Genomic DNA, 115,343 nt, shown 5'->3' with positions numbered 1-115,343 from the left:
TTGGCGATGATATTCATGCTCAGGCGGTTTTCAACGGCATAGCCGAGCCCCGATGGGGCCTGGATGCGGTCATTGACGACCCAGAACTTTCCGTCGGGCCCGCGGGCCATATCGGTCGCGTAGAAGAAGAGTTCGAAATCCTTTTTCGTCCCGAAGCCGAACATCTCCGGCGCATACCCTTTGTGCGCATAGACGACTTCGGCGGGGAGGATCCCCTGCCGCAGCAGGTGCTGATCGCCGTAGAGGTCCCGCAGCACCAGGTCGAAGAGTTTCGCACGCTGGCGCAGCCCCCGCACGACCTCCTGCCACTCCGTCTGCGTAACGACAAAGGGGATGGGGTCAAGGGTCCAGCGCCGCTTGCTGACACCGTCGGGCGTGTCGTAAACGTTATAGGTGACGCCGTTCTCTTCCAGGCTCCAGTCTATTTCCGCCTGTTTGGCTTTCAGCCCATCAATACCGGCCGCCTCGATCTGGTCGCAGATCGTCTGCCAGTGCGGACGGCACTGCCGCTGCGCATCGACCATCTCGTCGAAGGAGCTTTCGGAAAAATATCGGTCGAAAATGCCCATTTACACCCTGGTCCACTTCCGTCTGAGGTCAAGCGTATGCGGGTACTCAGCACTGCGCGGCAGCTCCTGGAAGACAAAGATCTTGTCGCCGGCATGCTTCTCGGCCACCTTGCGCGTCGTCTCCCCGTCGTTGGAAGGGAGTGCCTGTTCGACGACATGGGTCGGTACCTCTTCGACGCTTCCCTGCGTATGGTTGAAGCCCCAGAAACGGTTGATACGGCGCGACTCCGCCTCGTAGCTGTTGACCGGGAAGGTGTCGTAGCTGCGGCCGCCGGGGTGGGAGACGTAGTAGGTCATCCCGCCGGTGGAGCGCTGGTTCCAGCGGTCGACGACGTCGAAGGTGAGCGGGGTATCGACCCCGATCGTCGGATGCAGGGCCGACCACGGCTGCCACGCCTTGTACTTGACCCCGGCGACGAACTCGCCCTCGATGCCCGTCGGGCTGAGCGGCACCGCAACCCCGTTACAGGTGAGCACGTAGCGTTCGGGGACGAAGTTGTTCACCTTCACCTGGACGCGTTCAAGCGACGAATCGACGTAGCGCGACGTCCCTTGCGAACCGCTCTCCTCGCCCAGGACGTGCCACGGCTCGATGGCCGCGCGGAGTTCGAGGTGGACGTTCTCCACCGTCGCCATGCCGTAGAGCGGGAAGCGGAACTCGAAGAAGGGGTCGAACCAGTCCAGCTCGAAGGGGTAACCCTCGGCGTTCAGGAAACGGACGATATCGGCGATATCCTCTTTGACGTAGTGTTCCAGCAGGAACTTGTCATGCAGCTGCGTTCCCCAGCGGACCAGCTTGTGGCGGTAGGGCTTGCGCCAGAAGAGCGAGACCAGCGTGCGCACCAGCAGCATCTGCATCAGGGCCATCTGCGAATGCGGCGGCATGTCGAAGCCGCGCAGCTCCAGGATCCCCAGGCGTCCGGTGCTCGAATCGGGCGAGTAGAGCTTGTCGATACAGAACTCGGAGCGGTGGGTGTTGCCGGTAATGTCGGTCAGCATATGGCGGAAGAGCCGGTCGGTAAGCCAGTACGGCACCTCCCCGTTTTCGGGGATCTGGGCAAAGGCGATCTCCAGCTCATAGAGGTTCTCCGCCCGCCCCTCGTCGACACGCGGCGCCTGGGACGTCGGCCCGATGAAGGCGCCGGAGAAGAGGTAGGAGAGCGACGGGTGGTGCTGCCAGAAGGTGATGAGGCTGCGCAGCAGTTCCGGGCGGCGCAGCAGCGGGCTGTCATGCGGCGTCATCGCCCCGATCGTGACGTGGTTCCCCCCGCCCGTTCCCGTGTGCTTGCCGTCGACCATGAACTTCTCTGTCCCCAGCCGCGACTGGCGTGCATCCTCGTAAAGCCCCAGCATCGTTTCGGTCAGTTCGCTCCAGTTCTTCGCCGGGTGGATATTGACTTCGATGACGCCCGGGTCCGGGGTGACTTTGATGCGCTCGATGCGGTTGTCGTGGGCCGGTTCGTACCCTTCGAGAACGACTTTGACATTGAGCTTCGCCGCGACCGCTTCGATGGAGGCCATGAGGTCCAGGAAGGCCTCGGTATGGTTGAGCGGCGGCAGGAAGATATAGAGCTTTCCGTCGCGCACTTCCGTACTGATCGCGGTGCGGACAAAGGCGTTGTAGCGGTTCGCCTCCGTCGTCTCCGGCGTCACCGCTTCGCAGCGTGCCCGGGCATCGTCGAGGTAATCGCCCAGCGCCGGGGCCTGTGCAAAAAGGTCGGGCTCGAAGTTCTGCGCCAGCTCCACATGCGGTTTTTCCATCAGCGAATCCAGCGGCATCCGCAGGCCCAGCGGCGAGTTCCCGGCGCTCAGATAAAGGTTGCCGCGGCGGAATTCCCAGGCCGAGGTGATCCAACGGGTCTGGCCGTAGCCCAGCGGCAGCACGAAGCCGACCGGGTTGGCCAGCCCCTGCTGCAGCAGCTGCGCCAGGGTGCGGCGTTCGAGCGGGTCATCCAGGTCGAACTTCGTCGGGTCGACGTCGATGGGAAGTTCGGACTCCTTGATGACGTAATAGACAGGATCTTCATACGCTTCAATGATGTTTTTGTCGCTGACGCCGAGGGTCAGGGAGAGCAGCTCCAGGAAGCGCTTTGCATCCTCTGTCGTGTAGCTGTAGGTCGCGTTCATGTCCGCAAAAAGGTTCGGGTTGCGCCAGATCGGTTTGCCGTCTTTGCGCCAGATGACCGATTTCTGCCAGCGCGGCAGCGGTTCGCCCGGGTACCATTTCCCCTGGGCGTAGTGCAGCATCCCGCCCTTGCCGAACGAGCCCAGCAGCCGGTGGGCGAGGACGTCCGCGCGTTCGCGCTTATGCTCGCCGTCGGCCTCCGTGTTCCACTGCTCGGACTCCATGTCGTCGATGGAGACAAACGTCGGCTCGCCCCCCATCGAGAGGCGCACGTCATTGGCTTCGAGCTCCCTGTCGACCTCGAACCCGAGGTTGTAGATTGCTTCCCACTGCTCGTCGCGGTACGGTTTGGTCACCCGCGGCGATTCGAAGATCCGCGTGACGGTGTTGGAGTAATCGAACTCCGTTTCGCACTTGTCCGTCGCACCGTCGATGGCGTGGGCGCTGTCGTAATGGGGCGTACACGCCAGGGGGATATGCCCCTCCCCGGCAAAAAGGCCGCTGGTCGCATCGAGGCCGATCCATCCCGCACCCGGGACGAAAACCTCCGTCCAGGCGTGCAGGTCCGTAAAGTCCGCTTCGGGACCGCTCGGACCGTCAAGGGATTTGACGTCGGCGGTGAGCTGGACGAGGTAGCCCGAAACAAAGCGCGCCGCGAGACCCAGGTGGCGCAGCACCTGCACGAAGAGCCAGGCGTAGTCGCGGCAGCTCCCCAGCTTGTTGCCCAGGGTCACTTCGCAGGTCTGTACGCCGGGATCAAGACGGATCGTATAGTCGAGGTACTTGTGGATCTCGGTATTGAGGTAGACCAGGAAGTCGATGATGGAGCGTTCCGTTTTCAGGTCGAGCGAATCCATGAACGCTTTGAGTTTCTTGCCCTTGTCCGTGATCTCGAGATAAGGCAGTAGCTCTTTTTTCAGCCCCGCTTTGTACTTGAACGGGAAATTCTTCGCATATTCGTCGACGAAGAAGTCGAAAGGGTTGATGGTGATCAGGTCGGCAATGATCTCGACGTCGATGCTCATCTCTTTCGTTTTTTCCGGGAAAACGACGCGGGCAAGGTAGTTGCCGAACGGGTCCTGCTGCCAGTTGAGGAAGTGGTTGTCCGGTTTGATCTTGAGGGAGTAGGCCTCGATCGGGGTGCGGCTGTGCGGTGCGGGACGTAATCGGATGGTGTGCGGCGAGAGCGACACGTAACGGTCATACTGATAATGGGTTTTGTGGGAGATTACGACTTTGAGCGCCATGGTTTTCCTTGTGCATCTTAGGAATATCGCTGCATTATATACTGTTCTCGGTTCAACTTCGGGAAAAGGGCGCCTATTTTTCGCCCATTTCCGCGGCAGCGGCAAAAGATTCGACCGCGGCCCACACCCTGCGTTTTCCGCCGAGTTTTCATGTGGTTTGCTCCGCGAGGCAGGAGGAGTGTTACAATGTGGTTTCAGACCGACGAACGGAGACAGACGATGACGCGACGCACCTTTACAATAGTGCTGACGGCACTTTTAACGCTCTCACTCCAGAACTGCGCCAAGGAGAACACGATGACAGACATTTACGCGATCGACGTGAAACGTATTGACGGCACGCCAGCGACGTTGGCCCCCTACCGCGGCGAGGTGATGCTTATCGTCAACGTCGCGAGCCGCTGCGGCTATACCCCGCAGTACGAAGGGCTCGAAGCGCTCTATGAAAAGTACAAGTCCAGGGGCCTCGTCGTCCTCGGTTTCCCCTGCAACCAGTTCGGTTCCCAGGAGCCAGGGACCGAAAAGGAGATCATGACCTTCTGCCGGAGCAATTTCGGCGTTACTTTCCCGATGTTCGCCAAGATCGACGTCAACGGCGATGATGCCCACCCGCTCTACCGTTTTCTCAAAAAGGCACAGCCGGGCGTGCTGGGCAGCGAGGCGATCAAATGGAACTTTACGAAGTTTCTCGTCGACCGCAGCGGCAACGTCGTCGAACGCTTTGCACCTTCGACCAAACCCAAAGCGCTTGAAAGCGCCATTGAAAACCTGTTGGAAGCACAGTGACGTTCTGATAAATAATGCGTGTTGAGAAAAAGGGAAGTCTATCGAAAACAGGTGGTGGGTCCTCAGGGACTCGAACCCTGGACCACCCCGTTATGAGCGGGGGGCTCTAACCAACTGAGCTAAAGACCCACATCCTCTATCGGAAGGAGCGAATTATACTTTCGCGCCCTTTAGACGAAGCTTTTTTTGCCCCGGCGGTGATAGAGTTCGAGGAAGCGGAAGGCCATCAGGTTTTCGAGGATCCCGAAGAGGATCATGAAATTGACGTAGCTGCTGCCGCCGTAACTGAACATCGGCAGCGGGACGCCGACGACCGGGGCAAGGCCTATTGTCATCGCGATATTGACGCCCATGTAGACGAAGATCAGAAGCGAGACCGATGCGCTGACGACCTTGATGTAGGGGTCGTGGGTATAGAGGCTGATGCCGAGCAGATGGATAATGATGAGAGCGTACAGCCCGATCAGCATCACCGCCCCGATAAACCCGAAACGCTCCACGACGTAGGCGAAGATGAAGTCACTCGACGCGATGGGAAGGAACTTCATCTGGGTCTGCGTCGCCTCCTCTTTTGCCTTGCCGACGACACCGCCCGAACCGATGGCGATGATGGACTGCTGCACGTGGTAGCTCGGTTTCTCGCTCATAAAGTCCGTGATCCGCTTCTTCTGGTAGTCGTGCAGCTGGGTGTAGATGAGCGGCATCGAGACGATGAACCCCACCGCCAGCGTCAGCCAGATCTTCCAGCGCACCCCGACAAGGAAAAGCACCCCCACCCCCAGCAGCAGCAGGACGGTGGCCGTCCCCAGGTCCGGCTCTTTGGCGATCAAGAAAAAGGGAAGCAGGATGAAAAACGAGAGCTTGGTAAACGAGGCCCAACCGTACCCGCCGTAAGGGGGCGGGTTGCGCGAGACGAGGTAGGCCAGCATCAGGATGAACGCCGGTTTCATCAGCTCGGAGGGCTGCATGGTGAAATGGACGAAAGGAAGCTCGATCCAGCGTTTTGCCCCCAGGCGCGCATGGCCGAAGAACTCGACGGCGAGCAGCAGCCCGATGTTGAACCAGTAGAAGATCGGGATCATCCAGCTCAGCCGCCGCACGGGTAGGAAAAAGAAAAAGGTGAAGACGACCGCCCCCACGCCGACGTAGACGAGATGTTTGTGCGCCAGCAGGGGGTGGATCTCCCCGATCAGCCACCCCGATACCAGCACAAGGGGCACAATCAGTGCCGGGATGACAAAATCGAAGTGTGCTAAAATGCGTCTATCTATTCTGCGCAAGGCACGTCCTCTCAAGCGTAAAGCGTTCAGCGCCAAGCCTTGCAGATAAAAGAGCGGCAGGGGTCTTCCTCCCGCTTTTAGCCACAGCGCTTAATGCCCAGTGCCAAAATTATAACAAAGGTTCCCATGCAGCCAACTGTCCTGACTTTCGAAGCCGCCGGAGGCGAACGCCTCGACACCTTTCTGGGGCAGGCGATGAACGAACCCCGCAACCAGATCGCCCACCTCATCAAGAACGGTCTCGTCGCCGTCGAAGCCAAGGCGGCGGCCAAACCGGGGGTGAAACTCAAGCCCGGCGAAAAAGTCACGGTTACCCTGCCGCAGATGGAACCGGAAGAAGCGCAGCCTATCGATTTCGACGTCCCCATCCTCTATGAAGACGACGACCTGCTCATCATCGACAAACCCAGCGGCCTTACCGTCCACCCCGCCCCCAGCGTCAAGGAGCCGACCCTCGTCGACTGGCTCAAGCACCACGACATCCGTCTCTCGACACTGAGCGGTGAGGAGCGCCACGGCATCGTCCACCGCCTCGACAAAGGTACCAGCGGCGTCATGATCGTCGCCAAAACGAACGAGGCCCACGACGCCCTCTCCAAACAGCTCCAGGACAAGAGCATGGGACGCTACTACCTCGCCGTCGTCACCCCGCCGCTCAAAGAGGATCTCACCCTCGTCGACAAGCCGATCGGGCGAAGCCCCCACAACCGTCTCAAGATGGCCGTCGTTCCGCACGGCAAGAGCGCGCAGACCCTCTTCAAGAAGCTGCTCCTCTCCACGGATGAGAAGGAGGAGCTGATCGCCTGTAAGCTCTTTACCGGGCGCACCCACCAGATCCGCGTCCACCTGGAGAGTTTCAGCCGCCACATCCTCGGCGACCATTTATACGGCATTAAGAGCAATCCCGATAAAATCCAGCGTATTCTGCTGCACGCCTACACGCTCTACTTCACCCATCCCCGGACGGGGGAGGTGATGCGTTTTACGGCCCCGCTTCCCGCGGCGCTCGAAGAACGGCTGCAGTCGCATTTCGCTACGGAGACACTGGATGAGACGCTCGCCCCTGATCGCATCGGCACTCTTTTCGACACTGACACTGCTGATTAGCGGCTGTGTCGGAGGCCCGGCCCCTGCCGAACCTGTCGCTATCGACAAAACCCTGCCGCAGGTCGGCATCAACGGCTACCTCAGCGACACCGCCGCCATCGCTTTCGAATGGAAGCCGGTCACGGACCCGCGGGTGAAGGGCGTACGCATCTACCGCGACACCCCGGGCGGCGGGGACAGCAAACTCTACCGCATTGCCGCGGTCGATGACACCCTCCGCACGCACTATGTCGACACGGGCCTCCGCCCCTCCACGACCTACCGCTACCGCTTTACGACCGTCGACGCCAAAGGGCGCGAGTCCATGCCCGACAACACCCTCAGCGCCAAAACACTGAGCCTCCCGGAACCGGTCAGCTACTTCACGGCGACCAAAGAGCTGGCCCGCAGTTCCAAACTGCTCTGGCGCCCCCACCCGGACCTGCGCGTCGACGGCTACGAGATCGAACGCCTCGATCCGGAAGAGAAATCCTTCCACTGGATCGCGCGCATCGACGGCCGCCTCAATGCCGAGTATATCGACCACGATCTCGATGACAACAGCGTCTACCGCTACCGTATCATCGCCCGCACTTTCAGCGGCGAGAAGAGCGCCCCTTCCGCCGTCGTGACCGTCGCGACCAAACCCCTCCCGCTGCCGCCGACGCAGCTCTCCGCCGGCCGGGGTGCGATCCATGCGATCGCCCTGCAGTGGCAGCCCTCCCCGGACAAGGGGATCGTCTACTACAAGGTCTACCGCGCCGAACGCGAGGACGGCTACTACAGCTACCGCGCCAAAGTCGACAGAACCGTTTTCACGGACAAGGTCGAAGAAAACGGGGCCGACTACTTCTACAAGGTCGCAGCCGTCGACAAGGATGAACTGGAGAGCCTGCCGAGCGAACCTGCCGAAGGCACGACGATGGCTGCTCCCGCCGTGCCGGAGCTGACCGGCCTCGCCCTGCGCAACAAAGCGGTGGTGGTACGCTGGACGGCAAAAGATGCCCGTACCGTCGGTTTCGAACTCCTCAAGACGACCCGAAGCGGCTGGTTCGACAGCAAAGAGAGCGTCATCCGCGACATCAAAACCGACAGCTTCACCGATGTCAACGTCACCCCGGGGCTGGAGTACAGCTACAAGGTGATCGCCGTCGACGCCAACGGGCTCAAGTCGGAACCTTCCGCTTCCAAAACCATCGTTCTGGAGGACCAGTAACCCGATGCCCCACCTCCATATCGCTTCGTTCAAGGCCCCGGCCTTCCCCGCGACCGCGGACGGGGTTACGTTCCACTACATGGCGGACAATACCCTCCACGACGATGAGACCCTGATCGCCGCTTCCGTCGGGGAGAAGGCGTTCTTCCTCCTGCTCAAACGCCTGCCGGACAAGACCCTGCTCAAAGCGGACAAGATCACGCGCCCTTCGGCGACCCACTTCGTCAAACGCGCCCTTCAGGCCTATGCCGGTGTGGCGGGGCTGGACGTCCTGGCGTCGAACGTCGACAGCGGCGAAGCGAACATGCACCTGGGCAACGACAGTGCGCTGTGGACCATCCACGACTTCGAACGCGACTTCCCCGCCGACCGGGAAATCCGCATCGAGGTGGGATTCGGTTCCGGCCGCCACCTCCTTCACCAGGCCAAGGCGAACCCGGAAATCCTTTTTATCGGGATCGAGATCCACAAGCCCTCCATCGAACAGGTCCTCAAGCAGATCAATATCCAGCAGCTCGACAACCTCCTGCTGCTCGACTACGATGCCCGCCTCTTCCTGGAACTCGTCCCCTCCAACCTCGCCGGGCGCATCTACGTCCATTTCCCGGTCCCCTGGGACAAGAAACCCCAGCGGCGCGTCATCGGGGAAGCCTTCATTGCCGAAAGCATCCGGGTACTGAAACCGGAGGGGAAACTGGAACTGCGTACCGACAGCGACAACTACTTCGCCTACAGTTTCGAAACCTTTATGGCCCTGAACCAGAACCATATCGAGATCTACAAGAACCGTGCACTGGAGGTCAGCAGCAAGTACGAGGACCGCTGGCGCCGGATGGAGAAGAACATCTACGATGTGCTGATGCACAATACGGAGGAGTCCGGGCCGCTGGAAGCGATCGCCCCCTTCGCCTTCGACGCCATCACCCCCGACCCGGCGCACCTTGAGGCCCTCAACGGGACAACGCTGCGCTTCGACGAAGGGTTCGTGCATTTCGAACGCCTCTACCGTACCGATGACGGCCGCTATATGTTCCGCCTCTCCATGGGCCCCTATGCCCGTCCCGAGCATCTCTACCTGATCCTCGGCGACGCCCCCGCCTACCTCCCGACGCCGCCGGTGCGTTCCCGCACAAACGCCCGGGCCCATCAGCTCCTGATCGAGGCCCTGCATGGATAAGATCATCGTCGCCGACAACCTCTCCCTGGGCTACGGCAGACACGAAACGATCATTTCCAAGGCGACCTTCGCGATCGACTCCGGCAGCTTCGTCTTTATCACCGGCGCCAGCGGGAGCGGGAAATCGACCCTGCTGAAATCTTTTTTCGGCGCCCTGCCGCTGCTCTCGGGCGCGCTCACGGTCGGCGGCGTCGACATGGACAGTATCAGCGCCAAGAAACTCAACTTCCTGCGCCGCCACGTCGGGATCGTCTTCCAAGATTACAAGCTTGTCAAAGAGTGGACGATCGACAAGAACGTCATGCTGCCGCTGCTCATCAACGGCTACGCCCGCGACATCAGCGAGATGCAGGTGGAGAAGCTCCTCGGCCACGTCAAGCTCACCCACCAGCGTGGCAAATACCCCATGGAGCTGAGCGGGGGCGAACAGCAGCGCGTCGCCATGGCCCGCGCCCTCGCGCACAACCCCATCCTCATCCTCGCGGACGAACCAACGGGGAACCTCGACGAATACTCTTCCAAAGTCATCTGGAACCTGCTGGAGGGAGCCAATACCCAGCTCGAAGCGACCGTCGTCGTCGTTACCCACCACATCCCCGAAACGCTGGGCATCAAGTACAAGCACTTCCATATCGAGCACGGAGACGTCTATGAAGTCTCTTAAAAGCCACTTCTCGCTGATTACGGCACTCTTTTCCATCCTCATCACCCTCCAGCTTTTTTTGAGCCTGGACCGTGTCATCGGGGCCTATGAACAGCGCCTGGGAGACAACTACGGCATCGTCGTCGTCAGCGACAACAACCTCTCCCTCGCCTTTTTCCAGAGTATCGACAGTGCCATCAGCGCCGTCGAGCCCCTGTCGCCTACCCGGATGCTCCAGCAGCTGCAGCAACAGACGGGCGATTCCCAGATCAACCTGATGACGCTGAACCTACCGCATTTCTACCGGCTGCGGATGGCCCACTTCATTACACCCGATGCGGCCCGCGCACTGGGAGAGAGGCTCCTGCGCGACCGCGCCATCACCCGTGTCGAGACCTTTGCCCAGCAGCACGACACCGTCTACCGTCTGCTGCAGCTCTTCAAGAACGTCGTCAGCGTCCTCGCCGCCGTCGTCCTGCTCGTCACCTCGCTGCTGATCGTCAAAGAGATGCGCCTGTGGCAGTTCCAGCACCGCGAACGAATGAACATCATGGCCCTCTTCGGCGCCCCGGTCTGGCTCCGCTCGGCCGTGCTGTTCCGCCTCGCCATCGTCGACGCCGTGATCGCTTCCGTGATTGCAACCAGCGTCTTTCTCCTGGTCGACCATTACGGCTGGATGGCGCAGCTGCTCTCGCTCGTGCAGCTGCAGCCGACCCTCTTCCAGCCGCTGCACGACGTGCCCCTGCTCACGGGCGTTGCCATCTCCCTCTCCATCCTGCTCGCCTCTATGATCGTCATGGGGCACAAAGAAGAGGTATGATCCGGTTCGCACTGCTGCTTGGCCTTCTGCTCACTGTCGCCGTGGCGGCCAAGAGCATCGACGACAAGATTGACGAGACCTCCAAAAGTCTCAGCTCTTTCGACCGAAACTACGCCTCGGTGAATGCCAAAATGGCCAAGACCGCCAAGGCGATCCTGAAAAAAAAGCGGACCGTCCTCACCCAGCAGAAGAAGATCGCGTCGCTCGAGTCGGCACTGCAGGGCAAAGCCGCCACCCTCTCCGGCGCCAAAGAAGAGCTGATCACGCTTGCGGAAACGCAGGAGACCCTCGAAGCGAACCGCAAAAAGCTTCGCGACGACCTGGCCGACCTCATGGCCCGCATCATCTCCCTCGCGATGATCCAGGAGGACAACAACACCCTCTCCCCCGATACCATCATCGGCGAGGCAGTCTTTGCCGCTTTGAACGAACAGACCAAAGCACAGATCACAAAACTGGGCAATGACTACCGCGCGAACGAAGCGGCCCTGAAACAGCTGACGGAAAAAACGGCACGGCTCAAAACGGACATCGCCTCGATCGAGCAGGAGAAACGCGATCTCCAAAAAGCGAAAAGAGCGAACGAGACAGCCCTGGGCGACCTGAAGACAAAAAAGGGCCGCTACAAGAAAGAGCTACAGAAGATCCTGGCACAGAAATCCGCCCTGAAACAGACCCTGGCCCAGCTGCACATCATCCAGGAGAGCGAATCGCAAAAAGCGGCCGCACGCCAGGAAGAGCAGCGCAACGAAGCGCTGCTCGCCTCCAAAGAGGTCCCCGATGTACGTTCGGTCGGCAGCAGCTACCACAAGGCGCAGACCCGCCGCTACCGGGGCTCAAAGACGATTGCGCCGCTGGATGCCTATACGGTACTGAAGCGCTACGGCACCTATACCGACCCGATCTACAAAATCAAGATCTTCAACGAGTCGGTCTCCCTGCAGCCCAAAACCCCCGACGCCAAGGTCAAAGCGGTCTTCAACGGCAAGGTCATTCTCGCTCAGGAGACGCCGATGCTCGAGAACGTCGTCATTATCGAACACGCCGACGGGCTGCATACAATCTACGCCCACCTCGACCAGATCGCCCCGACGGTCAGCAAAGGCAAGCGCCTCAAGAAAGGGAGCGTGATCGGCCGCGTCAACGACGAACTGATGTTCGAAGTGACCCAGAAGAACTACCATATCGACCCGCTGCAGGTGATACGCTAGGCCCCCTTGTAAGCCTTCTCGAAGATATCGGAGAGGGCCTGCATCGTCTCGAAAAGGGCCGCCTTCGTCTCGAAATGGAGCAGCTTCCGCTGGACCGGGACCTCTCCCGGGGGGTCGAAGTCAAAGACCAGAACGTACTCAGCGATCCTGACCTCATCTTTTTTAAGTTCCGCCCACTCCAGGGAGACCTGGGCCTCGGCCCCGCCCCCCTCGACGATCGCCGCCGGGTAGAGACGGGTGATTTTGGAGAGGTCGAGCTGCAGCCCCTGCGCCTCGTAAAGCATCGTGTCAGCCACGTTCATCCTTGTTCAGTGATTTTTCCATGTCGCCCCGGTGCATCCGCCGAAAGGCGAGCAGCCCGAACGCGATGCCGACGGCGATAAAGAGCATCCCCCAGCCGTCGTTGCGTTCCCACGCCATCGCAATCCAGCACAGATCCGCCACCAGGTAGGCCCAGACCGCTTCGAAGATCTTTCCGCGGTAGGTCAGGAAGGCGCCGACGTTGAGCAGAATCCCGCCGATAATGGCAAAACTGGGCATGGAGGGCTCCAAATCTTTTTCGACAGTATAGCAAGTCCCCCGAATGACCCGAAACGATTTACCTCGCCGTCATCTAATCTGCGCTAAAATCGCGGCATCATAATTATTCTTCAAGGACACCTATCCATGAAAAAAGAAGTCAAAAAAGTCGTTTTGGCCTACTCCGGCGGCCTGGACACCAGCGTCATCCTCAAGTGGCTGCAGGATGAGTACCAGTGCGAAGTCGTCACCTTTACCGCCGATATCGGCCAGGGCGAAGAGGTCGAACCTGCACGCCAGAAGGCGCTCAGCCTCGGTATCAAACCTGAAAACATCTTTATCGACGACCTGCGCGAAGAGTTCGTCCGCGACTACGTCTTCCCGATGTTCCGCGCCAACGCCATCTACGAAGGCGAGTACCTTCTGGGCACTTCCATCGCCCGTCCGCTGATCGCCAAGCGCCAGGCCGAGATCGCCAAGATCACCGGTGCCGACGGCGTCAGCCACGGTGCGACCGGCAAAGGGAACGACCAGGTCCGCTTCGAGCTGGGCTACCTGGGCCAGAACAGCAGCCTCACCATCATCGCCCCGTGGCGCGAATGGGACCTCAACTCCCGCGAAAAGCTGCTCGCCTACGCCGAACAGCACGGCATCAAGATCGAGAAGAGCGGGAAAAAATCCCCCTACTCCATGGACGCCAACCTCCTGCACATCTCCTACGAAGGGGGCATCCTTGAAGATCCCGCCGCGGAACCCGAAGAAGATATGTGGCGCTGGACCGTCTCCCCGGAGGCGGCACCGGACGAGCCCGAGTACATCGAGATCGGCTATAAAAACGGCGACCCGGTCAGCCTGAACGGTGAAGCCCTCTCCCCGGCAACAATGCTCGAGACCCTGAACAAGCTGGCGGGCAAACACGGTATCGGCCGCGCCGATATCGTCGAGAACCGCTACGTCGGGATGAAGAGCCGCGGCTGTTACGAAACGCCGGGCGGTACGATCATGCTCAAAGCGCACCGTGCCATCGAGTCCATCACCCTCGACCGTGAAGAGGCGCACCTCAAAGACGAGCTGATGCCGCGCTATGCCAGCCTGATCTATAACGGCTACTGGTTCGCACCGGAGCGCGAGATGCTCCAGGCTGCCATCGACAAGACCCAGGAGAACGTCGAAGGGACAGTCCGTCTCAAGCTCTACAAGGGCAACGTCGTCGTCGTCGGCCGCAGCTCCGAGCAGTCGCTGTTCAACCCGGAATACTGTACCTTCGAAGAGGACGCGGTCTACGACCAGAAAGACGCCAACGGCTTCATCAAGCTCAACGCCCTGCGCTTCATCATCGCGGGCAAAGCGCGCAAGCAGTAAAAGGAATAACGTATGGCCGGCGGAATTACGAAGATCGATATCAACTCTGACGAATTCCAGAGCGAGCTCGAGCGGACGGTCCGCTTCACCGACAAAGTCGTCGAGCAGTTCGGCTGGTCCTACAACCCCGACGCGGAGATCAACGAGGGCATTCAGCTGGGGCTGACGCGCAACAAACTGATGCACGGCAAACGCTACTGCCCCTGCTTCTTCGTCACCGGCGACAAGGAACAGGACCGCATCTGCCCCTGCAAACCGGCCATCGAAAAAGAGATCCCCGAAGACGGCGTCTGCCACTGCCAGATCTTCTGCACCCCCGAATACGCTGCCCAGCACCGCAGCGAAGAGGAGATCGAAGAGGTCGTCCACCAGCACTCCCGCGGGCTTAGCGCCGAAGAGTGTGCGCTCCTGCTTCAAAAAGAACAGTTCGACGGCGACGAGCTCGCCGCCCTGCTCGAGGGACGTGCACTCGGGATGGTCGATTTCAAACTGATCGACGTCCGCGAACACATGGAGTGGCAAATGGGGCATATCAAGGGCGCCGACCGCCTCATCCCCACCAGCAGTTTCTTCGATACCCTGGAGAGTGCGAAGCTTTCCAAGCAGGAGAAGCTGATCGTCTACTGCCACGTCGGCAGCCGCAGCGCACACTGCCAGCGTATCCTCAGCGACATGGGGTATGAAAACGTCGGAAACCTGACCTACGGGATCGTCGCCTACGGCGGCGAACTCGAACGCTGAAACACAAGGAGAAGCAATGAGAGTACTGTTGATCAAAGATGTCAAAAGCCTCGGAAAAGCCGGTGAGATCAAAGAGGTGAAGGACGGCTACGGCAAGAACTTCCTGATCGGCAAAGGATTTGCCAGACATGCCACCGACGAGGTCATCGCCGAGTGGGAAGAGGCGAAGCGCCAGGCTGCCGCGAATGAGGCCCAGGAGATCGCCGACCTCACCGCCATGAAAGCGAAGCTAGAAACCCTCGAAGTCACCATCGCCAAAAAGCTCGGTGACACCGGTCACCTCTTCGGTGCCGTCACCAAAGATGACATTGCCAAGGCGCTCGAGGATGCACACGGCATCACCATCGATAAAAAACATATCGAAGCCAAAAAGGCGATCAAAATGACCGGAAAACACGAGGTCGACCTCAAACTCGGCCACGGCATCCACGCGCTGCTGCATCTCGACATCGTAGGTGCGTAATGTTCGACGCAACGACGATCCTCGCCTACAAAAGTGAGGGCAAGGCGGTCATCGGCGGCGACGGGCAGGTCACCTTCGGAAACACCGTCCTCAAAAACAATGCTACCAAGATCCGCAAACTGCACAACGGCCAGGTCCTGGCCGGCTTTGCCGGCTCCACGGCGGACGCTTTCAACCTCTTTGATATGTTCGAGGAGTTCCTCTCCGCGCGCAAAGGCGACATGGTCAAGGCTATCATCGACTTCTCCAAAGCGTGGCGGAAGGACAAGGTGCTGCGCCGTCTCGAAGCGATGATGATCGTCCTCAATACCGAGCACATCTTCATCCTGACCGGCAACGGTGACGTCGTCGAGCCCGAAGACGGACAGATCGCTTCCATCGGCAGCGGCGGGAACTACGCCATCGCCAGTGCCCGGGCCCTGAAGAAACACGCGGACCTGGCCCCCGAAGCCCTCGTCGAAGAGAGCCTGCATATCGCGGCGGATCTCTGCATCTACACCAACCACGAGATCAAAATCCTGACCCTGGAGGCCTCGGAAGCATGAACATGACCCCCAAAGAGATCGTCTCCTATCTCGATGCCTACATTATCGGCCAGCAGGCCGCGAAAAAGAGTATTGCCCTCGCCCTGCGCACCCGCTACCGCCGGATGCAGCTCGATGGCGAGATGCAGCACGAGATCATGCCCAAGAACATCCTGATGATCGGCTCGACCGGGGTCGGGAAGACAGAGATCTCCCGCCGCCTCGCCAAGATGATGGGCGTGCCTTTCATCAAAGTCGAAGCGAGCAAATTCACGGAGGTCGGCTTCGTCGGCCGCGACGTCGAATCGATGGTCCGCGATCTCGTCATGACCTCCATCGCCCTCGTCAAAGAGGAGCAGAAAGCGGCGAACGAGGATGCCATCAAGGAGTACGTCCTCGACAAGATCGTCGACAAACTGCTGCCGCCGCTGCCGCCGCTCTCCTCCGAAACCAAGAAAACCGAATATGCCTCCTCCCGCGAACGGATGCGACAGAGGGTTATTGACGGTGAGATGAACGACAAGACCATCGAGATCGAACTGCCCAAAGGGAACATCGAGTTCAACGACACCGGTATGCCGCCGGAGATGGCAAAGATGCAGGAGTCGTTCGCCAAAATGTTCTCATCGATCAACAAAAAAGAGAACAAGAAGGAGATGAAGGTCTCCGATGCCATCCGCATCCTTGACAGCGAAGCGACCGATGCCCTGCTGGACATGGACGCCATCCGCAGTGAAGCCGTTCGCCGCGCGGAAGAGGGCGGCATCATTTTCCTCGACGAGATCGACAAGATCGCCGTCAGCTCCAAGAGCCAGGGGCGTAACGACCCCAGCAAAGAGGGGGTGCAGCGCGACCTGCTCCCCATCGTCGAAGGGAGCAGCGTCAGTACCAAGTACGGCCCGGTCAAGACCGACCATATTCTCTTCATCGCCGCCGGGGCCTTTCACCTCACAAAGCCCAGCGATCTTATCCCGGAACTTCAGGGGCGTTTCCCACTGCGCGTCGAACTGCAGTCACTTGACGAGAAGGCGCTCTACGCCATCCTGACCCAGCCGAAGAATTCACTGATCAAACAGTATAAGGCGCTGCTCGCCGTCGAAAATGTCACCCTTGAGTTTGAGGACGACGCCATCCGTGCCATCGCCGCGCTTGCGCAGCAGGCTAACGAGAAAACCGAAGACATCGGTGCCAGACGCCTGCATACCATTTTGGAAAAGGTCCTCGAAGAGATCAGCTTCGACGCCGAAGCCTATGCCGGAGAGACCTACACCGTCACCAAAACGATCGTCCATGACAAGCTGGACATCGTCATCGAGGATGAAGACCTCTCCCGCTATATCCTCTAAGGAGCTCTGAATGACCAAAGCCGGTTTTATCGCCCTCGTCGGACGCCCGAATGCGGGCAAAAGTACCCTGCTCAACGCCCTGCTGGGCGAAAAAATTGCCATGGTAAGCCAGAAAGCGAATGCCACGCGCAGACGCCTCAACGCCATTGTCATGCACGGGGAGGATCAGCTCATCTTCGTCGATACGCCCGGCCTGCATGAAAAAGAGCGCAAGCTCAACCAGTTCATGCTCGAAGAGGCCCTCAAGGCGATCGGTGACTGCGACCTCATTGTCTACCTGGCCCCGGCCGCGGACAGCGTTAAGCACTACAAACGCTTCCTGGAACTCGCCGGCGGGAAAAAGCACCTGATCGCGCTGAGCAAAATCGACCAGATCTCCCAGGGGGAGCTGCTCGCACGCATCTCGGAGTACAACGCCTTTTCGGAACGTTTCGAAGCACTCATCCCTGTCTCCGTGACCAAGCATACCGGACTCGAGCAGCTTAAAGATGTCATCACGAGGTTTCTGCCGGAATCCCCCTATCTCTTTGACCCCGAAGACCTCACCAATGAAAAGCTTCGGGATATCTTCAGAGAGTTCATCCGCGAATCGATCTTCGAGAACATCAGCGACGAGATCCCCTACGGAACCGATGTTGTCATTGACAAAATCGATGAAGCCGATGACATCGACCATATCCGGGCCACGATCATCGTCGAGAAAGAGAGCCAAAAAGGCATTATGATCGGAAAAGGCGGGGCAACGATCAAGCGTATCGGCAAGCATGCCCGTCAGAAAATCGAATCCCTTTCCGGCCACCGCGCCTACCTCGATCTGTTCGTCAGCGTGAAACCCAACTGGACAAATGACAAGAAGATGCTGGAAGATCTCGGGTACCAAACCTGAGATTCGCCCTGTAATCCCATCTCATCTCCCCATTATTCCATCCCCCCGCAACATCCATAATCAGGCACTTTTTTCCTGTGATATAAGAAAATTTTTAAGTTTACTTGGGCTACAATGAAAATGTGTGAAACCTAAGAACATTAACATTCAATGTTATAAGTCGATGTGGTTTTATGTTGTTATAGAATGAAGAAGGTGAAAGAACGGGCGGATCACCGGACACCCCCGGCCATCTAGAGATGGCATTCACCCTTCATGATATGGCTGCCGGACAGTCCAAAAAGAACAGGGATTTGCAACATGAACAATTCAAACGAGCAGGTTTTTGATACGGTCCTCTCGAACAACCCGTACAAACATACCTACTATTTGGGGAGCGGCAACCAGTTAAGTGCCGTTAAAAACCCGCAGTACGGTAAAAAACAGTACGGGATCTCCTATCTCAACACGAGTAGCTTCATCACCGCGCAGATCGGTGTAAGCAAAAATATCCCGGACGATGACCTTGCATTTGTCATCGAAACCAAGGCATATGAAGAACTCGCCCTTGACATGGCGATCGAGTATACGATCGACTATATCGAGGTACCGACAGACGGGAGTGCGAAAGAGCGTACTTTCCACGTCTTCATCGTTGATCCGCTGATTATCGATGAAACCTTTGCACAGACGGTTTCCGATCTGCAGTATATCGACCAGATCGTTCCGGTACCGCTACTGCTTAAAACCCTTTACACCCATGAAATCGTTCAGGGATACGGCGCCCACTGCTATATCTACTTTCAGGAAAACGACGCGTTCTTCACGCTCTACAACGAACAGGAATTCGTTTATACGAAGAGCCTGAAGTACGCTTTCCGTGACATGCATGAGCGCTTCTGTGAACTTCTGGGCGAGCAGATCGATCTCGTTGATTTCCAGACGCTGCTTGCGACGGAAGGGCTTGCAACACAAAATCCGGAGTATCAGAAGTATCTGATCAAACTCTTCGGTGAGCTTTTCCTCCATATCAACGACGTTCTCAACTACGCCAAACGCGCTTATGAAATCGAAACGATCGAAGAGATCTACATCGGCTCCCAGATCGGCTCTATCGCCGGGGTTGACGAATATTGCCAGACGTACCTTGGTTTTGAAGCCAAGGCGTTCGACTTCTCATACGGATTTGCAACGGACAGCTACATCGATCAGATCCATCAGTTGATGCAGCTGTATGTCCGGACGGACAAATCCGCGCGCTATGAAGTCAACTTTTCCATCTACCATCGGCCGCCGCCATTCTTCCAACGCCATAGCGGAAAGCTGTTTGCGGTCACCGCACTTTCGCTTGTTGTGGCGTTCGCCTACCCGGTTACCTACTGGACGATGGGCTATGCCGAAAGCGTGCGGAAGGCACTGTTGGAAAAAGAGTACCGTGAGACACATGCCATCAAAGTCACCCGGGAAGAGACGATCAACCTGAAGCTTGCACAGAAGGCCGAAGCACAGAAACTGCTTGATGCGGAAAACGAACTCTTTGAAGAGCGGAAAGCCACATTGATCAAGATCCATGATGTCAAAGTCAATTACCCGATGAAGGGTGAGATCATGGCTGCGCTCACGAGAGAGTTGAACCGCTTTGACGTCGGTGTATCAGACATTACATACAATCAAGATGAAGATGAAAAAGTATTCAATTTGAGTGTTATGGCTAAAAAAGACAAACAGATCACCGACCTTGTCGAGTTTATGACAAAGAACCGGACACAACGTTTCCATTACAATATCGAAAAAATCGAATTGGATGACAACACCAGCTATTATCGCGGTGATCTGAAGGTGGTGCTGAAATGAAATTCAATATTGAACAATACCTCTATCCGATAGACCAGTCTTTCGCAAGTAAAAAACAGGGCGAAGTCTATATGATCTACGGCATGATCGCCGTAGCACTTATCGCTTTTTCCTACCTTTTGTTCTGGGAAAGTTCAGAGCTTGAGTATCAGCAAATCAAAACAGAACGGATTGCGGTCGAGAAGAAACTCAGAGAAGATGAGCAGTATCTCGCCATGCATCCTGAAAGCGAAATTCATCAGATCGAAGCCCAGATTGAAGCAATTAAAGCGGAAACACTGGCTGTCAGAGAGAAGAATGAATATATCAGCTACAAGATCAGTCAGATCTCCGAACTCTTCTATAATGAGGAAGCCTGGGGTAAATATATTGACTCGATCGCTGAAAATGCCAAAAAGTACAAAGTTAAGCTCTCCGTCTTGAGTAATAAAAGAGCTCTGGAAAAAGAGAAGTTTGGTCACGTACTTGACATCAAAGTCTTTGCGTCAGGTGATTTTGACAATATGCTCAAATTCATTAACGCAATGGAACAGAGTGATCTGGTTATCGATCTGCACGGTCTCAGCCTGAGTGCCAAAGAAAAACTGGAACTCGATGTCAACTCATCAGTATGGGGGATCACTTACTAATGAAAACGAAACTACTACTACTCATGCTTCCTCTGTTCGCTTTTGCACAGGATGTACAGCCTGATATGCAATGGGTCGATCAGGAGATTGCAGCCATCAAACCCCCAAGGCAAGGGGTCTCGTCAGCTGCCCTGTTTGGGCTGCAGGATCCGTTCAGAGCACAACTGATCCTGAACCAACCGCCTCAGGCAAAAAAGGGGACAACGGCCTATGTGCAGCGTTATGCACCGAAGCCTCCTTTGACGCTTGAATCTGTCATCAACAGCCATACGGCACTGATTGACGGTAAATGGTATAAGCAAAATGACACCATCTATGGGTATGCTATCGTAAAAATTGAACGTGACAGCGTCTTACTTCAGAAGAAGAAAAAGCAGATTACGCTCACTTTGAAGAAGAAGAACCCAAAAATCCAAATCAACGCCAAATAGGGAAAGACGATGAAAAACATGACTCCATTCCATAAAATCAACAAGTCACTCACTTCGGTAGCCGCGGCAGTGCTGTTGGCCTCATCGGTACAGGCAGCAGACTGTACCTACGAGCTCTTTTCCATCAGCGGTGCAAAAGGGATGACAATCTCCAAATACATTGATCAGCTGAGCGATGAGTGTGAACTGACACTGATCATCAGTGACAACGAGGCTGAGAAGAAGATGTCCAAACGTCTTCAGCGGACGAACCTTAAGAATCTGACGCTGAACGAAGTATTGGATATTCTCCTTGTCGACAACAATCTGAACTATACACTGGAGAACAATATTCTTAAGATCTCGTTCATTGAGACGAAGACCTACAATATTGATTACATCATCAGTGCCAGAAAGAGTATCGGCAGTACGGACATTCTTCTGAGTAGCTCACAGGCAACGGGAAGTCAGAGCGGTTCTAGCACATCAGGCTCAGGTGGCAGCAGAAGCGGCGGCAGTAGCGGCGGCAGTGGTGGTGGTGTAGGAACAGATCTCGGATACGGTTCAAAGCAAATCACAAAAAACAATACCTCAGGTATCAAAATCGAATCCCTGGACGAAGTTAAATTCTGGGAAGAACTTGACCTGGAGCTTCAGCGTGTCCTGAACCGTCCGACAGACTTCTATCAGGCGGAAGCGCCCATTGTCAACAAAAATGCCGGTCTGGTCACTGTCACTGCAACGGTACGCCAGCAGCAGCGTCTTGAGAAATATCTCACAGAGCTACAGAAAAAAATCCAGTATCAGGTACTCATTGATGTACGTATGATGGCTGTCACACTCAGTGATCTCAAATCAAACGGTATCGACTGGTCACAGATTTACGCATTGCAGAACCTTAATGTCTCCATCGACAAGCTCGAGGCGCTCAATGTCAATACCTTTGACACGACAGGTCAGATCCTGACGGGGGGAACCGGCGGCTACACCGGTCCGGCTTCACTGCTCAGAATCTACGGCGGAAATACGATCAATGAGCTGGTCAAGTTCCTTGAAACGCAGGGAGATGTCCAGGCGATTTCGAATCCAAAAGTCTTGACCCTCAACAACCAGCCTGCACTGATCACGGTAGGTACGGAGTACTTTTACAAAATTCAGCAGTCCAGTATTTTGGCAGGCAGCTCCTCAGGAACGTCCCAAACTACCCAGAACGATGTTGTCAACTCTATCTTTGCGGGTGTACTCCTGGATATTACTCCGGAAATTTCGAACGACAATACCATCACGCTGAAAATCAACCCGTCTGTAAGCCAGACGCGGATCAAATTGAACAGTGCTGAAACAGAGCAGCAAAAACGTACTATGCCGCCGGACCTTGACCGCCGCCAGCTCGCTTCCGTTGTCACAGTCAAAGATGGAAACAGCATCGTCATCGGTGGTCTGATCGACAAATCCGAAAGCATGCACACCAATAAAGTTCCCCTCCTCGGAGACATCCCGGGCCTTGGTTACCTCTTCAAATATGAAGAGAAAGGGATTGATACGACGGAGCTGGTCATCGTTATCGAACCGCACATTATTAAAAAAGAGAACAACACAATCTCTCTTTCAGACCTTGGCTATACCAAGTTTACTGACAGAGAAGTAGGACTCGACACCAATAATACAACTGCTGACGAGGCCAATGCAGAATAACAACCTCTTTGACGCTTCCAAAGAGGTCTTTCTCGATGTCGTCGACGCGAATGCATATGTGCAGCTCGATCGCGTCGCCATCGTCTATAAATCCCTGATGGAAGCCATTAAAAAACCCCTTAAAATGATCTTGCTGTTCGGGAAACCCGGTACAGGGAAAAGTATGATGCTCAGCCGCATCTACAAAGAGCTGCATGACCGGCAAAAGATCGTTCTCTTTCAGACTCCGATTACGGATGAGGATGCGTTTTTCCGTTCACTGGCACGTGACGTATTTGACTACATAACAGACGAACCTATTCATTTTACACGTTTTAATGAGTTGGCTGCGCAGTATACCTTTGAAACACCGCCGGTAGTTTTACTGGATGAAGCACAAATGTATTCGACGGCTCTGTTGGAGAAAATACGTCTGATCTCCGACACACGACAGATCAAGTTTATTATCTCCCTCCACAAAACAGAACAGGAAGATGTTATTGCCAAAGAGCACTTCCAATCGCGTATCTGGGAGGCACAGGAGCTTCTCAACGCTTCCCCCGCAGAGCTGAAAATCTATATTCAGAAAAAACTGCTTCGGTCGAACTGTTTTGATGTTGCCAACATGTTCAACGATAAGAATGTCCGCAGGATCCATGAACTGACCGAAGGTAATTACCGCAATACCAACAAACTGCTCTTTGCCCTTTTCAGTATTGCATCATGGTATGAAGAGAATCAACCGACACAGATCAACTATACGTCCATGAGCCGTAAAATGATCGAAATGGCGGGTATTGAAACGGGGTTTATCCATGCTTAACGTCCCTGAACTCGAACAGCGTTGGAAAAAATATCGTCGGACGCGCCAGGTTCCCTATCTGATCGGTAGCGGAGCTGTCGTTCTCACGATAGTCATCGCGGCTTTTGTTGTCATGACTCCCGACACGCAGGTGCCGACAGAAGTAAAAATAGCGGGTATAATCAAACCTTCTCCGGTTCAAGAAACAGCGGCGGTTTCATCCACTCAACAAGTCGTCGCGCCATCACAAGTGCTCACTGCTGAAGTCGAAGAAACTCCATATTCACCGGGGGAAGAGAGAGCGGCAATCCCCACAATGAAACTTACACCTTCTATGGAATTCATGGAAGAGATGGAATCTGATGTGATGGACTACTATGCGCACGTCAATACACAACCGGCTCCTGTTATCAGGAATGACCCGCCTGCCGTACAGCCAAAGTCTGTCAAACAAGCGCCTACTCCCGCTCCGGTCATTTCAGCACCCCCGGAAGAGGAAATCCAAAACATTGAAGCGCCATCCCCTCAAGCAGAGTCTTTGCCGTCTATCCAGCCTCAAAAGTCTGTTAAATCTATGCAAAGTAGTAACGAAAAGCCTCAAGAGAAAGTGGATGATACAGAAGATTCAGGTCGTATGACGATCCTGCGCGACGATGACATGAAAGATATTCAAGATGTCATTGCCCGTTTCAAAAAGAGCAAGAACCCTGTTCTGAGTCTCTTTGTCGCCAAACGTTATTACAATATCGGCAACTACCAGCAGGCATACAATTATGCGTTGATCACCAATGAACTTGACAGTACGATTGAGGATTCATGGCTTATCTTTGCCAAGTCGCTTTATAAAATGGATCAAAAGGAGATGGCGATCAAGACACTGAAAAGTTATATCCAGGAGAGCAGCTCCGTCAAAGCCAAACTCACCCTGGACCAGATGGAGAAAGGCTCGCTTGAATGAAGCGCCTCGCTTCACTTTTGACACTCGTGCCATTACTCCTCCCTGCTTCTGACAGCAGTGAACTCTACAGACTCTATCAAAACGGTCAGTATATTCAAGCCTGCAATACAGGGGTAAAAGAGCTTCACCGTCATCAAGACGATGAGCGTTTTATCTCTCTATATGCTTTTGCCTGCCTTGAAGCCGATCGGATCGACCGCCTTGCATTGCCTATTGTCATGCTGAAAAACTCTCCGGAGGCACGCAAAAACGCCACCTATTTCACGGCGATTCTCCTGCAAAAAAGTCTTTTGCTCAATGCCCTGGAGGAACATGTACCGATTACGGGCCTCAACCTCCCCACATCCGATCATCTTCTCTCACGGGTGTTTGATCTGTATAGTGCGAACCAGTTTGTCAAAAACGGTGATACCTATGTTTTCAGCGATCCGAAAAATGCCCGCAGAAGCTATCAACTTTTCCTTCAGCGCACCGGTCACTCCCTGAATCTGGGCATCACTGAATATTATGATACAATATTAACAAAACAGCATATTTACCGTTAAAGGCAGTCCGAAGTGGATAGAATTACACACGATCTTCTGGAAAAAAAGCATATCTCCCAGACCCAGATTGACCGCCTTGTAAAGGTCGGGGTCAAAGAAGAGATTCTACTGGAGACACTGACGAAAGTCGGTGCCGTTTCACTCAATTTTGTCAAACGTTTTGTCGTCGAACAGATCCGGGCAGGTAAATATGACCTGGAAATTCTCAAACAGTACCCTTTCCTTCCCGAAAGAGCAGTCCTGGAATATCTGGCGGAGGTCCTTGAGATCCAGTATATCGATCTCGACTCGATCGATATGGATTACCGCCTCGCCGAGCGCGTTCAACTCAATCTGCTGCAACGCTCCAACGCATTGCCGGTAGCGGAAAATGACATGAGCATCACCGTAGCCTTCGCCGATCCTCTTAACATCGATGCCCAGGAAGCGATTCAGCGCGTCTTCCCCCGCAAGCCGCTCCAGGTTGCCATTGCTTCGGCAAAACAGATCCAGTCCTATCTCTACAAGATCGAAATCAAAAGCAGCGTCAAAGGCCTCGTTGACAACATCCGTAAAGAACTCAACACGATCGGTTCGCCCGAAGAGCAAAAGGATGCTTCATCAATCCTGCAGCTAATCAATGTCATTCTGAAAACCTGTATCAAAAGCCGCGCCAGTGACATCCACATCGAGCCGACTGAAAATAACTGCGTCGTCCGTGCACGTGTCGACGGCAAACTTGCCGAGATTTTCATCTTCGACCAGGACATCTACCCGCCGCTGGCCTCGCGCTTCAAACTCCTCTCCAATCTTGATATTGCCGAAAAGCGCAAACCCCAGGACGGTCGTTTCTCAGCAGTAGTCGGTGACCGTGAATATGACTTCCGTTTTTCCACGCTTCCGATTCTCTACGGCGAGTCGATCGTTATGCGTATTTTGGATAAAGAGAAGGCGCTTATCCGCCTGGAAGATGCCGGTATGGATGCCGACGGGTACAAAAAGCTTATCCAGGCACTCAAAAAACCGCACGGTATCCTCCTCGTTACGGGACCGACCGGTTCGGGGAAAACAACAACACTCTACGGTGCCCTCAACGAACTGCGTAACGTGGAAGATAAAGTCATTACCGTTGAGGACCCGGTCGAATACCGGATGAACCTGATTCAACAGGTTCAGGTTCATCCGCAGGTGGGGATGACCTTTGCCGCGGCACTGCGCTCCATTTTGCGCCAGGACCCAGACAAGATCATGATCGGTGAGATCCGTGACCACGAAACCCTGGAAATCGCCATCAAGGCGGCTCTGACCGGTCACCTCGTCATCTCGACACTGCATACGAATGATGCCATCAGTGCCCTGCCCCGTATGGCAGATATGGGGATTGAGCCCTACCTTATCAGCGGGGCCGTTGTTGCCGTTCAGGCACAACGTCTGGTCCGTAAAATCTGCCCCCACTGTAAAAAAGAGCTTGAAATACCGCAAAGCATACTCAAAGAGTATAAAGCCTACCTTCCGCCAGAAACGGTCTTTTACCATGGTGTGGGGTGCAAAGAGTGTAACGGCAGTGGCTATCTCGGCCGGGAAATGATCAGTGAGGTTCTTCCTATCACTGAAACACTGAGCAGTATGATTGCCAGGGGTGCATCCAAAGAGGAGATGATGAAACAGGCAATTCAGGAAGGTTTTGTTAGTATGTTCCAGAATGGGATGAAGAAGGTTGTCGAAGGTAAAACAACCATCGAAGAAGTCTTAAGGGTGGCAAAAGAATGAAATACTATCTCGCAACAGTCCTGGCCAAAGGTAAAAAGGTTCAGCACGGCTTTTATGCCGACGGTAAAAAAGAGGCAATGTATATTGCCAAAGTCCGCTATCCGGGAATCGTCGTCAATGTCGCTGAAGGTGCAGCACCTCTTGAAGATCAGATCAAACACTTCAAAGAGCGTTTCATAGGAAATATCAAGAAGAAAAAGGTCAAGCCTGACTCGCTGATTGCCTCGATTCGTCAGCTTGCGGTTATGACCAATGCCGGTATCTCCGTGCATGATGCACTCAACGAGATTGCACGCGCTTCCAATGACCCGGTACTTGAAGAGATCTTCTCTTCTATCGCCGAAGACATCAACTCCGGTTCCAGCATGTCAAAATCCATGGAAAACTTCCGTTTCCAGCTCGGTGGTCTGACCCTGGCTATGGTAGAACTCGGTGAGCAGACAGGTAATATGGCGGATTCGCTTTACCAGCTTGCCGATATGCTCGAAGAGATCCGTCGAAACGTCATCAAATTTAAAAAAGCAATGGCCTATCCGCGAAACGTCATGATCGCCATGGCTGTTGCATTCACGATTCTAATCTCCTACGTCGTACCGCAGTTCAAACAGATCTTTGAAGATTTGCATGCCAATCTTCCACTGCCTACGATTATTCTGTTGAAACTTGAGTATCTGTTCAACAATTTCGGCCCTTACGTGTTAGCCGCACTGATCGTTCTGATTATTATTTTCCGCTACATGCTCAATACCAACCGGGAGTTCAGATTCCGTTGGCACCAACTTCTGTTGAAAACCTATCTCATCAAAGATTTGATCATGTACTCGACACTCAACCGTTTTACGCTGGTTTTTTCCGCACTGGTTAAAGCAGGTATTCCGATTGCAGATGCGCTCGACACGTCAATTGCCATGATCGACAACCTTCCGTTGCAGGAAAAACTCTCCACTGTGCGCCAGGCCGTTGAGAAAGGAGCTTCACTGAGTGAAGGGCTTGCAGACACCGGGCTGTTTGAAAACATGATTATTCAGATGATCTCTGCCGGTGAGCAGGGGGGTCAGCTTGACTCCATGCTTGAGAAAGTCACCGACTACTACAAAATGCGGTTTGACCAGATTATCGACGGTCTGGCCGAAGCGATCGAACCGATCATGCTCTTTGTTATCGCATCCATGGTCCTACTGCTGGCCCTCGGTATCTTCCTGCCGATGTGGTCGCTCAACGACGCCGTCCACGGCCGTTAATTTCTCAGAGGACGCTCTCCCAGCGTCCTCTTATTTTTCTTCTTTCGCTTCCTCTTTTTTCACAAGCATTCGATACTCTTCATCTTCTTTGAGCATGCCGGCTTCATACAGGAATATCGACGGGACAAATTGCGCTTTTTTGATCCGGTCGTATTTCGCGAAACTGAGATAGAGGATATCCTTGGCGCGGGTCACCGCTACGTAAAAGAGCCGCCGTTCCTCATCCAGGCTCCCGCCCCGTCCCATCAATTTTCGGTTCGGGAAACGCCCGTCCATCAGGTCGATGACATAGACCTCTTTATATTCCAGGCCTTTGGAGGCATGGATACTGAGCAGGTGCACCCCCTCGCCCTGAGTCAGGTCCTGAGAGCCGAGGATCATGGCATTAAGGAAGCGTTCATGCTCTTTGTAGGGCTTGGCCAGTTCCTGGAGTACTGCCGGTTTGCGGCGGATACGCTCCAATGCTTCCGTCTTAAGCTTCGCATCGACCTGGCCGTCGGGCAGAATGGCACGCCGGACGGCCAGCTGCTCCGCGACCGTTGCATACAGTTCGGAGGATGCGATCTTCTGTACAACGTTCTGGGGGCGGGAGAGATTTTTGATCGCCTGCAGCAGCGTATAGAACTGGGAAAGCATTTTCGCCCCGTCTTTGGTGAGCTTCGGATGCTTCAGCACAGGATTCTTCAGCAGTTTCTTGTCGCTGATGACCTCGGCAAAACGGCCGGCATGCCCGAGCTCAAGAAAATCGTCAAACAGTCCGAGTTGGTGATTCAGCTTCCGCTTTTCGAAAGGGTTGCTGATCTTGAGATCAGGGGTATAGAGCCCGCGCAGCATCGAACCGCCGCCGAGGAACTGCAGCGCGACGTAGAGTTCCTTGGCCAACGCGCTGCCGACCCCTTTGGCATGTTCGAATACATGAATGAAAGCCATCATATCACTCTCGTTGACGAGCAGCGTGTAGATATCGAGAACGAACTTCACCTCTTTGGCATCAAAAAAACTGACCCCGCCGCGCCGGCGGCAGGCGATCCCCTTTTCCCGCAGTGCCGCCTCGATCCCGTCCGCGCTGGAGTTGTTGCGGAAAATGACGGCAATCTCTTCATGCTCGGTGACACTCTTTCCGATCATCTCGGCTATGCCGTGGTACTGTTCAAACAGTTCGTCGTAGACCAGAAGTTTCGGCGGCGGGGCGGCGTGATCGCGGGTCACCTCCAGCTGTTTCGGGTAAATACGCTCATTCTTGGCAATGACTTTGTTCGCCAGAGAGAGGATCGGAACCGTCGATCGGTAGTTCTTCGAGAGGGTATGGACAGCCGCCTCGGGATACTTCTGCGAAAAGGAGCCGATAATGGAGATGTCCGCCCCGTTAAAGGCGTAGATGGACTGATCGTAATCGCCGACGCAGAAGAGTGAAGGCGGGCTCATGGCGTCGATGAGCGTTCCCTGCAAGGCGTTGGTATCCTGGTACTCGTCGACAAGCACCTCTTTGTACCCCAGTTCCATCCGTTCGCAGAGCTTGCGCATCTGCAGGAGCAGGTCGTTGAAATTCAAAAAACCGTACTGGGTTTTAAGCTCCTCGAACTCGTCGATGATATCTGCATAGATCATGGCGAACCGGTCATGTTCCTCCTGCCTTTCCGTAATCCACATCTCGAAACTCTTGTCCATCTCCGTATTCTGGTAGTAGGAGTAGAGGTCGTAGAGGTAGTTGGCGCCGTAGGGTTCGTTCTCCCCCTCCAGGTGGTGGAAACTGCGCTTTTCGTAAACGCTGCGGAAGAGGGTCTTGAGCTCACGCTGCTGCTTGAGAACGACCTTGCCCTGCTGCCGCTTGAGCCAGCGGTAGCTTACCGCATGGAAGGTCCCGGCGTCGATCTGCCCGGCCTTCTCCGTCCCGAAAAAGGAGGCGACGCGTTCGACCATCTCCGCCGCCGCCTTGTTCGTGAAGGTGAGCAGCAGGATCTCGTGGGGCTGCACTCCCTGCCCCAGCAGGTGCGCGATCCGCCCGACGATCGTCGACGTCTTTCCTGTACCGGCGGAGGCGATGATCAGGTTATGGCCGAAAGGTGCGGTTGCGGCACGGTACTGTTCTTCGTTGAGACGGGAAAGGGGCACTGCTGTCCTTTGCGGGTAGGCTTCGCTCTTACGGGTGAGATGCGGGATGTTTCGGCTGTCAAGGTGACAGCCTAACGCTGTTGAGTCCGGCATTTTACCTCCGTTTCGCTATAATCCGCCTAAAATTTAAGCGCCTTCATTCATTTCAAAATCTGAACCAAACAAGCGCAGAATACGGGGACATCCATGTCAAAAAAAAGCTACGATCCTTCATCCGTCGAGTCGGCGTTCTACCCTATCTGGGAAGAACGCGGCTATTTTGAGATCGACGGGAACAGAGCCATCCAGAAAGAGGGCAAGAACTTCGCCATCATGATGCCGCCGCCGAATGTCACCGGGCGTCTGCACATCGGCCACTCCCTCACTTTCACCCTCCAGGACATCATCGTCCGCTACAAACGGATGGACGGCTACAAGACGTTGTGGCAGCCGGGCACGGACCACGCGGGGATCGCGACGCAGAACGTCGTCGAGAAGCAGCTGCTTGAAGAGGGAACGACCAAAGAGGAACTCGGGCGCGAGAAGTTCCTGGAACGCGTCTGGGCCTGGAAGGAGGAGTCCGGCGGGATCATGGTCGGCCAGCTGCGCAAGATGGGCGTCTCCCCCGCTTGGAGCCGTGAGCGCTTCACCATGGACGAGGGGCTCAAATCCGCCGTCAAGGAAGCCTTCGTCAACCTCTATGACAAAGGGTTGATCGTCCGCGGAAACTACATGGTCAACTGGTGTACCCATGACGGTGCCCTCTCCGACATCGAGGTCGAGTATGAAGAGCACAACGGCCACTTCTACCACGTCCGCTACCCCTACGCGGACGGCAGCGGACACATCGTCGTCGCCACGACCCGCCCGGAGACCTACTTCGGCGATACCGCCGTCATGGTCCACCCGGACGACGAGCGCTACAAAGCCCTTATCGGCAAGAAGCTCAAACTGCCGCTGATCGACCGCGAAATCCCAATTATCGCCGACGAGCACGTCGACATGGAGTTCGGAACCGGGATGGTCAAGGTCACCCCGGCACATGACCCGAACGACTACGAGGTCGGCAAGCGCCACGACCTCGAATTCATCACCGTCTTCGACGAGAAGGGGATCCTCAACGATTTCGCCGGCGAGTTCAAAGGGCTCGAACGCCTCGAAGCGCGCGAGGTCATCGTCAAGCGCCTCGAGGAGGAAGGCTTCGTCGAGAAGATCGAAGACCACGTCCACCAGGTCGGCCACTGCTACCGCTGTAAAAACGTCGTCGAACCCTACATCTCCAAGCAGTGGTTCGTCCGCGCCGAAACGGCCCGCGGCAGCATCGAGAAAGTCAACGACGGCCTCGTCAAGTTCTTCCCGCAGCACTGGATCAACAGCTACAATGCCTGGATGAACGACCTGCGCGACTGGTGTATCTCCCGCCAGCTCTGGTGGGGCCACCGCATCCCGGTCTTCTACTGTAACGACTGCGGCCACGAGTGGGCGACGCAGCAGGAGGAACCGGAAGCGTGTCCGCACTGTTCCTCCAAGAACATCGTCCAGGACCCCGACGTCCTCGACACCTGGTTCTCCTCGGCGCTCTGGCCCTTCTCGACCCTGGGCTGGGGCAACGGCGATCCGGTCATGGACAAGCTGTTCGAGAGCGACGATCTCAAGAACTTCTACCCGAACAGCCTGCTGATCACCGGTTTCGACATCCTCTTCTTCTGGGTCGCGCGGATGATGCTCATGGGCGAGACCTTCATGGGCAAACTCCCCTTCGAACACATCTACCTGCATGCGCTGGTACGCGACGAACACGGCCAGAAGATGTCCAAGTCCAAGGGCAACGTCATCGACCCGCTTGATATGGTCGAAAAATACAGCGCCGATGCCCTGCGCTTTACCCTGGCCGTCCTCGCCGTCCAGGGGCGCGACATCCGTCTCAGCGAAGAGAAACTTGAACTGAGCCGCAACTTCACCAACAAGCTCTACAACGCGGCGAAGTTCCTCCAGATGAACGTCGAGACCTTCGACGACCTGGAAAACATCACGGTCACAACGGATCTCGGACGCTATATGCAGAGCCGTTTCAACGCCGCCGTCGTCGAAACCCGCGGGTTCCTCGACGAGTACCGCTTCAACGACGCGGCCACGGTCCTCTACCGTTTCCTGTGGAACGAGTTCTGCGACTGGGGCATCGAGCTTTCCAAGGTCAGCAAGGAGAGCGTGCCGGAACTCGGCGCCATCTTCAAAGCATCCATGAAGCTGTTGCACCCGTTCATGCCGTTCATGACCGAGTACCTCTACCACGAGCTCTCCGGCACGTCGCTTGAAAACGGCGACTCCATCATGATCAGCCGCTACCCCATTGCTGGCGAACGCGATATGCAAATCGAGGCGATGTTCGACGTCATCATGGATGCCATCGTCACCGTCCGCCGCGCGAAGACCCTCATCGATATGGGCAACCAGAAGATCGAAGAGGCCTACGTCAAAACGGATGCCGTCACATCCGACGCGATGGATGCCTACATCTGCCGCCTCGGAAAAGTCGAGAAGGTCGGTTTCGTTTCCGATAAGATGGAAAATGCCGTCAGTGACGTCGGGGAGAAGGTCGAGGTCTTCATCCCGACCGGCTCCATCGACCTCGCGCCGATCATCGACCGGCTGGAGAAGCAGAACGCGAAGCTGGAAAAAGAGATCGCCAAACTGGCGGGGATGCTCAATAACGAGCGCTTCGTCGCCAACGCACCCGAAGAGGTCGTCGCCACCAACCGCGAAGCCCTCGTTGACGCCCAGAACAAACAGCGCAAGATCCTCGACCAGCTCGAGAGTCTGCAGGGAGCCTGATGTTCAACCTCCAGAACTACCGTACCGATAACATCAAGAACGACGTCCTCTCGGGGCTCGTCGTCGCCGTCGCCCTTGTGCCCGAAGCGATCGCCTTCGCCTTCATCGCCGAAGTGAGCCCCATCGTTGGTCTCTACACCGCCTTTATCCTCGGCCTCATCACGGCGCTCATCGGCGGCAAACCCGGGATGATCAGCGGGGCGACCGGCTCCGTTGCCGTCGTCCTTATCGGCCTGACCCTGGAGGTCTCCGGATTGCTTCGTTCGCAGGGGCTCGGCGGGGAGGAACTCGCCTGGGGCGTCCTGCAGTACGTCACTCTCGCCGCCCTGCTGACCGGCGCGATCCAGATCCTTTTCGGCGTCTTCAAGATGGGTAAGTTCATCCGCCTCGTCCCCCAGCCGGCAATGTACGGCTTTGTCAACGGTCTGGCCATCGTCATCGCAACGGCGCAGTTCAAGTTCTTTGAGGGTGAAGGCGTCATCATGTACGCCCTCGTAGCGATCACGATGTTGATCATGTTCGTCCTGCCGCGCTACACCAAAGCAGTCCCGGCCGGCCTCGTCGCCATCGTTGCGCTCACCCTCGTCGCCTACCTTTTCGGCCTCCAGACCGGTACCGTCGGCGACATGGCGAACCTTTCCGCGTTCAAAGGTCAGCTGCCCTCTTTCCACATTCCGGACTTCATCCTCGACCCGGGCGCCATCCTCGTCGTCCTCCCCTATGCGGTCATCATGGCCCTTGTCGGCCTGATCGAGTCCCTGCTGACCCTGGCTGTCCTTGACGAGATGAGCGGCACCCGCGGCAGCGGCAACCAGGAGTGTATCGCGCTGGGGACCGGGAATATGACCTGCGGACTCTTCGGCGGGATGCCGGGGTGTGCGATGATCGGCCAGTCCATCATCAACTACACCTCCGGCGGCCTCGGCCGCCTCTCCGGCGTCACCGCCGCCGTCGGGCTGATGGTGCTCGTCGCGTCGCTAACCGACGTGCTCAACGTTATCCCGATCGCCGTGCTGGTCGGTATCATGTTCATGGTCAGCATCGGCACCTTCGAATGGAGCAGTTTCAGCCATATCCGGCACATGCCGCGCTCCGACGCCTTTGTCATGGTCGCCGTCACGTTGATCACCATCGTGGAGGACCTGGCCATCGCCGTCATCTCCGGCGTCATCATCTCCGCCCTCGTCTTTGCCTGGAAACACGCACGTATCTATGCCAAAAGCCAGGTCGAAGCGGACGGCACGAAGGTGTATGAGCTTGACGGCCCCCTCTTCTTCGGTTCGACGGCAAGCTTCTTCGACGCCTTCACGATCGACCGGGACCCGCCGCGCGTCGTCATCGACTTCCGCAACGCCCGGGTCATGGACGCCTCCGGTGTCGAAGCGATCGATACGATCACCCGCAAGTACGAGGATGCCAACAAGCAGCTTACCCTGCGGCACCTCAGCGAAGACTGCAAGAAGCTTCTCAAGGCCGCCGGCCCCCACTGCACCTATGAGGTCAACGACCCCACATACAAGGTCGCGGTCAACGTATGATCGCAAAATGGCTGATCATTGCCGGCATTATGCTGGTCGTCGTCGGCCTCCTGCTGTATTTCATGCCCGGCCTGTTCGGCTGGTTCGGCAGACTCCCCGGCGACATCCGCGTCGAAAACGAACACGCCCGTCTCTTTATCCCCATCACCTCAATGATTGTTGTCAGTATCATACTCTCACTGCTGATGTATCTCTTCAGACATTAACCTCTTTCTTTTATCCATTCGCTCATCAGACAGGATTCTCTACGCCTATCCTTACCTTCCCCGGGCAGATCAGTTTGACAATTAGACACAATTTGTCATACAATCTTTAAAAAATGCTCCCCGTCTAAGGTGACACCATGAAACGCCTCCTCCTTTTGTGCCTGATGAGTCTCCAGCTGTGGTCCGCCGAGGCCGTTGCCGTACTCGACAGCCAGAAAAACGAGGTCGGTATCCGCCGGGGAGGCGACGTCATCACCCCGAAAGACAGCGGTGCGGAGCTCTACCCAGGCGATATCCTTTTTACCGGGAAAGAGGGGGCGCTTAGCATCCTTTTCAACGACGGGAGCACGGTCGCGCTCGGGCACAAGAGTGTGCTGAAAATCGACGACTATCTCTTTGAACCGAGCCAAAAAGCCTACCGCTTCGACCTCTCCTTGAGCGAAGGAAGCGCGATCGTCGAGACCGGCAAGATCGGTAAGCTCTCCCCTGAATCCGTCACCTTCAGAGTCCCAGAGGGCACCATTGGGGTGCGGGGCACCCGCTTTTTCGTAAAGGTACATTGATATGGTCGAAATTCTCCTTGTTTCCCTCGTCATTGTCGTCACCGCCTTTGTCATGGAACCCTCCGGGACGGATGTCGTCCTGCTGGACAACAACAGAAGCCAAAATGCCATCATCGTTACCACCGAAGGCGGAAGCGTGACCATTGATACACCCTACGAGGGGACCAGTCTGGAGAGCAGCTCCAAAGCTCCCAGCACGCCTGAAACGGTTTCGGATGCTGCACTGACCGCCGACGATGCCGACACCTTCGCCGCGGTCCCCCCTCCACCGTTGACCCTCACCCTCTATTTCGAAAACAACAGCGACGAGCTTACCCCGAAATCGCACCGTGATCTCAACATGATCCTTCCGCTGCTTCGGGAGTTGAGTCCCCTCCACGTTGCCATCACGGGGTACACCGACACGACGGGGAGTGCGTCTTACAATCTTGCCCTCTCCGAAAAACGGGCATCGGCACTCAGAACACTCCTTGAACAACAACATGTCGCGATGCGCCGATGCCAGACCGACGGTCTGGGGGAGTACCTTCTCCAAGTGCAGACGCCGGATGAGACCAACGAACCGAAAAACCGCCGTGTCGAGATAACGATCCGGTAGCGCCATGCGAAAATTCTATGTGGCAGTCGCGGCGGTGACACTCCTCTTCTACCTCGCCGCCTACCGCACCCCCCTGCTCCGGCAAAGCGATAATCTCCTCTATGATCTCTATAAACGGGCCGCCGAAGCGACCGTTCCGCTCAAGCTCGGCGAACCGGCAACAGTGATCGTCGAGATCGACGACGAGAGCCTCGAAGCACTGGGGCAGTGGCCATGGCCCAGGGTCCTGACAGCCAAACTGCTTGAGAAGATCGGCACCTATAAGCCCGCGGAAATTGCGGCAGACGTTATCTTCCCTGAAAATGACCGCACGTCGCCGCAGGAGCTGATACACTTCTACCAAAACTATTTCGGTCTCGCCCTTCGCATCGAGGGGCTCCCGGAGCAGCTCTACAACAATGACACGCTGCTGGCCGACACGATCGGGAGCCTGCCGCTGCTGCTCCCGCTCTATCTGAAAAACAAGACCGACGATGATACGGCGGTCTGTTTCGACAAGCCCGGGTACCGCATCGATGCCGAAGGGATCGATACCCTTTACACCGGTGTCGGACTGCTGTGCAATATCCCCGCACTGCAGGCAGAGGCACGCTCAACCGGTTTTATTAATGCCCATGCGGACCGCGACGGTATTTTCCGCCGGATGGCACTGGCGATGCGCTTTCGGCAGGAGCCCGTTGCCGCGCTCACCGCGGCCATGCTCCTCACATCGGGCCGCTTTCCGCCTACAATGCAGCTGATAAAGAGCCCTTACGGCCTCCAGGCGGTGCTCGGCGACCACCGCATCTACACCGACGCCCACGCCAACGTTCTGCTCCGCTTCTACCCCCGTAACGCCTATCGCCGTATCTCCGCCGTCGACCTCCTCCGAGGCAGGGTGGATCCCGCCCTGATCCGGGGGAAATTCGTACTCGTCGGTGCCACAGCCGTAGGGCTGCATGACCGTTATACGATAGCGCCCGGCGAGACGCTGCCCGGTATCTATATACACGCAACGCTCCTCGAGAACTTCATGAACGGCGACCTCATCTCCCAACCGGAAATCTTGCCGCCGCTTAACATGCTCCTCTCATTTCTGAGTGCCATGGCAGCGCTGATCATGTTCCGGCGCAGGCGCTACCTCTCCATTATAGTCTTCTTCGTTACCGTGACACTCTTCTACAGTGCCGCCGCCGTCACGGCATTGACCTATTCCCTCTATATCGCGCCGGGCTATTTCCTGACCCCGCTGGCCGTCAGTTTCCTTATCACCGCCTTCTCTATCGCCGTCATAGGCTACACCCAGCGCAAACAGTTCTACGAACAGCTGAGCCACTCCCACCAGGCGGCCCTCGATAGCATGGCCCTCGTCGCAGAAACCCGCGATACGGAGACGGGGGCCCACATTATCCGGACCAAGAATTACGTCAAACTTCTTGCGATGGCGATGGCGCGGAAGGGGGCTTATAATGAAACGCTCAATGAGGGCTATATCGAACAGCTCTTCCATACCGCGCCGCTGCACGACATCGGCAAAGTCGGCATTCCCGACCATATCCTCAAAAAGCCAGGTGCACTCACGCCCGAAGAGTTCGAAACCATGAAACTGCACACGGTCTACGGCAAGGAGATGCTCGACAATGCCATCAACAGCTACCGCGACAACGAGATGCTCCGTGTCGCACGCAACATTGCCTACGGCCACCACGAAAAGTGGGACGGAAGCGGCTATCCCCAGGGGCTCTCGGGAGAAGCGATCCCCCTCGAAGCGCGCCTGATGGCCCTGGCCGACGTCTATGATGCCCTCATCAGCCGGCGCTACTACAAAGAGCCCTTCTCATTCGAAAAGACGGAGGCGATCATTGTCGAGGGGCGTGGTATCCATTTCGACCCGCAGATCGTCGATGTCTTTGTCGCGCTCAAAGAGGAGTTCCGCCGTATCGCGCAGCAGCACCGTTAACTTCGCTGTTTCCTTGACGATCAGCCAGAGGCTGCCCGCATCACCACTGCCTTCCCCAACGATGTAATCAAACCGTAGCAGGTCTGTCCCCCGAAGGTAATAAAAGCCTATTATGATGAAGCCCATGAAAGCAGAGTCAATCAATTTTTTTGCAAAATGCTGCAGGCGTCTGGACGGCTTCTTTTTCCGGTTCACCTACCTGGATTATGAAGACTTTACGTTGGCACTCAAAATGCGCTGATACCGGCCCATACGATCCGAACCGTCATCTTCCGCCACGCTCTTCCCTTCTGATTGAACATGAAAACAACCCTCTTCCTTGAAACGCTGCTGCTTTACTTTGCGCTGCCGCTGCTGATCATCACGGGTTTGCTGCCCAAGTTTGCCGTCATGCCGCTGTTGTGGCTCGGGATGTTCTATGCTTTGTTTGTACTGCGAAAAAATGCTGATGCGCATCTTCGGTGGCATATCAACGGCTCCGATCTTCTAAGGGTATTTGCCCGCTTCGTTCTCCTGGGAACGTTGTTGGGTATAGCGGTCTGGGCCGTTTTCCCCGAACTGCTATTTGCGTTTCCCCTCGAGCGTCCCGGACTCTGGCTGCTGATAATACTCCTCTACCCCCTGCTCTCCGCCCTGGCGCAGGAGATCATCTTCCGGGCATTTTTCGCCTACCGGTTTGAACGCCTCATCATCGACCAGCGGCTGCTTATCCTGCTCAACGCCCTGCTCTTTTCCCTGGTGCATGGTGTCTTCGGAAATCCGGTTGCCCTGCTCCTGAGTTTATTTGGAGGGTTACTGTTTATGAGCACCTATCTGCGTGCCCGTTCCATCACGATGAGCGCAATCGAGCATGCCCTGTACGGCAATCTTGTTTTTACACTGGGTATCGGGGGCTTTTTCTATCATGCCGGCTAACGCCGGCGGGGAAGCTTCGGAAAGTCGAAGAGGATCGTACGGGCGGTGTTAGATATCCTGCTCGACGACACGTTTGAAAGTATTGAAGTAGAGCTCATCCAGTGTCGCAAGCGCGAGCGCGACATCGTTGATCTTGACACTGTCGCCGCCGACCGTACCGATCTTCTCGAAGGCGAGGCTGCCGGCCATCGCTTCGAAGGCCGCCGCGTTTTCCGGCGCGACTTCGATGATTGCGCGGGCCATGCTTTCGGAGAAGATGTCGCGGGTATCAGCGACCGTCATGGTGACGTCACAGCCCAGGCCGCTTGTTGCCGCCATCTTGCCGAGCGCGACCGCTGCCCCGCCGGAGCTGAGGTCTTTCGCGCAGGAGAGCAGGCCCTGCTTGTTCGCCTCGATGACGAGGTCCCAGAGTGCCAGTTCCTTCTTATAGTCGATCGCAGGCATCTCGCCCGCAACGGTGTTGCAGAGCTCTTTCATATAGAGTGAACCGCCGAACTCGCTCTTCGTCTCGCCGACGAGGTAAAGCAGGTTGCCCGCCTTCTGGAAAGAAGACATCAGGACCTTCTTCTCGTCGTCGTTAACGCCGACGGTCGCGATCGCCGGGGTCGGGAAAACGGAAACGCCGTTCGTTTCATTGTAAAGCGACACGTTACCGCCGATGACCGGGGTGTTGAGTTCGGCACATGCCTCTTTGATCCCCAGGCACCCTTCAGCAAACTGCCACATCACTTCCGGGTTCTCCGGGTTGCCGTAGTTCAGACAGTCGGTAATCGCCAGCGGACGCGCACCGCTCATCGCGACGTTGCGGCCCGCTTCGATAACGGCGGCTGCCGCGCCGTTTCTCGGATCGACGTAGCAGTAGCGGACATTACAGTCCGAGCTCATCGCCAGGGCGCGGCCGTTCTCTTTAACACGGACGACAGAGGCGTCGAGCATCCCACCTTTTTTGACGGTGTTTGTCTGGACCATGGAGTCGTACTGTTCGTAGACCCACGCCTTGTCGACGACCTCCATGGATGCCATCAGTTTTTCGAACGCCTCCTGGTTGGACGGTGTTTCGAAATCGTTGATGGAGACACCTTTGATCGTGTCAAGATACGCCGGACGCGCCGTCGGGCGGTCGAGGACCGGGGCCTCTTCGGAGACCGGGTCGACCGGGACGTCGGCACACTTCTCGCCGTGCCAGAAGAGTTCCATACGGCCCGTGTCGGTGACTTCGCCGACGACGGCGGCATCGAGGTCCCACTTCTCGAAGATGTCGATGATCGCCTGTTCACTTCCCTTTTTCGCGCAGAGCAGCATCCGCTCCTGGGATTCGGAAAGCATGAATTCGTACGGCATCATCCCCTCTTCGCGCGCCGGGACACGGTCGAGGTGCATGATCATCCCCGAACCGGAACGGCCTGCCATTTCGAACGAGCTCGACGTCAGTCCCGCCGCACCCATATCCTGGATACCGATGACGTAGTCGGTTTTGAAAAGCTCAAGACACGCTTCGAGCAGCAGCTTCTCCGTGAAGGGGTCGCCGACCTGGACCGTCGGGCGCAGCGACTTTGACTCCTCCGTAAAGGAGTCGGAGCTCATGACCGCCCCGCCGAGGCCGTCGCGGCCCGTTTTGGAGCCGACGTAGATGACCGGGTTGCCGATCCCCTCCGCGCGGCCGTAGAAGATCTCGTCGGCCTTTGCGACGCCGAGGTTAAAGGCGTTGACGAGGATATTGCCGTTGTAGCACTCGTCGAAACTGATCTCGCCGCCGATCGTGGGCACGCCCATACAGTTGCCGTAGCCGCCGATCCCCTCGACGACGCCGCGCACGAGGTAGCGCTGATGGTGCGCCGTTTCATCGTCACCGTGAACATTGCCGAAACGCAGGGCGTTGAGGCTTGCAACCGGGCGCGCGCCCATCGTAAAGACGTCGCGCATGATCCCGCCGACGCCCGTTGCGGCACCCTGGTACGGTTCGATAAAGGAGGGGTGGTTGTGGCTCTCCATTTTGAAGACAGCCGCATAGCCGTCGCCGATGTCGATAACCCCGGCGTTCTCGCCCGGTCCCTGGATGACCCACGGGGCCTTTGTCGGGAAACCGCTCAGGTGTTTTTTGGAGGATTTGTAGCTGCAGTGCTCCGACCACATCGCTGAAAAGATACCGATTTCAACCAGGTTCGGTTCACGCCCGAGAATCTCTTTGATATGGGCATAATCAAGCTGGGAGAGTTTGTGTTGGGCCAAAACCTCATTGATGTTTTCAAGTGGTTGGTTCACTGCATTTCCTTACGCGTAAATAGTGGGTAGGATTATAGCAAAGGGGAGTTGAATTTCCCGACGCCGCCCGCAACGGGCATCCTGGGGATGAGGCGAGCGGTTAGGCGAAGCGGAAATCCGCTTCGCTGCGGATCTGCTTTTTCAGCGAAAAGAGCGGAATATACTCGATGGCGAGTACCTCGTAGACGCGTTGGCCCGCGGGGAGCCGGACACGGAGCTCGTCGCCCTCCTCCTTGCCCATCACGGCCCGGGCGAGGGGCGCATGCACGGAAATCAGACCGATCTCGGGTTCGCTCTCGAGCACCCCGCAGATCGTATAACGCTCCTCTTCGCCGTCTTCGACCCGCTCGAGGGTGACTGTCGCGCCGAAATGCACCCGGCTGTGGTCGAGTCCGGAGGGATCAATCACCCGGGCTTTTTCGATCATGCCGTTGAGGTAGAAGAGGCGCTTGTCGATATGCCTGAGCTTCTCCTTTGCAGCGTGGTACTCCGCGTTTTCACTGCGGTCCCCGAGCTCTGCCGCCACCTGTTTTTCATGGTTGACCCTGGGTTTTTCGACCTCTTTGAGGTATTTGAACTCCCGGACGAGAAGGTCATACCCTTCGGGGGTCATCGGTTCGACCCGCATCGGTTACTTGCTGTACCCCAGGATGTAGTAGGTCTCTTTCCCCGGTACCTGCTCCAGGTCGATCTTGTATTTTTCGGTGAAATGGTGCAGACGCTCCACGGCTTCGGCTTTGCGTTCATCGCTCGGTGCCTCGATCTTGATCTTGAAACAGTCTTTGGTGTTGGAAAGTGCCACAAAACTGTCATCGACTTTCAGCTGTTCGTGCAGGTCGAGGATGTGTTTCTGGATTTTGTCATATCCGACGGTATTCGCTTCGATCCGTTCGATCTGTTCCATCAATGCCTCGTTCGGTGTATAACCGAGCTGTTTCAATACCGCTTCGCTGTCAATAAACTGCAATGTTTTTCTCCTGTCATAAATTGGTTTCGGGTAGTCGCAAATTTTAGCATAAGTTCTCCTATACGCTATAATCTGCTAAAAAACGAAAAGCCGCCATGAAATCACTCCTTGTCAGATTGACAGTCGGACTCTATGCCCAGGATGTCGCCGAAACGGAAAAGGACCTCGTCGTGCAATGGCTCCAAGAGGGCCTTGTCGTGCTCGAAGAGGGCATCTACCGCCTCCCCTCGCAGTACCGCGCCGGCGCCATCGCCATGAACCAGTCGGGCAGCGGCGCCTACCTGCAGGTCCTCGGTGCCAATGTCCGAGACCTCTTTATCGACGAACATGACCTGGGCGATGCCAAGGAGGGTGACCTCGTCATCGTGAAGCGGCTGCTCGGACGCCGGGGCAGACCCTCGGCGAAGCTCGTCGCCGTCGTCGGGCGGGCGGAGACCTTCAGCGTCGCCTACATCAAGGTCCAAAACGGCGTCAAATCGGTGCTCGACATCCGCAACGACTACCCCGCCGGGGTACCGCTCAGCGCCGAGGCCCTCGCCGGCTACGAAGAGGGCACCCTTTTCAAGGTCAACAACCAGAACGGCGAGATCATGGAGGTACTGGGCAACCTGGCCGACCCGCTGGTAGACGAAAAGATCGTTCTCGCCATGTACAACAAGCATGACGAATTCGACGAAGAGGTCAAAAAACTCGCCGCCAGTTTCGACAAAACGGTCGACGCCTCTAAATTCCCCGGCCGCAAAGATCTGCGTCACCTCCCCTTCTGCACCATCGACCCCGTCACGGCCAAGGACTTCGACGACGCCGTCTGCTACCTGCCCGAGTCCCACACCCTTTACGTCGCCATCGCGGACGTCAGCGCCTACGTCACCCCTTTCGGCCCCATCGATGCCGAGGCGATCTACCGCAGCTTCTCCATCTACCTGCCCCACCGCTCCATCCCGATGCTGCCGCGCGAACTCTCCGAGACCCTATGCTCCCTGCAGCCCCATGTCGACCGCCTCGCCTACACCTTCAAAATGGTCCTCGACCCCGAAAGCCTCGAGGTCGTCGAGACGGAACTCTACGAGACGATCATCCACTCCAAGCGCCGTTTCAACTATGAAGAGGTGGACGCGCTTTTTGAATCCCCTGCGGCGGTGCCTCCGAAGAACGACGATGAAAAAACCGTTATCGCCAACCTTTTCGAACTGCGCAAGCTGACCGACGCCCTGCGTGAAAAGCGCCTCAAGGTGGGCTTCAACTTCCGCTCCGAAGAGCTGGAGATGACCCTGGACGATGCGCAGCACATTCTGGAGACGACCGTCTCGGAAGAGACGCCGTCGCATGCGCTCATCGAGGATTGTATGCTGCTGGCGAACAAGGCGGCTGCAGCCATGTACGAGCGCGGCGTTTTCCGTATCCACGAAACCCCGAGTCCCGCCAAGCTGCAGAGCCTCTACACCGAGCTTGCCGGCATCGGAATCATCGCCGAACAGAAAGAGAGCCTCAAGGAGACCATTACGGGTATCCAGCATGAGGCCGAGAAGCGCGGGATCGGGCACGAGGTCGACACCCTCATCATCCGTTCCCAGATGCAGGCGCGCTACGCCCCTGACAACGTCGGCCACTTCGGGCTGGGGTTCGAGCGTTACACCCACTTCACCTCCCCCATCCGCCGCTACTCCGACCTCATCGTCCACCGGCTGCTCAAAGCGATCCAGCGCGGCGACAAAGAGGAGGGTTCCTACGTCCTACGCAACATCGATGCGCTCTGTTTCGCCATCAGCGACAAGGAGCGCGAGGCGAGCGATATCGAAGTGCGTTTCATGGACCGCAAGTTCGCCCGCTGGGCCAATGAACACATTGGCGAGGTCTTCCCGGCGCGCGTCTACGCGACCGACCCTGAACTGCGCGCCGAGATCACCGCTCCGCTGCGCGGCGCCAAAGTCAAGGTCGTGACGAACGAGCCCGTCATGCTCTTTGACGACATCGAACTGCGCATCGAGAATGTCAACCTTGCCACCGCGCGGATCCATACGACCTATGTCCGCACCGTGGAGTCCCATGCGACCCTCTCCAAGGAGCGTGAATGAAACGGCAGGAGCTTGACAACCTCATCCGCCAGGGCAACGCCCCGGGCGCCGTCATGCTCTACGGCGAGAGCCACTTCCTGATCGAGCACTACACCAAACAGCTGGCCGCCGTCGAGGACCCGAACATCCTCAGCGTCTACTTTGACGAGTACCAGTTCGCGAGCGCCAAAGCCCACCTCTCGCAGGGGTCGCTTTTCGGCGGCCGCAACGTTCTCATCGTCAAAAGCGAAAAAAAGCTGCCGAAAAACGACCTCACTGCCCTGATCGGACTGGTACAGAAGAATCCCGGCAACCTCTTCATCTACGCCTATTTCGGTACCGATTTCAAAAAAAGCGCCACCGCTGCCTTCGGCCCGAAATCGGGCGGAGCCGACGTCCGGCTCTTCCGTCCTTTCCCCGCCGAAGCACGCCAGATCGTGCTCAACGAGGCCGCCGCAAGGGGGATCAATCTCGATCCCTACGCCGCCACCCACCTGCTCGAATCGCAAAACGGCGACCTGGCCCTCACCATCAACGAACTGGACAAGTTCTCCCTGCTGCAGGGCCGCATCGGCATCAAGGAGATCGACGAGCTTGTCTACGGCGTCGCCGAAGTCAAGGTCGACCAGCTGATCGACACCCTGCTGCAGAAACAGGATTTCGTCCCCCTGATGCGCCGCCTGCTCGAACACGGCGAAGATGAGATAAGGCTGCTGACGGCGCTCTCAAACCATATCGCCCAGCTCTATCTCTTCTACGCCTCCATCCGCCTGAACGGCGCGGCGGATTCGGCCAAGATCCTCGGCTATAAACTTCCCCCGCGCATCGAGCAGGAGCGTTCACAGCAGAGCGTGCGTTTCAAGCAGCCGCAGTACACCCGCCTGATGGCCCTGCTCGGCGAGACGGAGCTTCAGATGAAATCGGCCGGCGGCGGGAGTAAAAACGCTCTGCTGGCCGCCGCCTTCTTAAAGGTCCAGTCGCTTTTATAGCGTTGCGCCCCTATGCGCTCTGCGCTCCGGCGGAGAAGTCACGATCTTGCTTCTGAATTTCACCTTAAATTAAGCCGTAATTATGTAATATTGCGCGTTCCTTACTCTTTGTGCTTTGCGACGCACTGCATATTATCGCGCGGGATGACCCGTGACCGAGATCCATAAGGGATGAAACCATAAGGAGAAATACTCTACATGAGACATTACGAAAACCTTGTCATCGTCAAACCGACCCTGACAGAAGAAGAGATCAAAAACAGCATCGCTGCGATCGAAGAAGTCATCACTGAAAACGGTGGCCAAATCGTAGCACGCGACGAGATGGGTATGCGCAAAATGGCCTACCCGATTGAAAAAAGCCCGCGTGGTTACTTCCACGTTGTCTATTATACGATCGAGCCGTCTGCGATCGCGGAGATCGAACGCCGCTTCCGCATCAACGAGGAACTCCTCCGTTTCGTCACGATCAAATACGATTCCAAGCGCGAAGTCAAAGCATGGAACGATATGGTCGAGAAGACAAAACAGCCGGCAAAAACCGAAGAGAGCAGCGAGAGCGCCGCTTCTTAAGCAGTAGGAGAGTTTCCACATGTTCAACAAAGTCATCCTGGTAGGCAATCTTACACGCGACATTGAGCTGCGCTACACGCAAGGCGGTATGGCCATCGCCAAAACCGGCATTGCGACCAACCGCAAGTTCAAGAAACAGAGCGGCGAAATGGTCGATGAAACGATGTTCATCGATATCACCTTTTTCGGCCGCAGCGGCGAGATCGCAAACCAGTACCTTCGCAAGGGGAGCAAAGTCCTCGTCGAAGGCAGACTGATGCTTGAACAGTGGACCGATCAGAACGGGCAGAAACGCTCGAAGCATTCCGTCAACGTCGAAGAGATGAAAATGCTCGACGGACGCGGCGACATGGAACAGCAGGGAGGCTACGGTGCCCCGACGGGCAACGGCGGCTACAACGCCCCGAGTTCCCAGGGCTACAATGCACCGCAGCAGGGCTACAACCCGCCGAAGCAGCCGCAGCCGCAGAACGCCTACCAGCCGCCGAAACAGCAGATGCCGGAGAACACGATTCCGGAAATCGATATCGACGAAGACGAAATCCCATTCTAGAATAATAGACAGCAAGGAAAAAAACCATGGCAGAAAAACGCAAATATAAAAAACGTTATTGCAAATACTGTGAAGCGAAAGTCGACTTCATCGACTACAAAGACGCTTCTAGCCTCAAGCACTCACTCTCTGAGCGCTACAAAATCATGCCGCGCCGCCTGACAGGTAACTGCAAGCGCCACCAGGACATGGTTACGATCGCCATCAAGCGTGCACGCTCCGCAGCGATCATCCCGTACACAATTTCCCGCAAGGAAGTTGTCGTCAACCCGTTCGAAATTATCAAGTAATTTCACTTCCGAAGCACCCGCTTCGGAGCTTTAAGCCCATTTTTTCACCTATTTCTTCAATCCCCTTTTACACTTTTATGATAGGATAGAACAAAATCCATTCAATTGCAGGAGCCGTTATGCCCTTTATGGAGCGTCTGCACAGTGCCATGCTTTTGGGGACGCATCTCTACGACCCCACTGCCGGAGAGATCATCGAGCACAAGAGCGAGGCTTTTTTCAATGCCATCCGCAGCGACGACAAAGCCACCCTGCTGTCCATGATCGAAGAGGGGTTCGATGTCGACTACCATGCGTTCGGCCACCGTCCGCCCCTGATGATGGCCGTCATGTTCCAGCGTACACGGATCGTCGAGTCTCTCCTGCTGCACGGTGCCAACCCCAACCTCGCGGACCGTGAGCTTGAGACCCCCCTGCATGTCGCCGTCAAGCTCGGCGATCCGGAAATCGTATTGCAGCTGCTGCAGTACGGTGCCCGTCCGCACACGGAAAACAGTGAAGGCGTCACCCCGACAGCGATCGCCAAGGCCCAGAAAAGCAAAACGCTTCTCTCCCTGCTTGAAGAGGTGCGCCCGGTTTTCGACCTCCCGGCGGAACCGGACCTCTTTGACCTGGCCTCCAACGGCAACCTTTACGCCATCGTCAATGCCGAGGCCACACCGATGGAACTCTCCAGACGCGATGCCCAAAACCGGACCCTGCTGCACCACGCCGTCTTCGGGAATAACCCGAAACTGGTCACCTACCTGCTCAACAAGGGGCTCTTCATCGACGCCGGGGACCTGCACGGCATCACGCCGGTCATCATTGCCGCCTCCCACCCGAAGTTCGTCCGGCTCCTGGAAAAGCTGCTGCTGCGCTACCCCACCCTGGAGCACCGCACCGACAACCATGCCACGGCCCTCACCATTGCCCTGCGCAACGGCAATCCCGATGGCGCCGCCGCGCTGATCCGCCACGGGGCGAATATCCTGACCCATGACGGCCTCCACACCCCGCTCACGCTGGTGCACCGCGGGATCGAAACCTACCCCGAAATCGCCGACAGCTACCGCCGCCTGTTCCGGGTCATGCTTGACCGCGGTGCGCACACCGATATCCCCACGAACCGCGCGGGGTGGACCCCGCTTTTTCACACCGTGGCCCGGCGCCAGGATGAGGGGATCAAAAAACATCTTCGCCTGCTGATGCAGCTCGGAAGCGATGTCAACTATACCGACAAGAACGGGCGCACGGCCCTGATGGTCGCCGCATCGATGGGACGGCAGTCCGCGGTCGAAGTCCTTATCAGCAACTATGCGGACATCGACCGGATCGATCACTACGGCTGGAGCGCCCTGATGCTGGCCGTCTACTACAACCACATCGACGTCTGCCGTTTCCTGTGCGAATGCGGCTGCGACGTCAACCGTATCTCGCCGCAGGGGATGAGTGCCATGCGCATCGCGCAGAAACATCAGCGCAGACGTATTGTCGAACTGCTGCAGGAGTATGGTGCGATCGAGATCAACAGTGACGAAGCGTCGGAGTAGGGAGAAAAACCGTCCCGAAAGGACGGCGGTTATGCGTCAGCCGCAGGAGGGAACGTTGCCGGAATCGGAACCGTATTCGTAGAGGAAATCCTTGAGATTCGGTGCATCTTTTCCGAAACGGCTGCTGTTGATGTACTGCATCGCTTTCGCGTCATCTTTGTGCCACGCCTTAAAAAGCGCCGCATCATCCGCAAACGCATCCGCCCACTCTTTCTGGGTCTTCATCGCGGCCCCTTTGGTGCCGTTGCCGTGGCAGCGTTTACACTTTTTCAAATAGGCTTTCTGCCCCCGTTTGACATCGGCATTCGCCGCTGTCGAAAAGGTACCCAGAAGCAGCGCCGCGCCCAACAGGGCCGATAGTGATTTTTTCATTCTTGCCATCCCTCCTAAACCGTTAGAGTAACACAATTCTATCACGACAGCCTGAACGAAAGATAAAGAAAACTTAACATTCTCCGTTATTCATACTCCGCTTCCAGGTTCGCCAGAAGCTGCTGGAATTCACTGCGGAGTTTGGGCTGTCGTATCTTTTTGGCAGCTTTATGAACGGCCTTGCCTATCGCTTCGTCATTCAGTCCGGTCTCCGCGCTGATTGCTGCCGTATCGGCACCGCCCCGGGCCATTACCCAGCTGCGCAGCTCTTTGCGTGTCAGGTGGCGCTTGAGCACTTCGAAAAGCGTTTTCTCCTCGCACTGCATCAGCGGCAGGCCGGTCAGCTCTGAAAGGGCGGCGCCCAGCAGCTGTTCTTCGTTGTAACGTTCCCAGAGATTCATACGAGCCGTCCCAGGATCTCGCGGAGATCTTTGGTGTCGATGATAATGTTCGCCGCCTCTTTCAAAACCGGTTTCGCACAGAAAGCGACCCGTGTGCCGGCATGCGCGAACATGCTGATGTCGTTGGCACCGTCCCCGACCACCATCGTCTCCTCCGGTGTCACCTTGAGCAGCTCCTGCAACCGCACGAGCATATCCCCTTTGGACCAGTTGAACATCATATCCCCGCCGACTTCGCCGGTCAGTTTGCCCTCTTTGGCGTGCAACGCATTGGAGAAGTCCGCGTCAAAGCCGAGGATATCTTTGGCATAGGAGGTCGCCGTCCGGAACCCGCCGCTGAAACAGACCACGGTGATCCCCTCGGCTTTCAATGCCGCGATCGTCTCTTTGGCACCCGGCATATAGGGAAGATTGCGGCTGATGCGCTCGACGGTCTCCACATCCAGCCCTTTGAGCAGCTTGACGCGCTGCTGAAGGCTCTCGAAGAAGTCAAGCTCCCCGTTCATGGCCCGCTCCGTGATGGCGGCGACCTCTTCGCCGATTCCCAGCGCCTCGGCAAAAAAATCGATGGTCTCTCCGTCCATCAACGTCGAGTCAAAATCAAACACACATAGCCGCATATCTCTCCTTTACGCTCGCTTGGTTATAATGGCGCCATTATATCGCACCGCAGGGGTAAATCGTGTTTGACGCACTGGAAGCAAAGCTAAAAAACGGACGCTATGTCAGTCTCGAGACGACACCGTCGCACTCCGCCTCCTTTGCCCCCGTCATCGACACGCTCGAAGCCCTCGGTCTGCCTGAACGGGTCGATGCGTTCAGCACGACCGACAACCCCCTGGCAAAACTGAAATACAACGCCCTCTTCGCCGCCGCACTTATGCAGCAGCGCTTCGGCAAACCGGTCCTGGCGACCATGAGCATGCGCGACCGCAACCGCATCGCCCTGCAAAGCGACCTGCTCGGCGCCAACGAGGCCGGCGTCCGCGCCATCCTGGCCCTCACCGGAGACCCGGCCAAGAACTCCGACCAGAGAGAGGCAAAAGGGGTGTTTGAAAGCGACAGCACGCTTCTGCTGGACATCATCGCCGCTTTTAATGCAGGCACCGACCTGGAAGGCAAAGCCTTCACCGTCGCCCCCCAGCCGATTCTCCCCTTTGCCGTCGTCAACTCCTTTGCCCGCAATCCCAAAAGCCTCTACAAGAAGATGGCCAAAAAAGTCGAGCACGGGGCGCAGGGCATCATCACGCAGCCGGTTTTCGACCTCGACAATGCGAAGGTTCTGCTCGAACTCATGGAGGACGCCAACAGGAGACACGGCACATCCGCCCAACTTGTCCTCGGGCTCTTCCCCATTACGAAACTGCGCACGGCCCAGTTCCTTGATGCCCATGTCCCGGGGATCCACGTCCCGCCCTCCTGGCTCGAAGCCCTCGGCGGCGCGAAGGATGCGGACGACGCCTACAAGATCGGCTTCGACCTAAGCAAGCAGCTCTTCGATGACATCATGGCCCTGCACCCGAAAGTGCACCTCATGATGGCCAACCAGTTCGAAGTCGCGGCCGAATTACTGGCTTAGCGTTTTTTCCAGACGCTCATCTGCGAGAGCGTATGCTGGTATTTGCGCGCCGTCTCGCGGATCACGAAGGGAACGTCAAAGCTCTCCAGCAGCTCGAAATGCGCTGAGAGGATTGCTTTGAGCCCCGTAAGCCCGTCGACCGCCTTCCCCTCCTTGTCATAATAGCCGCCTATCCAGTTCGGCTTTTGCGTATACTCTTCCAGCCAGGTATAGGGTGATGTCAGCACGAGGATTCCCTTTTCGTTGAGCCGTTCATGCACCGTGCCTAGAAAGCGCTCCGGTTCATAGAGGCGGTCGATCAGGTTGGTCGCCATGATCAGGTCGTAGCCGACGAAATGCGCCTTGAGATTGCAGGCATCCCCCTGCCAGAACTGCACGTTGCGAGCCGCTTCCTGCAGGCCGAACGCTTCGAGCGTGTGGATCTGGCGGGTCGTCACATCACCCTCTTCTACCCTTTCATAGGCGATCTCACCCCGTTCTTTCAGCGCCGCCGCGACCTGGATGAAGCGGGCCGAGAAGTCGACCCCGGTGACGTCGTCGAAGACCCGCGCCAGTTCGAAAGCGGCACGTCCCGTCGCACATCCGAGATCCAGCGCCCGTTTCCGGGGGGTGGAAGCAGTGAAAGCGATGGCGTACTCCGCGCAGCTGCGCGCAAAGTTCTTCACGCCTAAATATTCCGGCCCGTACTGGAATTCGCAGTACTGCGCCACAAGGCTGTCCGTTTCATAGATATTCCCCGGCATGCTTTCGGTCAGGGCGTCGGCCTCGACGTAACGAAAGCCCGCGTGCTGGTAGAAGTGACGGCGAAAGGCGTAACGGGAGTGCCGCAGGGTCTCGTTCCCCGTCGAGGCCCACGATCCGCCCTTGATCAGGTTGTGCTTGCCATCGAAAGTCGGCAGCGAAAAGTCGTCGTAGACCGGATGCGGTTCGAACCCTTCGTAACCGTCAATGGGGGTCGACGTCCACTGCCAGACGTTCCCGGCGACGTCGTACAGATCGCCCTGCAAGAAGGTGTCGACGGGAACGGAGGAGGCGAAGTGGTTGAAATTGACATTCGCCTTGGCATCGTCAAACCGTTCGCCGTCCAGCACGTCGGACATTTCAAGCATCCTCACCCACTCGGCTTCGGTCGGCAGACGGAAATGGCGCTTCTCCCGCGCGCTTTTGAAACGGCAGAAAGCCTGCGCCTCGAGGCAGTTCACCTCCACCGGCCAGTTCATCGGCAGATCGATCTCCCGGTCGAGCAGCCGGAGGCTGTAGCCGCCCCCTTCCTTTAATACCCAGAAGGGGGGATGTTTGACACCGCTGCGTTCGAGGAAGGCCGCGCCCTCCTCGTCCCAGTATGCCGCATTTTCATACCCGCCCGCTTCGACGAAAGCGAGGTACTCCCCGTGGCTGACCAGCATCCTTGATGCCCGGAAATCCGCCACGGTTTCCGCTGCACTTCCGTATTCGTTATCCCAGCCGTAATAAGGGTCCGATTTCATTTTGCCCAGATGGACCGTCGCGCCTGTGATGGTAACCATGCCGTTTTCCGGTGCATCACCGTACTCCTCGCAATAGCGAAAAGCGGCGGACGGTTTGACCAACTCCAGCGGCATCTGGCGGTGCAGCACGCTGGACGTTTCGATATGGATGCGTTCGTGTTCAATCCCCATCAGGATGACCCACCAGGGGCTCACCTGCGTTATGGGCAGCTGCAGCGGAAGCGTATCGATCAGCTCCAGCACCAGTGCATTGACCCTGTCACGGTACGCCCGGACCGCATCGACAGCCGGCCAGTGATAGCGTGCATTGTCCATATCGTCCCAGGCCATCTCGTCCACGCCGATCGCGAAGAGTGATTCAAACTCCGGGTTGATACGCTTATCGATCACTTTCGCGAGCACGAGTTTATTGATATAGAAAGTTGCCGTGTGCCCGAAATAGAAGATCATAGGATGGCGGGTCGGTTCGGAGTGGCGGTAAAAGACGCGCTCATCTTTCAACAGGTCGAAGAGGGATTCAAAAAGTGAAAAAGCTGCTAGGAAATCATGACGGATCGCCTCACGCGTCCCCTTCGGGTCCGTACCGTCCAGTCTGACCGGATAGGAGTGAAAACGGTGCAAAACTATCCTTTATTTCGTTTTCGTCCTATTCTAACAAAAAAGGGATGAAGTCAGGATTCGGGGAGGAGTTTACGGCGCAGGTTTTCGAGGAAAGGCTCCATCGGCGGCAGCGCGAGCACACCTTCGCGCTGCCTCGGCCCCCACATGGGCTCGGGGAAGTAGCTGTCCTCTTTGAAACGGGCCATAATGTGCCAGTGTACCTGCGGAAGCATATTGCCGAAAGAGGCGATATTGATTTTTTCGGGGCGGTAGTAGTCAAGCATCTCCCGCTCGATCACGTCAAGGGCGTCCCAGATCGCCGTTTTCTCAACAGCCGTGCATTCGCTGAATTCGCGTACGCTGCGGCGCACGAAGATCTTCAGCCACGGTATTTCGCTGTCGTGGATCTCTATGAAAAGAAGGGGGAGGTCAACTGTGGCCAAGGTGGTCTTCCGCGCGGCGCTTTTTGTGACGGCGGGTTTCCGGTCCGACGCGGCGATCTCCACCGTGACGGCGGTCGGGAAGGCTGCTCTCATGGTCGAGATTGTTGCGTTTGCGGCGCCCTTTGTTCACGCGGCGGTCAGGAACCTCGCGGCGCTGATTTTTGCGGCGGTTACGCCAGTGGTTTGAACGGACGTTAAACGCAATGAGCAGAAATACAAAGAGTAGTGAAAGTCCGATCGCTGCGTAAACCATAAGCCTCTTTCCTGTCCGGTGTCCCGGGGATTATATCACACGGATGCCGGTCCCGCAAACGGAACCAGGGCGCTTCCCCATGTCAGTCCGCCGCCGAAGGCATCGAGCAGCATCATATCGCCTTTTTCAAGCTTGCCGCTCTCATAAAGGTCGTTGATCGCGATGGGAATGGATGATCCGGACGTATTGCCGTATTTATGGACCGTCAGCACGACCTGCTCGTCGCGCAGGTTCAAGGCGTCACCGACGGCTTTGATGATGCGGTAGTTCGCCTGGTGCGGTACGAAGTGTTTGACATCGTCGGCACTCATATTGTTTTCGGCCAGGATCGCCTTGACGTCGTTGGTCAGGGTGCGGACAGCGACCTTGAAGGTCTCGTTCCCTTTCATCTGCATGAAGCAGCCGGTCTGGGCTTCCGCGTCCAGGGCGTCGTGGGCAGAGCCTGTTCCGCCGTTCGGCGTCATCAGCAGGTCAGCGTAGGTGCCGTCTGCCCCCGTGTGTACATCGAGGATCGCTTCGGCTTTGTTCTCTGTCGCACTGATCACCGCCGCGCCTGCACCGTCACCGAAGAGGATACAGGTGGTGCGGTCCGTGTAGTCGGTGATGGCGCTGAGTTTCTCCGCCCCGATGACGAGCACATTCTTCTTCATCCCCGACTCGATAAAGGCCTTGGCCATGCTCACGACATAGACGAACCCTGTACAGGCCGCGGAGATATCGAAGGCCATCACCTGCGGCAGTCCCAGTTTCGCCGAGATAATCGTGGCGGTTGAAGGCATGTTGAAGTAGTCCGGCGAAATCGTCGCACAGATCACGAGGTCGATATCCTCTTTGGCAATCCCTGCACGCTCAATCGCCTGTGCAGCCGCTTTGGCACCCATATCGCTGGTAAACTCGTTCTCCGCTGCAATATGGCGCTCTTTGATACCGGTACGCTTCGTAATCCACTCGTCGGACGTATCGACCATTTTTTCCAGATCGGCGTTGGTCAGAATGCGTTCGGGGACGTATGCCCCGATGGAACGAAAAGCTGCGTACATGGATTATCCTTTGTTGACGGCGTCATCCAGGGCCCGTTCAATATGAACGTTGACGCCTGTGTCGACAAAGTCGATCGCCTGTTTGATCGCGTTTTTAATCGCTTTGGAGTTGCTTTTGCCGTGGCTGACGATCGCACACCCCTTGACCCCGATCAGCGGCGCCCCGCCGACTTCGGCGTAATCGAGCTCCTTTTTCAGGAGCTTGAAGACCTTGCGCATCAGCAGCGCCCCCGTAATCGCGATGGGGGATTTGCGGATATAGTCCTTGATCAGGTGGGTAATCGTACTGGCGACCCCCTCGGAAGATTTGAGAACGAGGTTCCCGATAAAACCGTCGCATACGACAACGTCAACGGTACCGTTGAAGATATCGCGTCCCTCGACGTTGCCGACGAACCCTTCCATCGTCCGAAGGCGCTGGAAAGCGCCCTTGGTGACGTCGTTGCCCTTGGTCTCCTCCTCGCCGTTGGCCAGCAGACCGACGGTCGGAAGGTTGATCGCCCACATATCGTGTGCGTAACAGCTTCCCATCACGGCAAACTGCGCCAGGTGCTCAGGTTTGCAGTCGACATTGGCGCCGACGTCCAGGAGCACGGTGCGCTTTTTCTTCTTGTTCGGCATCAGGGTGACCAGTGCCGGACGCAGGACATGCTTGAGGCGTCCCAGGCGCAGGGTCGCCACGGACATTGTCGCCCCGCTGTGTCCGGCGGAAACGACACCGTCCGCCTCGCCGTTGCGCACGAGTTCAACCGCTTTGAAGATGGAGCTCTCTTTGCGCTTGAGCGCATCGGTCGCCGCATCGGACATCGCGATGACATCCGCCGCTTCGACAATCGAAATCTTGTCTTTGAACCCGCCCGGAATCAAAGGCAAAATCTCCTCTTTCTTTCCGACAAGGATCGGCTCAAAACGGTAATGCTTCAGTGCCTCAATCGTTCCTTTGACAATAGGCTCGGGACCGAAGTCCCCACCCATCGCGTCAATCGCGATTTTGACCTTCAATTATTTATACTCGCCGGTAGTCGGATTGACATGGTGCGGCATTTTGTAGGTGCCGTCACTGTCTTTGACCGGACGTGCCAGTTTGATTTTGTAGTGGGTGCGGCGTTTTGCTGCACGCGTGTGAGATACGCGTCTCTTAGGTACTGCCATGTTATTTCCTTTCTTTGTAGATTACCTGCATTTGGGGCAGGCATGGTAATCGCTTTCGATCAAAGCGATTTCCGAATCGAACACTTCGTCAAGATCAATGGCATCGCCATGCATCTCGACAACATCATATGTCTCATCCTGACCATGAAAAACACCGTCAGAAATCAGAAATTCGACTTTTTCATCCGGCATTATAGCAAAGGAATCGCCGCAGAGATAGCAATCTACGTCAAGACTCCCCTGCATCGTCGCTTCGAGCAGTACCAGACCGCTGCGATACTTGCGAAGCGTCCCCTCAAACCGCACGCCGTTCTTCTCCAGAACGAAAGGATGAGGGTCGGCCGTAATGCGACGAAACGGGATGTTCATCTGCGTTAGGAGATCTCTCTCTGTGCGAAGAAGAAACGAATTTCGATCTCAGCGTTCTCAAGAGAGTCGCTGCCGTGAACCGCGTTGGCATCGATGTTTTCCGCGAAATCAGCGCGGATCGTGCCCGGTGCTGCTTCCTGCGGGTTCGTCGCGCCCATCAGATCACGATTTTTGGCTACGGCGTCTTCACCTTCAAGAACGCTGACCACCACCGGTCCGCTGACCATAAACTCAACCAGGTCAGTAAAGAAAGGGCGCTCTTTGTGAACAGCATAGAAATCCTGAGCGTCTTTGCGGGAAAGCTGAAGCATCTTCGTCGCTGCAACGCGCAGACCATTGCTTTCAAAACGATCAAGAATCTTGCCGACAACACCCTTCGCTACGGCATCCGGCTTAATGATGGAAAGTGTTTGTTCCATTCGGTATCTCCTATAGTAGTCAAAAATAGGGTGGAATTATAGCAAAAAAAAGATCTGATTCTAATGAAACGGGAAATTTTTGGGAGAATTGTAGAAGAAGGGTTGCGCCCGAAGGCGCAAGGGTACATTATTTGAATCGATTACTCAACAACCGGTACGTGGTCATTGCGCATATCGTCCGTGATGTCATCACGGCTGGAAGGGCTTTCACCGACGGCGTCCCAAACGATACAACCCTCTGTCGGGCAGGCTGTCGCACATGCAGGCTCATCGTGATGGCCTACACATTCGACACACTTGTCACCGTAAACGTAGTAGATCTCTTCACCCGTCGGGTTATCATCCTCGTCTACGATCGCCTCAACCGGGCATTCATCAATACAGGCACCGCAGTTGATACATGTGTCGTTAATCAAAACTGCCATATTTTCTCCTTCAATTATGGTAGATGTGGAAAAAGTTTAGCGAAAGAACTTTAATGATTCCTAAAAAAACAGGCTGAAATGAGATGGCAAAAAAGAGGCTGAAGATTGGTAACAGGTAAATGGGGTGAAATGGCGTGTATGACGGGGAAAAGCGACCCTTTCGGCACCGCCTTTTCCCGTACTTTCCCGGCTTAAAGTCCGAGATAGGAGCGGATCGCTTCGGCTTTGTCCGTCTTCTCCCAGGTAAATTCGGGGAGTTCGCGGCCGAAATGGCCGTATGCCGCTGTTTTGCGGTAGATCGGACGCAGCAGATCGAGGGTCTCGATAATGCCCTTCGGTGTCAGGTCGAAAAGCTCGCGGACGCACGCCTCGATCTTCTCTTCGGAGACGACGGCCGTGCCGTGGGTATCGACCATGATCGAAATCGGCTCGACGACGCCGATGGCGTAGGCAACCTGGATCGTCGCACGCTCGCAGGCACCTGCAGCGACAAGGTTCTTTGCCACGTAGCGCGCCGCGTATGCCGCGGAGCGGTCGACCTTGGTCGGGTCTTTGCCGCTGAACGCGCCGCCGCCGTGCGGGCAGGAACCGCCGTAGGTGTCGACGATGATCTTACGGCCGGTCAGTCCGGCATCACCCTGCGGTCCCCCGACAACGAAGGAACCGGTCGGGTTGATGTGGTAGACGATATCCGCGCTGAGCAGATCGGCCGGGATAACATGCTTGATGACCATTTCGATGACATCCTTGTGGATCTGCTCCTGCGGGATGTTCTCATGGTGCTGGGTCGAGACAACGACCGTTTCGACGCTGACTGGTTTGCCGTCAATGTAACGGACACTGACCTGGGCCTTCCCGTCGGGACGCAGGTAGGGGATAATCCCCTCTTTGCGCGCTTCGGCGAGACGCTCGGTAATGCGGTGTGCCAGATAGATCGGCAGCGGCATCAATACGTCGGTTTCGCGGCAGGCGTACCCGAACATCAGCCCCTGGTCGCCGGCACCGATCTCACCGCCTTCGCGGGAGACGCCCTGGTCGATCTCCGGGGACTGCTCGCCGATCGCATTGAGGACCGCGGCAGAACGGTGATCGAACCCGTAGGTGGAGTCCGTATAGCCGATCTCTTTGACGACACGGCGTACGATATCCTGCATCGGGGTGTACGCATGCGTTTTCAGCTCGCCGGCGATAATACAGAACCCGTTTGAAACAAGGGTCTCGCAGGCAACATGGGCGGTAAGGTCTTTTGAAATAATATCGTCTAGGATCGCATCGCTGATCTGGTCGGCCATCTTGTCCGGATGTCCCTCAGTAACGGATTCGGAAGTAAAAATATACTCTTTAGACACATCTTTCCTTTATCGTAAAATCGGCACCTCAGAAACCCCCGTCATCTCGGGGAGCTTGTGAGGTGCCCAGGTTTGATGAAAGATAGCAAAAAGCTAAAAATCACGGAAGTATAGCCAAAGGGCACTTCTAAAAACCCTATATAGACGCGTCTTAAGGTTTGCATGTGCCGTTTTTAAGCTTCCGGGAGCACTGGCATGGCAGCCATTCCTGCTTTGCACCTTTCGTCTGGAGGCTTGCATAACCGAGACCAGATACGCTGTGCTGAAGTGATGTTAAAGCGACGCCGACTTTTCTAAAGGATAATTTTTTTTAAAAGAGTATTTGAATAGAATGTGCACCATTAAGCGCACGGCTGAAACGTTCCACATGGTTTCAGTCGTGCGTTTAGACCAAAAACAGGAGTTTCACACATGCTCGTTACACAAAAAGCACCGGACTTTACCGCTACTACCGTCCTCGGCGACAACCAGATCGTCGACAACTTCAACCTCTACGAAAACTTCGGCGAAAAAGGGACTGTTCTCTTCTTCTACCCGCTGGACTTCACCTTCGTCTGCCCGTCTGAGATCATCGCATTTGACCACCGTCTCCAGGAGTTCCAGGATCGCGGCGTCAACGTTATCGGCGTCTCCGTCGACTCCCAGTTCAGCCACTTCGCGTGGAAGAACACACCGGTTGAAAACGGCGGTATCGGCCAGGTCCGCTACCCGCTCGTCGCTGACCTGACAAAAGAGATCTCCAAAGCATACGACGTCCTGCTCGACGGCGGCGTTGCACTGCGCGGCTCTTTCCTGATCGACACTGACGGTACGGTCCGCCACGCGGTCATCAACGACCTGCCGCTCGGCCGTAACATCGACGAGATGCTGCGTATGGTCGATACGATGCTCTTCACCAACGAGCACGGCGAAGTCTGTCCGGCCGGCTGGAACAAGGGTGACGAAGGTATGAAAGCCGACACTGCCGGTGTTGCCGAATACCTCGCAAAACACTCCGAAGAGCTCTAAGCACATCTTCGGTACGTCGGAGGAGCAAACGCCCCTTCGACTGCGCTAATCCCCCGAAGGGGACTTCTTCGCTTCGCTCGGGGCGCGCATATCGAGTTTTCCTCAGCGGAAAGCTCTCGCGCTACGCGCTCTTAACTCCTATCTCTTTCTCTCAACATTTAACGTTTAACGATTTCATCATGCGCCTGCATAAAGCGCTCATAGGTCTGTACGATCGAACGCCCCTGCATCTTTTCATGCGCCGCTCTGCCCATACGTTCACGGAGTCCTTTGTCGGCAATAAGCTTCAAAGCTGCTTCCGTCCATGCGGACTTATCCTCCACCGAGAGGCAGAAGCCTGTTTGGCCGTGTTCAACGGTATCGGTCACGCCCCCCTGGTCACTGACGATACAGGGAAGCCCGGAAGCCTGGGCCTCCATCACGACCTGCCCCAGCGTTTCGGTGACGGAGGCAAAGAGCATCAGGTCCGATGAGGCATAAAGCGCGGAGAGGTCCGGGCCGCCCTGCAGGCCCAGCAGATGGATATGGCTGTTGCGCCGCCGGCTCACGCTCTCGGACAGTGTCCCCTCCCCGACGACGATCAGGGAAAGCGGCAGGTCACAGGTGCGCTGAAGCGCTTCGAAAAGGTCGACGACGAAGAGGAAGTTCTTCTCGACGCTGAGCCGCCCGACGTAGAGGATCTTCAGGCTGTCGGAGCGGATGTCAAATCGGGGCCAGACCGATTCATCCCGGTGAAGAAGCGAGAAACGCTCCGTATTGCTCCCCGGCGGCAGGAATCGCAACTTCCTCGCTTCCATGTTCAGTTCATCTTCCAACACTCCCATGTAGTGCTGCGACCTGGAGAAGACCCGCTGCATGCGCTGAAAAAAGAAACGCATGAACCTCCGCGTCACCGCTTCAGCCAGCTCCAGCTTCATCTGCTTGCGGATATAGGAGGGAAAATCCGTGTGGTAGGTCCCCGCCACGGGGATAGCGCACCGCTTGGCAATGAGCATCGCGCAGATCCCAAGCGGCCCCGGCGTCGAGATATGGATCACGTCCGGGGAGGCCGCTTTGACGTAGCGGTACATCTGCATCCAAGGCGGTACGATCGTGAGGTACTGCTCTTTATAAAAAGGCATGCGGACATACCAGAAGGGCCGGATGTTGACGATATTGCTCTCGGACGTTTCCCCGCCCAGCGGGGACGAGCTCAGGACTGAGAAGCGGCCGTCCCTTTGGCGCGACTGTGCCGCCATATCCTGGATAAACCGCGACACCCCGTTGGCGTCGTAGACCGTGTCGCTGATCAGTAATACCTTTGTATCCATTTCGCAATTATGGTGGAGTATGGTTTCACAAACCAAACCAAAGTGACACAAATGGATAACAGCGCCACGCGATACCGTTCCGTCTTTCTCTCCGACATCCACCTGGGGTCCCGCCACTCCCAGGCCGACGCCCTGCTCGAATTTTTCCGCGATTTCGAATGCGAGCACCTCTTTCTTGTCGGCGACATCATTGACGGTTGGGCGCTGCGCCGCCGCTGGAGCTGGCCGCAGGAGCACTCGGATGTCATTCAGAAGCTGCTGCGCCGTGCCCGCAAGGGAACCAGGATCGTCTACGTGCTCGGCAACCACGACGAATTTGTCCGTTCTTTTCTCCCCCTGACCCTGGGGGACAATATCGAGGTCACCAACGAATACCACTTTACCGCTGCCGACGGGCGGGAGTACCTTGTCACCCACGGCGACTTTTTCGACAGCATCACGATGACAAAGAAGTGGCTGGCCAAGTTCGGCGATATCAGCTACGAGATGCTGCTCAAGCTCAACAAACCCATCAACCGTATCCGGAGCCTGATCGGGTACAAACGGTTCTGGTCCCTTTCAAACTTCGCCAAGCAGAGCGTCAAAAAAGCGGTCATGTTCATTGACGATTACGAACAGGTCCTCGTATCCGAGGCGAAGCGGCGGGAATTCGACGGGGTGATCTGCGGGCACATCCACAAAGCGGAGAACCGGGATATCGACGGGGTACACTACCTCAACTGCGGCGACTGGGTAGAGTCATGTACGGCAGTGGTGGAGACGATGGAGGGGGAGTGGAAACTGCTGCACTTCCACCGGCAGCAGGTCGAAGAGGAGCCGCTGCTTCTGGCCGCGGGCTGAGCCCTACTTTTCGCCCCGTTTCTTCGCTTTGAAGAGCAGCGGGGTCCCCTCGAAATTGAAGGCCTCGCGCAGCTGGTTGGCGAGGAAGCGGCGGTAGGTGAAGTGCAGGCCCTTGGGCTTGTTCATGATCAGCGCAATCTGCGGCGGGCGCGACGCGTACTGCGTGGCGTAGTAGATGCGGATCATCTGCCCGTTCATCGACGGGATCGGGTGTTTGCGCATCGCGAAGCCCAGCGCTTCGTTGAGCCGCGACGTCGTGATACGCTGCGAATAGTTGTCGTTGATCTGGATGATCATGTCGTAGAGCTTGTGGATGCGCTGCTTCGTCAGTGCCGAAACGGTAATGACCGGGGCGTAGTGCAGGAACTTGAAGCGGTCGCGCACCTGCTGGACGATCTTGTCGTAATCCTCTTTGGGCGCCTTGTCCCATTTGTTGAGCACGATCATACAGGCCAGACGGTTCTCGTCGATGAGGCCGGCGATCTTCTCGTCGAGGTCCGTGAAGGGCTCGGAAGCATCAAGTACCAGCAGGGCGAGATTGGCCCGTTCGAGCATCGTGCGCGTCCGGTAGAGGGCGTAGCGTTCGATCCCCTCGATCTTCCCGCGTTTGCGGATACCGGCCGTATCGATAAAAGTGATGGTCTTATCATCGCGTGCAATCGTTTCGTCGATGGGGTCGATGGTCGTCCCGGCAACGTCGCTGACGACGGAACGCTCTTCCCCCAGCAGGGCGTTGAGCATGGAGCTCTTTCCGACATTGACCCGGCCGATGATCGCCACATTGATATGGTTCGGATCTTCGTCGCTCTCTTTCATTTCGTCGTTTTCGTCGTAGATGGAGCTCTCTTCTTCATCCTCCACGTACGCATCGAGCAAATCGTCGAACTCGTCCATCATATCCGGCTCCGACGCTGCCAGCTCCTCGGCCTTGGGGATGTAAGGCAGCTGTTTACCGATCCACTCGAGCAGCGGATTGATGGAGCGGTTATGGGAGACGGAGATGCCGAAGATGGTCTGGGTCCCGAACTCGTAGTACTCCCACACCTTCTCGTTCATCTTGTCGTTATCGATCTTGTTGACGACGAGGGCCATGCTTTTGCCCATCGCTTCGAGTTCGTGGAAGAGTTTCTTGTCCTCTTCGATCGGCAGGTTCTTGCCGTCGACCATGAACAGAATGATATCCGCCTGCTTGGCGGCCTCGATCGACTTTTCGCGCACCTTGTCAAAAAGTTCACTTCCTTCGTCGAGCCCGCCGGTATCGAGCACTTCTACCTCCCGGTCAAGGACCGTGGCAACGCGTTTTTTGACGTCGCGCGTCGTCCCCGCCATCTCCGACGTAATGGCATCCCGTTCTTTCAGCAGACGATTGAAAAAGGAGCTTTTCCCTACGTTCGGACGACCGATAATGGCTAGTTTTTTCATCAACATCCCAATTTATTTTTTGCAATTATAACGCATTCCCGTCCACTCTCCGTATTCACCGCGAAGCGCTGACGATAAAGGCAGCACAAATCCATTATAGTCAATACTGTTAGATTTGGATATGATTTATTTCAAAGGAGCCTCTTTGAATAAACGTTCCAATTTTCTGGCAGTTTTTACCATTATGCTTTTGCTGCTGCTGCCGATGGCATACTTTACCGTCTCCTACCAGGTCGACAGCCGAAACGATGATGATGCACTGCTCAAACGCCTGACGTACATCGGCGGCTCCATGCAGCGTTTTATCAAAGAGCCCGCAAGCAGCGAAGGCATCGCGCTGGAGATCGATGAAGCTTTCCAATCCTCCGAACATGTCTATCCCGTCCTCCTAAACCCGGGCAGAGAGGAGCAGGCACTGGCTGACAGCTATCAAGTATTAAAGCGCTGCTGGGAGCGCATCAAAACGGTAACAGCGTGGTCGGAAACGTCTTTGAAAAAACAGAGTGAACTCTGCTGGCTGCACGGCAACCATGCGCTCTTTGATCTGCATAACGTCATCAAAGCAAAAAGCGACCGCCTGCTCAACACCCTCTTTATGCTGGGGCTTTTCGGCACGCTGCTGATCCTCTACCTCTTCTACCTCATCTACCGGTATGTCCGTGTCGATCTGGAGGGGCATCAGTCCGTAGACCTCCAGACCGGGCTCTACAATGCCCAGGCATTCATCGAGGAGTGTACGGTACATGCACTGGGTGCACAGCGCGGGCATGCGCCGCTTTCCGTCGTGCTGATGATCTTTGCCAGAGATGCCGTCCGCGGAAGGAGTCTGAAACGGTTGGTCACGGATATGCAGAACGGCTGCCGCAGGGAAGAGAAACTTTTTCGGCTTTCACCCGTTTCATTCGCATTGCTGACACCGCATTCCCATGTCGCGGACCTCGCGCCCCTGACGGAGCGTTTGCAGCATATTCTCGAGAGTGATCATCTCCGAAACATACAGACCCTGGAGTATGACCCCGCAACCGATGCGGAGGCCTTCGGACTTGCCTGCCTCGCCGAGGCGGAAGCCCTGCAGAATTAGAAGGGCTTGATAATGACCATGATGACGATAAAGATCATCAGCAGGGTCGGAACCTCGTTGTAGGCGCGGAAGAACTTCCCGCTTTTGGTGCACGTCCCCTCGGCCAGCTGCTTTTTGTAGCGTCCGAGCGTAAAGTGGTAGACGATCAGCAGCAGGGCCGCCGTCAGTTTGGCGTGCAACCAGCCGCCGCTTTGAAACAGTCCGGGGTTCAGCGCGATCATCGCTCCGCCGCTGAGGATCGTTGCCCACATCGCCGGTACGCCGATATAGTGGTAGATCTTGTATTCCTGGATCTTGACGACCTCGACGAAGCCGGCATTGCCCGCATGTTCGGTGTGATAGACAAAGAGACGCGGCAGGTAAAACAGCACGGCCATCCAGCTGATAAGGCTCATAACGTGAAAGGCGAGAATCCAGTTATAGTATTCCATCTATAGACTCCTAAAAGTTGTGTTCGACATACCAAAGGTTGTAGTTCGATCCGCCGCGGCGGACGCCGTTGATTGCGCCGTAGATGCCCGACCGATGCTTGAGGGCATACCCGGCATAGGTATCGTAAAGCGGCCGGTAGCCGACCATGCGCCCCAGGTCGAAATCGAGCGAGATGTCGAGGTAGTTGAGAAAGCGGGAGTTGTGATCGCCTTCGGCCTGGGCCTCAAGCTTCTCGACATAGGGGATGCCCCAGGCGTAGGAAGCCCCTTCGCCGAAGCCCAGACGGATCGTCCGTTCCCACGGCCGGAAGTTCCAGTAGGCCTTGATATAGAAGGTCATTTCCATAAAATCAGGCTGATGGCCGTTCTCGAAGAAGCGGTTCACGCCCCCTTTGAGGTAGAAATCAAGGGGAAGGCCCCAGGTATCCTGCGAAAAACGGTAGCCCAGTTCGACACCGCCGGCCGAGGTCCCCGCCGGGTGCTGGTCGCCCATCAGGGAGATAATCTCCCCCAGGTCGCTCTGATCGGAAAATCCGTATCCGACGCGTACCGACCATTCACGCTCATCGGCTGTCGCATTATTGTCTGCCGCTGCCAGTGTCAAGGTAAAAAGAAGTAGAAGAAGTAATTTCAATGTCATGCCCCGTTTCATGGGGCAGCATTATATCAGAGAAAACGTCCGACCCACTGCCGGAGCTGCTCGGCGCTGAGGGCGCCGGAAACGCGGTCGACTTCCCACCCCCCTTTGAAGACGATCAGTGTCGGAATGGACTGGATATGAAAGCGCGACGCCAGCGCCTGCTGCTCTTCCGTATTGACCTTGGCGAAACGGACTTTCAGCGCGAAGGAGGAAGCCGCTTCCTCGAACGCCGGGGCCATCATGCGGCAGGGGCCGCACCACGGTGCCCAGAAATCGACGATGACCGGGATGTCGCTGTTGGCGATCTGGTTGTCGAAGGCGGTTGGATCGAGGGCGATGGGTTTCGTGTCGAGGAGGGAGTATCTGCAGTGGCCGCAGTTGGCCTTGGCGTAGGTCTCTTTGACCGGGACGGCATTGACCTGCCCGCAGTGGGGGCAGACCACTTTGCGCTTTTCCATGACCCTTAGGCCTCCTGGACCTCGAGGTCTTTCAGGCCTGGGCCGCGGTGGGATTTGAGTTTGTCGTGCAGACGGCGGAGCGCTTTGTTCGCACGCTCAACGGCCATATCGATCGCTGCATCGAGATCGTCGTCCTGCTGGGTAATGACGACAGGCGTGTTGTGGGCAATATGAATGTCAAATTCCGCTTCAACGCCGTTTTTCACTTTGCTCAGAAGCACATTGATCGTCGTAATATCGAGTCCGAATTTCATAAACTGTTCTTTGGCTTTTTGAACATGGTCGCGGGTGTTGTCCGTCAGAGTAATATCTTTTGTGCGAATAGGAGTATTCATCGAAAATCCTTTTTTTTTGGGATAAAAAAAGTATAACAGAAGATATCTAAATTGATATCAACGAATCTGCCGCCGGAGGGGCGCTGCGCCCCTTTTCAACCTCTTACGCTATAATGCCGCGACTAAAAGAGGAGAAACAATGAGAGTTTTTACGGGCATCCAACCCTCCGGTGACCTGCATATCGGCAACTATTTCGGCTCGATCAAAGCCATGGTCGATTCGCAGGCGGAGAACGAGGTTTTTGCCTTTATCGCCAACTATCACGCTATGACGACGGTCCAGGACGGTGCACGCCTCTCTGAACTGACGATGCAGGCCGCCACCGATTTTCTCGCCCTGGGCATCGACCCGGAAAAATCGACCTTCTGGGTCCAAAGCGACGTCAAAGAGGTCCTCGAGCTTTACTGGTTTCTCTCCTCCTTCACCCCGATGGGACTGCTCGAGCGTGCCCACAGCTACAAAGACAAGGTCGCCAAAGGCATTTCCGCCAACCACAGCCTCTTCGCCTACCCGGTGCTGATGGCCGCGGACATCCTGCTCTACGACGTCGATGTCGTCCCCGTCGGCAAGGACCAGATCCAGCACGTCGAGATCGCCCGTGATATCGCCATCCGCTTCAACAACGCCTACGGCGACATCCTGAAACTCCCCGAATTCCGCGTCGACGAGAATGTCGCGACAGTCCCGGGCATCGACGGCCAGAAGATGAGCAAAAGCTACGGCAACACGATCAATATCTTCGGTGACGAGAAGGCGCAGCTCAAGACGATCAAAAAGATCGTCACCGAAGCCGTCCCGATGGAAGAGCCCAAAGAGTGGCGTGGATGCAACGTCTACAACATCACCAAGCTCTTCCTCGACGAGGATGAGTGCCTCGCCCTGCAGGAGCGCTACGAGCGCGGCGGCGAAGGGCACGGCCACTTCAAGCTCTACCTGGCCGAGGTGATCTGGGAACACTTCCGCCCCTACCGCGAAAAACGCGCCTACTACGAAGCGCACCAGGACGAAGTCCGCGACATTCTCAAAGCCGGTGCGGCCAAGGCCAGCGAAGCCGCCCGCGCGATCACGGAGAAGGTCCGCAGCGTCACCGGCGCCGCATACTGACACCGCGCCCACCCCGGGCGACCTGACTCCAATTTTTTACGCCCGCTTAAACCATCCTCTGTAGAATGCTGCTCCTGAATTTCATTGAGGATAGAGAAATGATCACAGTTAAAATGGAAAAAGAGTGCGGCTGCTTCAAACGTTCGGACTATGAAGCGGTCAAAACCTTCGAGAGCAAAGACGATGCCCTCCTGTATGCCCAGGAGCTCTGCAGCGACATGAACGAGACCTTCTGCCAGAAACACGTTTTCCGCGTCACCGAAACGGCGGACAACGAAATGACAATCAACCTTGCGATGAACGGCTGAGCCGTTCATCACTCTCCATTCATCATCCCTCTACGGCCACCCTATTTCCCAAATCACATCGCCTGAATTCCGCCTCTTTATCAACGCGGTAGAATAGCCTATGCACCCGAAGTTTTATCTCTGTAAAACACCACGATAAGGAAAGAACAATGGTTACGGTAAAGCTGGAAAAAGAGTGCGGATGCTTCAAAGATGCGAGAAATATTGATTCGGAAATGTCGTTTGACACCAAAGATGCCGCGATGCTCTACGCCAAAGGATTGTGCAGAACGATCAACGAAGAGTTCTGCGGGAAACACTTTTTCCGCCCCGCCGAAACGGCGGATGACGAAGTGATGATCAAACTGATCAACCGCTAACCGGGGTTCTGAAACCCCGCCTTAGAGCCTGATAGTAGTACGGTTGATAAACTTCTTCTCGCTCCACTGAGGCTGTTTAAGTTCCAGCAGTGACCTGATCTCATCATTCACCAGGCGGTAATGGAGTTCGAATGTCACCTGCCCCGTTCCTTCGACCATCGGGACTTTGAATGTCTTGGTGCCGCGTGCCGGAACGGACATGTCCTCGGTCGCGGATGTGGCCAGGTGCGGGATCGTCGGCTTGCCGCGTTTGTCCGTGTAGTGCTGGGTCATCGAAATACTCTTGGTCTCGATCACTTTCGAGCCGCTGCGGTAGATGACGTCAAGAATCAGCTCCCTTGCACCGAATCCCGTCGGGATATTATGCGGGTTCTCGTTGGTAAGCGTCACGATAAAGCTGTCCCCGCTCTTTTTCGCTTCAATCCCCAGGGCGTCCTGCCAGAGCCAGTTCGTATGCGCACCGACAAAACCGTGCTCACGGACCATCCGCTTCTTCGGCTTGCCGTCGTCGATCGGGAGGTTCGATGCAAACCCCTCTTTCTTCGGGCTCATGTGGCAGTCGGCACATTGCTTCTGCGTATCCTTATACTCTTGTTGCGTATTGGCAAAGACGAAGTTCTCCGCTGAACGGTCATTGGCGTGGCAGACAAAACAGAGCTGCTTGGGGTCTTTGCCGAAAAAGTCGCGGTACTGCGTCTTATGGTACGGGGACTTCGCGTCCTCGATCGGACCGCTCATGATGCCGACCGGGTTCCACTGTATCCGGTGTACCCCGCGCTTGTCCGCGGGAAGGTCGTGTTTGATGCTGTCGACATTGTGGCAGACGAGGCAGTTTACCCCTTCGGAGAGTGTACTGTCGCTGACCGCGGCATTGACCTCGCTCCCTTCATCCAGTCCCATCAGAACGTCGATCTGGTAGTTGATATCCGTTTTCGTCACGGCAACGCGGGGGTTATGGCAGGCGGCGCACTCCACCTTCACGGCGTTGATCGGTTTGCGCGTTTTGCGGGCATAGTACTCCATCGACTGGCGAAGGTACTCGTCATGTTTGTAATGTGATTTGGCGTGATAGGAACCGGCCCATTCATTGACAATGGTGGCGTGGCAGGCTTTACACTTGCTCGAATCGTGGTACTGAGAGTTGAGTTCGGGGGCAGCCTCCGTAGCATACAGTGAGGCGCCGATAGCGGCAAACGTCAGGAGAGTCGCGGCAAAACGTTTCATGACCTTGGTCCCTTTTTAACAGTTTAATTATGATTAAAACTATTATAGGGTGAAGGAGCACCAAAGTCAATTAAACAGATTTTAACGTGCCCGATCGAGCCAGACCATCAATCCTTTTTGCGCATGCAGGCGGTTTTCCGCCTCGTCAAAGATAACGCTATGCGGCCCTTCGAGGACCTCTGCACTCACTTCCTGTCCTCGGTAGGCGGGCAGGCAGTGCAGGAAGATCGCATCTTGCCCGGCAAGCGCCATCTTCGCTTCGTCGACGATGTAACCGGCGAAGTCACGTATGCGCTGTTCTTTCTCGTCTTCCTGCCCCATGGAGGCCCAGGTGTCCGTCGTGACGACCGTTGCACCGGCGATCGCCTCTTCCGGATCGTTTCCGACCTTGATGACGGCACCGCTCTGCACGGCCATCTCCATGGCATCCGCCAGGATCGCCACGTCGACTTCGTACCCCTTTGGCGTCGCGACCCGCAGTTCAAACCCGAGCTTGGCGGCGAGCATCAGCCAGGAGTGGGTCATGTTGTTGCCGTCGCCGACATAGGCGACAACAGGGTTCTCTGCCTGACCGTGTTCGATCATCGTCATATAATCCGCCAGCAGCTGCACCGGGTGGTAGCTGTCGGTAAGGCCGTTGATGACGGGGACTTTGGAGTAGGAGGCGAACTCTTCGAGCATGCTCTGTTCGAAGGTGCGGATCATCACCATGTCGCACATGGAGGAGATAACGCGGGCCGTATCTTTGACCGGCTCCCCTCTGCCCAGGTGAATGTCGCGGTTGGAGAGGAAGAGCCCCTGTCCGCCGAGCTGGTAGATCCCCGTCTCAAAACTGACGCGGGTCCGTGTCGAACTCTTCTCGAAGATCATCGCCAGCGTCTGCTTGTCCAGATAGGGCTTGTGCTCGCGGCGTTTGCACTCGGACTTGATCTGCAGTCCGAGGTCGATGATGGAGAGGATCTCCTCTTTCGTGTAATCTCTGAGGGTTAAAAAGTGTCGCATTGTCTGCTCACGGCGTAACGGGTCTCCCCGGAATGAAAGCGCCCATTATAGCGTAAAGTGTGAAAAAGCTTACAGCAGCCCCGCCACCTCTTTGGCGTGGTAGCTGATGATGATGTCCGCACCGGCGCGTTTGAAGCCCAGCATCGTCTCCATCATGACCCGCTCGTAATCGATCAGTCCGGCCTTGCCGGCATGCTTGAGCATGGCGTATTCGCCGCTGACGTTGTAGACCGCCAGCGGCAGGGAGGTCGCTTCGCGGATATCGCGGATAATGTCAAGGTAGGCGAGTGCGGGTTTGACCATCAGGATGTCCGCCCCCTGCATCTCGTCGGCGATGCTCTCGGCGATCGCCTCGCGGCGGTTGGCCGGGTCCATCTGGTAGGTGGCACGGTCCCCGAACGACGGCGTCGATTCGGCGACGTCGCGGAACGGGCCGTAGTAGCCGCTGGCGAACTTCGTCGAGTAACTCATGACCGGCAGGTTCTCAAAGCCGCTGCCGTCGAGTGCCGTGCGCAGGGTCTCGATGATCCCGTCCATCATGCCCGAAGGGGCGATCATGTCCGCGCCCGCCTGGGCATGGACGATCGCCTGCTGGCCGGAGATGGCGAGCGTCGCATCGTTGTCGACGGTTTCGTGCACGTGGTCGATGATCCCGCAGTGGCCGTGGTCGGTGTACTCGCAGAAACAGAGGTCGGTGACGACGAACATCTCGGGGTGGGCCCGCTTGATCGCCTTGACGGCCGTGGCGATGATACCGTTCTCATCCAGGGCATCGGAGCCGACGGAGTCCTTGACGTCGGGGATCCCGAAAAGGATAATGGAGTAGATCCCCAGCGCCTTGAGCGTCTCACACTCCCGGATCGCTTCGTCGATACTCATCTGGTAGACGCCGGGCATCGACGCCACTTCGCTCTTGATGCCTTCGCCCGAACGCACGAAAAGAGGATAGATGAAATCGTCCGCACGGACGTGGTATTCGCGCACCAGAGCACGCAGGTGAGAGTTGAGCCGGTTACGGCGGAAACGTTGGAACATGTTAACCCTTGACAATTTTGCTATAATCGCATTGTAACAATTCCATCGTTAAAGAACTGTTTTTGCTTCAAAATATAAAAATTTCTGATGTTGCCAACCTTCCGTCGCGTTTCGGGAAGTTCAAAGTCCAGGCCTTCAAGCAGGGCTACAAAGAGCACCTGGCGATCCTGCGGGAGCCCTTCGGCGACACCCCGATCGTACGGGTCCACTCCGAGTGCCTCACCGGGGATGCCCTGGGCAGTCTCAAATGCGACTGCGGCGACCAGCTGGCCTTCGCCCTCAACATGATCGAAAAAGAGGGCGGCATCGTCATCTACCTGCGCCAGGAGGGCCGCAACATCGGCCTGCTCAACAAGATCAACGCCTATGCGCTGCAGGACAAAGGGTTCGACACCGTCGCCGCCAACCACCAGCTGGGCTTTGCGGCCGACGAACGCACGTACGAGATGGTCCAGTTCATCCTGGCCCACTACGGCATTACGAAGATCCGTCTGCTGACCAACAACCCGCAGAAGATCAATGCGCTTGAGGGGGTTGAGATCGTCGAGCGTCTGCCCATCGTCATCGACCCCAACGAGCACAACGAGAACTATCTGCAGGTCAAAAAAGAGCAGATGGGGCACCTCATTTAACATGACATTCGCCCAGAAGATCGCCACCCTGCCCGATGTCCCCTCCGATCTGGTCTCCCACCTGGAGCGCTACCGCGACCTTCTGCTGCAGTGGAACAAGATCCACAACCTCAGCGGCTACAAAGACGCCGCGACGATCGAATACTACCTCTATGATGCCCTCTACCCCATCACCTTTCTGCCGCCGGTGGCGACGGCGATGGATATCGGTACGGGAGCCGGGTTCCCCGGGCTGATCCTCGCAATGGCACAGCCGCAGACGCACTGGACGCTCGTCGAACCGCTGCAGAAGCGGGCCGGGTTCCTGCAGTTCGTCAAGGCGACGCTGAAACTGGAAAATGTCACCGTGGAGAACTGCCGCGTCGAGGCGCTTGAGCCTCAGCGTTTCGACCTCATCACCTCCCGGGCCGTCACCGATACCGGGATGCTGCTGAACCTCAGCGCCCCCTACCGGGATGCGGAGACGATGCTCCTCTTTTACAAAGGCGAAAACGTCTACAACGAAGTTCCGGAGGAGCTGCCCTACCGTATCATCGAAACCGATGAGCGGCACTACCTTCTCATCAATCCCCCCAAGGAGACCGCATGCTCTTGAAAATCCTTCTCGTCCTCGGCGTCATCGCCGCCGTCTACTTCATTTTCTTCAAAAAAAGCACCCCCGTAGCAAAACAGCCGAACGCCGACACCGCCTCGAAAAAGAGCGACGACGACACGATGGTGCCCTGCGAGGCGTGCGGGGTCTTCGTCAGCGTCAAGGAAGCCTTTATCAAAGAGGGGAAATACTACTGTTCGAAAAGCTGTATGGAAGGCGCCTGAGATGCTGATCTTCGGCCACCCGCATCTGGCATCGGAATCCTTCTACCACATCGACGGCCCGGAAGCGATCGCATCGACGCCGGCAGGCAGCACCGTGCTTTTCGCCTGGGGCGCGGCGAACCTCGACCTCGTCGCCTACTGCGGTGCGAACGGCATCCCTTTCGCCCTTGAAGCCGCCTCGCTCAAAGACGCCCTCTTCGCCGAAAACGCGGGGGCACGCTTCATCCTGGTCGACCCGGCCCTGGCGCGTTCGGTACAGAAGGTCGCGGAAACCTACCTTTTCGATGCCAAAATCCTGACCTATATCGAGGATGAGGAGCAGATGGAAGCGATGGCCTATGAAGGAATTGACGGGGTCGTGTTCGCCGAAGCGGTCATCAAAGTCACCGCTTAGACAGTCAGGCTTCGCGCTATTCGATGATCTTGCGCGGCAGGCGGGGGTTCAGCCCGACCAGGACTTCATACGAAATTGTCCCCGCCGCGGCCGCGTAGCTGCGGGCATCGTCGAAGATGAGCAGCTGCTCCGCCTCGCCGGCAAAACTGCAGTTATCCATGGAAATGCGCCCAAGCAGCATCTCACCGCCCGGCGCGGTGTAGCGGTTCGATGCCGTGCGCAGCAGCCCGTCGGCATACCCGACATCGTAATTGCTGATCTGCATCTGGCGGTCGGCGCCGAAGCAGCCGCCGTATCCGACACGTTCGCCCTGGTTTAGGCGCCGCTGGGAGATCTTTTCACCCCAGAGCGAGAGGATGGGAAGCAGGTCCGGCTGCGGCAGGCCTTCTGGCATTTCCAGGCAGCCGTACGCCGCGATACCGACACGCACCATGTCGTCGTGCCCTTCATGGCTTCTAAAGGTCGCGGCGGAGTTCGCGGAGTGGAAGCGGGGCTTCGGAAAACCGTAGCGTTTGGCCAGCATCAGCGCTTCGCGTCTGACGCTTTCAAAGGTGTGGCGCTGCCAGAAATATTCGCTCCCCATCTCATCCGCGCTACGGTGGTGGGTAAAGACCCCTTCGAGTTTCAATCCGTTCTTGCTGATCTTTTCAAAGGCGTGGTGCAGCAGGTGCGGCGGGACACCGTTGCGGTGCATCCCCGTATCGACCTTGAGCTCGACACGGCTTCCGGGGGGAAAACTCTTGATCTGCTCCATCGCGTTGACGGTAAAGCAGTAGGCGGGCATCAGCACCGCCGGCATATCCGCGAGGACAAGAATATAGTTGAACTTGTTCCGGACCAGTTCCGCCTCTTCGATCGTGCGGACGACGGCCCGGCCGATCCCGTATTTGCTTGCGATCTGCGCGACCTGTTTCAGGCCGTGTCCGTAGGCGTTGTCCTTGAGGACGAGTGCGATTTTCTCACGGCTCTGGAGCTGTTTCGAGATCATGTTAAGGTTGTGGTGGAACGCTTTGCGGTCTAGGGTGATAAAAGCCATACGACATTATAATGTCATAAATTGAATGTTGAAGAGAAGATGCAAACCTATCACGTAAAACGTCTCCCTGCGGAGTTTGAACCCCAATCCTTTGTCCAGCTGATCTTTCCCCACGCCGACAGCGACTGGGCGCCCTACCTCGACGAAGCATGCCAAACCTTTGCCCGTATCGCCGAAGGCGTCGCCCGTTTCCAGCCCTGCCTGATCGTCTGTGACGACATCGCCCGGGTGCAGCGCTACGTCGCCCCGGGGGCGAACCTGCGTTTCGTTCAGTGTGACACCAATGACACCTGGGCCCGGGACTGCAGCGGCATTACCGTCGAGACGACAGAGGGGTGTCTCATCCAGGACTTTGTTTTCACCGGCTGGGGCGGGAAGTTCGAAGCGGCCAAAGACAGCGCGATGACCATGGCAATCGCGCAGCATTACGGCGCGCCGGTCGCTTCACACCGTTTTATTCTCGAAGGGGGCGGGATCGAAAGCAACGGGGAGGGGCTGCTGCTCGTCACCGAAGAGTGCCTTCTGAACCCCAACCGCAACAGCGCGTTAACAAGCCGCGCGGAGATCGAGGCCGTTCTTTCCGAGACCCTGGGGGTCGAACGGACCCTCTGGCTCACTTCCGGCTACCTCGCCGGGGACGACACCGACAGCCACATCGACACCCTCGCCCGCTTCTGCGACGCCAATACCATCTGTTACGTCCAGTGCACGGATGCCGCCGACGAGCACTACCACGCCCTGCAAAAAATGGAACGCGAACTCCAAGAGCTCCGTAACGACCGCGGCGAGCCCTTCACCCTCGTCCCGCTGCCGATGACCGAGGCGATCCATTATGACGGCGAGCGGCTGCCGGCGACCTACGCCAACTTCCTCATCATCAACGGCGCCGTCCTCGTGCCGGTCTACAACGACCCCCATGACGACGAGGCGCTGGCCGTCTTCAAAACGCTCTTCCCCGGCCGGGAGATCATCGGCATCGACTGCAGCATCCTGATCCGCCAGCACGGTTCGCTGCACTGCGTGACGATGCAGTTCCCAGACTGCGTTACTCTGCGCTGCCCCCAATAACCGCTTCGACCTTCTCCGGCGTCACCTCCTGCTCCGTAAAGAGCAGCGAGAAGCCCTGAAAAAGGAAGAAACCCGACCCTGCGAGCAGCAGGATTATTTTGATGATCTGTTTCGTTTTTGCATTCATGAGCGCCATTGTAACGCACCCTCCGATCCGCCGCGGCAATTTAACACCCCCTTAACACTTTTTCCCTAGTATTTGTGGTTTTGAATGCAATGGAATGAAGGATAAAAATGAAGAAAACGCTATTGGTTTCCCTCGCAGCGGCCGCACTGCTTGCGAATGACGCTGCGGAAAACAACGCAACAGACAACGGCGTAACGACGCTCGGCAGCATCGTCGTCGAAAGCTCATCGCTCAGCGACGTCAACACCGAAGAGATCAAATCCGCCGACACCGCCGAGGCACTGGCCAAACAGGTACCGAGCATCACCCTCGTGCGCCGCAGCGGTATCGCCAACGACATCATCCTCCGCGGCCAGAAGCGCGACAACATCAACGTCATCGTCGACGGCGGCAAGATCTACGGCGCCTGCCCCAACCGCATGGACCCGCCGACCTCTCACGTCATCACGAACAACATCTCCTCGATCAGCGTAGTCGAAGGGCCGTATGACGTCGAACACGCCGGCACCCTCAGCGGCCTCGTGACCGTCGACACCGTCCAGCCGGAAAAAGGGATCCACGGCAACTTCAACGCGGGCATCGGCAGCTTCGGCTACTCGAAAGTCGCCGGTACCCTCACCGGCGGGAACGATACGGTCCGCGCGCTGATCGGTGTCTCGGGCGAGTGGAGCGGCCAGTACGAGGACGGCAGCGGCAACACCTTCGCCGATCAGATCGACAATGCCGTCGCCGCGGGTACAGCCAAGGCCCCGAACGCCTACCTGCCCTCCGAACGCGACCGCAGTGCCTACGCGAAACGCTCTGTCATGGCGAAACTCTTTGTCAATCTGGCCGAAAACCAGGAGCTCCGCCTCGGCTATACGGGCAACCGCAGCGACGGTGTCCTCTACCCCAACTCCGGGATGGACGCCCGCTACGACAACTCGGACCTCTACAACGTCCAGTACGTTGCCACGGAGCTGGCAGGCTGGTCCAAGGAGCTGAGTGCGACCTACTACTACTCCTACGTCGACCACCCGATGTGGACCGAGTGGCGTAAATCCTCCATGATGATGGGGACGATGACCAACCACCTCACCTCCACGATTCAGGGAGCGACGCTCAAAAACACGACGGCCGTTTCCGACACGATGGATATCACCTTCGGACTCGACGGCAGCCTCCGCAACTGGGACGGCGCTTATGACATGAACGGCACCTATATGGGCCCCAGTATCAACGATGCCGACACCCGCAACATCGCCTTCTTCGCCGAACTGGAAAAACGCTATAACAACGCCGCCTACAAACTGGGACTGCGCTATGACGATACGGCCATTACTTCCGGCAACCCCGCACTGCAGGACAACGACTACACCTCCGTCGGCCTCAACCTCTTTGCCGACTACGGCGTGAAGGAGACCCTCGGCTTCTTCGGCGGCATTGGTATGGCTTCACGCGTTCCGGATGCCCGCGAGCTGTACTTCCAGAAAAGCGGTATGATCATCGGGACACCCGATCTCGACCAGACGACGAACTACGAGGCCGACCTCGGGATGAAGAACACCTACAGCAATTTCAACCTGAAGACGCGCCTCTTCTACAGCCGCCTGAAAAACTACATCTATTTCAACGCGACGCCGACGATCACCCAGAACAATTTCGAGAATGTCGATGCCACGATCTGGGGTGCCGAAATGGCCGGGACATGGTATGCAAGCGATTCTGTCTACGTCGACTTCGGTGCGGCATACCAGTACGGCAAAAAAGACAGTGCGCTCAGAGACCAGAACGGCACCAACCTTGCCGACATTCCGCCGCTCAAAGGCCACCTGGCGCTCAACTGGAACTATCGTGACGACAGCCTGGCCACCATCGAAGGCGTGGCCGCGCACCAGTGGGACCGTTACGATGCGGAGAACGGCGAACAGGCCATCGGCGCCTGGGCGGTCATGAACCTCAAGGTCGATCACCGCATCAACCGCAACTTCGGGCTGATTCTCGGCGTGGACAACGTTTTTGATGCGACCTATGCCGTTTCCAACACCTACAAAGACCTGACGCTTCTCAGCCTTGATCCCTACGGAGACGTTATGCTCCTGAACGAACCGGGCCGCTACTACTACGCCAACGTCTCCTATAAATTCTAAAACACTGACGCTGTGTCCGCCTCTGCGGCGGGCCCATTTCCCTCGAGCGTACACAAGCAAACCGCACCTTGTATCTTTAACTTTTCCCTGAAAAACAGCGTGTCTTACTTTGGTTGAAAGGTCATATCCGAAATGGTCATTAGCGTATCGAGCGGATAATTATTGGTTGGATGTTGCCGAAGGCGTCAGCCCTTTGTGCTTTCTTCTTCCCGGTTCGGCTTCTGCTTTGCACAAGCAAAGAAGAAGGGGAACAAAAACATTCGTTCTACAGATAGGAAAAAAGGAATAATCAGAGCAGAATAACCTTGGCCAGTCCAAGGAAGCTGAAGAAGCCGAAGACGTCCGTCGCCGTCGTCAGCAGCACGGTCGAGCCGACCGCCGGGTCGATGTTGAGGCGTTTGAGCAGCAGGGGGATGGAAGCGCCGAAGAAACCGGCGATAAAGAGGTTGATGATCATCGCCATCCCGATGACGATCCCCAGCAGCGGCAGCTGGAACCACGCCCAGGCGATCAGCCCCATGATCAGGGCAAAAAGAAGCCCGTTAAGTAGCGCGACGGCGATCTCCTTGTAGAGCGCCGACTTGGCGTTGCCGAACTCGATATCCCCCAGCGCCATCTGGCGTACCATGACCGTCAGGGTCTGGGTGCCCGCATTGCCCCCCATTGACGCGACAATGGGCATCAGGATCGCCAGCGGGACATAGGCCGCGATCGTCGCATCGAACAAACCGATGACCGCCGAGGCAAGAATGGCCGTGAGCAGGTTGACGAAGAGCCAGCTGGCGCGGTTTTTGAAAACCCCTTTGATGCCCTCTTCCTGTTCGACCTCGTCGTTGACCCCCGCGAGGTTATAGATCTGCTCGGTGGCGCGCTCTTCGATGACGTCGTAGATGTCGTCCGAGGTGATCCGCCCCACCAGCCGGCTTTCATGGTCGACGACCGGCAGTACCGCAACGTCGTACTGTTCGAAGATCGTCGCGACCTCGTCAATGTCATCGGTCGCCTTGACTGAACGGAACGCTTTCGTCGTCAGCTGCGCACGGAAGGTCTGTTCAAAATCCATCAGGATCATATCTTCCAGGGCGACGGTCGCCACCAGCCGGTGTTCGTCGTTGACGATGTAGAGCTGGTGGACATTTTCCAGCTCCCCCTCCTCTTTGAGGTGTTTGAGCCGGGCGATGGCGATGCGGACCGTCTCGTCGAGCGTCGCCTCGAAGAGCTCCGTCTGCATCCACGCCCCGGCCTGGTCATCCTCGTAGCTGCGGATCTTATCGATATCTTCACGGTCTTCCTCATCGAGCTGCTCGTATACGGCTTCGGACTTGTTTTCGTCAATGTCGACGATGTCCTCGATCAGTTCTGCCGCATCATCCGAGTCCAGTCCTTCGACCGCCTCGGCCAGCTCATCGCTGGAGTAGTGCTCGATCGCATCCTCTTTGAGTTTTTCGGGCAGTTCGAGCAGAACCTCCCCCCGGACATCCTGGGGGATCCGGCCCAGCATCCCGCGGAAATCTTCCGGGCTCTCCTGGTGGATGTTTTTAAGCAGGTACGAAATCTCGCTGGCGTGGGGAAGGTGTTCCGTTTTACCCAGCAGAAACTGGTCGAACGCGTGTTTGATCTCACTGATGTGTTTCATTGTTCTCCCCCTTCTTCAGCGGGCGGCAGCTTTCCGGATCGATGTAGCAGGCGTTGTCGATCGTCTCGACCTTGACTGCCTCCGGCGGGTGCACCATCACATCGGCGACCATGGCATCGAGGCGTGCCATTTCACCCTTGAAGGCTTGAAGTGCTTTGCCGCCGAGCTGTTTTGTCGTCACCTGGACCACCCGGGCCGGGTTGATCGCCCGGCCATTCTTGTAAAGCCCGAAGTGCAGGTGCGGGCCCGTCGAGAGCCCCGTGCTTCCTACGTAACCGATCACCTGCCCCTGCTTGATCGCTTTGCCGCTGCGGATACCACGTTTGAAGGCCTTCAGGTGGGCATACAGCGTCACATACCCGTCCCCGTGCCGGACTTTGATGAGATTGCCGTACCCGCGCGTTCGTCCCGCGAAAATGACGGTTCCGCTGCCGGCGGCTACAACCGGTGTCCCGCGCGGCGCGGCGTAATCCACCCCGAGGTGGGCACGGTAGCGTTTGAGGATCGGGTGGAAGCGGCGCAGCGTAAACCCGGAACTGACCCGGCCGCTGCGGACCGGACGCGAAAGCAGGAAGCCTTCGACCTGGCGCCCTTTATCATCATAGTAGCGTTCGTCGCTGTTGAGGTAGACCGAATGCCGTTTCCCCCGCATCTCGATCATCCCCACCAGCAGCTCGGGCATGCCGAAAGGGCTTCCAAGACGGTACTTCTGCGTATAAACCATCACCAGCTTGTCCCCCTTGCGCAGATCGCGGCGGAAGTTGAGGGAGTTTTTGAACCCCGCGACGAAGGCATGTGCCAGGGAGCGGGAACCGGTCGCTTTCAGGATGTCGTAATAGGGAGAGTTCTGGATGGCGAGTGTGATCGACTCCTGTTTGGTCGATGCGATCAGCGGGATCGCTTCAAACGCAAAGCTCCCGTCTTTGCGGTAGAGATGCAGCTGCAGTTCGTCGGAGACGGGGATGAGCACCTGTTCAATGGTGCCGTTTCGGTCATGCATCACCTGATAGGGGATGCCGCTGCGGAGTTCTTCCGTCAGCTTCTGATCGTCGCTGTCGATATCGTAATAGAGCGCCTGCGGCAGATGCAGGCGCTCCAGGAACATCAGGTACGTTTCGCCTTCGCTCCATTTGTACGTCTCCACCGACGACGCCAACAGCATCAGGGGCGCCAAGAGCAGCCATAAGAACCGAACCAAATCTCACCTCCATCCAACGGATGTGAAAGGGTAGCAGATTCGTGCTAAAGCCCAGCTCTAAAGGGTATAAAGAGCCCATTTATCAAGGCTAGGCTATAATTTTTTCCCATTTAGCATGCAAGGTATTCAGTGATCAGACTGTTCTTTTTTCTTCCGTTATTTTTTGGCGTTCTCCATGCCGGCGAACTGCACCTTAGCCTCGATGCTGTTTCGGCAGAGACCGAGACGGGAACGATCAAAACGGCCCGTGTCGAACCCGGCGTCAGCGGTTTTGTCGTCCGCCACTTCACGCCGGAGCACAGCGCGATCATCGCCAATGCCGTTGCCGAAGCGTATGACGAGACGGCAGGAGTGCTGACCGTCGCCTTTTCCGAATACAGCGGCCTGCAGCAGAACTCCCTGCCCCTAGGCGAGTGGCAGCCCAAGGCGGGGGACGAGGTCATCCTTGCCTTTGCCTATACCCGCGGCATCCTGATCGCGCCGACGCGCACCATCTACCTGAAACTGACGGAGCAGCTGGGGAGCGTAGACTGGATGCACCCCGACACCCTGGCGACCTACCTCTCCTACCGCGGGCACCCGACGCCGCTCAAAGAGGACTTCTCCGGCTTCTGTACCGTTGCGACGACCGGACTGCTCTTTCTCTACCTCGACGACAGCCTCTTTACCGTAGACTGCCAGAGCCTGAGCCTGCTGCAGCTCACGACGGCCGGACTGGCATACGAAGCACCGCAGCTCCCCTTTTACACCCGGGTCGAAGAGATCGACGCCAACTGGTTCGGCAGCGGCAGCAGCAGGCTTGACGCCTATGAACCCTACTACCTTGAACTGCTCGTTGAAAACAACCCGCACTCGCGCAAACTATACGACTTTATTCAGTCGCATCCAAGCGCCGATAAGCAATTATTAGACGAATTTGACCTGAAGGGCCAGCCATGATCGATCCCAAGCACCTGCAGCATTTTGCCGCCGTCGTCGGCGACGACAATATCTACAGCGACAAAGCGCACCTCCTCGCCTACTCCTACGATGCGACCCGCGAACGGTTCGAACCCGACGCCGTCCTTTTCCCGCGCCATGAGCAGGACGTCAGCGATATCCTCCGCTACTGCAACGAGCACAGCATCGTCATCGTGCCGCGCGGTGCGGGCAGCGGCTTTACCGGCGGAGCGCTCCCGAGCCACGGCGGGATCGTCCTTGCGTTCGAAAAGCACATGAACAAGATCCTCGAGATCGACATGCAGAACATGGTCGCCGTCGTACAGCCGGGGGTGATCAACATGGACCTGCAGCGCGCCGTCGAAGCGGTCGGGCTCTTCTACCCGCCGGACCCGGCCAGCCAGGACTACTCCACCATCGGCGGCAACGTCTCCGAGAACGCCGGCGGGATGCGCGCGGCCAAATACGGCATCACCAAGGACTACGTCATGGCGATCCGTGCCGTACTCCCCAACGGAGACGTCATCAAGGCGGGCAAACGCACCATCAAGGACGTCGCGGGCTACAACATCGCGGGGATTCTGATCGCCTCCGAGGGGACCCTCGCCGTCACGACGGAGGTCACCCTCAAGCTGATCGCCAAACCGAAAATGACGAAGACGGCGATGGGGGTTTTCCCCTCCGTCACCGAAGCGATGGAAGCGGTCTACAAAACGATGGCCTCTGGGGTCACCCCGGTCGCGATGGAGTTCCTCGACAACCTCACCATCCGCGCGGTCGAGCAGACATTCAAGAAAGGCCTCCCCGTCGATGCCGGCGCCATCCTCGTCACCGACGTCGACGGCAACCTCGAACCCGACCTGGATTTCCAGCTCGCCCAGATCGAGAAGGTTTTCCGCGAGAACGGCTGTTCGGACTTCGTCATCGCCAAAGACAAGGCCGAAGCGGCCGACCTCTGGTTCGCACGCCGCAACGCCAGCCAATCACTCGCCGTCTACGGCAGCAAAAAGCTCAACGAGGACGTTACCGTCCCCCGTTCCGCCCTGCCGGGACTGCTTGAGAAGTTCTACGCCATCGCCGACAAGTACAACATCAACATCCCCTGCTTCGGCCATACGGGCGACGGGAACGTCCACACCAACGTCATGGTCGACGGCAAGGACCCCGAACAGGTCAAAATCGCTTACAAGGCGATCGAGGAGGTCTTCCAGGCCACCATCGACATGGGCGGGACGCTGAGCGGCGAGCACGGCATTGGCCTGGCGAAAGCCCCCTACATGGGCATGGCCTTCACCGACGAAGAGATGAATCTCTTCAAAGCGATCAAAAAAGCCTTCGACCCCAATAACATCCTCAACCCGAACAAGATGGGACTCGACTAAACCGCCTCTCTCGGTGCACCCCCCGTGCACCGCTTCCGTAAAGCGCTTTGTGCTACAATCTTCGTATGCAAGAGAACATCCACCGCTACTCCTGGAAACGCTTTAAGCGGCACGCCCGCTACTATTGGAACCAGCTCCTTGACTCGGAGCTGACCTACTATGCTTCGAGCCTCAGTTTCTATACGATCTTCACCGTCATCCCGCTGCTGATGATCATCCTCTCCATCGCGGTCACCATGCCGAGCTTCCAGGAGTATTACGCGGATCTGAAGACCTTTCTCATCGAGAACCTTCTGCCCGTGCAGTCCGAACAGATCTCCCAGTATATCGACGAGTTTCTCAGCAACGCCGTCAAGCTCAGCGTCGTCGGTTCCCTGATGATCGTCGTTGCCTCCATGCTCTTTTTCGAAAACTACGAGTACATCGTCAACAAGATCTTCCATACCAAGCGCCGTACCATCTGGCAGTCCATTACGACCTACTGGACCCTGGTGACGCTCAGCCCGATCGCCTTCGGCCTCTCCATCTACCTCTCGACCCGGGCCGCTGCCGTGCTCGGAGAATACGGGGCGACGGCATGGTTCAACCTGGTGAGTATCTTCCCCTACTTTATCATCTGGATGCTCTTCTTCATCATCTACAAGATCTCGCCCAACACCAATGTCGACACCAAGGCCGTCTTTATCACCTCCTTTATCATCGCCGCCGTCTGGACGCTGGCCAAGAACGGCTTCGTCTACTACATCTTCTACAACAAGACCTATTCGACCGTCTACGGCTCCTTCTCGATCGTCCTCTTCACCTTCATCTGGATCTACACCTCGTGGATCATCTTCGTCTACGGTCTCAAACTATGCTACCTGATAGACCGCGCCTACAAATACCGCCGCGGCCAGAAAGGGCAGGAGCATTTTGACCGTCTTGAATGGAAGCGCAAGCAGGCTTAGCCCTGCCCAGGCAGCCAAAAACCACCTTCCGACCTCTATGCGGACCGGCGTCGCCGGAAGCTCCAGTATCCAGACGACAAGGGTGTCGAGGATACCCCCCGCTCCGACAGCGTGCAGCAGCAGCCCAAGCGGATAAAAGAGAATGAACACCATCGTCCAAAGCACGGAGAGCGGGTGCAGTATCGAAAAAGTCCCGAAAAGAGCCAGCGCAATCGGCAGCATCATCGCATAGACCCACAAATGAATGCCCACAAAAGTGAAAAGCCGTCCCCGGTCGGCGAAACGCTGCAGAAAAAGGAAAATATAGAAGACACCTGCGACCGAGAGCCAGAAGCCGGCGGAAAAGAGCAGGCGCGGCCAGAAAGCAATCAACAGAACAACCGCGATGCCGAGGGTCTGAAAGGAGAGAAGCCGGAGGCCGCGGTCATAGAGGATAAACCCGACGAGCATCATCGCGAATGCACGCAGTACCGACGGGGGATAATGCAAAAACAGGGCATACCCCCAGAGTACGGCGGCAGCGGCATAAAAGAGGTCCCGGCGGGCATTACGCCAGGGGAACAGGTGCGTCTGAAGATAGCGGTAGGGCAAACGCAGCAGCGCAAACAGGAAGATGCTGAGCAGCCCCAGATGGAAACCGCTGATCGCCAGCAAGTGGCTGATCCCCAGACGCGCCAGCGCTTTGCGCAGATCCGGCGGCAGCGGCGTCGCCGTAAAGAGGGCGGCGAAGAGTGCACCGCTCCGTGGCTCGGTGTGCTGATCCGCAATCCACTCCCCCGCCCGGAACTTCCACTGCCGCTGCGGCATTACCGCGTCGATGGCCCCGTAGGCGAAAAAACCGCCCAGATAGTGCCAAAAATCCAACCGGTCCGTTTTGAGCCAGACACGGACCTCGTACCCCTGCAGGTTCCGCAGGGCCGTCGGTACCGTGATAAAAAAGGGGGCGCCCGCCTCGCTGCGCAGTTTCAGGACCTGGTAAGCACTCCCCTGCTTGCGTTTTTCATACTGCTGCTCAACGGTTGCCGAAATTACCGCATCGTCATAACGGGTCAGTTTCCGGTACGAGTGGTACTCTCCCCATAGGGAAATAATAAAAAGAAGGAATACGAGGCCAAGAAACACTAGGACTTCCTGTCTAGAAGCCAGCAGATGCGGCGGTTCAAGTTTCATATAGAATAACTATTTTGGTTTATAGTTATTCTATCAAATCTTTTTGAAGGGAAAGGGGTGGTTTCAGTGGATCAGATCGTCGGCATCGAAACAGTGCCGACGTCCATCTGGGCGCTCGACGTATCGACATTCTCATACACGATCTCCGTCGCGTTGTAGGTCGGCATGTCGATAAAGCGCGTCAGCCGCTTCTGGAAGAGCAGCTTGACGTGCCCGGTCGGGCCGTTACGCTGCTTGCCGATGATGATCTCGGCCTCTTCCTCCTCCTTCTCGACGTAGGTGGGTGTAAACTCCTTGCCCTCCGCCTTCGCCGCCTTTTCACGCTCTTTCTCCTCCTTGTAGAGGTAAACGTCGTCGCGGTAGACGAAGAGGATGATGTCGGCATCCTGCTCGATGGAACCGGATTCGCGGATATCGCTGAGCATCGGGCGCTTGTCGTTGCGCGACTCCAGGCCGCGGTTGAGCTGGGAGAGTGCGACGATCGGCATCTCCAGCTCACGCGCAAGCATCTTCAGCCCCCGGGACATCTCGCTGACTTCAAGGTGGCGGTCCCGCGTGCCCGTACCGCTCATGATCTGCAGGTAGTCGATGACGGCCATCTCGATCTCGGGGTGCTGCCCCTTAAGCTTGCGCAGGCGGGAGCGGAGCTGGTTGATGTTGACCGACCCCTGGTCGTCAACGAAGAGCTTGCTCGACTGCATCCGCTCGACCGCCTGCCCCAGCCGGGTCCACTCCTCGTCGTTCATATCGCCGACGCGCAGTTTCTGCAGCGGGACGGAGGTATCGACGGAGAGGAGACGCAGCATCAGCTGCTCCGCCGGCATCTCTAGGGAGAAGAAAGCGACGCCCTTCCCTTTTCGCAGCAGGTTCTGCACCATGTTAAGTGCAAAGGAGGTCTTCCCCATTGCCGGGCGCGCCGCAACGATGACGAGGTCCCCCTTGCCGAAACCCGTCGTCATCTTGTTGAGTTCGGCAAAGCCCGTATCGACACCGACCAGTACGGAATTACCGCGCGCCTTCATCTCTTCGATGTAGCGCATCGTATCGATCGTCACCGACTCGGCATCTTTGAAGTCGCTCGTCTGCGAATCCTGGGTGATCTCGTAGAGCTTTTTCTCGACCATGTCGACGACGTCGCTGCTGGGCCACTCCTCTTCGAGCGCAACCTTCTTTATCTCCGTCGTCAGGGTCAGCAGGTGGCGTTTGAGCGATTTGTCCTTCAGCTCCCTGACATAGGCCGCCGTATTCGAGATCGGGTTGGCCGAGAGGATCTCGAGCATCACGTTCTCGTCGAACTTCTTCTTCGCGCTGAGCTCTTTGCGGATAAACTCCTCGTCAATCGGCTCGTCACGTCGGGTGAGAGAGACAATAGCGCCGTAGATATCCTTGTGGGCCGGCAGGTAGAAATCATCCGGCTTCAGGATCGCTTCGAGCTCCTCGAACTGGGAAGGCTCGAAGATGATGGAACTGAGAACGGCTTTTTCAAATGCGAGGTTATAGAGTTTCTCTTCCATTATTCATTCCCCTCCGCCATCTTCTCGACTTCATCGACGAACTTATCCACAAGATCCTTCTCCTCCAAACGTGCGACGACTTCGCCCTTGACCATCACCAGGCCACTTCCCTTGCCGTAGGCGATCGCGACGTCGGCGTGCTGCGCTTCGCCGATGGCGTTGACGACACAGCCCATGACGGAGACATTGAGCGGTGCCTTGATGTGCTTGGTCCTACGCTCGATCTCGTCCACCGCGCTCACTAGGTCCGCCTCGATCCGGCCGCAGGTCGGACAGGAGATGATATTGAGCCCTTCGCCCGCCGCACCGGAGTCCTTGAGGATCGCACGGCCGACGTTGATCTCCTCTTCGAGCTCGCCGGTGATGGAGACCCGCATCGTGTCACCGATCCCGTCGAGCAGCAGGGCACCAAGACCGATGGCGCTCTTCACTGTCGCATGGAACTTCGTCCCCGCTTCGGTAACGCCCAGGTGGAAGGGATAGTTATTCTTCGGGCGCAGCATCCGGTAAGCATCAACAGTGCGCTGTACGTCGCTAGCTTTGAGAGAGACCTTGATGTCCGTAAAACCGAGGTCCTCGAGGAATTTGATGTTGTACTCTGCCGAGGCGACCATTCCCTCCGCCGTCTGGCCGTATTTTGTGTCAAACTGCTTCTCCAGGCTACCGGCATTTACACCGATGCGGATCGGGATGTTGCGCTCCTGGCAGGCCTTGACGACATCTTTCACGCGGCTCTGCTCACCGATATTGCCCGGGTTGATGCGGATGCAGTCGACAACTTCGGCCGCAACGAGGGCCAGTTTGTAGTTGAAGTGGATATCGGCGACAAGGGGCAGCGAGATCCGCTCCTTGATCGCTTTGAGCGCCAGGGCATCTTCCATATCCGGGACGGCGACACGTACGATGTCACATCCCGCGAAGTGGAGGCGATTGATCTGCTCGACCGTCGCTTCAACATCGCGGGTACGGCTGTAGGTCATCGACTGGACAGAGATGGGCGCATCCCCGCCGACGGGGACGTTTCCGACATAGATCTGTTTGGTGGGATAGCGCTTAATCATAGAGGGATTTTAGCCAGATGGGCGTTAGTTTGAGCTTTTGAAACGATATTACCCGAACTCGATGGGGTCCATGTCGATTTCGGCCAGCGGTACCTTAGATGCTTTCAGCGCGCGGATAAGGTCCGTACTTTTGTCCGCACGAAGCAGAATCTGGTAGCGGTACTTCCCCGCGATCTTTTCGATCGGCGCTTTGTCCGCACCGACGATCTCAACACTCTTAAATGCTCTGAGTCCCGTTTCCATCTGCCGCATCGCGGCTTCGGCCGTTTCGCTTTTTTTGTGGGCAAAGAGCACACGGCAGAGTTTCTTATAGGGTGGGTACATCCCTTCGCGGAAAAGCTTCTCCTCATCCAGGAACCGCTCATACCCGTCGACGTAGGCGGAAAAAAACTCGGCATTGAAGGTCTGGACGATGACGCGCGCCGCTTTTTTACGGCCGCTGCGCCCTGCGATCTGCAGCAGCAGTGATAGGGCGCGTTCCCGCGCACGGTAATCACTGAGGCTAAGCAGGTTGTCCAGACCCAGGACGACCGCCAGCGTCACGGCATGGTAATCATGCCCCTTTGAGAGCATCTGTGTACCGACGAGCAGATCGATTTCGTGTTCGTTGAAGGCATGCAGCAGCTCCTTGAGCTTTTTCTGCGTCGTGATCTTATCCCGGTCAAACTGCGCCACGCGCCACTGCGGACGCTGTTCATGAAAATATTCGACCGCTTCCGCCGTACCCAGACGTGAACTGACGAGGTCGCCCGTTTTGCATTCGGGGCAGTGCTGGGGGATCGCCTCTGCATACCCACAGTAGTGGCAGCGCACCTGGCGCCGGTAACGGTGCACGCTCATCCCCACACTGCAGAAAGGGCACTCGTAGGTATAGCCGCAGCTGCTGCAGATAAGATATTTGAAATTCGCCCGGGTCGGGATGAAAAGCATCGCCTGTTCATTCTGGGCCACGACCGCCTCGATCGCCGATTCGATCTTTGGTGTGACCCCCTCCGCATGTGCTTCAAATTCGAATCTTCGTTCGCTCTGGAAGTGCCCGCCTTTGAGCCTGTAGTGGGGGAATTTGACATAGGAGCTCAGTGAAGGGGTAGCACTGCCGAGCACCACTGGGATATCAAGGAGTTTGCCGTAGTAAATCGCCATATCCCGTGCATGGTAGCGCGGCCGTGAAGAGGATTTGTAACTGTCATCGTGCTCTTCATCCACAACGATCAGACCCAGATCGTCAATAGGAAGGAACAGTGCCGACCGCGGTCCGGCGATGATGCCCGCTTCACCGCTGCGGATTTTCTCCAGCGCCTTCTCTTTCTGTTTCTTCGTCAGCTTCGAATGCCACATCACCACAGACTCTCCAAAATGCGCCTCCAGCCGCTTCTGCATCTGCGGCGTCAAGGATATTTCTGGCATTAAAAAGAGTGATCGTTTTCCCTTTGATAGCTTCTCCTCGAAATACTTCATATAAATTTCTGTCTTGCCGGAACCTGTATCACCGAAAAGCAGACCGACCGGGTATTTTGACAGAAATACAAATGCTTCTGATTGTTTTGGCGAAAGCATAATCTCGGTATGTTCTGTGGATATTTTCCCCGCTTCTCTCCCTTTTTCAAATGGCGTAAACAGCGCTGCAGCTTCTCCCAGACTACAAAAATAGTAATCTGAGATGAACTGAATGAACTTTCGCTGTTTTTGCATCAATGTCTCGTTCGTGAATTCAATCACATTTTTCACATCATGTTCGGGGGAATGCACTTCAGCCCAGACGACACCGGCAACTGTTTTTGTCTGCAGGGGAACTTTGACAACTGTTCCGATTTTTATACTGATTTCAGATGCGTATGTAAGGGGTTCTAATATCGAAGAAAAGAGAGCAACTCTATAAAAAAACAATCGGTCCTGCCATTGGGTACATTGTATAGCGCCGAGGAATAGTGCCGGGACCCGTCAATAGCTTACGCGGTTCCCAACAAGTGCAATCGTCTCATTCTGGAGCGGAAGGTTATTCTGAATTGCAGCACACTTATCATCCCCTCCGGGTGCACCGAAGAGAATCTGCATGCTTTCGTCCAAACCGTTCGTTACCACCTGAATTGAGACACAATTTGCCACACTGCCGCCCTTAATGGCGGCACTCTTATTTCCCAGTGTCGCTTCACCCCGCATCACAAGATTATCAATAGCATTTGACATCACAGAAAAGTCGGTCTCAACTTTTCCCTGTGAAACGGCATAATTGGAGATTTCGCCTACAGCCTGTCCAATCTTTGTCATGATTGCACTTACTTCGGCATCATCCCGCGTTGCTGCCAGTTTGGGAATGGCAACGGCTGCCAGGATCCCGAGTATAACGATGACGAAAATAAGTTCGATCATCGTAAATGCACTGCGTAACATGTGGATACCGTTTAGAAATCGAGCGGGTCACATTCTGAAGGCTGTGAGGCTTTCAGAGCAAATGTACCAGTACCTGAATTGTATGCAAACGTACAACTCTTATCCATGATATGGAAAACATAATCGCTTCCGCTCTGAGACCAATGTCCGTTCGCTGTCGAAGGTGTCAACGGGTACATCAGAATTTCCGTACCTGCTGTACAGTTCCCGTCGAAGAGCACCCCTGATCCTCCGCAGCTTAATGAGTTGATATAACTGTTCACGCCTCTGAGCAGATATTTTTGGCGTACCGACACGATACCGGACCGGACTGCACCGATCGTTGCACGGGCACTTGAAATATGCGCGTCATCCCGTGTAGCTGAAAATTTCGGAATGGCAATGGAGGCCAGGATCCCCAGTACCACAATGATGAAAACCAATTCAATAAGCGTGAAAGCTCTTCTTTTTTTAATATGAGACACTACTACCCTTTAATTTGATTGGGAATACGCCGTCATCAATCAACCCCTGCATGGCTGTACACATATCATCCCCACCCGCGGGATGAACGGCAATTGAAAGATAGACAATCTGTGCATTGGGATTTTGAACTTCAAGCGTCACACAGGGGGAGACGTTCCCGAAATTGTAATCCGCCTTGTAATTGCTAAGCGTTACTGTCCCGAGATTATTCATGAGTTTGGCTGTATTGGACATGACCGTAAAATCAGCTTCTACGTTAGCCTTACTGACAACAAACGTCGAAATTTCAAATGCGGTGGTCATAATATTGTGAGCCATACGAGATGTTTTCGCATCATCTCTGGTCGCAGCAAACTTTGGAATCGCAATGGCAGCCAAAACACCCAGAATCAGGATGATAAAAATCAGTTCTATCATCGTAAAGGCATTTCTTTTTATGTTCATTTAGACTCCCTTTGAGTCTAATAACAATACCGGTATATTGTTATAAAACCCCTTCAACGGCCCATGCCGTTGAAAAGAGCATTTATCAGATTGTATTAGTAAGAAACGCCACTACCACCGAATACGTGTGTTCCGATCAGGCCCTGTGTGTTTGCAGCAGTATGTGCAGCAGCACAATAAGTTGTTGCATCGTTTGTAGAAGAAACTACGATACCTGTTGCACCGTTAGCAGCGATAGAGAAACATTTGACTTTACCCGCTGCAATTGATGCAGAGCTAGATGAGTCAATTGTACCCTGAGAAGTGTAGTATGAACCGATATCATTAACCGCAGTGGAAATGTTTGTCAGCTCTGTTGACGTTTTAGCATCGTCACGAGTCGCTGCCAGTTTCGGAATGGCAACCGCTGCCAAAATACCAAGAATAACGATAACGAAGATCAATTCGATCATTGTAAAACCAGCTCTTTTCATAAGAGACCCCTTGTTTTGTGAAATTTGGCTACTCTTGCAACCTAGAGATATTCTCGCATAGAAAAACTTAATATTCTCTTTGGAACCTTAAATGTTCACGGGTTGATCTCATATAGGTTGATTTTCCAGAAACTCGCCTTCGAATCGAATGATGCTTTGAAGTCCAGCCCGATGTCAGCTGCATTCATGATCGTGTACTGTGTTAAAAGATACCTTCCCCCCAATTGATACAGCACCGTGGTGTTGATATCCAAATGGTGGATCACCCCTTCACGCTTGTAGATGACGTATTTGCCCAGTTCCGATGAAAACAGGTAGTTGGAACTGCCCCATGTGTCGTAGCGCTGCATGATAAATGCATTTTTTTCCAACTCCTTTTCTATCGCTTTGCGGAATTCCAGCTTGTACGCAAGCGGATAGTTGGAGACGTACCCGTCCAGGGTCTGCAGGCCGTTCAACTGCGCGCTTGAGGGGTGCATCCCCAACATGACGACATAATAATCCTTCGGATCTTTTCCGATGAAGTCACGAATATCCTTGTACACCGACGGGGCAAAAAAACTGCCGTAACTGACAGCCTGCATTGTTAATTTGTTAAAAGAGCGGCGGACGAATGCATTGTCAGCTTGGAACACGAATATAAATATGACCAAGACCATTCCAAAACGCAAATAGCGGACAAATATGACGAAAGCCATTGCCAGCAATATGTACCAGGCCAATGTCTGTAAAAAATAAAACCGTGAAAAGTTGAATTTTTCAAAAAACGGCATCGCTTCTTTGATGAACTGAACCCCTTCATAAGACCAAAACCCGTAGAGGAACGAACTCATGAGAATCAGGAGGAAAAGCATTCCGAAGAGTCTGGATGCATGCACGCGGACAAACTTCACAAATACAAGCGTCATGACGAGGAGCGTCCCCATCGCATATTTTGATCTTATCATGTCCATATATGCGCCACTGTACATCATAAGAAAAAACGTCAGGATAAACAGGATTGAAATGCGTGTTCCAATCCGTATCTTCTCAACAAGTGCAAAGAGTGCCATTGCTGCCAATACCGCCAAAATGACAATGTCAAACTGCACTGTGGGTGTATTGACATGCCCATCAAGGAAGATCAGGTGTGATTCACGATAGGCATCCAAAAAACCTCTTACTTCCGTGACGAATGCCTCCCTGTGGGACACAAATCCGCCCTGACCAAACAGCATCACGGAAACCAGGCGATATTCAATCGCAAGGAAAATCGCTGTCATCAGTGCAATGGCGATAAACAGACCAGTATTGATTCGCTTTTCTTTTCGCCAATCAAAAAGCCAAAGCCCTGTCATCAGAATCAGGAAGAAGAGGTAGGCCAAGACAAAACTGCTGTAAAACGGCAGGAGCGTCACGATCATCCAATCATAATACCGCCCACCGCTCTTTCGAATATTCAAAAATGCATAGAGCGCCAAGGGCTGACCGGCAACACTGAGGCCGCCCGCTGGCCAGAATGGCACGAAAGCAAAGAGCAAGGTCCCCAGGACAACAAGCAACTCGCGATAGGCAATATCACGGGGAATAAAATGATTCCGCAACAGCAGCAGCATCCCCCAAAAAGCGACCATGTGCATCATTACAAGATTGACACTGTAGGCTTCGAGCGGCGGGAAGATGACATAAAGCCACAGTAAAACGTTGAATTCGCTTCCAAAGGAGATCCGGGGCAACGAATGCATAATCCCCGGGACCATACTCATGGAATCTGCGAAAATCTTTCCGCTATTCGCCAGGACATAGTACCGCGAATGCGCGGAATCGAGATTATCGGAGATTGTCATGATCATATCGGCACCGCTGCTGATCGGCCACAGGTAGACTCCCATCGCCACCATCCCGAGCAGAAAAACAAAAAATCGGCTCCTAGAAGTACTGAAGTACTGCTTTATCCGTTCCCCGGCCAGCTTGTCAAAACTCACATCTTCTCCTTACACACAGCATACAAATAGACATCCCAGAAACTCTCCTGGTCCGAAAAATACTTTAAAAACTCCAGTCCATATTGTTCAGGGGCACTCAGCCTGTATCCCGACAATACGAAGCGAAGCCCATGATCGTACATCAGTGATGTATCCATATCAAGACGATCAGCACTGCCGTTCTTCGTATAGTCATAATATACTTTCCCCTCCACGGGTATGTAACATTTGCTCGTCCAGTTTTGAAGGCCGTGCTCTTTACGATAACGGTAAGCATCGGGGCGAAGAGTAAACTTTTCAAACAGATGTGCATAGGACAAAGGGTAGTTGTTCATATAACCGTCAAGGGTATAGAAACCGTTATAGAGGCTCACCGCCGGGTATATCCCGAGGCTGACAACCCTATATTGCGATTGCGGGAGACCGATATATGCTTTGATCCTCTTGAACATATCGACAGCATAAAAATTTTCATAGGTCACGGCCTGCTGGCTTACTGCGATCTGGAACGTTCGGTGATTGAATGCCATCGCCACCTGAAATGCGATGAGCATTACAAGAAATGGCGTCGCAAAACGGACTTTGCGGACCAGTATCGAAACACTGTATGCCATCAAGACATACCACAAAAACGGCTGCAGGTTATTAAACCTGGAAAAATGAAACATCTCGATGAATCGAAACTGCTCCGCGATCTTTTCCCACCCTTCGTAATACCAGAAGGCATACCAATAAGCGATCACGATCTGCAACAAGAACAGTCCCAGAAAAGGTCGAGAGTGCGTTTGCGCCACCAGCAAAACAGTCGTGCCGACCAGCAAAACCGGCATGGTGTAAAAATTTCCCAGGACCTGGTTCCAGAACGTCGTCATGAAAGTGCCGGCCAGCAGGAGCATAAGCACAAGTGACAGCGGCAAAGACAGTTGTGTACGAACCCGTGTCAGCATGATCCCCACAATCACCATGGACAGTATAAAGGGGAGATGTATGCTCCGGCTATGCGGCTGCCCTTCCAAGAACGTCAGGTGCGCAATTTTATACGCCTGTGCGAAAGGAATATAGGTCTTTATAAATTCTACACGGTTCGAAACATACCCTACGTCGAAAAACATCTCATGGACCAGACGATAGTCCACCAGAAGAAAAACCAAAACCATCCCCGCGATCGCAAAGAAAAACGCAAGGTTCCATTGACGCCTTATGAGAAGATCCCGCAGCCAAACCACCCCGGCGATCAAGAGAAAAAAGAAATAGTAGACGACGAAACTGCTGGCAAACGGGACCAGCATCAGCAAGCCCCACTCCAGGCGGGATGCGTGCCCGGCACGTATCTTAATCAAAATAGCTGCCGTCAGCGGCATCAACGGAATACTCAGGCTTCCCATCGGCCAAAACGGCATGAGGGCAAACGCGAGTGCGATCCCGTAGCGCATCACACTACGGTATGGGTATGTCGGCGAAAGAATGTTCGACTTCAAAAAATATGCCATCGATGCAAATGCGACAACGTGGATGAGTATTTCATGAACAGCATAAGCCGCAAAGGGCGGGAACAGGGAATAAAGCCACACCACGAGACGCCATTCGCTTCCGAATGACAGCCTCGGCAGTCCTCCCATCATCTGGGGAAGAACCGATGTAGAGTCAGCGAAAAGCTGCCCGCTTTGCGCCAAAATTTTCACGGTAGGGATGATCCCGTCAAGATTATCGTACACCAGGATATGCAAAGATGTCCCATATGTCAGCAGCGGAAGAAGGTATATTGCCAAAACGGTCAGTGCCATGCCGACCGAAACCCTTTCCTGCAGCCCGGGGACCCGGCTCCACGAAGCAACCATTTTAATTTTCTGCTGTATCCAGCTCATAGACATAGACATCCCAATAACTATCCTGATCATTTACTACTTTTGTTTTCAACCGCAACGCATCGCGTTCGGGTGCCCTTATTTCATGCGCGGAAAACAGGTATCGTACATTCATGGCCCTCAGCCTTGCAGTATCAAGCTGTACATCATCCAAGGGTTGGCCGCGGACATAATGCGTATAAGAGACACCGCCGGTCAGATAGCACTTGCTTCCCCAATGCTCAAATATCGCTTTGTTCTGCGGCCGCTTCGCAAAATCCTTTTCCAGCAGTTTTGCGAATTCGTGTTTATATGACAGTGGATAGTTCGTCACATACCCATCGATTGTATAAAAGCCGTTCCAGATTAGGACCGCCGGCGGTATGCCGAATGCGACGACCCGGTAGCCAGCAGGATCTTCATCCAGCGTTGTTCTTACACGCTGAAATAGTGTTTCTGCGTAATATGAATGAAAACTCAACCTGTCTGGGCCGGATGCCTTCATGAACGTTTTAGACTGGAAAAGGGCATGGGACTGCAGCACGGCAATCGCAAGGACCATCACTATACCATACCGCACTGTTTTCACAATGACCGCAAATGCAATGCCCAACATCATGATCCACAACATCGGTTGAAGAAAATAAAACCTTGAAAAATCGAACGAACGGAGGATCTGGTACTTTTCGACCCAACCGATCCATCCCTCGTACGTCCAGAAGCCGTGCCAGTATGAAATAGCGATCTGGATGATCCACAGCAGCGGAAGCAACCGCTTTTTTGATACCAGGAGGATCCCAAGACCGTACAGCAGCAGCATTGGCAGTGAGTATCGTTGCGTTGTCATCGTCTGCCAAAAAGGGAAAAGAAATGACAAGGCTATCACCATCAGCCAAAAAAGTGACGCATATCTAGAAAGCGGCGTAGAAAGTACGGAAAACGATAGTCCGATCAGAATAGTCGGGATGATCCAGTTCGCCTGCGAGCAAGAGGTATGTTCCTGGCCGTTGAGGAACAGAAGGTGCGCAAAACGATACGAATCAAAGAACGAACCGAAATCGCGGAAGAACTCCGAACGATGGGAGATAAAATCCGACGGAAGCAGCATCTGGTCGACCAGACGGTAATTCACCAGTAAATAGGAGAGACCCAGCAAAGCAATCATCCCGACAAATGGGGCATTCAGTGCCTTTTTCCTCACAACATCTGCGATCCAAAGCAGCGTGATTGCCGTCAGAAAGAACACACCGCTTAGGACAAAACTGCTGTATAACGGGAAGAGCAGCAGCAGTGCAATATCATAATAGGCATACTCCCCGTCACGGACCTTCAAGAAGAGATAAAGCAGCAAAGGGAGCCCCGATACGCTCAGCCCTCCGGGAGGCCAGAATGGCAGTATGGAAAAAAGCAGCGCCGACAATACCGCAACGGCCTGTCGATATGGCCCGGTATCCCTTGGCGTCAGGCGGTTCATCAGCAGATACATACCGATGAAACCCACCAGGTGAACAAGTGTCAAGTTGATCTGATACGCCAAAAAAGGGCTAAAAAGAAGGTAGAGCCACACCTGTACATTGTATTCGCTGCCAAAACTCAAGCGCGGCAGACCTGACATCATGTTCGGAATGATCTCCATGGAAGGCGCGAAAAGCTGATGGCTCTCTGCCAATACTTTGAACAGGAGTATCGGCGAGTCAAGATTATCAAAGACCAGGATATAGAGCCTATCTCCTGTAACCCACAACGGGAGCAGATAGAGTCCAAGTACCGTCAGTGCTGCAACAAGCAGGGTACGTTTGTCCAAAACGGTCTGTGCCAGTCTCTTCATTCTACTTTTTCCCCGCCTTCGCCTGCTGTTCCTATCACCTCATAAAGATAGACATCCCAATAAGCCTTGTCGCTTGTAAAAACTTTTATGAATTTCAATCCGATGTCAGCCGCACCGTCTATTTCATAGCCTGAAAGGACATACTCCCCTCCCATAGCCTTCAGATAATCGACATTGATCTCGACACCTTTCAGCACCACCCCGGGGAAATAACGGATGTAACCGATATTGCCCGCATAGACGTAACACTTGCTTCCCCAATCATCATACATCTTTCTATTGCCGGGATATCGTGACAGATTGTCGGCAATGACCGGACGGAATCTGTACTTGTAGGAGAGTGGGTAGTTCGTACAATAGCCATCGAGCGTATAAAAACCGTTATAGAGTGCGACAAGCGGATGAATCCCCAGACTGACCACACGGTAGGAATCTTTAGGCTTTCCGACAGTATCTGCAACGTCTTCAAAGAGTTCCGGTGCATAGTATTGTTCGAAACCCACCTTGGTGTGATAAAGGTCTTTTTCGACAAAGGTCCGTACGTCGAAGAGGGTTGCCGCCTGCATCACTACCACGGAACCGATGAGTATCTCAGCATACTTGAGTTTGGACACTAGCAGCGAAAACGAAATGGCCAGCATAACAATCCACAGTGGAATCGCCATAAAATAGAAGCGTGACATATTGAACATTTCGATAAAAGAAAACTGCCGGGCGAGATCATGCATCCCTTCATAGAACCAAAATGCATATTCATAGGCAAACGCGATCTGAACAAGCATCATCGCAAACAATACTCTGAGAATTCCTTTTTGCAGGAAAAATCCTACCAGTGAAACAGAGACAATGACCGGGAGTGTCATCTTCTGCGCCAAGGCAGTGTTCCATAACCCTGAAAAAAACCCCAGTAAGATCACGGCGATGACAAGCAACGAATCTTTTCGGGAGAAATCCGATGACTTGAACGAAAGCAGCATCGCGATCATGACAGTGCCGATCACATAAGGTGAAAGCCGTATTGCCGTATGCTCTTCACCTCCCAGGAAGAGCAAATGTGCGGAGCGGAATGCCTCCGCAAAAGTCCCGTAATACTTCACGAATTCAGTGCGGTGAGAAATAAATGCATCATCAAAGAACATAGAAATCACCAGTCTGTATTCCACACCGAGATAGACAATGCCCATCAGTACGATGGCACCCACAAAAGGGCGGTTAATGGATCGGTACACAATCCTGTCCGCGACTGCCCAGAGTGCCATTGCCGTTAAAAAAAAACTGTACACCAGAATCAGATTGCTGTAAAAAGGCACTAATAGCAGTACGGCCCACTCCTGCCACCTCCCCTGACCATCTCTGATACGTAAAAAGGCGTACAAGACCAGGGGCATTGCCGGGACACTCAGGCCGCCGGAGAACCAGAAAGGTGTCAATGCAAAAAGTAAAGAGCTCGAAAGGATAACAAGCCTTCTGAACCGAATGGTATAAGGCACAAAATAATGGCGCAGTAAAACCAGCATACTGACGAATGCCGTCAGATGCATGATCACTTCGTTCATCACATAGGCAGTGAAAGGTTTGAAAAAGACAAAAAGCCACACCAAGGCATTCAATTCACTCCCATACGAGAGGCGCGGAAGTCCATCCATCATATTGGGGACAATAGACGATGAAGGCGCAAACAGCATACCGCTTTCAGCCAAGATCTTATAAAGGACGATCTTACTGTCAAGATTGTCAAATGTCGGTAGAGCCACAGAGGGACCGTACAGCCCGAACGGCCCAAGGTATAAGGCAAGCGTCAGGAAGACGACTGTGAGAAGAAACAATCTGCTATTTAAAAAAAGCATCCACCTGCTCACATACCCGTTCCAGATCACTGCCTGACATCTTGAAATAGAGAGGCAGACGCAATAAGCGCTCACTCTCTTTTGTGGTGTACCTGTCCTCCCCCTGAAAGTGGCCAAAACGCCTGCCTGCCTGTGCAGAGTGCAGCGGAACATAATGGAATACGGCATTAATCTCTTGATCACGCATGTGATCAATCAACTGCCGCCTCTCCTCCAGATCCTTTACTTTGATGTAATACATATGGGCGTTATGAATGCACGCTTCTGGAATCGTAGGCAGCTCAAGCGCATATGGGCTTGCACGGAAAAAACGGTCATAGGCCTGCCAGCTGTTCATACGGTCCGCCAGGATCGCACCTGCATGCTGCAGCTGTGCCCAAAGGTAGGCGGCCTGGATTTCGGAGGGCAGATAACTGCTCCCGACATCGACCCAGCTGTATTTGTCGACCATCCCCCTAAAGAACTGATTACGGTTCGTCCCTTTTTCCCGAATAATCTGTGCCCGGTCCACCAGTTTTTCATCATTGATAATCAGCAGGCCACCTTCCCCGCCGCTCGTATAGTTTTTGGTAGCATGAAAACTGTAAGTCCCCAGATGGCCGATAGTACCGAGCGGTTTGCCTGCATAGGTCGACATCATCCCCTGTGCCGCATCTTCCACAACGTAGAGCCCATGCCGCGTCGCAATATCCATGATGGTTTCCATATCGCAGCCTACACCTGCATAATGCACCGGGACAATCGCTTTAGTCCTCGGGGTGATCGCACCCTCAATCAGTGTTTCATCGATATTCATCGTATCCGGACGGACATCGACAAAAACAATCTTTGCCCCTCGGATCACAAAGGCATTGGCCGTCGAGACGAAGGTATAACTGGGCATGATCACTTCATCGCCCGGCACTATTCCGATAAGCATTGCAGCCATCTCGAGTGCATGTGTACAAGAAGTTGTCATCAGTACTGTTGGCGTTGACAAGCTCTTTTCAAACCATGCCTCGCACATCTTTGTAAAACGGCCGTCTCCGGCCAACAGGCGTGATTGGATTGCCTCGCCAATATAGGCCATTTCATCGCCGGTCACCGGCGACACATTAAAATAGATCATTGTGCATGACCTCTCTCATCTTGATTTTTACGGCAGGGACCCCTCCGGCGATACAGTAGGGCTCGATATCCCGAGTCACCACCGCCCCCGCTGCCACAATTGCACCTTCGCCAATGTTCACTCCGGCCAGAATGGTGACATTTCCGCCGATCCAGACGTTATCACCCACTTGAATCCTTCCCCCGGTATCCGGTAAATGAAGATACCGATGATCGTGCCCGGCCGCCAAAAATGATACCGATGGTCCGATTCTGACATTATTGCCGATGACAATCTCGGAGGATTCAATGAAATATGAGGGCAGGAGCATACACCCCCTGCCAATCGTCACTTCGTTACCAACCCGGATTTTTTTCGGAAACCGGAAATAGCATCCGTAATCGACAAATACATTCCGGCCGAAACCAGCGAACACGATGCGCAGACACAATGTCCTGAGAAGAGGTGGCATGAGGTTCAGCAGCATTAATCCAAGGTTCAAACCATAGGAATACCACATGAAGAGATGCCGCTTTGTATTTTTACTGAATACCATAAAGCACGACTCCTGCCAAAATAAATCCTGCACCTATCAGTTTCTGAAAGGGAATTGTTTCTTTCAACGAAAAGTGTGAAAGTAACAATACCACCAAAATCGTTAAAGATGTGAACATATACACCGTGTCGACAGGGATCTGCTTTAACGCGCAGAAACTCAGTACGGGCGTCAGTACAAAAAGTGTTAAAGCGACGGCTATGAACAACCCTCTGCGCGTCATTTTATAGCGTTTGAAACTGTACTGTCCAAAAGCGGTGGCCAAAATTGCCAGACTCAAACACCCCCAGCTCATTGTGCAGATGTCCTATTGTAACTCATCACCCCGACACCGATGACGATCAGGAGCACTCCCAGTGTTTTATTCCATACCAGCGTTCCTTCCCCGATCGCGACAGCATAGAGATAAATCAGCGGAAAAAAAACGGCAGTCAGCGGGTAACTGTCATGCAGATGGTACCGCTGGTAGATGTCCCCCCAGAGCTTCAGCTTGAGTACATTAAAAGTTAAAACGGAAAAAATAACGGCTGAAGAGACCACAACTCCTTCAGAAAGGTGCTTTGCCCCGAAATTGAGCAAAGCGGCACTGGCCAGTGTCAATACCACTGTTAAGGTGACAAGAAGAAGTTTCCTGAACTCTACCAAGGCAGCTCCCTACCAAGCAATTCGGAGAGCCGTTGATTCGGCTGCAGGTAATACTGACGCAACGCTTCGGTGACATCATCCGTGACAACGGTATGTCGTTGCGCAGCATTGACCTTCTCTGCAAAACACTCCGGTACGAACGACCGATCCACACCGATAAATTCATACAGCGTCTCCAAAGCCTCCAGGCGCTTCGTCAGCTCTTCAAAAAAGAAAACACCGACCTGCTTTGCCCCGAAGACGGCAAGATATTTTTGGATGAATGTCACATATTCCCCGCGGCCAAGGTAATCAAACGGGTTAACGGAAATACTGGAACGGTCATATGCCGGTGCTGTTTTGTTCTGCAAAAAGACCTCCCGAAGCGACCGGGATTCAATACCGTTGTTACGACTGAAAAAGTAATTGGAAATGGCCCGTTCGACCGGATCACGCAACATGAAGACGATACGGGCTTCCGGTATAAGCTCGGCAATGCGTTCGGCAACGCCCTCGCTTTCATAATAGCTCGTGCTTTTCTCTCCCAGAACCGCCTCGCGACCGCAGCCGCTAAAAAAGCTGGAAAGGTATGTAGAATAATCACGTGTTTTTTCAGCACCGAGAAAGTACTTCGGTTCCGGCTTCACGGGTGTTGCCATACAAACCTCCGGATGCGCCGCTAGCAGTTCATACAGGTAGGTTGTACCGCTGCGCTGCGCGCCGACAATGATAAAATGGCTGTGCTTCACTCTACAATCTCTCTGACATAGTAACTGCGTTCCGAAGAAAGTTGATCAAGAATACGCGACAGGTACTCCCCGATGATCCCCAGCATCGCAATAATAAAACCGCCGAGGAATGACGTCAGGACGACCATTGTCGTCCATCCTGGGACATTCACGTACCCGAAAAGGCCGAGAAGAAGATAAACGACACCGAGAAGGAAACTGGCACCCGAAATGATCAGCCCGATCATACTCAGCAGGCGCAAAGGATAGGAAGAGTAGTTGATAAGGAGACGACTCACCAAACTGACAATACGTTTGAAGGTATAGTTTGACTTACCTTCTATGCGCTCGTGGTGTTCGACCTCTACATTCCCGATATTGGTAGCATAAAGCAATAAAAGCCCCGGAATATAAGGGTAAGCGGTTTTATGCGAAAGCAGACGGTCTATGACATCCCTGTGGATTATCCTAAAGTTGCTCAATACGATATGATCCGGTTTATTGAAAATCTTACGATTCAAATATCCGATAACTTTCGAGCCGAGTTTCCTGTAATTTGCATGCTTTTTTTCAGTGAACTTACCGAAAACGAGATCAAACTCGCTCTTTTCGATAGCATTTGTCAGTTTTACAATCTCGCTCGGTGGGTTTTGGAGGTCATCATCCATCGTAATAACGTACAGACCAGAGGCATGCTCAAAGCCGCACAGGATGGCACTGTGCTGCCCAAAATTCTTAATCAGATTGATCGATTTGACATTCGGAAGTTCACGGGCCAGGCCCTTGATGACGTCCCAACTTCCATCACTGCTGCCGTCGTTTACCAATATGATTTCGGCAACAAGATGCGCCTTCTCAGTCTCCTCGATTATTTGATGAACCGTTTTCGTGACAAAAGAAGCACTGTTGTAAACGGGGATGACAATGGAATATCTAAAGCTGTGAAGCATTTCTTTCATGCAAAGTACACTTTTTTATTAGATTATACTATATCGATCTTGGCAATTGACATGTGGATTAATGTGAATGCCGCATCAGCTGCATGTAGGCCTCAAAAAAACGTTTGCCGAGTATAATATCTGCTGCTGCCGTATAATGGAGCTCATCCTCCAGCTTGGCCAGATCGTCCGTATCTACTAAAACAGCGTTCGCATATTTTTGTGCCATTTTAACCTGCAACGTCCTCACTGTTTCACGATACCGGTGGGTTTTCAGAGGCGGGTTTACCTCCCCGATGATAAGAGGAAGATCCACTACCCCCAAATCTTTTTGCAGTGATCGGTAAAATCGGTCAAAGTTTTTGTCATAATTTTCCGCCAACTCCAACTCGCGGCTATCCGCTTCCCCCTGCATCCAGACCAGGGCAGCGCAGGAGACATCCCGGCCATCGACTGCTTCTTCAATCCCTTTGAGCAGGACTTCGTAAAATGTAGAAGTTTCGTCTTTATATTGAACCGTAAAGCCTGTTGATCTGTCAGGCCCCCACTCTTTGACATTGCTCCCGCCGACTGCAAACATGACAAATATAAAATGTTCATCCGGAAACGTTTCAATCAATGCCTTCATCATGCTATTAGCAGGACCGATACCGCGTTTTGGCAAATCGGTATCGTCTCTCAAATTGGCAAACCGATGATGACCCAACATTGCTTCGGAGTAGGGCTCTTGCAGCGGGTCCATTCCAAACATATTGGACTGCCCGGCGAATAATATCACCCGATAATGTGGAGTTTCCCCTGACTTACTTACACACAATGCGGTGCGTCCGGACAGAAATACTGACACTGAAAACAAAAAAAGTACGGAGAGTGAAGCGATGGAAATAAAAAGGTGTCTGTTTTTCAATACGTTATGCTTCAGCAGACTCCACCGTCATCTGCTCAAGTAACTTGACAATTTTTCTATCCTGCTCAAACAACTCATAGTTTTTCTTGACATACGCCTGCAGCAAGACCTTCAGATCGTTGTTACCGTCCAGTTTGAAATCTTTCTCGAGTTGGTGCAGCAGGAAATCCGCGAAAGCATCGTCGAGGTCGATGTCGAAGCGGCTGCGGTTGACGGTGAGGGAGACTTTTTTGCTCATACGCTGTGCCGGGTCTGCCGGCTTATCCGAGAATACTCTCGATCTTGTTGACGATCTCTTCGATCTCGCGCTCTTTGGCAGCATTGTCCGCCTCAAGACGTTCGATCTGGCCGCGGAAGGCTTCGTTCTGCGCCTGCTGGTTCATCAGGTCGTTTTTCAGAACCTCGTTCTCCTCTTTGAGGGCGTGCAGCTGGGCCATGACCTGCGCGACTTTTCCGCCGAGTCTGTCAACGACGTTTTGTGATTGCTGTTCCATTATTCTCTAATCCTGTTTCGCTCAATTCTCCGGCAGGGATGGGCCCCGCCGCTCTTGGTTATAATTCTATCACAAAGAGATAAGAGTAAAGGATGATGGGTGGGCAGATTTGAAGTCGTCACGGAATACGCACCGGCGGGGGACCAGCCGGGGGCGATTGCCACACTGGCCGGGAGCGTCCTGGAGGGGAACCGTTACCAGACCCTCGAAGGGGTCACCGGGAGCGGAAAGACCTATACGATGGCCAAAGTCATCGAGAAGACCCAGCTGCCGACGATCATCATGACCCACAACAAAACGCTCGCAGCCCAGCTCTACAGCGAATTCAAAGCCTTCTTTCCCAACAACCACGTCGAGTACTTCATCAGCTACTACGATTACTACCAGCCCGAAGCCTACATCCCGCGCCAGGACCTCTTTATCGAGAAGGACAGCTCCATCAACGATGAACTGGAACGCCTGCGTCTCTCCGCAACGGCCAACCTGCTCAGCTACGACGATGTCATCGTCATCGCCTCCGTCTCCGCCAACTACGGTCTCGGGGATCCGGAGGAGTACGCCAAAATGGTGCAGATCCTCGAAGTCGGACAGGAGGTCGGGCAAAAAGAGCTTCTGTTGCGCCTGGTCGAGATGGGCTACACCCGCAACGACACCTACTTCGACAGCGGCCACCTCCGCGTCAGCGGCGACGTTCTCGACATTTACCCACCCTACCTCGAAGACGAGGCGATCCGCGTGGAATTCTTCGGCGACGAAATCGAGGCCATCTACACCTTCGAGGTGATCGCTAACAAGAAGCTCGAGGAGAAGGAGAAGGTAACTGTCTACGCCACCAGCCAGTTCACGGTCGGCCAGGAGAGGCTCTCCCGGGCCGTCAAGACGATCGAGGACGAGCTGGGCGAGCGCCTCGACAACTTGCTTGCCAACGAGAAGATCGTCGAAGCGCAGCGCCTCAAGCAGCGGACCGAGTTCGACCTGGAGATGCTGGAGACCGTCGGCATGTGCAAGGGGGTGGAGAACTATTCACGCCACCTCACCGGCAAAAAGCCGGGCGAAGCGCCCTATACCCTGCTGGACTACTTCGCCATCAACCACGACAAGTACATGATCATCGTCGACGAATCGCATGTCTCACTGCCGCAGTTCCGCGGCATGTACGCCGGCGACCGCAGCCGCAAAGAGGTCCTGGTCGAATACGGCTTCCGTCTGCCGAGCGCCCTCGACAACCGGCCGCTGAAGTACGAGGAGTTCATCAACAAAGCGCCCCACTACCTCTTCGTCTCCGCCACCCCCGCCGAAACGGAACTCGAGCTCAGTGCCGTCAAGGCCGAACAGATCATCCGTCCGACGGGGCTGCTTGATCCCATCGTCACGATCAAGGACTCCGACAACCAGGTCGAAGACCTCCACGACGAGATCAAAAAGACCGTGGAAAAAGGCGACCGTATCCTGGTGACGGTCCTGACCAAGAAGATGGCGGAGTCACTGACGACCTATCTGGCCGACCTCGGTATCAAGGTGCAGTATATGCACTCCGACATCGATGCGATCGAACGTAACCAGATCATCCGAAGCCTCCGGTTGGGGGAGTTCGATGTCCTCATCGGGATCAACCTCCTTCGCGAAGGGCTGGACCTGCCCGAAGTCAGCCTCGTCGCCATCCTCGACGCCGACAAGGAGGGCTTTCTGCGCTCGGAGACTTCGCTGGTCCAGACGATCGGGCGCGCCGCGCGCAACGCCGACGGCCGTGTCATCCTCTATGCCAAAAAGATGACACGCTCGATGCAGGCCGCCATCGACATCAATAAGCAGCGCCGCGAAAAACAGATGGCTCACAACGAAGCCAACGGTATTACCCCGACGACCGTCAAACGCAAACTCGACGAAAACCTCAAGCTCGAAGAGACCGGAGAGCTCTACAACAAACGCAAGAAACTGGAGAAGATGCCCGCTGCCGAACGCAAGAAGATTCTCAATGAACTGAACCAGAAGATGAAGGAAGCGGCGAAGAAGCTGGAATTCGAAGAGGCGGCCCGTCTACGCGACGAGATCGCCAAGATTAGACAGTTATGACATTGTAAGAATGTTCCCTATAAAATTTTCTTGAGTAAAGCCATTGATTTTTAGAAGTTCTTTCCCTGCGGCTCATTACCTATAATTGCATACAGATGCACTGTCCATACACTTTTCTCATCTTCAAAAGTTGCCAGATACCTCAATCCGAATTTTTGTGCCTCAAGAATACGTCTGGATGAAAACAAATATTGACCGCCCATTCGGGAGATCTGCGTCGTGTTCATATCCAAATCATTATAGACGAGTGCATTGTTATTCCGGAGCATTTCTTCATTCAGATAATCGTATGTCACCCCGTTGTCATACAAATAGACTTTGTTGCCCCAATTATCAAAAAGCTTTCTTGCCTCATCATTCTTTTCCAAATGCCGTTGAATAATTTTTCTGAATTCATGTTTATATTGCAATGGGTAGTTAACCATATACCCATCTAACGTATAGAAACCATTATGAAGAGCAACGATGGGATCGATGCCCAGGCTAACAACCCTATATGAACACTGTGTTCTTCCGATATAGTCTTCAATCCGCTGAAATTGGGATGCTGCAAAATACGCATTATATGAGAAGAGATACGGCTGCTTTCCCATACCGAAATATGCTTTTTCCCTGCCGATGGCGAACTGAAAAATGACAAACAGCGACAATATCAATAGAGCGAATTGCACTTTTCGCATAACGACAATGGCCACCAAGGCAGCTGCAATTGCCCAAAGCACTTGAGAAAAAAAGAAAAATCTTGAAAAATCAAACATTCTGATCAATAAGAGCTCTTTGGTGATTTCATCCCATTTTTCATAAAAACTAAATCCAAGCCAATAGGAGAGACCAACAAGTAGTATCAAGATAATGGACAACCATTTCCCATATTTATCGTGCTGGAACTTGTAAACTGAGACAATAAAAATGAAAAAGAGCGGAAGACTGTATTTCTGCGCCAAAAGGAAAGACCAGAAATCTACAAGGACGAGAAATATGAAGACCGATAAAAGAATCAGCGAGAAAAGAGGTGTCAGTTTTTGTTTGAGCAGAGACAAGAGCACAGCGAATATTGCTGCCGGAAGCAATAGTTCAAAATGCATACCCTTTGCATGACTCAACCCGTGCAAAAACTGCAGATGCGCCATACGATATGCGTCCATAAATGTTTTGTCAAACTTCGCAAACTCAACACGATGCGACACAAAACCGCTATCGAAGATCATTTGCAATACTAACCGATAGTCTTTGCATAAAAAAATAAATATCACCAGCAGAAGGGCGAACAGGAGACGGAAGTGAATGACGCGATGACGTAACATTCCGAAAAGAGCAATCGTTACGGCGGTGAAAAGAAAAAAAACATAAACCTGGGCAAAACTTGAATAAAATGGGAAGAGGCTTAGAATCAACCATTCTATCCAACCGTTCTGTCTTTGCCATATTCTTATATATGCAAAGGCAACCAACGGCATGATCGCGATACTTAACCCCAGTGTAGGCAAGAAAGGTGTTATTGCAAAATAAAAAGCACCTGTCGAAGCAGAAAAAAATCTAATGGATTCACTCTCATCGGCTAGAAGATATCTCCAGAGGAACGCATACATTGCAATAAATGCAACTATGTGTATAGTGAACTCATTGACAATATAGGCCTGAAGGGTATCAAGCCAATAATATAGCCACACTTGAATATCAAATTCACTGCCAAACGCCCCTCTCGGGAGACCATTGAAAATCATGGCAATTGTTTTATGACTTTCGGCAAATAATAATCCGCATTTCGCCAACAGAGGAAGATGATTTCCATTGATGTTGTCAAAAATAAAATATTTCAAATCACCCGTATAGATAAACAGCGGGAACAGATATAAACCTGTGGCCGCTAAAAGAAAAAGAAGCCAATAGCGGCGATGAAGGATGATATATTTATTGACAGAATATACGGAGTAGCAGTTCGGCTTCAAGTTTTGATGGATCGCATTTGAAAGCCATGACAGAAAAGAGCTCAATGTTCTGTCTGTATATTTATGATTTCTTTTGCCGTTTCGTGGCATTTACCAAATAGTACCAAATCAACCCTCCCAGGACGACGATGATCAGCGGTGCGATATAGGGGCGTTCGACAATAACCTCGTAAATACCCATGATCGGTTTGCCGGCCAGATAACTCCCCAGCCCCACGACCAGGGCCCACAGCACTGCCGCGAAAAAGTTGAGGATGGAGAAGCGTGTGAAATCATACTTCGTGATCCCGATCGCAAGCGGGATCAGGGTTTTGATGCCGTAGACGAATTTCTGCATGAAGATGATCCAGCTGCCGTGTTTCTTCATCAGCATATGCGACAGGGCCAGCTTACGGCGGTGTTTGTGAAAATAGTTCAGCACCTCTTTCTTGTGGTAGCGCGCCATATAAAACAGCAGTGTATCGCCCAAAAAGTTCGAGACCATCGCCACCGTCATCGCCGTCACCAGGTCCATCTTTCCCATGTAGGAGAGTACCCCGGCCGCCATCAGGCCCACAAACCCGCCGCCGAGCGAATAGAGGAAAAGTGCAATATAGCCGTACGTCGTCAAGTTGGAGAACATATCTTCCATAAACAGTCCGAAAAAGAGATTTGGGGGATTATACTCTAAAGAGAAGAAGGAAAGGCCAACGGGCGAGCCCGTCGGGATCAGGACTCGATTTTCGGTCCCGCCTCGTGGTAGTCGAATTCGTGACCACCCGCCTCTTCATATTTGTGGAAGTTGTCGATGAACATGGCCGCGAGGCGGTCACGCGCCGCATCGAACTCCTCTTTGTTTGCCCAGGCGTTGCGCGGGTTGAGAACCTTCGGGTCGATATCGCCGAGCGTCTTCGGTACGTTGAGACGGAACGTTCTCGTCGTATCGAATTCGCAGTCGTTGATGGAACCGTCAAGGATCGCGTCGATACAGGCGCGCGTGTCTTTGATGCTCATACGTTTACCGATGCCGTACGGGCCGCCCGTCCAGCCGGTGTTGACCAGGTAGACGTTGACACCGTGCTTGTCGATCTTCTCGCCGAGAAGTTTCGCATAGACCGTCGGGTGCAGCGGCAGGAACGCTTCCCCGAAACAGGCAGAGAAGGTTGCGACCGGCTCGGTAATCCCGCGTTCGGTTCCGGCGACCTTGGCCGTGTAGCCGCTGAGGAAGTAGTACATCGCCTGTTCTTTGGAGAGTTTGGAAACCGGGGGCAGAACGCCGAAAGCGTCCGCGGTGAGGAAGATGATGTTTTTCGGATGCCCGGCCATCAGGCCCGGCTGGCGGTTCTCGATATGTTCGATCGGGTAGGAGACACGGGTGTTCTCCGTTTTGCTGCCGTCACCGTAGTCAACAGTTCCCTCTTCGTCAAAGACAACGTTCTCCAGCAGCGCACCGCGACGGATCGCGGCGTAAATCTCCGGTTCGTTCTTCGGATCGATATCGATGACCTTGGCGTAGCAGCCGCCTTCGAAGTTGAAGACGCCTTCGTCATCCCAGCCGTGCTCATCGTCACCTATCAGTGCACGGTTCGGGTCGGTGGAGAGGGTTGTTTTCCCCGTACCGGAAAGGCCGAAGAAGAGTGCCGTATCCCCATCCTTGCCGACGTTGGCGGAACAGTGCATGGCCATCTTCCCCTCGAGCGGCAGCCAGTAGTTCATCATGGAGAAGATCCCTTTTTTCATCTCCCCGCCGTAGAAGGTACCACCGACGATAGCAATATTCTCCTCGACGTTGAACAGAACGAATACCTCGGAGTTGAGACCATGCTCCTCCCACTTCTCATTGACGGCTTTGCAGGCATTGAGCAGCGTGAAATCCGGCGTGAACCCTTCAAGCTCCTCCGTCTTCGGAACGATAAACATGTTGCGGACGAAATGGGACTGCCATGCGATTTCGGAAACGAAACGGATATTGCGGCGGCTGGAGGCGCTGGCACCGCTGAAGAGGTCGTTGACGTAGAGCTTCTTACCGGAAAGCTCTTTGACGGCGACAGCATACACCTCATCAAACACTGCTTTGGAGACGGGCTGGTTAACGTCGCCCCAGGCAATGTATTTGTTGGAAGGCTCTTCAAAGACAAAGAATTTGTCCTTGGGACTGCGGCCGGTGAAGATACCGGTATCGACTGTGGTCGCACCGCTACTCGTCATATGGCACTCGCCGTTTTTGAGTTCGTGGTCGATCAGATCGTCCAGGGAAAGGTTGTAAAAAATCTCTTGGGTATTCTTAATGCCTAATGCTTCCAGTGCTTCCGCATTTATCATCTTGTCTGCCTTCTCTCTTTTGCTGTTCTTATATGGTATTAGGCCTGCCGTTTGCTTTCGCTTAAGACACTGTAAGACACTCTACCAGGCCGCATACAAGAACGAGGTCTGGAATTATACGTCGTTGAAGGCATAACCATCCTGAAAGCGAGAAGTTAAGATGCTGCATTCGGTTTCGAAAGGGTGCGCTGTTTGCGTCTTTTGCACTGCTTTAGAGGAATAGGCGGACTGAAGTATTTTTTAACCACCAAATGCTGCCGACAGGTATATCCTACTACTTCACGATCCCTCCACAATGCTTTTCTATACTGCCTGTATCAAACCATTAGGAGACACACCATGAAAAAGTCACTGTTACTCATCACCATCCTCGGGGTCGCACTCAGCGCGGCGGACGGCCAGGCCCTCTTTAACAAATGTGCGGCCTGCCACGGTGCCAACGGCGAAAAACACGCCCTCGGTAAAAGCAAAGTCATCAATACGATGACACCCGCGGAGATCGAAACGGCCCTCAAGGGCTATAAAGACGGTACCTACGGCGCTTCTATGAAAGCGCTGATGAAAGGCCAGGCTGCTTCCCTGGACGATGCACAGATCAAAACGATCGCAGAGTTTATCGGGGCCAAGTAAGCACGAAACGGGTTCGTTTCCCCTCCGTTTCCACGGCGATACGGATGCGGTACCGGGCCGCGATCTGCGCTACCAGGTGCAGCCCGATACCGAACCCTCCCCGGCTCTCGTCCGCCCGGGCAAAACGCTCAAATATATGGGAGAGTTTTTCCTCCGGGATCGGGACGCCGGTGTTCTCAAGCCGCAATCCTTCCGCACTGATCCCCACCAGAACCGATGTATCCCTGTCACTGTACTTGACGGCATTCGAAAGAAGGTTGTCAATAAGACGTGCCGCCAGTGTCCGGTCCATCACGACCTTTGCCGGCCTTTCCACCTCCATCTCCACATGCAGCCCTTTTGCATCGAAACGGGTCTGAAAATACTCCAGCCGCTCTTTCACAAATACTGCCAGATCAATCGGAACGTCCTCGATACGGACATCGCGCCGCAGCAGCAGAAACGTCAGATCGTCATAGATCGACCCGATCGTGCGTGCCGCCGTCTCGATACGGGCGATCTTTTTGCGCTGCTTCTCATCCAGCGCCGCCGTATCAAGGCGCTCCACGTTCGTCAATATCGCCGTGACAGGTGTATTGAGTTCATGGGTTGTATCCTTGATGAAACTGTCCAGCAGCGCCACCGCCTCTTTCATCGGCCGCAGGAACAGGCGGGAAAGCCCCACCCCGGTCAGCAGCAGCAGTATGAACAGCGCCGTGCCGTACATGCCTGCTCTGCGCCAGTAAAGCTGCAGCCACAGTCCGTCATCCCGGGTCATCATCACCGTTTTGCCCTCTTTGAGGCCGTAAGAGCCCATCGGGATCACCAGGTAGATCATCCCCCCGCTTTCGTGGACACCCGGCGAAAAGTCCGGCGGCGGTATCGGCAGACGGCCGCCCACATGTTTTTTGCCGAGGTAGAACGCCGTGTCGTAGGCCGGGTCAACCGGGAAGTCCGCCCGCTCCCCCTGCATCCATCTGATCAGGTTCGGCAGATAACTCTCCCCTTCAAGTTGCATCGACAAACGGTGCGAGGAGAGCATCTCCGCCTTGGAGGCACGGAAGTAGAGCAGCCCGAGCAGTGCCAGGATCGCAAGTCCCATCAAGGTATAGAGCAGGACGAAAGAGCGAAAGGTCCGGTTTTCAGCGAAACTGATAGCCCGTACGTTTGTGGCTGATGATACGGTCTTTGCCAACGGCGCTCCTGATGGTTTTGATGTAAGTGCGAAGCGCTTCTTCACTCGGGGTCTCTTCAAAGCCCCAGAGGTGCGCATTGATCACTTCGTGGGTCACGACGTCACCGCGGCGCTGCAGCAGCAGTTCGAGGAGTTTCCGCGGTTTTTCCGCCAGTTTGACCGGTTCGCCGTTATCGTAGAGGAGTGCGTTTTGCAGATCGAACGCCAATCCGCCTCCCAGATCCATCCGCTCACTGGCGGGGTGGGAGAAGCGGCGGCGCAGCATGCTCTGGACGCGCAGCAGCAGCTCTTTGAGCGAAAAAGGCTTGCGGACATAGTCATCCGCCCCGCTCTCAAAACCCTGTTCCGCATCGGCGGCACTGTCGCGCGTCGTCAGGAAAAGCGCCGGGGTCTCGACCCCGCGTTCCCGTGCCTCCCGCAAAACCTCGAAGCCGTTCTTCCCCGGAACATTGACATCAAGGATCAGCAGGTCAAAGCTGCGTTCATACAGCTGATCTTCCGCCGACTCCCCGTCGAAACAGCCGACAACTTCAAACCCCTCCTCATCGAGGTATTCGCTCAGGGTTTCATGCAAAGCCGTATCATCTTCAAGCAGCAGGATCGTCGCGTTCTTCATGCAGTTGATTGTATCAGGTTATGGTAAAATTGTCGACCATGCAGCGAACAGTCATCTGGTTATTACCACTTCTTATCATTCTATTGAATACGGGCTGTGCCAAAAAGCCGGTTCCGGAGTCTATACCCGATCCCATGACAGAAGCGTATCTCCTGGAACATATAGAGGTCTCCTACCCGGAAGAGAACCAGGTCTCCATCGTCCCTCCGAGCCGTATCTCCTCCCCCCGCTACCTGGGAGAGCGGGCCGGACTCAGCACCACCTTCAACGTACAGCTCACCCTTGACGACAGGGACGAGATCACCGACATCATCCCACCGCGTTATCTGCTGCTTTTCAGTCTCAAGGCGACCGAGTGGGGCGGCTTTACGACGGCCGTCGATACGGCAGGCAAGCAGCACGACGTCTTTGCCTACACCTCCTATATCCGGGACGGTATTTATTACGACAACTACTACATCAGCGTACCGCGCAGCTGGCTCGAAACCGCCGCCCAGAAGGAAACGACCCTGCTCTTCCTAGGACCGAAGGGCGAGCTCACCGTCACCATTCCCTCTGTCTATCCCAGGACACTTCTGAAATACATTGACAGCGGGGCATTCCGTTCCAAGGCACCTGCCGGCGACGCCAAATAACCGTTCAGTTCGGCCGGTCAACAATACGTTGTCTTCCGTTTTTTTGCATTTTCTAAGCAAATCCGCTACAATCAACAAAACCGAACAGGATTGCGAAAATGGTTCTTGTGCGCAAAAACGACCGGTCCCTCTCCTACTACAAGATCGCACTCTACCCCACGCTGTTCAACGACTATCTGCTCGTTCACCACTGCGGAAAACACTGTTCCAAAACCTCCAAAAAGCACTATTTCAGCAGCAAAAAAGAGGCCCTTCTCAGTTCGCTCAACCTCATCTCCGCCAAAAAAGCAGAGGGGTTCGAACTCCTCTCCTCCTAACGCGTTTCGATCCCATACCCCGCCACAAGGAACATTCCAAGCGCAACGACGCCGGCCAGAAGAGCGTAGGGAAGCTGCGTCCGTACATGATCGATATGATCGCACCCCGCCGCGAGGGAGGAGATAATCGTCGTATCCGAGATCGGGGAGCAGTGGTCGCCGAAGACCCCGCCCGAGATCACGGCGCCGATGAGCAGCGGCATATAACTCTCTCCGGCGGCCCCCATTGCCACGGCAATCGGCAGCATGACACTGAACGTTCCCCAGCTTGTCCCCGTTGCAAAGGCCATGATAGAGGCCAGGACAAAAACGGCAGCGGGAAGCCAGACATGCGCCATCCCCGCTTCCAGGAAACTGGCAAGGTAACTGCCGGTACCGACCAGGTCGATCACCTTCCCGATAGCGAAGGCAAAAAGCAGGATCGTCGCGATCGGGAAGAGCGCACGTGCGCCGCCGAGGGCAGCCGCCCCGTACTCCGTCCATGACATCACCCGCTTCAGACGGTACTGCAGGGCAATCCCGCCCAGCGTCAGCAGCATCGTATAGAAGACGGCACTGCTCCCGCTCCCTTTGAGCAGATCGCCGCCGCCCGAGATCCACAGAAAAACGAAAACGCCTGCAACCATCAGCAGAAGCGGCAGGATCATCAGTGATGCATCCCCATGCTTCGTCTCCGGCTCATAGGCGGCGTGCGGGGCGCTGCATCGGCGCATCGGCCCGATATCCCACTCGAACCAGATGACGGAAAACGTCAGCAGCAGTGCGATGATGGCGTAAAAGTTAAAGACGACCGAATGCACTAGGATGCTGACAGCATCACCCTGAAGGTACCCGGCACCGATCTGCGTCGTAATCAGTCCCAGCAGCAGTGCCCCCCACCCGTTGATCACGAGCAGGGAACAGACCGGTGCGGCCGTAGAGTCGCAGACATAGGCCAGTTTTTCGCGGCTGAACCCGAAACGTCCGGCGAGGGGTCTGCCGATGGCCCCGGCGATCAGGGAAGTGATGGATGATTCGATAAAAATGACAAGTCCCGTCGTATAGACCAGCAGCAGTGCCCCCCGGCGCGAACGGAGCATCCGGTAGCGTTCCTGAAGCAGATGAACGAACCCGTCGATCCCGCCTGAACGGCGGACCAGTTCCATCACCGATCCCACCAGCACGGCGAAACCGAGGGTTTTCAATATCCACGGCGTACTGAAGAGTGTCGCAAAGAGCGTCCACGCCTCCACCATGGCCGCGACCGGATCGAACCGGGTATAGACCAGGAGGCCGGTCAACGTTCCGAGAGCCAGGGAGAGCAGCACCCTGCGTGTCAGCAGTGCCAGGATGATCGCCGCAGCCGGCGGCAGCAGCGAGAAGACGTCAGGGGTATACGTCACAGCGTCATCTGTAGTCGTTTGATCCCGGCGCGGCCGAACTGGTCGGCATACAACTCGCTTCGTTTCTCATCGATCACTTCAAAGCCGAGCTTTTCGTAAAGGATCTGTGCATCTGAAGAGCCTATCTCCACCATCGTCTGCGCTTTCCGGTACCCCTTCAGCCGTGCGGACAGGAGGCTCTTTTTGATCAACTCCGCGAAAACGGGCAGCGGTTCATGTCCCTCTATCACGGTCATAAAGTCAACGACCCAGGTCTGACGGTCAATTTCCGGTTTGACCAGCAGGTAGGTCGCGATGCGTTCCTGGTACCCTTCGTCAACCCCAATTTCCGCCAGAGCCTGAGTGAAAACATCATGCGTTGCCACCCGCGGTTCATAACCACAGATCGTTCCCGCGACCTCACTCCCCGACACCGCCAGAAGAAAATTGCTGTAATGGCAGTAGCTTTTGGTTGCCGTCCGTACCAAAGCACTGAGCTGCTCGAGCAAAAGCGCATCATCCGACGTCTCGAAGATCAGGTCGAAGATACCGATCTTCTTCCCTGCCCTCGAACTTGTGAGTATCGCCTCTGCCACGATACCGGCATCACTTTCCGTCGCTTTTCTGACACTCGGATTCATATGCGTCCCTGCCGTCTATGTTATGATGTAGCCACCATTTTATCGCTATGAGGTAAGTGTACCACGAGATGTTACGTTTTGCAAATATGATTTATCTGTTTTCTTATGTGATAGGTGTGACGCTTCACGCACACGATCAGCTGCTCCTTGTCGTCGCGGACGACATGAACCGTTCCACCGCCCTGCTGCAGCGTTATGAACGGACTGCAGGCGTCTGGAAAACCGTCGGCGAGCGGGTGCCCGTCAATGTCGGTCGGAACGGTCTGGGCTGGGGCATCGGCATCCTGGATTTTCCCCATCCGGACAGCGACCCGATCAAGCACGAAGGTGACGGACGGGCACCGGCCGGTGTCTTTGCCCTGGGGCCCGTCTTCGGCTATGCCGCTTCGATATCCACACGGATGCCCTACCTGCAGGCCACCCCGGACCTCGTCTGCGTCGACGACAGCCTCTCTGCAGCCTATAACCGCATCGTGCCTGTCCGGCCCGAGCTCACTTTCGGCAGTTTCGAATGGATGCGAAGGGAAGACTCCCTCTACCGGATGGGGGTCGTCGTCGGGCATAACAGGGATGCCCAGGCCGGGCAAGGCTCGTGTATCTTTTTGCATATTGAAAAAGCCCCCGGCGCGGGAACGGCCGGATGTACGTCCATGGCCCCGGCTTCCCTGGCAGCCATTATCCGCTGGCTGGATCCCGATAAAGCACCGCTCCTCGTGCAGATCCCCCGCCAAAGGCTACCGGAGGCTCAAAAACAGTTCGAAGGCATAGGCGAATAGCCGCGTGTTCCGCAGCTGCAGTCAGTCTCTTTCATTCTCC

The 115,343-nt window shown here is 55.2% G+C and carries 119 protein-coding genes and 1 tRNA gene (2 of these 120 only partly in view); 56 read left to right on the top strand and 64 right to left on the bottom strand.

Annotated elements, in window-relative coordinates; all coding sequences use genetic code 11:
• Together WCX18_RS03465 and WCX18_RS03460 are read right to left on the bottom strand one after the other, a co-directional pair.
• Positions 1-569: the 5' end (the start) of a circularly permuted type 2 ATP-grasp protein gene (locus WCX18_RS03465; protein WP_345989595.1), read on the bottom strand. It extends 1,924 nt beyond the left edge of the window; 569 of the gene's 2,493 nt are visible here — the first part of the coding sequence; its start codon is at positions 567-569; its stop codon lies beyond the left edge, outside the window.
• Complete coding sequence (locus WCX18_RS03460) at positions 570-3,941, bottom strand: transglutaminase family protein (RefSeq protein WP_345989593.1); 3,372 nt, start codon at positions 3,939-3,941, stop codon at positions 570-572. It abuts the gene before it with no gap.
• A 297-nt stretch (positions 3,942-4,238) separates the two neighbouring features.
• On the opposite strand from WCX18_RS03460, the gene WCX18_RS03455 reads away from it, so the two are divergent.
• On the top strand, positions 4,239-4,727 hold the full coding sequence (locus WCX18_RS03455; protein WP_345990755.1) for a glutathione peroxidase: 489 nt from the start codon (positions 4,239-4,241) through the stop codon (positions 4,725-4,727).
• A gap of 52 nt (positions 4,728-4,779) precedes the next feature.
• Here WCX18_RS03455 and WCX18_RS03450 read toward each other — a convergent pair.
• Positions 4,780-4,856, bottom strand: a tRNA-Ile gene (locus tag WCX18_RS03450).
• 41 nt (positions 4,857-4,897) lie between these two features.
• Complete coding sequence (locus WCX18_RS03445; protein WP_345989591.1) at positions 4,898-6,007, bottom strand: FtsW/RodA/SpoVE family cell cycle protein; 1,110 nt, start codon at positions 6,005-6,007, stop codon at positions 4,898-4,900.
• A 126-nt stretch (positions 6,008-6,133) separates the two neighbouring features.
• Between WCX18_RS03445 and WCX18_RS03440 the strand changes: the two genes are divergently transcribed.
• The 6 genes from WCX18_RS03440 to WCX18_RS03415 are packed head-to-tail and all read left to right on the top strand — an operon-like array spanning position 6,134 to position 12,160.
• A complete protein-coding gene (locus WCX18_RS03440; RefSeq protein ID WP_345989588.1) occupies positions 6,134-7,114 on the top strand; it encodes an RluA family pseudouridine synthase in 981 nt (326 codons plus the stop codon).
• Positions 7,056-8,309, top strand: coding sequence for a hypothetical protein (locus WCX18_RS03435; protein WP_345989585.1), 1,254 nt, complete (start codon positions 7,056-7,058; stop codon positions 8,307-8,309). The genes WCX18_RS03440 and WCX18_RS03435 overlap by 59 nt, the downstream gene beginning before the upstream one ends.
• 4 nt (positions 8,310-8,313) lie before the next feature.
• On the top strand, positions 8,314-9,486 hold the full coding sequence (gene trmB / locus WCX18_RS03430; RefSeq protein WP_345989583.1) for a tRNA (guanosine(46)-N7)-methyltransferase TrmB: 1,173 nt from the start codon (positions 8,314-8,316) through the stop codon (positions 9,484-9,486).
• Positions 9,479-10,150: an ATP-binding cassette domain-containing protein gene (locus tag WCX18_RS03425; protein WP_345989581.1), complete on the top strand. Its 672-nt coding sequence runs from the start codon at positions 9,479-9,481 to the stop codon at positions 10,148-10,150. The genes trmB and WCX18_RS03425 overlap by 8 nt, the downstream gene beginning before the upstream one ends.
• Positions 10,137-10,949, top strand: a complete 813-nt coding sequence (locus WCX18_RS03420) for a cell division protein FtsX (RefSeq protein WP_345989580.1) — start codon at positions 10,137-10,139, stop codon at positions 10,947-10,949. The genes WCX18_RS03425 and WCX18_RS03420 overlap by 14 nt, the downstream gene beginning before the upstream one ends.
• The gene (locus tag WCX18_RS03415; RefSeq protein ID WP_345989578.1) at positions 10,946-12,160 is read left to right on the top strand and encodes a peptidoglycan DD-metalloendopeptidase family protein; all 1,215 of its coding nucleotides are present in this window, start codon (positions 10,946-10,948) and stop codon (positions 12,158-12,160) included. The genes WCX18_RS03420 and WCX18_RS03415 overlap by 4 nt, the downstream gene beginning before the upstream one ends.
• Here WCX18_RS03415 and WCX18_RS03410 read toward each other — a convergent pair.
• Entirely contained in the window at positions 12,157-12,456 is a 300-nt protein-coding gene (locus tag WCX18_RS03410; protein WP_345989577.1) for a hypothetical protein, read from the bottom strand. The genes WCX18_RS03415 and WCX18_RS03410 overlap by 4 nt on opposite strands.
• Entirely contained in the window at positions 12,449-12,700 is a 252-nt protein-coding gene (locus WCX18_RS03405) for a hypothetical protein (RefSeq protein WP_345989576.1), read from the bottom strand. The genes WCX18_RS03410 and WCX18_RS03405 overlap by 8 nt, the downstream gene beginning before the upstream one ends.
• A gap of 126 nt (positions 12,701-12,826) precedes the next feature.
• Here WCX18_RS03405 and WCX18_RS03400 point away from each other — a divergent pair, with 126 nt between their 5' ends.
• From WCX18_RS03400 to WCX18_RS03330, 15 genes are all read left to right on the top strand, one after another.
• Positions 12,827-14,041: an argininosuccinate synthase gene (locus WCX18_RS03400; RefSeq protein WP_345989574.1), complete on the top strand. Its 1,215-nt coding sequence runs from the start codon at positions 12,827-12,829 to the stop codon at positions 14,039-14,041.
• A 12-nt stretch (positions 14,042-14,053) separates the two neighbouring features.
• A complete protein-coding gene (locus tag WCX18_RS03395) occupies positions 14,054-14,782 on the top strand; it encodes a ferredoxin-thioredoxin reductase catalytic domain-containing protein (protein ID WP_345989572.1) in 729 nt (242 codons plus the stop codon).
• A 16-nt stretch (positions 14,783-14,798) separates the two neighbouring features.
• Positions 14,799-15,245, top strand: coding sequence for a 50S ribosomal protein L9 (rplI, locus tag WCX18_RS03390; protein ID WP_345989570.1), 447 nt, complete (start codon positions 14,799-14,801; stop codon positions 15,243-15,245).
• Positions 15,245-15,790, top strand: coding sequence for an ATP-dependent protease subunit HslV (gene hslV / locus WCX18_RS03385; protein ID WP_345989568.1), 546 nt, complete (start codon positions 15,245-15,247; stop codon positions 15,788-15,790). The genes rplI and hslV overlap by 1 nt, the downstream gene beginning before the upstream one ends.
• Positions 15,787-17,115, top strand: coding sequence for an HslU--HslV peptidase ATPase subunit (gene hslU, locus WCX18_RS03380; protein WP_345989566.1), 1,329 nt, complete (start codon positions 15,787-15,789; stop codon positions 17,113-17,115). The genes hslV and hslU overlap by 4 nt, the downstream gene beginning before the upstream one ends.
• A 10-nt stretch (positions 17,116-17,125) precedes the next feature.
• Positions 17,126-18,001, top strand: coding sequence for a GTPase Era (gene era / locus WCX18_RS03375; RefSeq protein WP_345989565.1), 876 nt, complete (start codon positions 17,126-17,128; stop codon positions 17,999-18,001).
• Positions 18,002-18,301: 300 nt separating this feature from the next.
• Positions 18,302-19,834 carry a hypothetical protein gene (locus WCX18_RS03370; protein ID WP_345989563.1) on the top strand — a complete coding sequence of 511 codons (1,533 nt, stop codon included), beginning with the start codon at positions 18,302-18,304 and terminating at the stop codon, positions 19,832-19,834.
• Positions 19,831-20,463: a hypothetical protein gene (locus WCX18_RS03365; protein WP_345989561.1), complete on the top strand. Its 633-nt coding sequence runs from the start codon at positions 19,831-19,833 to the stop codon at positions 20,461-20,463. The genes WCX18_RS03370 and WCX18_RS03365 overlap by 4 nt, the downstream gene beginning before the upstream one ends.
• On the top strand, positions 20,463-20,894 hold the full coding sequence (locus WCX18_RS03360; protein ID WP_345989559.1) for a hypothetical protein: 432 nt from the start codon (positions 20,463-20,465) through the stop codon (positions 20,892-20,894). The genes WCX18_RS03365 and WCX18_RS03360 overlap by 1 nt, the downstream gene beginning before the upstream one ends.
• Positions 20,895-20,903: 9 nt before the next feature.
• Positions 20,904-22,568, top strand: a complete 1,665-nt coding sequence (gene mshL, locus WCX18_RS03355; RefSeq protein ID WP_345989557.1) for a pilus (MSHA type) biogenesis protein MshL — start codon at positions 20,904-20,906, stop codon at positions 22,566-22,568.
• Positions 22,558-23,370 (top strand): ATP-binding protein, encoded by an 813-nt coding sequence (locus WCX18_RS03350; protein WP_345989555.1) that lies wholly within the window; start codon positions 22,558-22,560, stop codon positions 23,368-23,370. The genes mshL and WCX18_RS03350 overlap by 11 nt, the downstream gene beginning before the upstream one ends.
• The gene (locus WCX18_RS03345) at positions 23,363-24,307 is read left to right on the top strand and encodes a hypothetical protein (protein ID WP_345989554.1); all 945 of its coding nucleotides are present in this window, start codon (positions 23,363-23,365) and stop codon (positions 24,305-24,307) included. Before WCX18_RS03350 ends, WCX18_RS03345 begins: the two co-directional genes overlap by 8 nt.
• Positions 24,304-24,852 carry a hypothetical protein gene (locus tag WCX18_RS03340; RefSeq protein ID WP_345989552.1) on the top strand — a complete coding sequence of 183 codons (549 nt, stop codon included), beginning with the start codon at positions 24,304-24,306 and terminating at the stop codon, positions 24,850-24,852. The genes WCX18_RS03345 and WCX18_RS03340 overlap by 4 nt, the downstream gene beginning before the upstream one ends.
• A gap of 12 nt (positions 24,853-24,864) precedes the next feature.
• Positions 24,865-26,601 (top strand): GspE/PulE family protein, encoded by a 1,737-nt coding sequence (locus WCX18_RS03335; protein ID WP_345989550.1) that lies wholly within the window; start codon positions 24,865-24,867, stop codon positions 26,599-26,601.
• Entirely contained in the window at positions 26,598-27,842 is a 1,245-nt protein-coding gene (locus tag WCX18_RS03330) for a type II secretion system F family protein (RefSeq protein WP_345989549.1), read from the top strand. Before WCX18_RS03335 ends, WCX18_RS03330 begins: the two co-directional genes overlap by 4 nt.
• A gap of 30 nt (positions 27,843-27,872) precedes the next feature.
• On the opposite strand, the gene WCX18_RS03325 is transcribed toward WCX18_RS03330, so the two are convergent.
• Positions 27,873-29,954, bottom strand: coding sequence for an ATP-dependent helicase (locus WCX18_RS03325; RefSeq protein ID WP_345990753.1), 2,082 nt, complete (start codon positions 29,952-29,954; stop codon positions 27,873-27,875).
• 186 nt (positions 29,955-30,140) lie between these two features.
• On the opposite strand from WCX18_RS03325, the gene WCX18_RS03320 reads away from it, so the two are divergent.
• The 7 genes from WCX18_RS03320 to WCX18_RS03290 all read left to right on the top strand — a co-directional run bounded on the left by WCX18_RS03320 (position 30,141) and on the right by WCX18_RS03290 (position 38,524).
• Positions 30,141-32,765 (top strand): valine--tRNA ligase, encoded by a 2,625-nt coding sequence (locus WCX18_RS03320; protein ID WP_345989547.1) that lies wholly within the window; start codon positions 30,141-30,143, stop codon positions 32,763-32,765.
• A complete protein-coding gene (locus tag WCX18_RS03315; RefSeq protein WP_345989545.1) occupies positions 32,765-34,303 on the top strand; it encodes a SulP family inorganic anion transporter in 1,539 nt (512 codons plus the stop codon). The genes WCX18_RS03320 and WCX18_RS03315 overlap by 1 nt, the downstream gene beginning before the upstream one ends.
• Complete coding sequence (locus tag WCX18_RS03310; RefSeq protein WP_345989543.1) at positions 34,300-34,509, top strand: DUF2905 domain-containing protein; 210 nt, start codon at positions 34,300-34,302, stop codon at positions 34,507-34,509. The genes WCX18_RS03315 and WCX18_RS03310 overlap by 4 nt, the downstream gene beginning before the upstream one ends.
• A 137-nt stretch (positions 34,510-34,646) precedes the next feature.
• The gene (locus WCX18_RS03305; RefSeq protein ID WP_345989541.1) at positions 34,647-35,072 is read left to right on the top strand and encodes a FecR family protein; all 426 of its coding nucleotides are present in this window, start codon (positions 34,647-34,649) and stop codon (positions 35,070-35,072) included.
• A 1-nt stretch (position 35,073) separates the two neighbouring features.
• Positions 35,074-35,670 carry an OmpA family protein gene (locus tag WCX18_RS03300; RefSeq protein WP_345989540.1) on the top strand — a complete coding sequence of 199 codons (597 nt, stop codon included), beginning with the start codon at positions 35,074-35,076 and terminating at the stop codon, positions 35,668-35,670.
• A 4-nt stretch (positions 35,671-35,674) separates the two neighbouring features.
• Entirely contained in the window at positions 35,675-37,609 is a 1,935-nt protein-coding gene (locus WCX18_RS03295; RefSeq protein WP_345989538.1) for a CHASE2 domain-containing protein, read from the top strand.
• Positions 37,610-37,909: 300 nt separating this feature from the next.
• Positions 37,910-38,524, top strand: coding sequence for a CPBP family glutamic-type intramembrane protease (locus WCX18_RS03290; protein ID WP_345989536.1), 615 nt, complete (start codon positions 37,910-37,912; stop codon positions 38,522-38,524).
• Positions 38,525-38,572: 48 nt separating this feature from the next.
• Here WCX18_RS03290 and purL read toward each other — a convergent pair whose 3' ends face one another.
• The 3 genes from purL to WCX18_RS03275 form a co-directional block, all read right to left on the bottom strand.
• Entirely contained in the window at positions 38,573-40,786 is a 2,214-nt protein-coding gene (purL, locus tag WCX18_RS03285; RefSeq protein WP_345989535.1) for a phosphoribosylformylglycinamidine synthase subunit PurL, read from the bottom strand.
• Between the two features lie 100 nt (positions 40,787-40,886).
• Positions 40,887-41,414, bottom strand: coding sequence for a transcription elongation factor GreA (greA, locus tag WCX18_RS03280; RefSeq protein WP_345989533.1), 528 nt, complete (start codon positions 41,412-41,414; stop codon positions 40,887-40,889).
• Between the two features lie 3 nt (positions 41,415-41,417).
• Positions 41,418-41,753 (bottom strand): hypothetical protein, encoded by a 336-nt coding sequence (locus WCX18_RS03275; protein ID WP_345989531.1) that lies wholly within the window; start codon positions 41,751-41,753, stop codon positions 41,418-41,420.
• 95 nt (positions 41,754-41,848) lie between these two features.
• Between WCX18_RS03275 and WCX18_RS03270 the strand changes: the two genes are divergently transcribed.
• The 6 genes from WCX18_RS03270 (at position 41,849) to WCX18_RS03245 (ending at position 47,744) form a co-directional block, all read left to right on the top strand.
• Entirely contained in the window at positions 41,849-43,828 is a 1,980-nt protein-coding gene (locus tag WCX18_RS03270) for a ribonuclease R family protein (RefSeq protein WP_345989529.1), read from the top strand.
• A complete protein-coding gene (gene holA / locus WCX18_RS03265) occupies positions 43,825-44,796 on the top strand; it encodes a DNA polymerase III subunit delta (protein WP_345989528.1) in 972 nt (323 codons plus the stop codon). The genes WCX18_RS03270 and holA overlap by 4 nt, the downstream gene beginning before the upstream one ends.
• A gap of 198 nt (positions 44,797-44,994) precedes the next feature.
• A complete protein-coding gene (gene rpsF / locus WCX18_RS03260; protein ID WP_345986166.1) occupies positions 44,995-45,369 on the top strand; it encodes a 30S ribosomal protein S6 in 375 nt (124 codons plus the stop codon).
• Between the two features lie 19 nt (positions 45,370-45,388).
• Positions 45,389-45,922, top strand: a complete 534-nt coding sequence (locus tag WCX18_RS03255; RefSeq protein WP_345986165.1) for a single-stranded DNA-binding protein — start codon at positions 45,389-45,391, stop codon at positions 45,920-45,922.
• 26 nt (positions 45,923-45,948) lie between these two features.
• Complete coding sequence (gene rpsR / locus WCX18_RS03250) at positions 45,949-46,212, top strand: 30S ribosomal protein S18 (RefSeq protein WP_231020385.1); 264 nt, start codon at positions 45,949-45,951, stop codon at positions 46,210-46,212.
• Positions 46,213-46,331: 119 nt separating this feature from the next.
• Positions 46,332-47,744: an ankyrin repeat domain-containing protein gene (locus tag WCX18_RS03245; protein WP_345989526.1), complete on the top strand. Its 1,413-nt coding sequence runs from the start codon at positions 46,332-46,334 to the stop codon at positions 47,742-47,744.
• A gap of 36 nt (positions 47,745-47,780) precedes the next feature.
• Here the strand turns inward: WCX18_RS03245 and WCX18_RS03240 are convergent, their stop codons facing one another.
• The 3 genes from WCX18_RS03240 to serB all read right to left on the bottom strand — a co-directional run bounded on the left by WCX18_RS03240 (position 47,781) and on the right by serB (position 49,137).
• Complete coding sequence (locus WCX18_RS03240; protein WP_345989525.1) at positions 47,781-48,116, bottom strand: c-type cytochrome; 336 nt, start codon at positions 48,114-48,116, stop codon at positions 47,781-47,783.
• 86 nt (positions 48,117-48,202) lie between these two features.
• On the bottom strand, positions 48,203-48,517 hold the full coding sequence (locus tag WCX18_RS03235) for a hypothetical protein (RefSeq protein WP_345989523.1): 315 nt from the start codon (positions 48,515-48,517) through the stop codon (positions 48,203-48,205).
• The gene (gene serB, locus WCX18_RS03230) at positions 48,514-49,137 is read right to left on the bottom strand and encodes a phosphoserine phosphatase SerB (protein WP_345989521.1); all 624 of its coding nucleotides are present in this window, start codon (positions 49,135-49,137) and stop codon (positions 48,514-48,516) included. The genes WCX18_RS03235 and serB overlap by 4 nt, the downstream gene beginning before the upstream one ends.
• A 62-nt stretch (positions 49,138-49,199) precedes the next feature.
• Here serB and WCX18_RS03225 point away from each other — a divergent pair, with 62 nt between their 5' ends.
• Entirely contained in the window at positions 49,200-50,096 is an 897-nt protein-coding gene (locus WCX18_RS03225) for a methylenetetrahydrofolate reductase (RefSeq protein ID WP_345989519.1), read from the top strand.
• Here the strand turns inward: WCX18_RS03225 and ovoA are convergent.
• The 9 genes from ovoA to metK form a co-directional block, all read right to left on the bottom strand.
• Positions 50,093-52,204 (bottom strand): 5-histidylcysteine sulfoxide synthase, encoded by a 2,112-nt coding sequence (ovoA, locus tag WCX18_RS03220; RefSeq protein ID WP_345989518.1) that lies wholly within the window; start codon positions 52,202-52,204, stop codon positions 50,093-50,095. The two genes, WCX18_RS03225 and ovoA, sit on opposite strands and share 4 nt — an antisense overlap.
• A gap of 50 nt (positions 52,205-52,254) precedes the next feature.
• Positions 52,255-52,719 (bottom strand): HIT domain-containing protein, encoded by a 465-nt coding sequence (locus WCX18_RS03215; protein WP_345989516.1) that lies wholly within the window; start codon positions 52,717-52,719, stop codon positions 52,255-52,257.
• 195 nt (positions 52,720-52,914) lie between these two features.
• Positions 52,915-53,919, bottom strand: a complete 1,005-nt coding sequence (locus WCX18_RS03210; RefSeq protein ID WP_345989514.1) for a beta-ketoacyl-ACP synthase III — start codon at positions 53,917-53,919, stop codon at positions 52,915-52,917.
• Positions 53,920-53,922: 3 nt separating this feature from the next.
• Positions 53,923-54,921 (bottom strand): phosphate acyltransferase PlsX, encoded by a 999-nt coding sequence (gene plsX / locus WCX18_RS03205; RefSeq protein WP_345989512.1) that lies wholly within the window; start codon positions 54,919-54,921, stop codon positions 53,923-53,925.
• Complete coding sequence (rpmF, locus tag WCX18_RS03200; RefSeq protein WP_231020375.1) at positions 54,922-55,071, bottom strand: 50S ribosomal protein L32; 150 nt, start codon at positions 55,069-55,071, stop codon at positions 54,922-54,924.
• Between the two features lie 21 nt (positions 55,072-55,092).
• Positions 55,093-55,440: a hypothetical protein gene (locus WCX18_RS03195; protein ID WP_345989510.1), complete on the bottom strand. Its 348-nt coding sequence runs from the start codon at positions 55,438-55,440 to the stop codon at positions 55,093-55,095.
• A 5-nt stretch (positions 55,441-55,445) separates the two neighbouring features.
• Complete coding sequence (gene ndk / locus WCX18_RS03190) at positions 55,446-55,859, bottom strand: nucleoside-diphosphate kinase (protein ID WP_345989508.1); 414 nt, start codon at positions 55,857-55,859, stop codon at positions 55,446-55,448.
• 140 nt (positions 55,860-55,999) lie between these two features.
• Positions 56,000-56,284 (bottom strand): 4Fe-4S dicluster domain-containing protein, encoded by a 285-nt coding sequence (locus WCX18_RS03185; protein WP_345986153.1) that lies wholly within the window; start codon positions 56,282-56,284, stop codon positions 56,000-56,002.
• A 191-nt stretch (positions 56,285-56,475) separates the two neighbouring features.
• Entirely contained in the window at positions 56,476-57,633 is a 1,158-nt protein-coding gene (gene metK / locus WCX18_RS03180; RefSeq protein ID WP_345989506.1) for a methionine adenosyltransferase, read from the bottom strand.
• A 411-nt stretch (positions 57,634-58,044) separates the two neighbouring features.
• Between metK and WCX18_RS03175 the strand changes: the two genes are divergently transcribed.
• Positions 58,045-58,641, top strand: a complete 597-nt coding sequence (locus WCX18_RS03175) for a peroxiredoxin (RefSeq protein WP_345986151.1) — start codon at positions 58,045-58,047, stop codon at positions 58,639-58,641.
• 158 nt (positions 58,642-58,799) lie between these two features.
• Here WCX18_RS03175 and WCX18_RS03170 read toward each other — a convergent pair whose 3' ends face one another.
• Positions 58,800-59,951, bottom strand: coding sequence for a glycosyltransferase (locus WCX18_RS03170; protein ID WP_345989504.1), 1,152 nt, complete (start codon positions 59,949-59,951; stop codon positions 58,800-58,802).
• A 51-nt stretch (positions 59,952-60,002) separates the two neighbouring features.
• Here WCX18_RS03170 and WCX18_RS03165 point away from each other — a divergent pair, with 51 nt between their 5' ends.
• On the top strand, positions 60,003-60,791 hold the full coding sequence (locus tag WCX18_RS03165) for a UDP-2,3-diacylglucosamine diphosphatase (protein WP_345989502.1): 789 nt from the start codon (positions 60,003-60,005) through the stop codon (positions 60,789-60,791).
• Between the two features lie 3 nt (positions 60,792-60,794).
• Here WCX18_RS03165 and der read toward each other — a convergent pair whose 3' ends face one another.
• Entirely contained in the window at positions 60,795-62,213 is a 1,419-nt protein-coding gene (gene der / locus WCX18_RS03160) for a ribosome biogenesis GTPase Der (protein WP_345989501.1), read from the bottom strand.
• Between the two features lie 145 nt (positions 62,214-62,358).
• Between der and WCX18_RS03155 the strand changes: the two genes are divergently transcribed.
• On the top strand, positions 62,359-63,294 hold the full coding sequence (locus tag WCX18_RS03155; protein WP_345989499.1) for a hypothetical protein: 936 nt from the start codon (positions 62,359-62,361) through the stop codon (positions 63,292-63,294).
• Here WCX18_RS03155 and hemJ read toward each other — a convergent pair.
• Genes hemJ through raiA form a run of 4 tightly spaced genes read right to left on the bottom strand, consistent with a single transcriptional unit; the run spans position 63,291 to position 65,158 of the window.
• On the bottom strand, positions 63,291-63,725 hold the full coding sequence (hemJ, locus tag WCX18_RS03150) for a protoporphyrinogen oxidase HemJ (protein ID WP_345989497.1): 435 nt from the start codon (positions 63,723-63,725) through the stop codon (positions 63,291-63,293). The genes WCX18_RS03155 and hemJ overlap by 4 nt on opposite strands.
• A 10-nt stretch (positions 63,726-63,735) precedes the next feature.
• Positions 63,736-64,377, bottom strand: a complete 642-nt coding sequence (locus WCX18_RS03145; protein WP_345989495.1) for a hypothetical protein — start codon at positions 64,375-64,377, stop codon at positions 63,736-63,738.
• Between the two features lie 14 nt (positions 64,378-64,391).
• On the bottom strand, positions 64,392-64,823 hold the full coding sequence (trxC, locus tag WCX18_RS03140) for a thioredoxin TrxC (RefSeq protein WP_345989493.1): 432 nt from the start codon (positions 64,821-64,823) through the stop codon (positions 64,392-64,394).
• 5 nt (positions 64,824-64,828) lie between these two features.
• Complete coding sequence (gene raiA, locus WCX18_RS03135; RefSeq protein ID WP_345986143.1) at positions 64,829-65,158, bottom strand: ribosome-associated translation inhibitor RaiA; 330 nt, start codon at positions 65,156-65,158, stop codon at positions 64,829-64,831.
• A 139-nt stretch (positions 65,159-65,297) separates the two neighbouring features.
• Here raiA and trpS point away from each other — a divergent pair, with 139 nt between their 5' ends.
• From trpS to WCX18_RS03120, 3 genes are all read left to right on the top strand, one after another.
• Positions 65,298-66,263, top strand: coding sequence for a tryptophan--tRNA ligase (gene trpS, locus WCX18_RS03130; RefSeq protein ID WP_345989491.1), 966 nt, complete (start codon positions 65,298-65,300; stop codon positions 66,261-66,263).
• A gap of 98 nt (positions 66,264-66,361) precedes the next feature.
• Positions 66,362-66,571 carry a hypothetical protein gene (locus WCX18_RS03125; RefSeq protein ID WP_345989490.1) on the top strand — a complete coding sequence of 70 codons (210 nt, stop codon included), beginning with the start codon at positions 66,362-66,364 and terminating at the stop codon, positions 66,569-66,571.
• A 149-nt stretch (positions 66,572-66,720) separates the two neighbouring features.
• Positions 66,721-66,930 carry a hypothetical protein gene (locus WCX18_RS03120; RefSeq protein ID WP_345989488.1) on the top strand — a complete coding sequence of 70 codons (210 nt, stop codon included), beginning with the start codon at positions 66,721-66,723 and terminating at the stop codon, positions 66,928-66,930.
• A gap of 21 nt (positions 66,931-66,951) precedes the next feature.
• Here the strand turns inward: WCX18_RS03120 and WCX18_RS03115 are convergent, their stop codons facing one another.
• From WCX18_RS03115 to hemB, 3 genes are all read right to left on the bottom strand, one after another.
• Positions 66,952-68,154, bottom strand: coding sequence for a multiheme c-type cytochrome (locus WCX18_RS03115; protein WP_345989486.1), 1,203 nt, complete (start codon positions 68,152-68,154; stop codon positions 66,952-66,954).
• 81 nt (positions 68,155-68,235) lie between these two features.
• A complete protein-coding gene (gene argF / locus WCX18_RS03110; RefSeq protein WP_345989485.1) occupies positions 68,236-69,156 on the bottom strand; it encodes an ornithine carbamoyltransferase in 921 nt (306 codons plus the stop codon).
• Positions 69,157-69,225: 69 nt separating this feature from the next.
• Entirely contained in the window at positions 69,226-70,191 is a 966-nt protein-coding gene (gene hemB, locus WCX18_RS03105) for a porphobilinogen synthase (protein ID WP_345989483.1), read from the bottom strand.
• Between the two features lie 62 nt (positions 70,192-70,253).
• Between hemB and ribA the strand changes: the two genes are divergently transcribed.
• The 4 genes from ribA to WCX18_RS03085 are packed head-to-tail and all read left to right on the top strand — an operon-like array spanning position 70,254 to position 72,033.
• Positions 70,254-70,823 (top strand): GTP cyclohydrolase II, encoded by a 570-nt coding sequence (gene ribA, locus WCX18_RS03100; protein ID WP_345989481.1) that lies wholly within the window; start codon positions 70,254-70,256, stop codon positions 70,821-70,823.
• Between the two features lies 1 nt (position 70,824).
• Positions 70,825-71,418 carry a 16S rRNA (guanine(527)-N(7))-methyltransferase RsmG gene (gene rsmG / locus WCX18_RS03095; RefSeq protein ID WP_345989479.1) on the top strand — a complete coding sequence of 198 codons (594 nt, stop codon included), beginning with the start codon at positions 70,825-70,827 and terminating at the stop codon, positions 71,416-71,418.
• Complete coding sequence (locus WCX18_RS03090) at positions 71,409-71,639, top strand: PP0621 family protein (protein WP_345989478.1); 231 nt, start codon at positions 71,409-71,411, stop codon at positions 71,637-71,639. Before rsmG ends, WCX18_RS03090 begins: the two co-directional genes overlap by 10 nt.
• A gap of 1 nt (position 71,640) precedes the next feature.
• Entirely contained in the window at positions 71,641-72,033 is a 393-nt protein-coding gene (locus WCX18_RS03085) for a hypothetical protein (protein ID WP_345989476.1), read from the top strand.
• A gap of 16 nt (positions 72,034-72,049) precedes the next feature.
• Here WCX18_RS03085 and WCX18_RS03080 read toward each other — a convergent pair whose 3' ends face one another.
• Positions 72,050-73,069 carry an alanine racemase gene (locus WCX18_RS03080; RefSeq protein WP_345989474.1) on the bottom strand — a complete coding sequence of 340 codons (1,020 nt, stop codon included), beginning with the start codon at positions 73,067-73,069 and terminating at the stop codon, positions 72,050-72,052.
• Positions 73,070-73,108: 39 nt separating this feature from the next.
• Here WCX18_RS03080 and WCX18_RS03075 point away from each other — a divergent pair, with 39 nt between their 5' ends.
• Complete coding sequence (locus WCX18_RS03075; RefSeq protein ID WP_345989472.1) at positions 73,109-74,137, top strand: agmatine deiminase family protein; 1,029 nt, start codon at positions 73,109-73,111, stop codon at positions 74,135-74,137.
• On the opposite strand, the gene WCX18_RS03070 is transcribed toward WCX18_RS03075, so the two are convergent.
• Positions 74,115-74,264, bottom strand: a complete 150-nt coding sequence (locus WCX18_RS03070) for a hypothetical protein (RefSeq protein ID WP_345986130.1) — start codon at positions 74,262-74,264, stop codon at positions 74,115-74,117. The genes WCX18_RS03075 and WCX18_RS03070 overlap by 23 nt on opposite strands.
• 107 nt (positions 74,265-74,371) lie before the next feature.
• Between WCX18_RS03070 and WCX18_RS03065 the strand changes: the two genes are divergently transcribed.
• Positions 74,372-76,393 (top strand): TonB-dependent receptor, encoded by a 2,022-nt coding sequence (locus WCX18_RS03065; protein WP_345989470.1) that lies wholly within the window; start codon positions 74,372-74,374, stop codon positions 76,391-76,393.
• Between the two features lie 289 nt (positions 76,394-76,682).
• Here the strand turns inward: WCX18_RS03065 and mgtE are convergent, their stop codons facing one another.
• Both mgtE and WCX18_RS03055 read right to left on the bottom strand, forming a co-directional pair.
• A complete protein-coding gene (gene mgtE, locus WCX18_RS03060; protein ID WP_345989468.1) occupies positions 76,683-78,029 on the bottom strand; it encodes a magnesium transporter in 1,347 nt (448 codons plus the stop codon).
• Positions 78,013-79,227, bottom strand: coding sequence for a peptidoglycan DD-metalloendopeptidase family protein (locus WCX18_RS03055; protein ID WP_345989466.1), 1,215 nt, complete (start codon positions 79,225-79,227; stop codon positions 78,013-78,015). The genes mgtE and WCX18_RS03055 overlap by 17 nt, the downstream gene beginning before the upstream one ends.
• A gap of 129 nt (positions 79,228-79,356) precedes the next feature.
• On the opposite strand from WCX18_RS03055, the gene WCX18_RS03050 reads away from it, so the two are divergent.
• The 3 genes from WCX18_RS03050 to WCX18_RS03040 all read left to right on the top strand — a co-directional run bounded on the left by WCX18_RS03050 (position 79,357) and on the right by WCX18_RS03040 (position 82,495).
• The gene (locus WCX18_RS03050; protein ID WP_345989464.1) at positions 79,357-80,166 is read left to right on the top strand and encodes a plasminogen-binding N-terminal domain-containing protein; all 810 of its coding nucleotides are present in this window, start codon (positions 79,357-79,359) and stop codon (positions 80,164-80,166) included.
• A complete protein-coding gene (locus tag WCX18_RS03045; protein ID WP_345989462.1) occupies positions 80,163-81,548 on the top strand; it encodes an FAD-linked oxidase C-terminal domain-containing protein in 1,386 nt (461 codons plus the stop codon). The genes WCX18_RS03050 and WCX18_RS03045 overlap by 4 nt, the downstream gene beginning before the upstream one ends.
• Positions 81,549-81,613: 65 nt before the next feature.
• On the top strand, positions 81,614-82,495 hold the full coding sequence (locus WCX18_RS03040) for a YihY family inner membrane protein (RefSeq protein ID WP_345989460.1): 882 nt from the start codon (positions 81,614-81,616) through the stop codon (positions 82,493-82,495).
• Here WCX18_RS03040 and WCX18_RS03035 read toward each other — a convergent pair.
• From WCX18_RS03035 to WCX18_RS02935, 21 genes are all read right to left on the bottom strand, one after another.
• Positions 82,400-83,665: a ComEC/Rec2 family competence protein gene (locus WCX18_RS03035; protein ID WP_345989459.1), complete on the bottom strand. Its 1,266-nt coding sequence runs from the start codon at positions 83,663-83,665 to the stop codon at positions 82,400-82,402. The genes WCX18_RS03040 and WCX18_RS03035 overlap by 96 nt on opposite strands.
• A gap of 71 nt (positions 83,666-83,736) precedes the next feature.
• Positions 83,737-85,179: a replicative DNA helicase gene (locus WCX18_RS03030; protein WP_345989457.1), complete on the bottom strand. Its 1,443-nt coding sequence runs from the start codon at positions 85,177-85,179 to the stop codon at positions 83,737-83,739.
• Positions 85,179-86,240, bottom strand: a complete 1,062-nt coding sequence (gene ispG, locus WCX18_RS03025) for a flavodoxin-dependent (E)-4-hydroxy-3-methylbut-2-enyl-diphosphate synthase (RefSeq protein WP_345989455.1) — start codon at positions 86,238-86,240, stop codon at positions 85,179-85,181. Before ispG ends, WCX18_RS03030 begins: the two co-directional genes overlap by 1 nt.
• A 48-nt stretch (positions 86,241-86,288) precedes the next feature.
• Positions 86,289-88,127 (bottom strand): primosomal protein N', encoded by a 1,839-nt coding sequence (locus WCX18_RS03020; protein ID WP_345989453.1) that lies wholly within the window; start codon positions 88,125-88,127, stop codon positions 86,289-86,291.
• Positions 88,128-88,181: 54 nt separating this feature from the next.
• Entirely contained in the window at positions 88,182-88,631 is a 450-nt protein-coding gene (locus WCX18_RS03015; RefSeq protein ID WP_345989451.1) for a prepilin-type N-terminal cleavage/methylation domain-containing protein, read from the bottom strand.
• A gap of 11 nt (positions 88,632-88,642) precedes the next feature.
• The gene (locus WCX18_RS03010; protein ID WP_345989449.1) at positions 88,643-89,095 is read right to left on the bottom strand and encodes a type II secretion system protein; all 453 of its coding nucleotides are present in this window, start codon (positions 89,093-89,095) and stop codon (positions 88,643-88,645) included.
• Complete coding sequence (locus tag WCX18_RS03005) at positions 89,082-89,540, bottom strand: hypothetical protein (protein ID WP_345989447.1); 459 nt, start codon at positions 89,538-89,540, stop codon at positions 89,082-89,084. The genes WCX18_RS03010 and WCX18_RS03005 overlap by 14 nt, the downstream gene beginning before the upstream one ends.
• Positions 89,541-89,635: 95 nt before the next feature.
• On the bottom strand, positions 89,636-90,013 hold the full coding sequence (locus WCX18_RS03000; protein ID WP_345989446.1) for a prepilin-type N-terminal cleavage/methylation domain-containing protein: 378 nt from the start codon (positions 90,011-90,013) through the stop codon (positions 89,636-89,638).
• Between the two features lie 95 nt (positions 90,014-90,108).
• Positions 90,109-91,977, bottom strand: a complete 1,869-nt coding sequence (locus WCX18_RS02995) for a DUF6044 family protein (protein ID WP_345989444.1) — start codon at positions 91,975-91,977, stop codon at positions 90,109-90,111.
• Positions 91,974-93,842, bottom strand: a complete 1,869-nt coding sequence (locus tag WCX18_RS02990; RefSeq protein WP_345989442.1) for a DUF6044 family protein — start codon at positions 93,840-93,842, stop codon at positions 91,974-91,976. The genes WCX18_RS02995 and WCX18_RS02990 overlap by 4 nt, the downstream gene beginning before the upstream one ends.
• Positions 93,817-95,649 carry a DUF6044 family protein gene (locus WCX18_RS02985; protein ID WP_345989440.1) on the bottom strand — a complete coding sequence of 611 codons (1,833 nt, stop codon included), beginning with the start codon at positions 95,647-95,649 and terminating at the stop codon, positions 93,817-93,819. Before WCX18_RS02985 ends, WCX18_RS02990 begins: the two co-directional genes overlap by 26 nt.
• Positions 95,646-97,475, bottom strand: coding sequence for a DUF6044 family protein (locus WCX18_RS02980; protein WP_345989439.1), 1,830 nt, complete (start codon positions 97,473-97,475; stop codon positions 95,646-95,648). Before WCX18_RS02980 ends, WCX18_RS02985 begins: the two co-directional genes overlap by 4 nt.
• 4 nt (positions 97,476-97,479) lie before the next feature.
• Positions 97,480-98,604 (bottom strand): dTDP-4-amino-4,6-dideoxygalactose transaminase, encoded by a 1,125-nt coding sequence (gene rffA, locus WCX18_RS02975; RefSeq protein ID WP_345989437.1) that lies wholly within the window; start codon positions 98,602-98,604, stop codon positions 97,480-97,482.
• Positions 98,591-99,139 (bottom strand): DapH/DapD/GlmU-related protein, encoded by a 549-nt coding sequence (locus WCX18_RS02970; protein WP_345989435.1) that lies wholly within the window; start codon positions 99,137-99,139, stop codon positions 98,591-98,593. Before WCX18_RS02970 ends, rffA begins: the two co-directional genes overlap by 14 nt.
• Positions 99,126-99,419 carry an EamA family transporter gene (locus WCX18_RS02965; RefSeq protein WP_345989433.1) on the bottom strand — a complete coding sequence of 98 codons (294 nt, stop codon included), beginning with the start codon at positions 99,417-99,419 and terminating at the stop codon, positions 99,126-99,128. Before WCX18_RS02965 ends, WCX18_RS02970 begins: the two co-directional genes overlap by 14 nt.
• 11 nt (positions 99,420-99,430) lie before the next feature.
• Entirely contained in the window at positions 99,431-99,784 is a 354-nt protein-coding gene (locus WCX18_RS02960; RefSeq protein WP_345989431.1) for a hypothetical protein, read from the bottom strand.
• Positions 99,778-100,512: a sulfotransferase gene (locus WCX18_RS02955; protein WP_345989430.1), complete on the bottom strand. Its 735-nt coding sequence runs from the start codon at positions 100,510-100,512 to the stop codon at positions 99,778-99,780. Before WCX18_RS02955 ends, WCX18_RS02960 begins: the two co-directional genes overlap by 7 nt.
• On the bottom strand, positions 100,509-101,450 hold the full coding sequence (locus WCX18_RS02950) for a glycosyltransferase family 2 protein (protein ID WP_345989428.1): 942 nt from the start codon (positions 101,448-101,450) through the stop codon (positions 100,509-100,511). The genes WCX18_RS02955 and WCX18_RS02950 overlap by 4 nt, the downstream gene beginning before the upstream one ends.
• A 58-nt stretch (positions 101,451-101,508) precedes the next feature.
• Positions 101,509-102,336: a sialate O-acetylesterase gene (locus WCX18_RS02945; RefSeq protein WP_345989426.1), complete on the bottom strand. Its 828-nt coding sequence runs from the start codon at positions 102,334-102,336 to the stop codon at positions 101,509-101,511.
• Between the two features lie 4 nt (positions 102,337-102,340).
• Positions 102,341-102,574 carry a hypothetical protein gene (locus WCX18_RS02940; protein ID WP_345989425.1) on the bottom strand — a complete coding sequence of 78 codons (234 nt, stop codon included), beginning with the start codon at positions 102,572-102,574 and terminating at the stop codon, positions 102,341-102,343.
• Between the two features lie 22 nt (positions 102,575-102,596).
• Positions 102,597-102,830 carry a hypothetical protein gene (locus tag WCX18_RS02935; protein ID WP_345989423.1) on the bottom strand — a complete coding sequence of 78 codons (234 nt, stop codon included), beginning with the start codon at positions 102,828-102,830 and terminating at the stop codon, positions 102,597-102,599.
• 99 nt (positions 102,831-102,929) lie between these two features.
• Here WCX18_RS02935 and uvrB point away from each other — a divergent pair, with 99 nt between their 5' ends.
• Entirely contained in the window at positions 102,930-104,903 is a 1,974-nt protein-coding gene (uvrB, locus tag WCX18_RS02930; RefSeq protein WP_345989422.1) for an excinuclease ABC subunit UvrB, read from the top strand.
• Between the two features lie 50 nt (positions 104,904-104,953).
• Here the strand turns inward: uvrB and WCX18_RS02925 are convergent, their stop codons facing one another.
• The 3 genes from WCX18_RS02925 to pckA all read right to left on the bottom strand — a co-directional run bounded on the left by WCX18_RS02925 (position 104,954) and on the right by pckA (position 109,153).
• Complete coding sequence (locus WCX18_RS02925; RefSeq protein ID WP_345989420.1) at positions 104,954-106,897, bottom strand: DUF6044 family protein; 1,944 nt, start codon at positions 106,895-106,897, stop codon at positions 104,954-104,956.
• Positions 106,898-106,913: 16 nt separating this feature from the next.
• Positions 106,914-107,483: a DedA family protein gene (locus tag WCX18_RS02920; protein ID WP_345989419.1), complete on the bottom strand. Its 570-nt coding sequence runs from the start codon at positions 107,481-107,483 to the stop codon at positions 106,914-106,916.
• A 77-nt stretch (positions 107,484-107,560) separates the two neighbouring features.
• Entirely contained in the window at positions 107,561-109,153 is a 1,593-nt protein-coding gene (gene pckA / locus WCX18_RS02915) for a phosphoenolpyruvate carboxykinase (ATP) (protein WP_345989417.1), read from the bottom strand.
• A 339-nt stretch (positions 109,154-109,492) separates the two neighbouring features.
• On the opposite strand from pckA, the gene WCX18_RS02910 reads away from it, so the two are divergent.
• Complete coding sequence (locus WCX18_RS02910; RefSeq protein WP_345989415.1) at positions 109,493-109,783, top strand: c-type cytochrome; 291 nt, start codon at positions 109,493-109,495, stop codon at positions 109,781-109,783.
• Here WCX18_RS02910 and WCX18_RS02905 read toward each other — a convergent pair.
• Together WCX18_RS02905 and WCX18_RS02900 are read right to left on the bottom strand one after the other, a co-directional pair.
• Complete coding sequence (locus WCX18_RS02905) at positions 109,767-110,957, bottom strand: HAMP domain-containing sensor histidine kinase (RefSeq protein WP_345989413.1); 1,191 nt, start codon at positions 110,955-110,957, stop codon at positions 109,767-109,769. The genes WCX18_RS02910 and WCX18_RS02905 overlap by 17 nt on opposite strands.
• Positions 110,905-111,573: a response regulator transcription factor gene (locus WCX18_RS02900; RefSeq protein WP_345989412.1), complete on the bottom strand. Its 669-nt coding sequence runs from the start codon at positions 111,571-111,573 to the stop codon at positions 110,905-110,907. Before WCX18_RS02900 ends, WCX18_RS02905 begins: the two co-directional genes overlap by 53 nt.
• 134 nt (positions 111,574-111,707) lie before the next feature.
• Here WCX18_RS02900 and WCX18_RS02895 point away from each other — a divergent pair, with 134 nt between their 5' ends.
• Positions 111,708-112,208 (top strand): hypothetical protein, encoded by a 501-nt coding sequence (locus WCX18_RS02895; protein WP_345989410.1) that lies wholly within the window; start codon positions 111,708-111,710, stop codon positions 112,206-112,208.
• A gap of 98 nt (positions 112,209-112,306) precedes the next feature.
• The gene (locus WCX18_RS02890) at positions 112,307-112,525 is read left to right on the top strand and encodes a WGR domain-containing protein (RefSeq protein ID WP_345986101.1); all 219 of its coding nucleotides are present in this window, start codon (positions 112,307-112,309) and stop codon (positions 112,523-112,525) included.
• Here the strand turns inward: WCX18_RS02890 and WCX18_RS02885 are convergent.
• On the bottom strand, positions 112,522-113,907 hold the full coding sequence (locus WCX18_RS02885) for a Na+/H+ antiporter NhaC family protein (RefSeq protein WP_345989408.1): 1,386 nt from the start codon (positions 113,905-113,907) through the stop codon (positions 112,522-112,524). The two genes, WCX18_RS02890 and WCX18_RS02885, sit on opposite strands and share 4 nt — an antisense overlap.
• Entirely contained in the window at positions 113,904-114,527 is a 624-nt protein-coding gene (locus WCX18_RS02880; protein WP_345989406.1) for an acyl-CoA acyltransferase, read from the bottom strand. The genes WCX18_RS02885 and WCX18_RS02880 overlap by 4 nt, the downstream gene beginning before the upstream one ends.
• A gap of 116 nt (positions 114,528-114,643) precedes the next feature.
• Here WCX18_RS02880 and WCX18_RS02875 point away from each other — a divergent pair, with 116 nt between their 5' ends.
• The gene (locus WCX18_RS02875; RefSeq protein WP_345989404.1) at positions 114,644-115,303 is read left to right on the top strand and encodes a hypothetical protein; all 660 of its coding nucleotides are present in this window, start codon (positions 114,644-114,646) and stop codon (positions 115,301-115,303) included.
• 31 nt (positions 115,304-115,334) lie between these two features.
• Here the strand turns inward: WCX18_RS02875 and WCX18_RS02870 are convergent, their stop codons facing one another.
• Positions 115,335-115,343, bottom strand: partial view of an AAA family ATPase gene (locus tag WCX18_RS02870; RefSeq protein WP_345989402.1) — the end only. The gene runs 2,220 nt beyond the window's last position; 9 of the gene's 2,229 nt are visible here — the last part of the coding sequence; the start codon falls outside the window, past its right edge; it ends in the stop codon at positions 115,335-115,337.

It is taken from the genome of Sulfurimonas sp. HSL1-2, from assembly GCF_039645565.1.
In the GTDB taxonomy this organism is placed as follows: Bacteria; Campylobacterota; Campylobacteria; order Campylobacterales; family Sulfurimonadaceae; genus Thiomicrolovo; species Thiomicrolovo zhangzhouensis.
This window is presented reverse-complemented; position numbering and strand designations above follow the sequence as displayed.

Coding starts and splice junctions, on each gene's coding strand:
- WCX18_RS03460 (WP_345989593.1), bottom strand. CDS start 3,941: ATGGCGCTCAAAGTCGTAATCTCCCACAAAACCCATTATCAGTATGAC.
- WCX18_RS03455 (WP_345990755.1), top strand. CDS start 4,239: ATGACAGACATTTACGCGATCGACGTGAAACGTATTGACGGCACGCCA.
- WCX18_RS03440 (WP_345989588.1), top strand. CDS start 6,134: ATGCAGCCAACTGTCCTGACTTTCGAAGCCGCCGGAGGCGAACGCCTC.
- WCX18_RS03435 (WP_345989585.1), top strand. CDS start 7,056: ATGAGACGCTCGCCCCTGATCGCATCGGCACTCTTTTCGACACTGACA.
- trmB (WP_345989583.1), top strand. CDS start 8,314: ATGCCCCACCTCCATATCGCTTCGTTCAAGGCCCCGGCCTTCCCCGCG.
- WCX18_RS03425 (WP_345989581.1), top strand. CDS start 9,479: ATGGATAAGATCATCGTCGCCGACAACCTCTCCCTGGGCTACGGCAGA.
- WCX18_RS03420 (WP_345989580.1), top strand. CDS start 10,137: ATGAAGTCTCTTAAAAGCCACTTCTCGCTGATTACGGCACTCTTTTCC.
- WCX18_RS03415 (WP_345989578.1), top strand. CDS start 10,946: ATGATCCGGTTCGCACTGCTGCTTGGCCTTCTGCTCACTGTCGCCGTG.
- WCX18_RS03405 (WP_345989576.1), bottom strand. CDS start 12,700: ATGCCCAGTTTTGCCATTATCGGCGGGATTCTGCTCAACGTCGGCGCC.
- WCX18_RS03400 (WP_345989574.1), top strand. CDS start 12,827: ATGAAAAAAGAAGTCAAAAAAGTCGTTTTGGCCTACTCCGGCGGCCTG.
- WCX18_RS03395 (WP_345989572.1), top strand. CDS start 14,054: ATGGCCGGCGGAATTACGAAGATCGATATCAACTCTGACGAATTCCAG.
- rplI (WP_345989570.1), top strand. CDS start 14,799: ATGAGAGTACTGTTGATCAAAGATGTCAAAAGCCTCGGAAAAGCCGGT.
- hslV (WP_345989568.1), top strand. CDS start 15,245: ATGTTCGACGCAACGACGATCCTCGCCTACAAAAGTGAGGGCAAGGCG.
- hslU (WP_345989566.1), top strand. CDS start 15,787: ATGAACATGACCCCCAAAGAGATCGTCTCCTATCTCGATGCCTACATT.
- era (WP_345989565.1), top strand. CDS start 17,126: ATGACCAAAGCCGGTTTTATCGCCCTCGTCGGACGCCCGAATGCGGGC.
- WCX18_RS03370 (WP_345989563.1), top strand. CDS start 18,302: ATGAACAATTCAAACGAGCAGGTTTTTGATACGGTCCTCTCGAACAAC.
- WCX18_RS03365 (WP_345989561.1), top strand. CDS start 19,831: ATGAAATTCAATATTGAACAATACCTCTATCCGATAGACCAGTCTTTC.
- WCX18_RS03360 (WP_345989559.1), top strand. CDS start 20,463: ATGAAAACGAAACTACTACTACTCATGCTTCCTCTGTTCGCTTTTGCA.
- mshL (WP_345989557.1), top strand. CDS start 20,904: ATGAAAAACATGACTCCATTCCATAAAATCAACAAGTCACTCACTTCG.
- WCX18_RS03350 (WP_345989555.1), top strand. CDS start 22,558: ATGCAGAATAACAACCTCTTTGACGCTTCCAAAGAGGTCTTTCTCGAT.
- WCX18_RS03345 (WP_345989554.1), top strand. CDS start 23,363: ATGCTTAACGTCCCTGAACTCGAACAGCGTTGGAAAAAATATCGTCGG.
- WCX18_RS03340 (WP_345989552.1), top strand. CDS start 24,304: ATGAAGCGCCTCGCTTCACTTTTGACACTCGTGCCATTACTCCTCCCT.
- WCX18_RS03330 (WP_345989549.1), top strand. CDS start 26,598: ATGAAATACTATCTCGCAACAGTCCTGGCCAAAGGTAAAAAGGTTCAG.
- WCX18_RS03320 (WP_345989547.1), top strand. CDS start 30,141: ATGTCAAAAAAAAGCTACGATCCTTCATCCGTCGAGTCGGCGTTCTAC.
- WCX18_RS03315 (WP_345989545.1), top strand. CDS start 32,765: ATGTTCAACCTCCAGAACTACCGTACCGATAACATCAAGAACGACGTC.
- WCX18_RS03310 (WP_345989543.1), top strand. CDS start 34,300: ATGATCGCAAAATGGCTGATCATTGCCGGCATTATGCTGGTCGTCGTC.
- WCX18_RS03305 (WP_345989541.1), top strand. CDS start 34,647: ATGAAACGCCTCCTCCTTTTGTGCCTGATGAGTCTCCAGCTGTGGTCC.
- WCX18_RS03300 (WP_345989540.1), top strand. CDS start 35,074: ATGGTCGAAATTCTCCTTGTTTCCCTCGTCATTGTCGTCACCGCCTTT.
- WCX18_RS03295 (WP_345989538.1), top strand. CDS start 35,675: ATGCGAAAATTCTATGTGGCAGTCGCGGCGGTGACACTCCTCTTCTAC.
- WCX18_RS03290 (WP_345989536.1), top strand. CDS start 37,910: ATGAAAACAACCCTCTTCCTTGAAACGCTGCTGCTTTACTTTGCGCTG.
- greA (WP_345989533.1), bottom strand. CDS start 41,414: ATGCGGGTCGAACCGATGACCCCCGAAGGGTATGACCTTCTCGTCCGG.
- WCX18_RS03270 (WP_345989529.1), top strand. CDS start 41,849: ATGAAATCACTCCTTGTCAGATTGACAGTCGGACTCTATGCCCAGGAT.
- holA (WP_345989528.1), top strand. CDS start 43,825: ATGAAACGGCAGGAGCTTGACAACCTCATCCGCCAGGGCAACGCCCCG.
- rpsF (WP_345986166.1), top strand. CDS start 44,995: ATGAGACATTACGAAAACCTTGTCATCGTCAAACCGACCCTGACAGAA.
- WCX18_RS03255 (WP_345986165.1), top strand. CDS start 45,389: ATGTTCAACAAAGTCATCCTGGTAGGCAATCTTACACGCGACATTGAG.
- rpsR (WP_231020385.1), top strand. CDS start 45,949: ATGGCAGAAAAACGCAAATATAAAAAACGTTATTGCAAATACTGTGAA.
- WCX18_RS03245 (WP_345989526.1), top strand. CDS start 46,332: ATGCCCTTTATGGAGCGTCTGCACAGTGCCATGCTTTTGGGGACGCAT.
- WCX18_RS03240 (WP_345989525.1), bottom strand. CDS start 48,116: ATGAAAAAATCACTATCGGCCCTGTTGGGCGCGGCGCTGCTTCTGGGT.
- WCX18_RS03235 (WP_345989523.1), bottom strand. CDS start 48,517: ATGAATCTCTGGGAACGTTACAACGAAGAACAGCTGCTGGGCGCCGCC.
- serB (WP_345989521.1), bottom strand. CDS start 49,137: ATGCGGCTATGTGTGTTTGATTTTGACTCGACGTTGATGGACGGAGAG.
- WCX18_RS03215 (WP_345989516.1), bottom strand. CDS start 52,719: ATGAGAGCAGCCTTCCCGACCGCCGTCACGGTGGAGATCGCCGCGTCG.
- WCX18_RS03210 (WP_345989514.1), bottom strand. CDS start 53,919: ATGTACGCAGCTTTTCGTTCCATCGGGGCATACGTCCCCGAACGCATT.
- rpmF (WP_231020375.1), bottom strand. CDS start 55,071: ATGGCAGTACCTAAGAGACGCGTATCTCACACGCGTGCAGCAAAACGC.
- WCX18_RS03195 (WP_345989510.1), bottom strand. CDS start 55,440: ATGAACATCCCGTTTCGTCGCATTACGGCCGACCCTCATCCTTTCGTT.
- ndk (WP_345989508.1), bottom strand. CDS start 55,859: ATGGAACAAACACTTTCCATCATTAAGCCGGATGCCGTAGCGAAGGGT.
- WCX18_RS03185 (WP_345986153.1), bottom strand. CDS start 56,284: ATGGCAGTTTTGATTAACGACACATGTATCAACTGCGGTGCCTGTATT.
- WCX18_RS03175 (WP_345986151.1), top strand. CDS start 58,045: ATGCTCGTTACACAAAAAGCACCGGACTTTACCGCTACTACCGTCCTC.
- WCX18_RS03170 (WP_345989504.1), bottom strand. CDS start 59,951: ATGGATACAAAGGTATTACTGATCAGCGACACGGTCTACGACGCCAAC.
- WCX18_RS03165 (WP_345989502.1), top strand. CDS start 60,003: ATGGATAACAGCGCCACGCGATACCGTTCCGTCTTTCTCTCCGACATC.
- der (WP_345989501.1), bottom strand. CDS start 62,213: ATGAAAAAACTAGCCATTATCGGTCGTCCGAACGTAGGGAAAAGCTCC.
- hemJ (WP_345989497.1), bottom strand. CDS start 63,725: ATGGAATACTATAACTGGATTCTCGCCTTTCACGTTATGAGCCTTATC.
- WCX18_RS03145 (WP_345989495.1), bottom strand. CDS start 64,377: ATGAAACGGGGCATGACATTGAAATTACTTCTTCTACTTCTTTTTACC.
- trxC (WP_345989493.1), bottom strand. CDS start 64,823: ATGGAAAAGCGCAAAGTGGTCTGCCCCCACTGCGGGCAGGTCAATGCC.
- raiA (WP_345986143.1), bottom strand. CDS start 65,158: ATGAATACTCCTATTCGCACAAAAGATATTACTCTGACGGACAACACC.
- trpS (WP_345989491.1), top strand. CDS start 65,298: ATGAGAGTTTTTACGGGCATCCAACCCTCCGGTGACCTGCATATCGGC.
- WCX18_RS03125 (WP_345989490.1), top strand. CDS start 66,362: ATGATCACAGTTAAAATGGAAAAAGAGTGCGGCTGCTTCAAACGTTCG.
- WCX18_RS03120 (WP_345989488.1), top strand. CDS start 66,721: ATGGTTACGGTAAAGCTGGAAAAAGAGTGCGGATGCTTCAAAGATGCG.
- WCX18_RS03115 (WP_345989486.1), bottom strand. CDS start 68,154: ATGAAACGTTTTGCCGCGACTCTCCTGACGTTTGCCGCTATCGGCGCC.
- argF (WP_345989485.1), bottom strand. CDS start 69,156: ATGCGACACTTTTTAACCCTCAGAGATTACACGAAAGAGGAGATCCTC.
- hemB (WP_345989483.1), bottom strand. CDS start 70,191: ATGTTCCAACGTTTCCGCCGTAACCGGCTCAACTCTCACCTGCGTGCT.
- rsmG (WP_345989479.1), top strand. CDS start 70,825: ATGACATTCGCCCAGAAGATCGCCACCCTGCCCGATGTCCCCTCCGAT.
- WCX18_RS03090 (WP_345989478.1), top strand. CDS start 71,409: ATGCTCTTGAAAATCCTTCTCGTCCTCGGCGTCATCGCCGCCGTCTAC.
- WCX18_RS03085 (WP_345989476.1), top strand. CDS start 71,641: ATGCTGATCTTCGGCCACCCGCATCTGGCATCGGAATCCTTCTACCAC.
- WCX18_RS03080 (WP_345989474.1), bottom strand. CDS start 73,069: ATGGCTTTTATCACCCTAGACCGCAAAGCGTTCCACCACAACCTTAAC.
- WCX18_RS03075 (WP_345989472.1), top strand. CDS start 73,109: ATGCAAACCTATCACGTAAAACGTCTCCCTGCGGAGTTTGAACCCCAA.
- WCX18_RS03070 (WP_345986130.1), bottom strand. CDS start 74,264: ATGAATGCAAAAACGAAACAGATCATCAAAATAATCCTGCTGCTCGCA.
- WCX18_RS03065 (WP_345989470.1), top strand. CDS start 74,372: ATGAAGAAAACGCTATTGGTTTCCCTCGCAGCGGCCGCACTGCTTGCG.
- mgtE (WP_345989468.1), bottom strand. CDS start 78,029: ATGAAACACATCAGTGAGATCAAACACGCGTTCGACCAGTTTCTGCTG.
- WCX18_RS03045 (WP_345989462.1), top strand. CDS start 80,163: ATGATCGATCCCAAGCACCTGCAGCATTTTGCCGCCGTCGTCGGCGAC.
- WCX18_RS03040 (WP_345989460.1), top strand. CDS start 81,614: ATGCAAGAGAACATCCACCGCTACTCCTGGAAACGCTTTAAGCGGCAC.
- WCX18_RS03035 (WP_345989459.1), bottom strand. CDS start 83,665: ATGAAACTTGAACCGCCGCATCTGCTGGCTTCTAGACAGGAAGTCCTA.
- WCX18_RS03030 (WP_345989457.1), bottom strand. CDS start 85,179: ATGGAAGAGAAACTCTATAACCTCGCATTTGAAAAAGCCGTTCTCAGT.
- ispG (WP_345989455.1), bottom strand. CDS start 86,240: ATGATTAAGCGCTATCCCACCAAACAGATCTATGTCGGAAACGTCCCC.
- WCX18_RS03015 (WP_345989451.1), bottom strand. CDS start 88,631: ATGTTACGCAGTGCATTTACGATGATCGAACTTATTTTCGTCATCGTT.
- WCX18_RS03005 (WP_345989447.1), bottom strand. CDS start 89,540: ATGAACATAAAAAGAAATGCCTTTACGATGATAGAACTGATTTTTATC.
- WCX18_RS03000 (WP_345989446.1), bottom strand. CDS start 90,013: ATGAAAAGAGCTGGTTTTACAATGATCGAATTGATCTTCGTTATCGTT.
- WCX18_RS02990 (WP_345989442.1), bottom strand. CDS start 93,842: ATGAGCTGGATACAGCAGAAAATTAAAATGGTTGCTTCGTGGAGCCGG.
- WCX18_RS02985 (WP_345989440.1), bottom strand. CDS start 95,649: ATGAAGAGACTGGCACAGACCGTTTTGGACAAACGTACCCTGCTTGTT.
- rffA (WP_345989437.1), bottom strand. CDS start 98,604: ATGATCTATTTTAATGTGTCGCCGGTGACCGGCGATGAAATGGCCTAT.
- WCX18_RS02970 (WP_345989435.1), bottom strand. CDS start 99,139: ATGGTATTCAGTAAAAATACAAAGCGGCATCTCTTCATGTGGTATTCC.
- WCX18_RS02950 (WP_345989428.1), bottom strand. CDS start 101,450: ATGAAAGAAATGCTTCACAGCTTTAGATATTCCATTGTCATCCCCGTT.
- WCX18_RS02940 (WP_345989425.1), bottom strand. CDS start 102,574: ATGAGCAAAAAAGTCTCCCTCACCGTCAACCGCAGCCGCTTCGACATC.
- WCX18_RS02935 (WP_345989423.1), bottom strand. CDS start 102,830: ATGGAACAGCAATCACAAAACGTCGTTGACAGACTCGGCGGAAAAGTC.
- WCX18_RS02920 (WP_345989419.1), bottom strand. CDS start 107,483: ATGGAAGATATGTTCTCCAACTTGACGACGTACGGCTATATTGCACTT.
- pckA (WP_345989417.1), bottom strand. CDS start 109,153: ATGATAAATGCGGAAGCACTGGAAGCATTAGGCATTAAGAATACCCAA.
- WCX18_RS02910 (WP_345989415.1), top strand. CDS start 109,493: ATGAAAAAGTCACTGTTACTCATCACCATCCTCGGGGTCGCACTCAGC.
- WCX18_RS02900 (WP_345989412.1), bottom strand. CDS start 111,573: ATGAAGAACGCGACGATCCTGCTGCTTGAAGATGATACGGCTTTGCAT.
- WCX18_RS02895 (WP_345989410.1), top strand. CDS start 111,708: ATGACAGAAGCGTATCTCCTGGAACATATAGAGGTCTCCTACCCGGAA.
- WCX18_RS02890 (WP_345986101.1), top strand. CDS start 112,307: ATGGTTCTTGTGCGCAAAAACGACCGGTCCCTCTCCTACTACAAGATC.
- WCX18_RS02880 (WP_345989406.1), bottom strand. CDS start 114,527: ATGAATCCGAGTGTCAGAAAAGCGACGGAAAGTGATGCCGGTATCGTG.